We start from the raw sequence: 112,523 nt of genomic DNA, 5'->3' as shown, positions 1-112,523 counted from the left end.
CAAGGGCAGTCCGGCCCAGGGCAAGCTGCACGCCGGAGACGTGATCAAGCAGGTCGACGGTACGGCGGTCAAGCAGCCCGAGGACGTCGCGAAGCTCGTCACCCGCCACAAGCCCGGCGAGGACGTCACGTTCACGATCATCCCGGCGAGGACGGCGCAGGCGGCGGAGAAGGCCGGCAAGGAGCCGGAGGGCACCCGGAAGATCACCATCACCACCGCGAAGGCGCCCAAGGAGAACCGGGCGATCGTCGGCATCCAGGCCGGGACGGACCACACGTTCCCGTTCCGGATCGACATCAAGCTCGCCGACGTCGGCGGCCCGAGCGCCGGTCTGATGTTCTCCCTGGGCATCATCGACAAGCTGACGCCCACCGACCTCACGGGCGGCAAGTTCATCGCGGGCACCGGCACGATCGACGACAAGGGCAAGGTCGGCCCGATCGGTGGCATCAACATGAAGCTGGTCGGCGCGCGCGACGCGGGCGCCCGCTACTTCCTGACGCCGGACGAGAACTGCAAGGCCGCCGCCTCCGACACCCCGAGTGGACTGAAGCTGGTGAAGGTCGAGACGATCGACGACGCGAAGAAGTCGCTGGAGAAGATCCGGGCGGGGGACACGGCCGGCCTGCCGAGCTGCTCGGCAGGCTGACCACGTCTCTCAGCAGGGGCGTGGTGGGAATCAGGCCTCGAACGTCGCGGCCAGCGCGTCGGCCAGGCCGGGTACCAGACCGGCGCCCGTGCGCACCTCGCTCGGGGAGTCCTTCTCGCGGAGCCGGACGGCCGCCTCGCGCGTACCGTCCCGGAGGACGGCCACGGTCATCCGCACCTCCTGGCGCTCCGGGTGCTTGGCGACCCACTTCGTCAGCTGGGCGTCGCTGAGTCCCTCCGGCACGGAGGCCTCGGCGGACGGCGGCAGCATCAGCCGCTCCACCGTCATGGCACACCCGATCACCGCGTCGGGCCAGGCGATCGTGGCGAGGAACTCGTCCAGGGCGGTGCCCGGCGGCAGTTCCTCCTGCTCGATGGGGGTGAGTGAGGCGGTCGGGGAGTCGGCGCCGTCGAGACCGAGCTGGGCGGCGAGGCCGGGCTCCTGGGCGCGCAGTCTGGCGGTGTCGACGAGAGCGAAGAGCCGGGCCGGCTGGTCCCAGCCGAGGCCGGAGATGTACTCGTCGATTTCGAGGACGGCGACGGTGAGAGGGCTCGAGGCCATCGGAGGGCCTGAGGGGGAAACGTTGGGCATGGCCAATATCCTGCCTCCTTCCGCCCCGGGAACGGGAACTAGGTAAAGCCTCAGTAAGTTGCATAGGTGGGCTCTACGATCGCTGGGCCCGCTCCACACGACCCGCGAACTTCGAGGTGCGCACGTTGGCTTTCCAGATGCCGGACCGCGGCGGAGGCCCGACCGGGCCACGGATCAGAGTCGGCCGCCCGTCCCGGCGCGCCCGTACCCTGCTCATGACACTGGGCGTCCTGGCGGTCCTCGCCATGGCGTTCGTCATGTTCGCCGGGTTCTGGACGGACTGGCTCTGGTACCGGTCGGTCGCGTATTCGTCCGTCTTCACCACCACTCTGTGGACCAAGATCGGGCTGTTTCTCGTATTCGGACTGCTGATGGCGATCGCCGTCGGTCTGAACATCTGGCTCGCGTACCGGCTCCGGCCGCCGCTGAGCGCGATGTCGCTGGAACAGCAGAGCCTGGACCGCTACCGGATGAGTCTCGCCCCGTACAAGAAGTGGGTGTTGCTCGCGATCACCGCGCTCGTCGGACTGATCGCCGGAGCATCCGCCTCCGGCCAGTGGCGTACCTGGCTGATGTATGTGAACGGCGTGGCGTTCCACCAGAAGGACCCCCAGTTCCACCTGGACGTCTCCTTCTACGCGTTCGACCTGCCCTGGTACCGCTTCCTGCTGGGCTTCGGCTTCGCGGCCACGGTGCTCTCGCTGATCGCCGCCGCGCTGACCCACTATCTGTACGGCGGACTCCGCATCACCAGCCCCGGCGCGCGGGCGACCGGCGCGGCCACCGGCCATCTGTCGGTGCTGCTCGGTGTCTTCGTCTCGCTGAAGGCCGTGGCGTACTGGCTGGACCGTTACGGCCTGGCCGTGAAGTCCAGCGACTTCAAGGCCACGGACAACTGGACGGGCCTGCGGTACGTCGACGCCAACGCCTATCTTCCGGCGAAGACCATCCTGTTCTGCATCGCCGCGATCTGCGCCGTGCTCTTCTTCGCGACGCTCTGGCGCCGCACCTGGCAGCTCCCGATGATCGGCTTCGGTCTGATGGTGCTCTCGGCGATCCTGATCGGCGGGCTGTACCCGGCGATCGTGCAGAAGTTCCAGGTCCAGCCGAACGAGCAGGCCAAGGAAGCCCCGTTCATCCGGAAGAACATCGAAGCGACGCGTGACGCGTACGACATCGACAGGGCGCAGGTCCACGACTACGCGGGCAAGAGCACGACGAACGACGACGCCAAGCTGCGCGCGAGCGCGGACGACGCCGCCAGTTACCGGGTGATGGACCCCAACGTCGTCTCCCCGGCCTTCCAGCAGCTCCAGCAGAAGAGGAACTACTACCAGTTCCCCAAGACGCTGGACGTGGACCGCTACAAGGACGCCGCCGGCAAGGACCAGGACACGGTCATCGGCCTGCGTGAGCTCAACCTCGACGGCATCCCCAAGCGCAACTGGATCAACGACCACTTCACCTACACCCACGGCTACGGGGCCATCGCGGCCCGGGGCACGACGACCGGCAAGAACCCGAAGGGTTCCCCGGACTTCACCGAGGCCGGTCTGCCCACCACGGGTGATCTGGGCAAGTACGAGCAGCAGATCTACTACGGCGAGAAGACCGAGCAGTACTCCATCGTCGGCGGGCCCCAGAAGGAGCTCGACTACGAGGAGGACGGCGAGAAGACCACCAGCTATCAGGGCAACAGCGGGGTCAGTCTCTCCAACGCCTTCAACCGCGCCGCCTACGCGGTGGCGTTCAGCGAGCCGCAGATCCTCTACTCGGGGGCCATCGGCGACGGCTCGCGGATTCTCTACAACCGCACGCCCAAGGAGCGCGTCGAGGCGGTCGCCCCGTGGCTGACCATCGACGGCGACGCCTACCCGGCCGTGGTGAACCACCGCATCCAGTGGGTCGTCGACGCGTACACCACCACCAACGGCTATCCGTACGCCTCCCGTACGACGCTCGGCGACACCACCGCCGACTCGCTGACCACCAACCAGCGTGCGGTCGTCGCCCAGCAGAACCAGGTCAACTACATCCGCAACTCGGTGAAGGCCACCGTCGACGCGTACGACGGCACGGTCAAGCTCTACGAGTGGGACACCGAGGACCCGGTCCTCAAGACCTGGCGCAAGGCGTTCCCGGGGACCGTGCAGCCCAGGGCGGACATTCCGCAGCAGCTCATGGACCACCTGCGGTACCCGCAGGACCTGTTCAAGGTGCAGCGTGAGCTGCTCACCCGCTACCACGTCACGAACCCCGCGCAGTTCTACAGCGGCAGTGACGCGTGGCAGGTCCCGGACGACCCGACCAACAAGGAGTCCGGCGCGGTCCCGCCGTACTACCTGAGCATAAAGATGCCGGACCAGCCGGCCCAGAAGTTCTCGCTGACGACGACGTTCACCCCGAAGGGGCGGCCCGACCTCGGAGCGTTCATGGCGGTTGACGCGGACGCGGCGAGCAAGGACTACGGCACGATAAGGCTGTTGAGAGTCACCACCACGGTGAAGGGCCCCGGCCAGGTACAGAGTGAGCTCAACGGCAACGACGACGTCGCCGAGTTCGTGAGGAACCTCAAGGGGACCGACTCCGACATCGAGTACGGCAACCTGCTGACCGTGCCGCTCGAAGGGGGCTTCCTCTACATCGAGCCGGTGTACACGCGCGGTGGCACGCAGAACTATCCGCTGCTGCGCAAGGTCGCCGCCTCGTACGGGTCGAAGACCGTCTTCGAGAACAGTCTCGGGGAGGCGCTCAACTCGGTCTTCGGGGTGACGGGCTCCGGCACCACCCAGCCACCCGCGGAGACCACCAGGCCACCGGGCACCACGCAGCCACCGGCCACCGGTGACGCGGCGCTGAAGAAGGCGATCGCGGACGCGCAGAAGGCCTACGCGGAAGGTGAGGCGGCCCTGAAGAAGCAGGACTGGACCGCCTACGGCAAGGCCCAGGCGGATCTGCAGGACGCGCTGCAGCGTGCGGCGGCCGCCGAGCCCAAGCCGGGCTCCGCGAACGACGCAGGTAATTCCGGCAAAACGGACAAAGTGTCCAGTGCTGGGAGCGGCTGAGTGACTCGGTAAAGGCTCACCCTCGCGTCGTGGTACGGTTTCACCACAACGACGCGGGGTGGAGCAGCTCGGTAGCTCGCTGGGCTCATAACCCAGAGGTCGCAGGTTCAAATCCTGTCCCCGCTACTGAAAGACGAAGGCCCGGATCCTTTCGAGGATCCGGGCCTTCGTCGTGTTCTGACGACTTTCTTGTGCGGAGTGCGTGAAGGGCGGTTCGCGGGGCACGAGTTGGGTTCGGACGTGTTTGACTTATCTCTCTGTGGGCATGTCGACAAAACGCTGAAGTGACCTCACTGGCCGCGGTATACCAGGTGTACGCGGGTTGCGGGTGGTGCGACGATGGTATTTATGGGGGACAGGGCAACTCTGTTGGAGACAGGGCGGTTTGTGCAGCGTCGCGTTCATCGGTCGGATAGCGTGATGAATGAGGCTTTTGGTGTTGCCGCCGGGGAGAACAGCGAGACCACCGAGAACACTGGGATCATCGGGACGACCGAGACCGCCGAGACTGCGGGGTGTGCCGCGACCGTCGAGAACGCAGAAAGCACGGAGCGCGCGGAGGGCGTGGGGAACGCCGTGACCACCGGGAGCGCCGGGTCCATCGGGGCCGGGGAGAGCCCAGGGGTCCAGGAGACTTCCGAGAGCCCGGAGAGCGCCGAGAGCGAGGAGCGCCACCGTCGCGCCGCCGACGCGGGGGACACCACGTCGATGAGCGTCCTCGGTGCCCTGCTGCTGCGCCGCGGCGATCTGGACGGTGCCGAGCCGTATCTGCGCGGGGCCACCGCCGACGGCGACCGGGCCGCGGCCAACAATCTGGGCGTCCTTCTCCACCAGCGCGGATACACCGACGACGCGGCCGGCTGGTGGCGTATCGCGGCCGTCGCCGGTTCCGCCGCCGCCGCGCACGCCCTCGGCCGCCACTACCGGGAGCGCGGTGACGAGCCGGGTGCCGAGTACTGGCTGCGGCAGTCCGCCGAACAGGGCCACGCGCTGGGCGCCTACGCCCTTGCCGATCTGCTGGAACACCGCAGCGACGTCGGCGCCGAGCGCTGGCTGCGCGCCGCCGCCGAGCAGGGTCACCGCGAGGCCGCCTACCGCCTCGCGCGCATGCTGGACCGCAACGCCGCTGACGACCCGCACGACGCCTTCGGTCGCCCGGGGCTGGGCCCCGGCGCGGGCGCCGAGCGCCCGGGTGCCGTCGGCCGGTCCGGGGTGCGCGAGGACGACGGCCCGGTGGCGGGTCCGGCGACCGGGCGCGTGGGCGAGGCCGAGCAGTGGTACCGGCAGGCCGCCGCGCGCGGCCACCGGCGGGCCGCACTGCACCTCGGCGCCATCCTCGAACAGCGCGGCGAGCTCAAGGAGGCAGGCCGCTGGTACCTGATCTCCGCGAAGGCCGGGGAGGCGCGGGCCGCCTGCGCGCTCGGATTCCTGCTGCGAGACGCCGGCGACGAGGAGAGCGCCGCCGTGTGGTGGCTGCGCGCCGCCCAGGACGGCGACGGGAACGCGGCCAACGCTCTGGGCGCCCTGCACGCCGCCCGCGGTGAGCAGCAGACCGCCGAGCGCTGGTACCGCGCCGCCATGGACGCGGGCGACGTCAACGGCGCCTACAACCTGGGGCTGCTCTGCGCGGCGCAGGACCGCACGCCGCAGGCCGAGCAGTGGTACCGCCGTGCCGCATACGCGGGCCACCGCGAGGCCGCCAACGCGCTCGCCGTACTCCTGCTCCAGGCGGGCGACGCGACCGGCGCCGAGCCCTGGTTCTCCAAGGCCGCCGAGGCGGGCAGCGTCGACGCGGCCTTCAACCTCGGCATCCTGTACGCCGGGCGGGACGAGGACCGTACGGCACTGGTCTGGTACGAGCGCGCCGCGGCTGCGGGTCACACCGAAGCCGCGCTCCAGGTCGGCATGGCCCTGCTGCACCACGGCGAGGAGCAGGAGGCCGAGCGCCATCTGCGCTGCGCGGCGGGCGGCGGCAGCGCCGAGGCCGCCTTCCGGCTGGCCGGAGTGCTGGACTCGCGGCAGCCGCCGCCCGGCCCTCCCGCGCTCGGTGAGCCGATGCCGGAGAAGACCGAGTGCGAGGAGTGGTACGAGCGGGCCGCCGAGCAGGGGCACCGCCGTGCCCAGGTGCGCGTCGGGATGCTCGCGGCGGCCCGCGGAGACGTCGACAGCGCGGCCCGCTGGTACCGCGAGGCCGCTGAGTCGGGCAGCCGCAACGGTGCCTTCAACCTCGGGCTGCTGCTCGCCCGCGAGGGCAGCGAGCGGGAGGCCGCGCTGTGGTGGAGCCGCGCCGCGAACGACGGGCACGGGCGGGCCGCCCTGCGCCTCGCCCTGCTGGCCGCCCGCCGCGGCGAGCTCACCGAGGGGCAGCGCTGGTGCGCGCGGGCGGTCGAGCTGGGACCGGCGGAGGTCGCCGAGCGGGCCGCCCGGCTGCAGGAAGCGCTGCATCAGGAACTCACCGCGTAGGCGCGGCGTCGTGGCAGCGGCGCCCGGCGCCCGCGCGTGGGGTGCCGGAACCGATTTGCGCTGGTCCGGAGCGGTGACGTACGGTGGGGAACACAACGACGCGGGGTGGAGCAGCTCGGTAGCTCGCTGGGCTCATAACCCAGAGGTCGCAGGTTCAAATCCTGTCCCCGCTACTGAAGACGGAAGGCCGGATCCTTTGAAGGATCCGGCCTTCCGTGCATCATCCGCCCCGGCCCGCGCTCAGAGCCTGTGACCCACCGCCTCCGAGTACATCGCCCGGTCGACGGCCTTCGCCTCCGACACCGAGGCACCCTTCGAGACCCCCGCGTCCGCGTACGCCTTCTGCAACCGGTCCGTCGTTCCCCCGCGTATCTCCCAGTCCATCCGCATCGACGGCGTCGCCCGCAGTGTGGCCTCGTCGGTCTTCATCAGCTTCGCCAGTTCGGCGACGAACGCGGGGTCCGCCTTGTAGTCGCCGGCGAAGTAGGTGTTCACCGTCCGGATGTAGGCCCGGAGAAAGGCGACGCCCGCGTCCGGGTCCTTGTTCAGCAGCGTCGGGCCGAAGAGCAGGCCGCCGAGCGGTTCACCGAGCGGCTGGCCACCGAGGAACGCGTACTTCCGGTCGCCGTCCACCTTGCGCCAGACCGGGTCGAGCAGCCAGGCCGAGTCCACGCCTCCGTTCCGCAGCGCGGTCAGCACGTCCGCGGAACCGAGCTGCTGGAAGCCGATCCTGTCGAGGCCGCCGCCGTGCTTCTTCAGGGAGGTGTCCATCGGGTACGCGATGACCGAGCCCTTGCCGATCATCGTGCCCATCTTCCGGCCCGCCATAGTGACGTGATCGGCGCTCTCGCCGTCCTTGAGGCGCACCCACAGGCCGCTCTTGGAGGTGGGGTCGGGGGAGAAGTTCCCCGCCACCCACTTGATGTCGAAGCCGCCGTTGATGCCGTGCATCACGGCTGCCTCGGGTGCCGCCCACTGGGCGTCCACGTCGCCCCTGGCGAGCAGCGGCAGGGCGTCCGGGGTGGGCAGTACTTTCAGCTCGACGTCCAGCCCCTCCTTCGCGAACTCGCCCTTCGCCACCGCGACCTGGAGCGGAGCGACGTACTCCGCGCTCAGGGTGCCGGTGGCGACGGTGAGCTTGCGTTTCTTCGCCAGGGGGCGGGGGCCCGGTGCGCCCTTGTCGCAGCGGGCCGGTTTCCGGTCGGGGGCCAGGTCGGCCGGCTCGGTCCAGCTTGCGGAGCCGCAGCCCGCGACGGGCTTGACGGCCCGTGGCGCGGCAGGGGCGCCGCTGTCGCCGGCGGAGTCCTTGCCGGCACAGCCGGCCGTGCCGAGCAGGGATGCGGTGATGAGTACGACGATGCAGGTGAAAGGGGTACGTGTACGCACAGTGCCTCCGTACGAAGAACGAGGGGAGCCGTTCAGGACCGGCCGCGGCCGCGGTCGCGGGGGGCCCATGGTGTGAGCAGCCGCCCGGCGACCCGCACCACTTCGGAGAAGACGACGCCCAGGACCGCGACACACACGATGCCGACGAACATCACGTCGTTCTGGAACAGCGCCCGGGAGTCGAAGATCAGATGCCCCAGCCCGTCGGCCGCCGCGATCTGCTCGGAGGCGACGATGACGAGTACGGCCACTCCTGCCGCGATCCGCGCCCCGACCAGGACGGCGGGCAGCGACGCGGGCAGCAGCACATGGCGGAACATCTGCCAGGGAGAGGCGCCGAAGACCTGACCGGCGTCCCGGTGGCCGGCCGGGACGGCGAGCACGGCAGCCATGGTGGAGATCCAGACGAAGAAGAAGACGGTCGCCGCGACCAGGGCGATCTGCGGCCCCTCACCGAGGCCGAACATATTGAGGAAGACCGGCAGGAGGGCCAGCTTCGGTACGACGTACAGGGCGTCGAGCAACGGCTCAAGCGCGGCCCGTACGAGGGAGAGCGAGCCCATCAGCAGCCCGAGCGCGTATCCCGCGACGGTGCCGATCGCGTAGCCGCCGAGGACCCGCTTGAGCGTGGCCCACACATCCGGCCACAGCTCACCGGCGCCCGCCCGGTCCCAGCCGTCCGCGAGGATGGTGGAGGGGGCGGGGTAGACCCGGTCGTCGATCCAGGACCGCTCGGCGGCCAGTTGCCAGAGCAGCACGAGCACCAGTGGTACGGCGACGGCGAGCGAGAGTTCCAGGGCGCGCCGCCTGCGGTGGGTGCGCACCGGACGCAGTTCCTGCGGACCGGGCCTGCGGACCAGTACCCCCTCGTCGGGTTCCGTGGCGTTCACGGTGGCGCTCATGCCGGGGCCACCTCCCTTCGCACCTCGCCGCGCAGCAGCTCCCACAACTCGCTCTTCAGCGCGGTGAACTCGGGCGTCGACCGGACCTCGCCGCTGCGTGGCCGGGCGAACGGCGGACGGCGCTCGGCGATGATCCGCCCCGGTCTGGCGGACATCACCAGCACCCTGTCCCCGAGCACGATCGCCTCTTCGAGGCTGTGGGTGATGAAGAGGGTGGTGGTACGGGTGGTCTGGGTGAGGTCGAGCAGCTCGTCCTGGAGGATCGTGCGCAGCTGGGCGTCCAGTGCCGCGAACGGTTCGTCCATCAGCAGCATCTCGGGCTCGACGGCGAGGGCGCGGGCGATGGCGACCCGTTGCCGCATCCCGCCGGAGAGAGCGGCCGGATACGCCCCCGCGAAGTCCGAGAGTCCCATCCTGGCCAGCCAGTCGTGAGCCCTGGCGTCGGCCTCCTTGCGCGGTACGCGCTGGATGTCGAGGCCGAACCGGACATTGGCGAGTACGGTCTTCCAGTCGTAGATCCCGTAGTCCTGGAAGATCATCGCCGCCGGGCGGGACGAGGCCGTACGGATGGAGAGCTCGCCCGAGCTGGGGCGGAGCAGTCCGGCGGCGATCCGGAGCAGCGTGGACTTGCCGCAGCCGGACGGGCCGACGATGCAGGTGAACTCGCCCGGTGCGACGGAGAGATCGACCGGCCCGAGGGCGGGAAGCGCCTTGGCGCCGCGTCCGAACGAACGGGTGAGCGCTTCGGCACGGAGTTTGGGACTGGTGGCTGGGGCAGTGGGTGTGGGTGTGGTCGGGTGCGGAACTCCCACGGGTCTCTCCTCGCGCGTATCGAGGTGCGGATCCGCCGCGGGGCGGACGTGATCGCCGCCGACGATATGACGACCCATCAGATTCGGGAAGGGGGTGCGCGCGTGGCGAGGTCGAGGGTGCGGGGGTGTGCCGGGGCTGCCCGGTATCCGTTCCGTCCCCGGTCCGTGGCCGGGGTGGTCCGAAGTGCTCGGCGCACCCGCGGCGACCGGTCCGAGCTTTACACCGGTCGGCTCGCGGGCGTGCGGTCCGCGCGTCCGGCGAGCATGCGGAGGGCCCCGGTGAGCAGGATGCTCGCACCGGGGCCCTTTGCGGTGGAACTCAGCTCGTCGCAGCGCAGTTCGGGCAGATGCCGCGGTAGGTCACCTCGACGCCGGAGACCGTGAATCCGAACCGCTCGTTGCTCGGCAGATCCGCCAGCGGGTCGCCGGCCGGGTGCACGTCGCGGATGGTGCCGCAGTTCGCGCAGACGAGGTGGTGGTGGGGGCGGTGTGCGTTCGGGTCGTAGCGCTTGGCCCGGCGGTCCGTGGAGACCTCGATGACCTCGCCGAGTGTCACCATCTCACCCAAGGTGTTGTAGACGGTGGCTCGGGAGATCTCGGGCAGCTTGGCAACGGCCCGGGCGTGGACCTCGTCGGCCGTCAGGTGCACATGGTCCCCGTCGAGGACCTCGGCCACGACGCGCCGCTGCGCAGTCATGCGCCAGCCGCGTCCGCGAAGTCGTTCCAACAGGTCACTCATAAGAACAAGCCTAACAGTGAGGGGACCAGGTCCCGAACAGGTGTGACTTTGGATGTTCACTTGACTTGGACAGTGTCCATTGTAGGATCGAGACCGGCATAAGCCAAGGGACAGGCTGTGCAGGACATGACGAATGTGCAGGAACGACGCAGGAGGCGCACGTGACGCAGGGACCGCTCACCACGGAGGCCGGCGCGCCGGTCGCCGACAACCAGAACAGCCAGACCGCGGGCGTCGGTGGGCCGGTGCTGGTGCAGGACCAGTCGCTGCTGGAGAAGCTCGCGCACTTCAACCGTGAGCGCATCCCGGAGCGCATCGTGCACGCCCGCGGTGCCGGCGCGTACGGCACGTTCACGCTCACCCGTGACGTCTCCCAGTGGACCCGGGCGAAGTTCCTCTCCGAGGTCGGCAAGCAGACCGAGACGTTCCTCCGCTTCTCGACCGTCGCGGGCAACCTCGGTTCGGCCGATGCGGTGCGCGACCCCCGCGGCTTCGCGCTGAAGTTCTACACCGAAGAGGGCAACTACGACCTCGTCGGCAACAACACCCCGGTGTTCTTCATCAAGGACGCCATCAAGTTCCCGGACTTCATCCACACCCAGAAGCGCGACCCGTACACCGGCTCGCAGGAGGCGGACAACGTCTGGGACTTCTGGGGTCTGTCGCCCGAGTCCACCCACCAGGTGACCTGGCTCTTCGGTGACCGCGGCATCCCGGCCACGCTGCGTCACATGAACGGGTACGGCTCGCACACGTACCAGTGGAGCAACGAGGCCGGCGAGGTCTTCTGGGTCAAGTACCACTTCAAGACCGACCAGGGCATCAAGAACCTCACCCAGGACGAGGCCAACAAGCTCGCCGGTGAGGACCCGGACAGCCATCAGCGTGATCTGCGCGAGGCGATCGAGCGCGGTGACTTCCCGTCCTGGACGGTGCAGGTCCAGATCATGCCGGCGGCCGAGGCGGCCACGTACCGCTTCAACCCGTTCGACCTCACCAAGGTGTGGCCGCACGAGGACTACCCGCCGATCGAGATCGGGAAGCTGGAGCTCAACCGCAACCCGGAGAACATCTTCGCCGAGGTCGAGCAGTCCATCTTCAGCCCCGCGCACTTCGTGCCGGGCATCGGCCCGTCCCCCGACAAGATGCTCCAGGGCCGTCTCTTCGCGTACGGCGACGCCCACCGCTACCGCGTCGGCATCAACGCCGACCACCTGCCGGTCAACCGCCCGCACGCCACCGAGGCGCGCACCAACAGCCGTGACGGCTACCTGTACGACGGCCGCCACAAGGGTGCGAAGAACTACGAGCCGAACAGCTTCGGCGGCCCGGCCCAGACGGACCGGCCGCTGTGGGAGGCCACCCCGGTCGCGGGCGAGATCGGTACGCACGAGGCCCCGAGCCACGCCGAGGACAACGACTTCGTGCAGGCCGGAAACCTCTACCGGCTCTACTCCGAGGACGAGAAGGCCCGGCTGATCGACAACCTCGCCGGATTCATCGCCAAGGTGTCGCGCGATGACATCGCCGAGCGCGCGATCAACAACTTCCGCCAGGCGGACGGCGACTTCGGCAAGCGTCTGGAGGCTGCGGTCCAGGCCCTGCGCGGCTGAACCGACGCCTGTCGTCGACGGTGGGCCGGTTCCTTCTTCGGAGGGGACCGGCCCACCGGTCGTTCCAAGGGCTGTCCCGTAATCCCTGGCGGGCGCGCGGCGCCACGGATTACGGGACAGCCCTTGGGCTCAGCCGACGAGTTCCGCGTGATGGCGGCGCCTGATGGGCGCCCAGCAGCGCAGGATGTCGCGGACCGAGACGATGCCGACGGGTCCGTGGTCGTCCAGCACGATCAGATGACGGAAACCGCCGTGTGTCATGGCCTCTGCGGCCTCTTCCAGGGTCCAGGTGGGCGCGGCGTAGACCACATCGGTGGTGGTGTGGGTGGAGGCGGTCTCGACATCGGGGTTCTTGCCGGAGCCGACCGCGTCGAGGATGTCGCGCTCGGTGAGAATGCCGAGCCCGCTGGTGTCCCGGTCGAGGACGACCGCGGCTCCGACGCGGCGGACCGACATCAGCCGGGCGGCCTCGCGGAGCGTGTGGGCCGGTCCGATGGTGAGGACCAGCGTGCTCATGGCGTCACGGACGAGCATGAAGGGAGCCACCTCCTTCGTGAAGCGACCATGTGAGTCGATTCACAAGTTCACAAGCGGGGGGACTCTCAGAGTTGCACCGATGCGGAACCGGAACAAGGGGAGGGTGGGAGCGTGCGAGGGGCGTGCGGTGGTGCGCGACGCCCCTCGGGGGCGCGATCCCGGTCAGTAGCGCTGGTTCAGATAGCCCAGCAGTTCGTGGTGGAGCTGTCCGTTCGAGGCCGCCGCATTGCCGCCGCCGGGGCCGGAGACCCCGTCCAGGCTGGTGAACTTCCCGCCGGCCTCCTGGACGATGATCGCGTTCGCGGCCATGTCCCAGAGCGAGAGCTCGGGCTCCGCGCAGATGTCGACCGATCCCTCGGCGACCATCATGTACGGCCAGAAGTCCCCGTACCCACGAGTGCGCCAGCAGGCCCTGGTCAGATCCAGGAACCCGTCGAGCCGGCCCTGCTCCTCCCAGCCGCTCAGCGACGCGTACGCAAACGAGGCGTCCGCGATCCGCTCCACCTTCGACACCTGCAGCCGGGTCGCCGAGGTCAGACTGCGGCCGGAGAACGCGCCCGCGCCCTTCGCCGCCCACCAGCGCCGGTTCAGGGCGGGGGCGGACACCACGCCGACCACCGGCTGGAAGCCGTCCTCACCCGCTTCCATCAGGGAGATCAGCGTCGCCCAGACCGGCACGCCCCGGACGTAGTTCTTGGTGCCGTCGATCGGGTCGACAACCCAGCGCCGCGGGCCGGTGCCCTCGATCCCGAACTCCTCGCCCAGAATCGCGTCGCGCGGGCGGGCCCGATGGAGGTGGCCGCGGATCAGCTCCTCGGCGGCCTTGTCGGCCTCACTCACCGGCGTCATGTCCGGCTTGGTCTCGACCTTGAGGTCCAGAGCCTTGAACCGGTCCATCGTCGCCGCGTCGGCGGCATCCGCCAGCACATGGGCAAGGCACAGATCATCGAGGTAGTCGGGCATGCCGTCACAGTATCGACCGCAGGTGAACGGAGCCACAGCGGTGCGCGGCGGCCAGGGCCATTGACAGCCCCCGGCGGCGCGTCAACTCTGGAACGCAGGCCCCATGGCGCGGGAGGCGACGATGCCCACGGCGCGAGACGCATTGCTGGACGCCGCACTCTCGGCGCTGGCCACGCTGCCCTGGTCGGCGGTGCGCATGGTCGATGTCGCGTCCGCCGCCGGGGTCTCCCGGCAGACCCTCTACAACGAGTTCGGCGGCAAGGACGGCCTGGCCCGTGCCCTGCTCCGGGGTGCCGCGGACGGCTACCTGGCAGGCGTCGACCGGGCGCTGCGGTCGGCCGGGGACCCGGGGGACGGGCTGGCCGCCACCGCCGCCTGGACCGTCCGTGCCGTACGGACGAACGCCCTGGTCCGAGGGCTGCTCACGGGCTGCTGGGGTGAGCGATTACCCCGTCCCGTACGCCCGGCGGCGCCGACCTCGTCGCCGGTTCCCGCCCAGCGGTGGGCCGATGCCGGAACGCCGGCGCCCGCCGAACTGCTCGGCCAGGTCAGGGAACGCATGGTGGCCGCCCTCGACGGGGGCCGGTCGTCGCACGCCCCGGAGCCACTGGCCGCGACCTGCGAGATCGTGCTGCGGCTCGCACTGAGCTACGCGCTGGTACCGGCCACCCGGGGCGAGACGGCACCGCTGGTGCGCACGGTGGTGGAGGGGCGGCCGGCCGGATGAAGACCGGGGGCCGCCGCCGCCCCGAGCCGGCCGGGCCGGAGGCGCCGTAGCCGGCCATGCCGGCGGTGCGGGCGCCGGGCACAGCGCCGCGAGTCGCTTCCCGCGGACGCCCGTCACGGCGTGAGCCCGCCGGGCGGTCAGTGCGACGAGCCCGAGAGCTGCAGACCGATCACGCCGAGGATCACCAGGGAGATCGAGATCAGCTTGAGGGTGGAGACCAGGTCGTCGAGGAAGACCATGCCGTAGATCGCGGTGCCCGCCGCGCCGATGCCGGTCCACACGGCGTAGGCGGGCCCGACGTCGAGCTTCTTCAGCGACAGCGTCAGCAGGCCGAAGCTGCCGAGGGCGAAGACGCAGAACGCGACGGTCGGCCAGAGCCGGGTGAATCCGTGCGAGAGCTTCAGACAGACGGCGAAGCCGGTCTCCAGCAGCCCCGCGACCACGACCAGCAGCCACGCCATCGTCACTGCCCTCCCACTTCGGTGACTGCCTTGCCTCGCTGGGTGTGATTATGCACTTACCGGCGACGGCGGATCGCAAACGCGCGCGGGTCAGTCGCCTTCGCGCCGCTCCCGGGTGGACAGCAGCCGCCGCAGCGAGTCCAGCCGCGCCGGATCGGCGTGGCCGTCCGCCACCCAGGCGTCCAGGGCGCACTCCGGCTGATTGCCGTCGTGGGTGCAGCCGCGCGGGCAGTCCTCGGTGCCGGGCTCCAGGTCCGGGAACGCGTGGATCACCCGGGACGGATCGATGTGGTTGAGCCCGAAGGAGCGCACACCGGGGGTGTCGATCACCCAGCCGCGATAGTCGGGCAGGGGGAGCGCCAGCGCCGATGTGGTGGTGTGCCTGCCTCGGCCGGTGACCGCGTTGACGACCCCGGTGGTACGCCGCCGATCCTTCGGCACGAGCGCGTTGACCAGCGTCGTCTTCCCCACCCCGGAGTGGCCGACGAAGGCGGTGACCCGGTCGTGCAACTGCTCGCGGACCCGCTCGGCCGCGTCGCCGTTCTCCAGTTCCTCGCGACTGGTGACGATGAAGGGGACGCCCAGCGGGGTGTACGCCTCCAGCAGTTTGTCCGGGGAGGCGAGGTCCGACTTGGTGAGCACGAGGAGCGGGGAGAGCCCGCCGTCGTACGCGGCGACCAGACAGCGGTCGATCATCCGCGGCCGGGGTTCCGGATCGGCCAGCGCGGTGACGATCGCCAGCTGGTCGGCGTTGGCGACGACGACCCGCTCGTACGGATCGTCGTCGTCCGCGGTGCGGCGGAGCACCGAGCGGCGCTCACCGATGCGGACGATGCGGGCGAGGGTGTCCTTGTCGCCGGACAGATCGCCGACGATGGAGACCGTGTCCCCCACCACGGCGGCCTTCCGGCCCAGCTCACGGGCCTTCATCGCCATGACCGTACGGCCGTCGACGAGGCAGGTGAGGCGGCCCCGGTCGACGGTGAGGACCATGCCGTCCTCGGCGTCCTCATGCTTCGGGCGGGTATGGGTACGGGGCCGGTTGCCCTTCGGGTTGGGGCGGAACCGGATGTCGTCCTCGTCGGGGTTCTTGCCGTAGCGGCGCATGTCTCAGGCCCCGAGCATTCCGGTCCACATCTGCGGGAAGTCCGGCAGGGTCTTGGCGGTGGTCGCCACGTTCTCGATCTCCACTCCGGGGACGGCGAGGCCGATGACCGACCCCGCGGTGGCCATCCGGTGGTCGTCATATGTATGGAAGGTACCGCCGTGCAGCGGCCTGGGCCGGATGTGCAGCCCGTCGGCGGTCTCGATGACGTCACCGCCGAGCTCGTTGATCTCCTTGGTGAGCGCGGCGAGCCGGTCCGTCTCGTGCAGCCGCAGATGGGCGACGCCGCTCAGGGTGGACGGGCCGTCGGCGAGGGCCGCGACGGCCGCGATGCCCGGGGTGAGCTCGCCGACCTCGCCGAGGTCGACGTCGATGCCGTGGATACGGCCCGAACCGGTGAAGGTGAGCCCGTGCTCGGTCAGCTCGCAGCTGCCGCCCATCGCGGTGAAGATCTCCCGCAGCGCGTCGCCCGGCTGGGTGGTGTGCTCGGGCCAGTCGGGGATGGTGACCCGGCCGCCGGTGACCAGCGCGGCGGCGAGGAACGGCTGGGCGTTCGAGAGATCGGGCTCGATGGTGAGATCACGGCCGAGCAGGGCGGAGGGCGAGACCCGCCAGACGTTCGGCTCGCCGCCCGTCTCCGGCTCGTCGACCTGGGCGCCGACGGCCCGGAGCATGTCGACGGTCATCCGGATGTGTGGCATGGAGGGGAGCCGGGCGCCGGTGTGACGCACCTCCACCCCCTGGTTGTATCGCGGCGCCGACAACAGCAGCGCCGAGACGAACTGCGAGGACGAGGAGGCGTCGATCTCCACCGCGCCGCCGTCCAGGGCGCCGCTGCCGTGCACCGTCATGGGCAGCGAGCCGCGCCCGTCGTCGTCGATCCGCGCGCCCAGCACCCGCAGCGCGTCGATCACACCGTTCAGCGGGCGTTCGTACGAACGGGGGTCGCCGTCGAAGTGGATCGGGCCGTCGGCCAGCGCCGCGACCGGCGGCAGGAAGCGCATGACCGTACCGGCGTTGCCGACGTCGATCGTGGTGGGGCCGTGCAGCCCGGCCGGGATGATCCGCCAGGCCTCACCGGCGCCGTCCGGGCCGTCCGCGACGGAGGAGCTCGACGACACCGTCTCCTCGATGCCGACACCCATCGCGCGCAGTGCCTCGGCCATCAGCAGGGTGTCGCGGGAGCGCAACGGGCGACGCAGCCAGCCGGGCTCGGCGGCGAGAGAGGCGAGGACGAGCGCGCGATTGGTGACCGATTTCGATCCGGGCACGGTGACGGTCGCATCGACGGCTCCGGTCGCATGCGGGGCGGGCCAGAGGGCGGGGTGCACGGAACGTTCGGTCATGGACCTCACTTTAGTGGCTCACCGCAAACCCGAATCTCGATCAAATGAGCCGAAACGGGGGCGTAACGCATGTGTGGTACACGGCGCCGTGCGGACCGGCCCGCGTCGCCCTGCCCTCAGAGCCTGTCGGGCGGCCTCTGATCGGGCGGCCGACAGGCTCTCAGACGCCGAGCAGCCAGCGCCCGCCGCCGATCAGCGAGCAGAGCGACACCGCATGGAAGAGGAACAGCCACAGCGCGGCCGGCACATCGGTCAGCCGCGACAACTGGTCGGCGTCCGAGTCCGGCGCGCCGCCGTGCCGCCGCTTCGACTGGAGTTCGAAGGCCGGGCGTACGCCGCCGAGCAGCAGGAACCAGACCACGGTGTACGCGAACAGCGACTGCACGGCGGGCGAGGCCAGCCAGGACACCAGCAGGAAGGCCGACCCCGTGAAGATCACCGCCAGCGCCCCGTACACATTGCGGATCATCACCAGCATCACCGCGAGCAGCGCGGTGGCCAGCCACAGCAGCAGCGTGATCCTGCCGCTGACCAGCAGCCACGCCCCGCCCAGGCCCAGCAGCGGCGGGGCGGTGTAGCCGGCCGCCGCCGTCAGGATCATTCCGATGCCGGTCGGCTTGCCACGGCTGACGGTCAGCCCGCTGGTGTCCGAGTGCAGCCGGATGCCGGACAGCTGCCGCCCGGTGCACAGCGCGATCAGTCCGTGCCCGCCCTCGTGCGCAATGGTGATCGTGTTGCGGGTCAGCCGCCATATCAGGTTCGGCACGACGGCGATCAGCGCGAGCGTGCCGGTCACCACCACCAGCCACTGCTCGGGCGCGGGCTGGGTACCGAAGACGCGGTCCCACAGATTGCCCAGATCGGTGCTGTCCATGGTGCGGGCGGCTCCTTGCGGTATCGGCGTCCTGTCGGCGCGGCGGTCGTGGCAGTCTGGCACTTATGTGCGGACGGTATGCAGCGAGCCGGCGGCCCGAGGACCTGACCGGACTCTTCCGGGTCGAGAAGTGGGAACCGGCAAAGACCCTGGCGCCCGATTGGAACGTGGCGCCGACCAAGGAGGTCTACGCCGTACTGGAACGTCCATTGAAAGACGCAGACGATCAGCGTCCGGTTCGCCAGCTGCGTGCTCTGAAATGGGGACTCGTGCCGTCCTGGGCGAAGTCCCCCGAGGGGGCGGCACGCATGATCAACGCGCGCGCGGAGACCGTCCACGAGAAGCCGTCCTTCCGCCGACCCTTCGTCTCCCGGCGCTGCATCCTGCCCGCCGACGGCTACTACGAGTGGGTCACCGGCGCCGATGAGCGGCAGCTGGAGGAGAAGGGGAAGAAGAAGCGGCCGCGCAAGCAGCCCTACTTCGTGACACCCGCCGACGGATCGGTCTTCGCGATGGCCGGACTGTACGAGTTCTGGCGCGACCGGACCCTGCCGGACGACCATCCGATGGCCTGGTGGGTGACCTGCACGGTGATCACGACCGAGGCGGAGACCACCCCGCTCGCCGTCGCCCCCGCCGAGGGCCCGGCCACGCTCGCCGACATCCACCCCAGGATGCCGCTCATGCTGACCCCGGACCGGTGGGACGCCTGGCTCGATCCGTCACGCACCGACACCGAGGAACTGCGGGGGCTGCTCGCGCCGCCGCCGGGCGGGCTGATGCGGGCCTACCCGGTGGCCACGGCCGTCAGCAATGTCCGCAACAACGGTCCCGAGCTGCTTCAGGAGCTGGCCGCGCCGGAGGTGAGCACGCTGTTCTGACCCCGTTCCGGGCGGGCAGGATGGGGCGCGTGAGTACCGCAGAGACAGGCCGCAGGACCGAGACGGTCGACACGGACGCCGGGCCGGCCAGGATCACCTGGCTGCCCGCGGAGAACCCTCAGGAGCCGAGGGGCCCGAAGCTCCCGCAATGCCTGAAGGATCCTGCGGGCCCGGGGAACGCCCGCCTGGTGCTCGCTGTCAGCCATGGCGCGGGCGGCGGCATCGAGACCCGTGACCTGCGGGCCCTGGCCGCCGCCCTGCCCGCCCACGGGGTCGCCGTCGCCCTGGTGGAGCAGCCGTGGCGGGTCGCCGGGAAGAAGATCGCGCCCGCCCCGAAGACCCTGGACACCGGATGGCGGGGCCTGTGGCCCGCGCTCACCGCCCCCGGGCTGCCCGTCGTCGCCGGCGGGCGCAGCGCCGGGGCCCGGGTGGCGTGCCGGACGGCGACGGAGCTCGGCGCCCACGCCGTCCTCGCGCTCAGCTTCCCGCTGCACCCTTCCCCAAGCTCTCAACTCCGTTCGAGCAGGGGAGACCCCATCGGAAAGCCGGAGAAGTCCCGCAAGGACGAGCTCCTCGGGTCCGGCGTGCCCACGCTCGTCGTGCAGGGCGGGAATGACCCGTTCGGGCGGCCCGCCGAATTCCCGCCGGGGGAGTACGAACTCGCCGAGGTGCCGTACGGGGACCACGGGTTCGCCGTACCGAAGAAGTCCGGCCTCTCCGAGGAACAGGCGATGGAGATCCTGACCACCGCCGTGACCGTGTGGCTGTCGGCCCTCGTGTGAGGTACGTCGCCCCGGGGAGGGAGCCGGTCGCACCCCGCGGGCGGCCGGGCGCACCCCGGGAATGTTGAGCCGGGGGCCACTGTTGTCGGTGTCATCGGTACATCAACGTCGTACGTGGAGAGGGAGTCCGTCGCATGGGTTCGACCATCTGCCCGCGCCGCTCGAACGCCGCCGACCTGGAGTGGACGGTCCTGCACTCGGCCAGGACCACTCCCGAGCGGGCGCTGAGCGGATCGGATCGACAGCCCGTCTCGAAGCAAGGTCGACTATTCTCCGATTCGAGCGGGTCCGGTTTCGGCTCCGCCACAGCGTTGGAGGAGGTGGGTCCGGTCACTGGGACCGACACAGGGACCGACGACGGCCGCGCGCAGGAGACGACCGCCGAGCGCAACGCGCGCTTCGAGCGGGACGCGCTCGGTTTCCTCGACCAGATGTACTCGGCCGCGCTGCGCATGACGCGCAACCCCGCCGACGCCGAGGACCTGGTCCAGGAGACGTACGCCAAGGCCTACGGCTCCTTCCACCAGTTCCGTGAGGGCACCAACCTCAAGGCGTGGATGTATCGCATCCTCACCAACACGTTCATCAACTCGTACCGCAAGAAGCAGCGTGAACCCCAGCGCAGCGCCGCCGAGGAGATCGAGGACTGGCAGCTGGCGCGCGCCGAGTCGCACATGTCGACGGGGCTGCGTTCCGCCGAGTCGCAGGCGCTCGACCACCTGCCCGACTCGGACGTGAAGTCCGCCCTGCAGGCGATCCCCGAAGAGTTCCGCATCGCCGTGTATCTCGCCGATGTAGAGGGCTTTGCCTACAAGGAGATCGCGGACATCATGGGGACTCCCATCGGTACGGTGATGTCCCGACTGCACCGGGGCCGCCGCCAGCTGCGCGGCATGCTGGAGGACTACGCCCGTGAGCGCGGGCTCGTCCCGGCCGGTGCCGGAGAGTCGGACGATCGGAAAGGCTCGGGCTCATGAGCTGCGGAGAGCCGCACGAGACGGACTGCTCAGAGGTCCTCGACCATCTCTATGAGTTCCTCGACCACGAGATGCCCGACAGCGACTGCACCAAGTTCGAGGTCCACTTCGAGGAGTGCTCCCCGTGCCTGGAGAAGTACGGCCTGGAACAGGCCGTGAAGAAGCTGGTGAAACGCTGCTGCGGCCAGGACGACGTGCCGACCGATCTGCGCTCCAAGGTGATGGGGCGGATCGATCTGATCCGCTCGGGACAGGCCGTGCCGGAGCAGGACGTGACGGCGTCGGAGACCGGACAGCCGACCGCCGCCACGGAGTGACGCCGCAGCCCGGCGGCGGTCCCGCCCGAAGTCCGGCCGCTCGGCTCGCGCCCTCGCATCACCCGCGCCCGCGTCGCATCACCCGAATGTGCTAATCGGGCCCATCGCAGCTCGGCGGGACACACAACTCGCTAGCGTGGCGCCTCCATTGACCATGTTGGGGGGCGGGCCGGGCGGGTGGGAGCGACACGCGGGGCGGCGCGCGCGTACGTCCTGGTGGCCGCGGCCGGTGCCCTGCTCTGTGTGCTGCCCGCGCTGCGCACGGGCGCCGGGACCCCCTGGGCCACCGTCGGACTGCTGACCGCGCTCTACCTGGCCTGTGAACTCCCCGGGCGCGGCCCCTTCTTCGGCGGCTCCGTGCCGATCAGAGCCGGATCGTTCTTCCCGCTGCTGCTCGCCGCCGCCTTCCTGCTGCCGCCCGCCGCGGCCGGCCTGGTCGCGATCCCCGGATCGCTCGTCGGCCGGGTGGACGATCCGCCCGTCGCCGCACGGCGGGTCTGGCGGGCCGCGCAGCTCGCCGTCACCGTCGGGGCCGCCTCGTCCGTCCACGGGCTGCTGGGCGGCGCTGCCACGCTCGGCGGGTCCGGCACCGACCGGCTCCCCGACCTCCCGTACGCCCTGCTGCCCGCCTGCGCGGCCGCCCTGGCCTTCAGCCTCGTCCTGGCCGCGCTGGACGGCTCCATCCTGGTCGCGGCCGAACGGCTGCCCGTACGGCGCGCCTGGGACGGGCTGCTGTCCCGCTCGCTGGGACCGCACCTGGTGCACGGACTCGCCGGACTGATGATGGCCGTGCTGTGGCGCGGTCCGTACGGCCCGCTGTCCGCGCTCATCGTCCTGCTGCCGATGTACATCTCCTGCTGGGTCTTCGCCCAGTACCACCGCGAGCATGCCGCCCACCGCGCCACGATCAGGGCACTGGTGCAGGCCGTCGACATCAAGGACGCGTACACCCGAGGTCACAGCGAACGGGTCGGACAGGCCTCCGTCCTCATCGCCCGCGAACTGGGCATGGAACAGGGCCGCCTGGAGGTCCTCCGGTTCGCCGGCATCCTGCACGACGTCGGCAAGCTCGGCGTCCCGACCCGGGTGCTCCGCAAGGACGGACCGCTCACCCCGGAGGAACGGCGGGTGATCGAACTGCATCCGGAGTACGGGCACGAGATCGTCCGCGGCATCGGCTTCCTCGGCGAGGCCCGGGACGCGATCCTGCACCACCACGAACGGCTCGACGGCAGCGGCTACCCGTACGGGCTCAGCGGCCGGGCGATCCCCGAGTTCGCCCGGGTCGTCGCGGTGGCGGACGCCTTCGACGCGATGACGTCGACCCGGTCGTACCGCAGGGGGCGGCCGGTGCCCGCGGCGCTGGCGGAGCTGAAGCGGTGCTCGGGCACGCAGTTCGATCCGCAGATGGTGCGGGCACTGGTGCGCGGGGTGGAACGAGACGGTTGGTCGCCGTCGACCGCGGTGACGGCGGACGAGGTGATGCCGCGGCCACGGAGCGGTCAGGCACCGATGTCCCCGGCACCGGCCCGTCCGCCGCGGCCGGACACGTTGGACGCGACGCCCGGTCCTGAGGCGTCCGCCGACGGCCTCGGGGCGGCCCCCGGTCCGCAGCCGTCCGCGGACCGGCCCGGATGAGCCCGGCCCGCACCCGGCGAAAGGCGCTGCCCCCAGCCGTTCTCGCCGTGCGCGGCGCCGCAGCCGCGCTCGCCGTCGCCGGGCTCGGCCACACCCTCTGGGCCGGTGTCCACGAGCCCGGCCACGCCCTCGCCTTCGGGGTCCTCATCACCGTCGGCGAACTGGCCCGCTGGGGCGCGCTGCCCGGCGAGCGCGAGCCCGCGCCGCTCGGGGCCGCGGGGGCGCTCGCGTACGCCCTGCTCGGCCGCAGCGGCGGCGCGCCCACCGGTCACGGCGCGCTCCAGGTGGTCGCCGTACTCGTCGCGGCACAGCTCGTCGCCTGTGTGCCGCACGTGGCCCGGGGCAGCGGACCCTCGCTCGACCGGGTGGCCCGCCGCATCCTGACCGTCGCGTTCGCCGCCGTGTGCTTCCAGCCGCTGTACAACTCCGGCCGCGTCGCGAGCCGGCTCGGCGAAGGCCCGTACTACGTGCTCTTCCCGCTCCTGCTCCTCGTCCTGACCGCGCTGTGCGACGCCGTGCTCGCCTCGCTGCTGCTGCGCTCGCGCACCCGCCACCCGTACGGGCCGCTGCTCCACGACGAGCTGCGCGCCCTCATCGGCATCGGGTCGGCGGTCTGCGCGACCGGGGTCGTGATGGCGCTCGGGGTCGCCGTCGCCGGGCTGTGGGCGCTGCCCGTCCTGTGCGTCCCGCTGCTGCTGACCCAGGTCTCGTTCCGCCGGTTCGTCGCCGTGCGCACCACCTACCGGCAGACGATCACCTCGCTCGCCCGGTCCACCGAGATCGCCGGGTACACCCCGCACGGCCATGCCCGCAGGGTCGCGACGCTCTGCACCGCCGTCGGCCGTGAGCTGGGGCTCTCCGGACATGAGCTGACCGTGCTGGAGTACGCGGCCCTGATGCACGACATCGGCCAGCTCTCCCTGGTCGATCCGGTCCCGGACGGCGCGACGGCCACCTTGCCCCCCGCCGAGCAGCGCCGCATCGCGCTGCTCGGCGGGGCCGTGGTCCGGCAGACCGGGGTGGACACCGGGGTCGCGGTCGTGGTGGAACGGCAGGCAGACCCCTTCCGCGAGCAGCCGCTGTCCGCCAGGATCGTCAGGGCCGTCAACGCATACGACGACCTCTCCGGGGAAAGTCTCATCGGGCCGCTGGGCGCGATGGAACAACTCAGGCTCGGGACCGGTCGCGACTATCAGCCCGAGGTCGTGGAATCACTGGCGCGGGTCCTGGCGCGGGACGGTCCGGCCCCCGTCCCGCCCGGGTAACCCATGGGTAATGAGCGGGCGTCCGGCCGGGCATGGTTGGATGCGAAGAGGAGCGGAAGACGAGGGTGTCCAGTCGGGACGGGCGGGAATCGTGAGGATCTTCGGGAAGGTACGGCATCGGCCCTCCGCCTCTTGGCGGCAGGCCACGGACCGCGCGTTCACGCTGATCGGCGACGGCCGGTACGAGGACGCGGGCGCACTGCTGACACGTGCGGCGGACCTGGAACCCTGGCTCTCGGAGTCGTGGTTCAACCTGGCGCTGCTGCACAAATTCCGGCATGACTGGGAACAGGCGAGAGCCGCCGGTCTCAGGGCCGTCGCGCTGCTCGACAAGGAGTCCGGGGCTCCCGACTGGTGGAACGTCGGGATCGCCGCCACCGCGTTGCAGGACTGGCCGCTGGCGCGCCGCGCCTGGCAGGCGTACGGCCTGAAGGTGCCGGGCGCGGGCCAGCACACCTCGGCGGCCAACAGCGAGCCCGTCGGCATGGAGCTCGGCAGCGCGGCGGTACGGCTGTCGCCGGAGGGCGAGGCCGAGGTCGTCTGGGGCCGCAGGCTCGATCCGGCCCGGATGGAGGTGCTCTCCATCCCGCTGCCGTCGTCCGGCCGACGCTGGGGAGAGGTCGTCCTGCACGACGGGGTGCCGCACGGCGAGCGGGTCACCGCGGCCGGCCCCGCGTACCCCGTCTTCGACGAGATCGAGCTGTGGGCGCCGTCGCCGGTTCCGACCTGGGTGGTGCTGCTGGAAGCGGCCACCGAGGCGGACCGGGACGCGCTGGAGCAGCTGGCGTCCGACGCCGGCTTCGCCGCCGAGGACTGGTCGTCCTCCGTGCGGCTGCTCTGCCGGGCCTGTTCGGAGAGCCGGATGGAGAGCGACGAGGGCGACGGCGAGCACCTGGACCCGCACGACCACAGCGAGCCGGGGCATCCGGGCCCGCTGGGGCACCGCACCGCCGGTGAGCTGTGGGTGCCCGAGCGCGAGTGCGGGATAGCGGCACCGGTCGGGCTGGTGCGTGGACTGCTGGACGGCTGGGTGGCGGACAGCCCGGACAGCCGTGAGTGGCGGGATCTCGAAGAAGTCTGCTGACCGGTGCCCGTAGGCTGTACGGGCACCGATGGCGGTGCTCGGGTGTCCGGCCCCGGATCTGTCGGATGCCCCGGTTTCAGGTTTTGAGGAAGGCGTACGGCGGACATGGCGCAGCAGGAGACGGACGAGCAGATCAGCCTCGACGACGAAGGATTCGTCGTGGACACGGAGGACTGCGAGGCGCGTGAGGCGGCACATCGCGAGCGCGGCACCTCCCGTCCGATCACGGTCGTGGGCAACCCGGTGCTGCACAAGGAGTGCCGGGACGTCACCGAGTTCGACGACGAGCTGGCCCGGTTGATCGACGACATGTTCGCCAGCCAGCGGACGGCGGAGGGCGTGGGCCTGGCCGCCAACCAGATCGGCGTCGACCTGAAGGTCTTCGTCTACGACTGCCCGGACGACGACGGCGTGCGGCACGTGGGAGCCGTCTGCAACCCGGTGCTCGAAGAGCTGGCGCCCGAGGACCGGATCCTGGACGACTCCAACGAGGGCTGCCTCTCCGTCCCGACGGCGTACGCCTCGCTGGCCCGCCCGGACTACGCGGTGGTCCGCGGACAGGACGCCAAGGGCAACCCGGTCAAGATCCGCGGCAACGGCTACTTCGCCCGCTGCCTCCAGCACGAGACGGACCACCTGTACGGATACCTGTACATCGACCGGCTCTCGAAGCGGGACCGCAAGGACGCCCTGCGGCAGATGGCGGAGAACACGCCGCGCTACGAGATCGTGCCGAACGACTGACGTCCGGCTGTCGCCGAGCGGGCCCGGCATCCCCTTTGCGGGAGGCCGGGCCCGTCGGCCTTCACCCCTCGATCGGCCGTCAACCACCGTTTGTCCATGGGCGGTTGACGCGCGTCGACTCGTCCGACAAGCTCTCTCACCACATCTCCGTCGCGGTAGGGAGCCCTCTCATGCTGAGACGTGCCGCACGACTCCTGCTCGACCTTGTCATGACCATGGCTTTCGCTGGGGGCGGGGCCGTGGTCACCGCCGGCACCGCACAGGCCGACGGCTGCTACACCTGCGCGCGTACGCCGAGTTCATGACCTGCCGGCCCTCGGCGAGCAGCGCGGACGGCTTCTGGATGGCGCCGCCGCCCAGCCAGTGCTCCACGGTGATGTCACGGTTCAGCGGGACGACGCCGTTGCGGCCCGCCAGGCCGTCGTTCCAGATCCGCAGCGAACGGCCCTTGGTCTTCACGTGCTCGTCGACCTGGTTGATGAAGTCGACGAAGAGGTCGTCGGGGGTCGCGCTCGCGCCGAACTTCGCGGTCGCCGCGGTCTGCAGCTGCGGGTAGTCCGGGTAGGAGGAGCCGATCATGTACTCGTCGGCGCCCATGTGCCAGGTGCGGGTGTCCCACACCTTCAGGGCCTCGTCGACCATGGAGGTGTAGTAGGTCAGCGCCTCGGGCCGGGAGATGTCGAGCCGGGGCGGGGAGGCGATACCGTTCCTGTCCTTGAGCTGGAGCTCCGGATGGTTCTCCAGGTAGGTGTCCATGTGGCCGGGGGAGTTGATCTCCGGCACCAGCTCGATGTGGTACTTCTTCGCCAGCGCGACCAGGGTACGGACCTGCGGCTTCGGGTAGTAGCGCCAGAACGCCGACGCCGGGTCGGTGTCGCTCCTGACCTTGGCCTCGATCCACAGCTGGTTGAGCTTCTGGGACGCCATGTCCTTCATCAGCCGCTCGAACCACGGGCTCGAGACGTTGATGTAGCAGGCGCACACTCCGACCCCGCGCTCACAGTACGCGGGCACGTCGGTCGCCGAACCGCGCGCGGCGCGGCCGTCGTCGTTCAGCAGCTGGAGGACGGTCCGCGAACCGTAGGAGACGCCGGTGGAGGTTGCGGCCGTGACCGTGACCCGGTCGCCGACGTCGAGCCGATAGCCCTCCGCGCCCAGCGAACCCCTCAGGGACGGGTCCTGGCGCAGCACGATGTCACCGGTGCGGGCCGCCGCAAGGATCGGACGTCAGATCTGTCAGGGATCACGCCACTTCGGTCATGGCTCCGGGGCCACGGAAGGTGCGGCGATACGCGTTCGGCGTGGTACCCAACGATCGTACGAACTGATGGCGCAGCGCGGCAGCCGTTCCGAAGCCGGTGCGCCCGGCGATCGTGTCCATCGTTTCGTCGGATGTCTCCAGGAGGTGCTGTGCCAGCAGCACCCGCTGACGGAGCAGCCAGCGGTAAGGAGTGGTGCCGGTCTCCTGCTGGAAGCGGCGGGCGAAGGTGCGCGGGGACATGTGCGCCTGGGTGGCGAGCTGTTCCACGGTCATCTCCTGGTCGAGGTGGCGCTCCATCCAGGCCAGGGTTCCGCCGACCGTGTCGCACCGGGTACGGGGCAGCGGCCGCTTGATGTACTGCGCCTGCCCGCCGTCGCGGTGCGGCGGCACCACCATGCGGCGGGCGATGGCGTTGGCGGCATCGGGGCCGTACGCCTGCCGGACCAGATGCAGACAGGCGTCGATCCCGGCCGCCGTGCCCGCCGAGGTGATGACCGGGCCCTCGTCCACGTACAGCACATCGGGTTCGACGACCGCCCGTGGGAAGCGACGAGCCAGTTCGTCGGCATGACGCCAGTGGGTGGTGCAGCGGCGGCCGTCCAGCAGCCCGGCCGCTCCGAGCACATAGGCCCCGGAGCAGACGCTCATCACCCGGGCGCCCCGGTCCACGGCCCTGCGCAGGGCGTCGAGGAGCTCCTCGGGGTAGTCCCGTGCGATGTAGTGGCTGCCGGCCGGCACGGCGATGAGGTCGGCCTCCTCCAGACGGTCGAGGCCGTGCGGCGTACTGATGGTGAATCCGGCGTGGGTCCGCAGCACCGGGCCCTCGGCGGAGACCACGGCGAAATCGTGGACCGGCAGGCCCTCGTCACTGCGGTCGAGCCCGAAGACCTCGCACAGCACGCCCAGCTCGAAGGGATGGACCTCGTCGAGCAACAGGGCGGCAACATTCTTCAGCATGATGCCAGTGTGGCAGTAATTCGATGGTCCATGACAGTCCTGCCACTGCCGGAATCCGCTCGCGCGGACGAGAGTAGAGCCATGAACACATTCCTGAACGTCCTGGGCATAGCGGTACTTTTCGTCCTCGTCCTGCTGCCCACCCTGGCCGGACTCGCCAGGGAGCGCCGCATCGACCGCGCACTGCGGGAGGCGGAACGGGCGCGGGGGGACGCGCCCCCGGAAACGACGGGCGCCGCGCAACCGGTCACGGTCGCGCGGCGCCCCTACCTCAGAAGCTGGGCCAGGATCTAGGGGTATTTCATCTGGATCACGCCGGGCTTGCCGATCCGGCCCGATCCAACCGAAAGACCTAGAAGTCGTCGTCGAACGCGACCGAGCCCTCCACCGCCACCTGATAGGCCGACGGCCGGCGCTCGAAGAAGTTCGTCAGCTCCTGCACGCCCTGCAACTCCATGAACGAGAACGGGTTCTCGGAGCCGTAGACCGCCGGGAAGCCCAGCCGCGTGAGCCGCTGGTCGGCCACGCACTCCAGGTACTGCCGCATCGACTCCGTGTTCATGCCCGGCAGACCGTCACCGCACAGATCACGGCCGAACTGCAGCTCGGCCGCCACGGCCTCCTTCAGCATGTCGGTGACCTGCTGCTGGAGCTCGTCGTCGAAGAGGTCGGGCTCCTCCTTGCGGACGGTGTCCACGACCTCGAACGCGAAGTTCATGTGCATCGTCTCGTCACGGAAGACCCAGTTGGTGCCCGTGGCGAGACCGTGCAGCAGACCCCGCGAGCGGAACCAGTAGACGTACGCGAACGCGCCGTAGAAGAACAGCCCCTCGATGCACGCCGCGAAGCAGATCAGGTTCAGCAGGAAGCGACGGCGGTCGGCCTTCGTCTCCAGCCGCTCGATCTTCTCGACCGAATCCATCCACTTGAAGCAGAACTGCGCCTTCTCGCGGATGGACGGGATCTCCTCGACCGCGTCGAACGCGGCGGCACGGTCGTCCGGATCGGGCAGATAGGTGTCCAGCAGCGTCAGATAGAACTGGACGTGCACAGCCTCCTCGAAGAGCTGCCGCGAGAGATACAGCCGCGCCTCGGGGGAGTTGATGTGCTTGTACAGCGTCAGTACGAGGTTGTTGGAGACGATCGAGTCACCCGTCGCGAAGAACGCGACGAGCCGGCCGATCATGTGCTGCTCGCCGGGGGAGAGCTTCGCGAGGTCGGCGACGTCGGAGTGGAGATCGACCTCCTCCACCGTCCAGGTGTTCTTGATCGCGTCGCGGTAGCGCTCGTAGAAGTCCGGGTAGCGCATGGGCCGCAGGGTCAGTTCGAAACCCGGGTCGAGCAGGTTCTTGACGAGCGCGGACTTCTCGGAGTTGGTGGAGCTCATTACTGACAGGCCTCGCAGGACTCGGGGTTCTCCAGGGAGCAGGCGATCGCGTCGGCGTCGGGCGTCGAAGCCTGCTGTACGGGGATGGGGGCGCTGGCCGCGGTCCGGCCGGAGGCCGCACGGGCGATCCGGGTCGCCGGGCGCGAGCGCAGGTAGTACGTCGTCTTCAGCCCCTGCTTCCAGGCGTACGCGTACATCGAGGAGAGCTTGCCGATCGTCGGCGTCTCCATGAAGAGGTTCAGCGACTGGCTCTGGTCGAGGAACGGCGTACGGGCCGCCGCCATGTCGATCAGTCCGCGCTGCGGGATCTCCCACGCCGTGCGGTACAGCGCCCGCACGTCCTCAGGGATCCAGGCGAAGCCCTGCACGGAGCCGCTCGCGTCGCGCAGTGCCTCGCGGGTCCGCGCGTCCCAGACGCCGAGCTGCTTCAGCTCCTCCACCAGATACGCGTTGACCTGGAGGAACTCACCGCTGAGCGTCTCGCGCTTGAAGAGGTTGGAGACCTGCGGCTCGATGCACTCGTACACACCCGCGATCGAGGCGATCGTCGCCGTGGGCGCGATGGCGAGCAGCAGCGAATTGCGCATGCCGCTCTTCGCGACGCGGGCGCGCAGCGCGTCCCAGCGCTCCGGCCAGTTCAGCTCCGTGTCGTAGTGGTCGGGGTGCAGCACCCCGCGCGCGGCACGCGTCTCGGCCCAGGCCGGCAGCGGGCCCGACCGCTCGGCGAGCTCGCAGGACGCCTCGTACGCCGCGAGCATGATCCGCTCGGAGATCTTCGTGGAGAGAGCGCGCGCCTCGGGGGAGTCGAACGGCAGCCGCAGCTGGAAGAAGACGTCCTGCAGACCCATCGCGCCCAGGCCGACCGGGCGCCACTTCGCGTTGGAGCGGCCGGCCTGCTCGGTCGGGTAGAAGTTGATGTCGACGACCCGGTCGAGGAAGGTCACGGCGGTCCGGACGGTGGCGTCCAGCCGCTCCCAGTCGATGGTGCCCTCGGCGACGAACGCGCCGAGGTTGACCGAACCCAGGTTGCAGACGGCCGTCTCGCCGTCATCGGTGACTTCGAGGATCTCGGTGCACAGATTCGAGGAGTGGACGACGCGGCCCGGCTCGGCGGTCTGGTTCGCGGTCCGGTTGGAAGCGTCCTTGAACGTCATCCAGCCCTGGCCGGTCTGCGCGAGGGTACGCATCATCCGGCCGTACAGCTCGCGGGCCGGCATCGACTTGCGGGCCAGCCCCTTGGCCTCGGCGGCCCGGTACGCGGCGTCGAAGTCGTCGCCCCACAGGTCGACCAGCTCGGGCACGTCCGCGGGCGAGAACAGCGACCACTCGCCGTCCGCGTCGACCCGGCGCATGAACTCGTCCGGGATCCAGTGCGCCAGGTTGAGGTTGTGCGTACGCCGCTGGTCCTCGCCCGTGTTGTCGCGCAGCTCCAGGAACTCCTCGATGTCCGCGTGCCAGGTCTCCAGGTAGACGGCGGCGGCGCCCTTGCGGCGGCCCCCCTGGTTGACCGCGGCGACGGAGGCGTCGAGCGTCTTCAGGAACGGCACGATGCCGTTGGAGTGCCCGTTGGTACCGCGGATCAGCGAACCGCGGGCGCGGACGCGGGAGTACGAGAGCCCGATGCCGCCCGCGTGCTTCGAGAGCCGCGCCACCTGGTGGTAGCGGTCGTAGATCGAGTCGAGCTCGTCGAGCGGGGAGTCCAGCAGGTAGCAGGAGGACATCTGCGGGTGCCGGGTACCGGAGTTGAACAGGGTCGGCGAGGAGGGCAGATAGTCGAGCCGGCTCATCAGCCCGTACAGCGCGGCCACTTCGTCCAGAGCGCGCCGCGAACCGTTCTCGGCGAGCCCGGCCGCGACCCGCAGCATGAAGTGCTGGGGCGTCTCGATGACCTGGCGGGTGTGCGGGTGGCGCAGCAGATAGCGGCTGTGCAGGGTCCGCAGCCCGAAGTAGCCGAACCGGTCGTCGGCGCCGGCGGCGAGCGAGCGTTCCACCAGCGCGTCGAGGGCGTCCGCGTGCAGCGCGACGAACTCGGCGGTACGGTCCGCGATCAGGCCCTCGTGGTGTCCGACGGCGACGGACGCGGAGAAGGAGACCGCGCCCTGGCCGGCCGCCTCGTCCGCGATGGCGTGGGTCAGGAGCCTGGCGGCGAGCCGGGAGTAGGCGGGGTCCTCGGAGATCAGCCCCGCGGCGGCCTCGGTGGCCAGCGAGCGCAGCTCGGCCTCGTCCGACCGGGCGCTGCGTCCGCGCAGCGCGGCGGCGGCGACACGACCGGGGTCGGTGTCGGGCAGATCGACGGTGAGGTCGGTCAGGGTCCGCAGCAGTGCGGTCCCCGGTCCGTCGTGTGCGGTCCCCTCGGACTCGGCCGCTTCGGACACGGCGACTGAAGCCGGATCGGCTGGCGCGATGGTCACGTGATGCTCTCCCTCGCTCGGCTCGGGGCCGGCGGGGAACGGGGGGCAGCCGGGCAGAGGCGGGCCCGAGCGGGGCAGCACTCCGTACGGCGTCCACCGGCCCATCCGCGAGGCCCGGACGTCTGGCATCCGGTTCGGTCGAGCCGGATGCGCTGTCGGCAGGTCCTCGGACTTACTCGGGGGTGCGCAAAAGCGCACCGAACACACCGTTGCGGGACAGTTCCGGATTCGCACCGGATTCCCCTGCGGCGACAGCGAGCATGAGCATACATGTGGGGGCCGCCCGATGAGGCAGCCCCCACATGTTGTGTCGGCCGACTCGGGTCAAGCCCACAGAACGAGCTGTGCGGCCCTCTCCGGGGCCGTCCGGCCCCATCCGCAGGGACGGCCCGCCGCGCCCCGCAGAAGGGGGCTCGACGGGCCGTCGGCCGGTGTCGGAGCGGTCGTCAGTGGCCGCCGCCCGGCGCTCCGGCCGTGGCCGGCGGGAGCTCCACCTGGACGTCCGGGTCGCCCGCGTCGGCCGTGTAGTCGCCCGGGGCGGTCTCGTCGATTCCGGCGGGTGCCTTCACGGCGTTCAGGACGAAGGTGAGCACCACCGTCACGATCACGTTCAGCACGAACGCCGTCAGACCGATGTAGCCGATCTCGCCGATGCCGGGAATCTCCTTGGACGAACCGCCGAAGTGCGCTTGGGTCGGGCTGGCGACCCCGTACGCGGCCACCGTGCCATACACCATGCCGACCGCCCAGCCCGCGAGCAGCGCCCAGCGGTGGAACCACCGGGTGAACAGGCCGCCGACCAGGGCCGGCATCGTCTGGAGGATCCAGATCCCGCCGAGCAGCTGGAAGTTGATCGCGACCGTCTTGTCCATGGTCAGGACGAAGGCGAGCGCGCCGACCTTCACCAGCAGGGACACCAGCTTGGAGACCTTGGTCTCCTGCTCCGGGGTGGCGTCCGGCTTCAGGAAGTCCTTGTAGATGTTGCGGGTGAAGAGATTCGCGGCGGCGATCGACATGATCGCGGCGGGCACCAGGGCGCCGATGCCGATGGCGGCGAACGCGACGCCCGCGAACCAGTCGGGGAACATGTTCTCGAACAGCTGGGGGATGGCCAACTGCCCGTTGTCCACCTTGATCCCGGCGGCGATGGCCATGAAGCCGAGCAGCGCGAGCAGGCCCAGCATCAGCGAGTACAGCGGCAGGATCGTGGTGTTGCGCCGGATCACATTGCGGCTGCGGCTGGAGAGCGTCGCCGTGATCGAGTGCGGATACATGAAGAGCGCGAGCGCCGAGCCCAACGCCAGGGTGGCGTAACCCCAGTGGCCCGCCTCGCCCGGCGCGAGCGCGCCGTGCGGTTTGCCGGTCTTCGGGTTGGTCTGCGAGAGCGCCTCGCCCGCCTTGGCGAAGATGTCGTGGAAGCCGCCGAGCTTGATCGGGATGTAGATGATCGCCACCGCGATGACGAGGTAGATCAGCCCGTCCTTGACGAACGCGATCAGCGCGGGCGCCCGCAGACCGGACGAGTAGGTGTACGCGGCGAGCACCGCGAACGCGATCAGCAGCGGCAGGTCCTTGATGAACCAGTGGGTGTTCTCGCCGCCGCCGACGCCCATCACGTCCAGCACCGCCTGGATGCCGACGAGTTGGAGGGCGATGTACGGCATCGTGGCGAGGATGCCCGTGACGGCGACCGCCAGCGACAGCCCCTTCGAGCCGAAGCGTCCGCGGACGAAGTCCGAGGTGGTGACGTACCCGTGCTTGTGCGAGACCGACCACAGCCGCGGCAGGAAGGTGAAGATCAGCGGGTACACGAGGATCGTGTACGGCACGGCGAAGAAGCCTGCCGCGCCCGCCGTGTAGATCAGCGCGGGCACGGCGACGAAGGTGTACGCGGTGTACAGGTCGCCGCCGAGCAGGAACCAGGTGACCCAGGTGCCGAACGACCGTCCGCCCAGGCCCCATTCGTCGAGGCTGGCCTCGTTCTCGGCCTTGCGCCAGCGCGCCGCCAGGAAGCCCATGACCGTGACGGCCAGGAAGAAGAAGATGAAGACGCCGAGCGCGACGCCGTTCACGCCGTCCTTCATGCCGACGCACCCCCCTTGCGGGCGCGCTGGTCACGCTGCCACAGCTTGTACGCGATCATCGTGAGCGCGGTGGAGATCAGCACCCAGAGCATCTGGTACCAGTAGAAGAACGGGATGCCGATGAAGGTGGGGTCCACCTTCGCGTACGAACTCACCCAGAGCATCGCCACGAACGGCGCGACGAGACAGAGGGCGATGACCACCCGCACCGGCGTGATGGTGGGCGGTTTTCCTTCAGGGTCTGCTGGCATGCGGCGACTCCGTCCCCTCGCTGAGCACCTGGTGTAATGCGCAGGAAATCTAGGGGAGGCTTCCGGTCACCGTCACCCCCTGTCCGCATTGCGGTCCGGCAACGGTCCCGCGAACGGGATCGAATGTTCGGAATGTTGCCAAACATGCGAGAGTCGGCCCCTGCGGAGGCAGGCGAACGGCCCCCGTGGAGTGATGCGGTCCACGGGGGCCGTTGACGGCCGGGTGTGCGAGTGCGCGGGCCGGGATCAGCCGGCCGCCGCGTCCGGGGTCAGTCCGTCGGCCGCTTCAGACGTGCCACGAACTTGTACCGGTCGCCGCGGTAGACCGAGCGCACCCACTCCACCGGCTCGCCCTGCCCGTCCAGCGAGTGCCGGGACAGCATCAGCATCGGCAGGCCCACGTCCGTACCGAGCAGACCGGCCTCGCGCGGGGTGGCGAGCGAGGTCTCGATGGTCTCCTCGGCCTCGGCCAGCCGGACGTCGTACACCTCGGCCAGTGCGGTGTAGAGCGAGGTGTACTTCACCAGCGAACGGCGCAGCGCGGGAAAGCGTTTGGCCGAAAGATGCGTGGTCTCGATCGCCATCGGCTCCCCGCTGGCGAGCCGCAGCCGCTCGATCCGCAGCACGCGGCCACCGGCCGTGATGTCGAGCAGTCCGGCGAGCGTGTCGTCGGCCGTGACATAGCCGATGTCCAGCAGCTGGGACGTTGGTTCCAGCCCCTGGGCGCGCATGTCCTCGGTGTACGAGGTGAGTTGCAGGGCCTGCGAGACCTTCGGCTTGGCGACGAAGGTGCCCTTGCCCTGGATGCGCTCCAGCCGGCCCTCGACGACCAGTTCCTGGAGCGCCTGGCGCACGGTGGTGCGCGAGGTGTCGAACTCGGCGGCCAGGGTTCGTTCCGGTGGCACAGGGGTGCCCGGCGGCATGGTGTCCGTCATGTCGAGGAGATGTCGCTTCAGCCGGTAGTACTTCGGGACGCGTGCCGTCCGCGTGGCCGCGCCCGTCTCGTTCTCCGTACTGCCCCCGTCGGCACCCATGGCCCGCCTTCCCGACTGCTGCGTTGCTGCCGTCACCGGCTCCTCCGTCTGTCGCGGCTCACATGGTGGCACGGTCCGGTCACGGCTCGTCGCCCTCCCTTAGGTGTCGGTCCTATAACGGACGCGAGTGCACTTCTTATACACCCTTGACACCCCTAAAGGTCTAGGCCAAGCTCCCGGTGCTGGTCTAAACCATTAAAGACCAGGTCCAGCCCCAGCAGTACTCGTCGAATGTCTTCGCGGTGGGCGGGGTTGCAGTTTCCCTGAGGAGGGTTTGGCGTGAAGCGCAAGCTCATCGCGGCGATCGGCGTCGCGGGCATGATGATCGGCCTTGCGGCGTGTGGGTCCGACGACGGCGGCGACAGCGGCAAGAAGGCCGGTCCGGACGCGTACAAGGGCCAGACCCTGACCGTGTGGACGATGTCCGGCTCGAACCCGGACGGGTGGACCAAGACGGTCACCGAGGAGTTCGAGAAGAAGACCAAGGCCAAGCTGAAGATCGAAGTCCAGGACTGGAACGGCATTCAGCAGAAGGTCACCACGGCCCTCTCCGAGTCCAACCCGCCGGACGTCCTGGAGATCGGCAACACCCAGACCCCGGCGTATGCCAAGACCGGCGGCCTCGCCGACCTCGGTGACCTCAAGAAGGAGATCGGCTCCGCCTGGGCCGACGGCGTCAACCAGCCCTCCGTCTACGACGGCAAGCAGTACGCCCTGCCGTGGTACGTGGGCAACCGCGTCGTCATGTACAACAAGAAGGTCTTCAAGGACGCCGGTATCACCGAGACTCCGAAGACCCGTGCCGACCTCTTCAAGGCGTTCGACGCCATCAAGGAGAAGGGCAAGGCCGAGCCGATCTACCTGCCCGGCCAGAACTGGTACTTCTTCGACGGTCTGCTCGTCGGCAAGGACGTCTCGCCGGTCAAGAAGGAAGGCGACAAGTACGTCTCCAACCTGGCCGACCCGAAGGTCGCCGAGGCCATGGACGTCTACAAGCAGTACCAGGCCTACTCCAAGGCGCCCAAGGACAAGGACGAGGCCACCCCGCAGCAGGCCGAGGTCTTCGCCAAGGGCAAGACCGGCGCCATCATCGCCATGGGCTACGAGGCCGGCACCGCCATCAAGGCCAACCCGAAGCTCAAGGACGACATCGGCTTCTTCACCATCCCCGGTGAGACGGCGGACAAGCCCGAGGGCGTCTTCCTCGGTGGCTCCAACCTCGCCGTGGCCGCGGGCAGCAAGAAGCAGGACCTGGCCAAGGAATTCCTGAAGATCGCGCTCTCCGAGCAGAACGACGGCGCGCTCATCAAGGAGGCCGGCTGGTCCCCGAAGAACGACGCGATGCAGAAGTACACCGTGGGCCAGCCCGCAGCCGAGGCCGCCGGTCCGGCCGCCGCCAAGTCCGGTGGCACCACGCCGCTGATCCCGGAGTGGGCGCCGGTCGAGAATCCGCCGAACCCGATCAAGACCTACATGACGCTGGTCCTGCAGGGCAAGTCGCCCGCCGACGCCGCCAAGCAGGTCGAGGGCGAGCTCAACAAGCGCCTCAGCCAGCAGCAGTAGCCGCAGTAGCGCGTCCCGCGCCGGGGCGGCGGGTCCCGACCCGCCGCCCCGGTCGTACGCACCGTTCCGTGTAGGGCTTTGTTGGAAGAGATGGCGAGCATGGCAGTGCAAACCGATCCCACGGAGGTGGCCCGGACGGCCGCGGTCCGCGGGCAGGACGGGAAGACACCCGTCGGGCGGCCCGGGGGAAGCAAGCGGAGGGTGGGTATCGGCGCAGCGCCGTACCTGTTGATGGTTCCCGCGCTCGCGGTGACGGCGATCTTCCTCGGGTATCCCCTGGTGAAGAACGTCATGCTGTCGTTCCAGAACCTCAATATGGGACAGCTGATCCAGCATGTCACCGAGTGGAACGGCTTCAAGAACTACCAGGAGATCCTCACCGGTGAGGACTTCTGGAAGGTCACGCTCCGCACGATTGTGTTCACCGGCGTCAACGTCGTCCTGATCATGATCGTCGGCACCCTGGTCGGACTGCTGCTCGCCCGTCTCGGCAAGAAGATGCGGCTCACCCTGATGGTCGGCCTGGTGCTCGCCTGGGCGATGCCGGTCGTGGCCGCGTCCACCGTGTTCCAGTGGCTGTTCGCCTCGCGCTTCGGCATCGTCAACTACGTGCTGGACAAGCTCGGCTGGCACTCGATGGCCGACTTCAACTGGACCGGATCGCAGTTCTCCACCTTCTTCGTGGTGACCCTGCTGATCGTCTGGCAGTCCATCCCGTTCGTGGCGATCAACCTGTACGCGGCGACCACCACCATCGCCAAGGAGCTGTACGAGGCCGCCGCGCTCGACGGCGCCGGCGTGTGGAAGAGCTTCACCTCGGTGACGTTCCCGTTCCTGCGGCCCTTCCTCTACGCCACGACCTTCCTTGAGGTCATCTGGGTCTTCAAGGCCTTCCCGCAGATCTTCACCATCAGTGAGGGCGGCCCCAACCGCCTCACCGAGACGCTGCCGATCTACGCCTTCGTCGAGGGTGTCGGCAACCAGCACTACGGCATGGGCGCGGCCATCTCGCTGCTGACCATCCTGATCATGCTGGGGCTGACCTCGTACTACCTCCGCATCGTTCTCAAGCAAGAGGAGGACGAGCTGTGAAGCGCTCACTGCTCGGCCGCATCTGGCCCAATGCAACGGCGATCGTCCTCTTCGCCGCCCTGGTCTTCCCCGTCTACTGGATGTTCAGCACGGCGTTCAAGCCGACCGGCGACATCATCACCGAGGCCCCGGTCTGGTTCCCGACCGACATCACGTTCGAGCACTTCCAGACGGCGTACCACGCACCGAACTTCCTGACCCTGGTCAGGAACTCGCTCACCGTCACGCTGCTCGCCGTGACCTTCTCGCTGATCATCGCGCTCTTCGCGTCGTTCGCACTGGCCCGGATGCGGTTCAAGGGTCGCAAGAGCATGATCCTGGTCTTCATGATCGCGCAGATGGCCCCGTGGGAAGTCATGGTCATCGCGATCTACATGCTGGTCCGCGACGCGGACCTGCTCAACAGCCTGGTCCCGCTGACCCTCTTCTACATGGTGATGGTGCTCCCCTTCACGATCCTGACGCTGCGCGGTTATGTTGCCGCGGTGCCCAAGGAGCTGGAGGAATCGGCCATGGTCGACGGCTGCACCCGGCCGCAGGCGTTCGTCAAGGTGATCCTGCCGCTGCTCGCCCCCGGCCTGATGGCCACTTCGCTCTTCGGCTTCATCACGGCGTGGAACGAATTCCCGCTGGTCCTGATCCTCAACAAGGACCCGGAGGCCAAGACGCTCCCGCTGTGGCTCTCCCAGTTCCAGAGCCAGTTCGGCGATGACTGGGGCGCCACCATGGCGGCGGCCTCGATCTTCGCCATCCCGATCCTCATCCTCTTCGTCTTCCTGCAACGCAAGGCCGTCAGCGGCCTCACCGACGGCGCCGTGAAGGGATAACGCTGCCTCATGACCACCCTGATATCCACCACGGACACCGTCACCCGCGACGCCCTCGCCGTACTGCAGCCAGGATTCACCGGCACCACCGCCCCGGACTGGGTGCTGCGCAGGGTCGACGAAGGACTCGCCTCCGTCGCCCTCTTCGGCCGCAACATCCGCACGGCCGAGCAGGTCTCCGCGCTCACCGCCCGGCTCCGGGCCGAGCGTGACGACCTCCTCGTGGCCATCGACGAGGAGGGCGGCGACGTCACCCGCCTCGAAGTGCGCACCGGCTCCTCCTTCCCCGGCAACCTCGCGCTCGGCCATGTCGACGACGTGGAGCTGACCCGCGCGGTCGCCCGGGAGCTGGGCCGCCGGCTCGCCGAGTGCGGCGTCAACCTCAACTGGGCGCCGTCCGCGGACGTCAACTCCAACCCGGGCAACCCGATCATCGGCGTGCGGTCGTTCGGTGCCGACACCCAGCTCGTGGCCCGGCACACCGCCGCGTACATCGAAGGCCTCCAGGCCGCCGGAGTCGCCGCCTGCACCAAGCACTTCCCCGGTCACGGCGACACCGCGATCGACTCGCACCACGCGATGCCGCGCATCGACGTGGACCTGGAGACCCTGCACGCCCGTGAACTGGTGCCCTTCAGGGCGGCCATCGCTGCGGGCTCCAAGTGCGTGATGAGCGCGCACATCCTGCTGCCCGCGCTCGACCCGGACCACCCCGGAACGGTGAGCCCGCGGATCCTCACCGGTCTGCTGCGCGAGGAGATGGGCTACGACGGCCTGATCGTCACCGATGCCGTGGAGATGCAGGCCATCGCCGGGACGTACGGCATCGAGCGCGGCTCCGTCCTCGCGATCGCCGCCGGAGCCGACGCCCTGTGCGTCGGTGGCGGTCTTGAGGACGACGGCACGGTGCAACGGCTGCGCGACGCGCTGGTCGCCGCGGTACGCAGCGGTGAACTCGCCGAGGACCGGCTCGCGGACGCGGCCGCACGGGTCCGTGCCCTCGCGTCGTGGACGCGGGGGGCCCGGGACGGGGCCGGTTCGGAGCCGGGTGCGGCAGCGCACGAGGGGACCGCGCCCAGCACCGGAATCGCTTCCGACATCGGCCTGGTCGCCGCCCGCCGTGCGGTGCGGGTGACCGGCTGCGCCGAGCCGCTGACCGAGGCCGCGTACGTCGCCGCGTTCACCTCCGCGTCGAACATCGCGGTCGGCGACGAGACCCCGTGGGGCGTCGCGGCGGAGCTGGGCCGGCTGCTGCCGGGCACGGAGACCGACACGTACAGCAGCGAGACCGAGGAGCCCGTGGCCGCTGTGCTGCGGGCCGCGGCGGAGCGGCGCGTCGTCGTGGTCGTCCGCGACGCCCACCGCCACGCGTGGATGACGCAGGCCCTCGACGCTCTGGTGGCGGAGCGCCCCAACACGGTGGTGGTCGAGATGGGCGTCCCGCAGGCGGCCCCCAGGGGCGCCCTGCACATCGCCACGCACGGCGCCGCCCGCGTCTGCGGACTGGCGGCCGCGGAGATCATCACCGCCGGTACGGGCCACCCCCGGGCCTGAGTGCGGGGCGCCGCGCAGGACACGCGCCGGCATACGAGAGGGCCGGGGCGCACCCACCACGGGTGCGCGCCGGCCCTCCATTTGCCGGCCGGTCTAAATGCCCTGCCACAGCGGCTTCGACGCGTACGTGGCGCGGAAGTAGTCCGCCAGCTTCAGCTTCGACGCTGCGGCCTCGTCCACCACCACCGTCGCGTGCGGGTGCAACTGCAGTGCGGACGCGGGCACGATCGAGGCGACCGGCCCCTCGACCGTCTGCGCCACGGCCTCCGCCTTGCCCTCGCCGGTGGCGAGCAGGATCGGGTGCCGGGACTCTAGGATGGTGCCTATTCCCTGGGTGATCACGTGGTGCGGCACCTGCGTGATGTCGTCGTCGAAGAAGCGCGCGTTGTCGATCCGGGTCTGCTCGGTGAGCGTCTTGATCCGGGTACGGGAGGCGAGCGAGGAGCACGGCTCGTTGAAGCCGATGTGCCCGTCCGTGCCGATGCCGAGGAGCTGCAGGTCCACCCCGCCGGCCTCGGCGAGCGCGCGGTCGTACGCCTGGCAGGCGGCCGGGATGTCCTCGGCGGAGCCGTCGGGGCCCATGAAGGACGCTTCGGACAGACCGAGCGGTTCGACGACCTCGCGCAGCACCACGGAGCGGTAGGACTCGGGGTGGCCCGCCGGCAGCCCGACGTACTCGTCCAGCTGGCAGATGCGGGCGCGCGAGGCGTCCACGGCGCCGGAACGGACCTTGGCCGCCAGCGCCTGGTAGATGGGCAGCGGGGTGGAGCCGGTGGCAACGCCGAGAAGGGCATCGGGCTTGCGGCTCAGCAGCGCGCCGATGGCTTCTGCGATGAGTTCGCCGCCTGCCTTGGCGTCCGGGACGATGACAACTTCCACGCGGGGCCTGCCGATCTGAAGAATTGAATCATGTGGTATAGACCAATCAGGGTTCAATCTAGCAGACCCGGTGGCGGGGACACGATGGCCGTACCCGTCCCGGCCGCACCCCGCTGGCGGGTGCCCTGTTCCCCGTGGTCGACTGGGGCGAACGGCGTTCCTGACGCACCGGAACACTCCTGGGAGGCCCGACATGCCCGCCACGTCATCGTCCGAGGAGCGCGAGAAGCCGGGCCGGATCATGTCCGGCGAGATGGCCGAACAGCCCGGAGTGCTGCGCCGGATCCTCGATGAGGGTGTCCCCGCGATCCGCGAGGTGGCCGCCGGGATCGCGGCGCGGAAGCCGCGCTTCGTCCTCCTCACCGCCCGCGGCACGTCGGACAACGCCGCGCTCTACGCCAAGTACCTGCTGGAGATCCGGCTCGGCCTGCCCTGCGGACTCACTTCCATGTCCACCACGACCGCGTACGGCGCGAAGCCGGACCTCAGGGACGTGCTGGTCGTCACCGTCAGCCAGTCCGGTGGCTCGCCCGACCTGGTGGCCTCCACCCGGGCCGCCCGCGAGGCCGGCGCGATCACCCTGGCCGTCACCAACAACCCGGATTCGCCGCTGGCCGCCGTCTCCGAGTACCACATCGACATCCTCGCGGGCCCGGAGAAGGCCCTCCCGGCCACCAAGACCTACACGGCGTCACTGCTGTCCCTCTACCTCTTCGTGGAGGGCCTGAGCGGCGGCGACGGTGCTGCCGCCGCGATCCTGCCGGAGCGGGCCGAGTCGATCCTGGCCCGCGGGGACGAGGTCAAGGCGCTGGCCGCACGGTACCGCTTCGCCGAGCGCATGGTCATCACCTCGCGCGGCTACGGCTACCCCACGGCCAAGGAAGCCGCGCTGAAGCTGATGGAGACCAGTTACATCCCCGCCCTCTCCTACTCCGGCGCCGATCTGCTGCACGGTCCGCTCGCCATGGTCGACAACATCTCCCCGGTGATCGCGGTCGTCACCGACGGCCGCGGCGGCGAGGCGTTGCAGCCGGTCCTGGACCGGCTGCGCGGCCGTGGCGCGGATCTGTTCGTGGTCGGCCCCGAGGCCCAGGTGGCGGCGGCGTCCGCGGGCTTCGCGCTGCCGACGGCCGGGGTCGCCGAAGAGGTCCAGCCGATCCTGGAGATCCTGCCGCTGCAGCTGCTGGCGTACGAGGTGACGATCGCCCGCGGCCAGGACCCGGACGCGCCCCGCGCGCTGGCCAAGGTCACCGAGACCCACTGATCGGAGAACGGGCCCGTGGAACACCCGCGGGCCACGGTGTCGGAGCGGGACCCTCGGCCCGTCCGGCACCGCAGCCCGGAGTAAGACCGACCATCGGACGGTCTGTTCGGCCGGCGGTGTGCGGTGCCCCCGGCCGGGGAGAGGCGCCTGCGCAGTCAGGGCAGAGAGCGCGGGTACCTCGATCCACTCTCCTGTGCGGGGAGAGCGGAAGCTCTGTCTTGAGCATTGTGGACTAGACCATTCGCCTGTGTCCATCCGTCGGAGCGCCGCAATTTTCCAGGCCTCTTCCCCTGACACGTACGCCCGGGGCGTTCGGTTCGGAGCCATTGCCCATCCGCGGGTACGCTCGCACACGTGCCCTCCATGAACGACCTCGTCCGCCAGCACACAGCCCTCAGCGACACCGACCTGGAGTGGCTGCATCTGCTGGTCTCGGAGTGGCAGCTGCTCTCCGACCTGTCCTTCGCCGACCTCGTGCTGTGGGTCCCCACCCGGGACGGCACCCGCTATGTGTCCGTGGCCCAGATGCGGCCCAACACCGGTCCCACCTCCTACCAGGACGACATGGTCGGCCACTTGGTGCCACGCGGCCGCCGTCCCCTGCTCGACGCGGCGCTGGACGAGGGCCGGATCGTGCGCGAGGGCGACCCGGAGTGGCGCGAGGAGGTGCCGGTACGGGTCGAGTCGATCCCGGTGCGGCGCGAGGGCCGGGTCCTCGGCGTCATCGCCCGCAATACCAACCTCCTGACCGTCCGGACGCCGTCCCGGCTGGAGCTCACCTACCTCCAGTCGGCCTCCGACCTGGCCCAGATGATCGCCGCCGGGTCCTTCCCGTTCCCCGGCCAGCAGGTCGACATGGACGCGTCGCCGCGCGTCGGCGACGGGCTGATCAGGCTCGACGCCGACGGGGTCGTCCAGTACGCCAGCCCCAACGGCCTTTCCGCCTACCACCGCCTCGGCCTCGCCTCCGACCTGGTCGGCCAGCACCTGGGCGGGATCACCGCCGAACTCGCCCCCTCCCGCGGCCCGGTGGACGAGGCCCTGGTCAAACTCGCCAGCGGCTACGCGCCCCGGGAGTTCGAGGTCGAGTGCGCGGGCGGGGTGATCCAGCTCCGGGCGATTCCGCTCAAGCCGAAGGGTGTCCGGATCGGCTCCCTGGTGCTGCTCCGGGACGTCACCGAACTGCGCCGCCGGGAGCGAGAGTTGATCACCAAGGACGCCACCATTCGGGAGATCCACCACCGGGTGAAGAACAACCTCCAGACCGTTGCCGCCCTGTTGCGGCTCCAGGCCCGCCGGATGGACTCGGTGCGGGGGCGTGAGGCGCTCAACGAGGCGGTACGGCGCGTCGGGTCGATCGCCATCGTGCATGAGACGCTGTCCCAGAATCTGGACGAGCGGGTGGAGTTCGACGAGATCGCCGACCGGGTCATCGCGATGGTCGCCGAGATCTCACCGGGCAAGGTCACCTGCCGCCGGACGGGACGCTTCGGCGTACTCGACGCCGAAGTGGCCACCCCGCTGGCGATGGTGCTCACCGAGATCCTGCAGAACGCGCTGGAACATGCCTTCACCCTTGCCGAGTCCGGCACGGTCGAGGTGTCGGCGGTACGCGGCGGTTCCTCCGCCGAGACGCGGCTGCTGATCACGATCCAGGACGACGGCTGCGGTCTGCCCGAGGGCTTCGACCCGCAGCGTGCCGGCAATCTGGGACTGCAGATCGTGAGGACGCTGGTGGAGGGCGAGTTGAGCGGGACCTTCGGTATGATCCCGGCCCCCGAGCGCGGCACCAGGGTCGTCCTCGACATCCCGGTCCGGGCGGAGAAGTAGCCCCGGCCGCGATCGGCGCGAACACAGCAGTGAGCCCGGACCGTTGTTCACGGTCCGGGCTCACTGTTCATGCATGCGCTTCGGGGGTACTGCGCGCTGCGACTCGGGGGGCGGGGTTGTGCGTACGCTCTGTACGCGCCGCCTGGCTGAGGCTCGTAGCGGTGGCGTCGGATCAGGCGCTGGCGTTACGCGCCCGGTTGCGAGCGGCGCGGCGCTTCATGGCGCGGCGCTCGTCCTCGCTGAGGCCACCCCAGACGCCGGAGTCCTGGCCGGACTCGAGCGCCCACTGCAGGCACTGCTCCATGACGGGGCAGCGACGGCAGACGGCCTTGGCTTCCTCGATCTGCAGCAGCGCAGGACCGGTGTTGCCGATGGGGAAGAACAGCTCGGGGTCTTCCTCACGACAAACGGCGTTGTGACGCCAGTCCATGGCTGCTACCTCTCCTTGGTATTGCATACTGTTGCTTGTGAATGTGAACGCTTTCACGAATCCCCCCGCAGGCAACGAGCCGACGCCCAGTTGAACTGGTTGTGGTCCTGTGGATTGAGGAGGGGTTCTGGCTCTCAGTGGAGGCCGTTGTTGCGGGCCGTCCCGATCGCCATGTAGAGATTCGCAAACCTCGGCGGCGGATACAACCCCTTCCAGAAACTTTTTTTTGATTCCTCGGTGTCGACTAGGTCACAGCCGTACTTCTATGGGGTGGAGTCCAGCCCAAACGTTCGAGTTAAAGGACTTTGGTCTCTTCCACTCACACAATCACACGCAGTGCACGGCGTACGCCTGTGAACGTCACACTGGTTCGCACTCCCAGATGGTCGCCATCCATCTGAAAGGGCAGTGGTGCCTTTGAATGCAAGGTGAAGTCCGTGAGGTCGTGAAGTGAAACGGCGTGCTTCCCGGACGGTCCCTTCTCGGGGCTCGACGTGAGCAGCTGGGTGCCGTATCGGGCCACTGCCGAGGCGGAGAGCCGCTTCAGCCCGAGTACGTCCAGGCCGGTGTCGAACGTGGCCTTCGGGGACGCGTACATGGGGCGATTCCCCAGGTAGGTCCAGGGGGCCGTGTTGGAGATTATCGACAGTGCGAGATCGGTCACAGGCGGTTGCCCGGGTGTCTCCAGTGTGATTGCCCCGTGTCTGCGGTGCGGTTCCTCCAGGAATTGCCGGACGACCTGGCGGACATACAGCGCGTGGGTGGAGCGCTTACCCGATTCGCGTTTCTGTTCGACCCGACCGACCACGCCTGCGTCGAATCCGAGTCCGGCGCAGAAAGTGAACCAGCGTTCCGGAACCGACTCGTCGGCGGTGCCGGGGGTGCCGGCCGCCAGCCCCAGGCCGACCGTGCGTTCGGTCCGGTTGGCGAGTGCGTCCAGGATCGCACCGGTCGCCTCCACCGCGTCGTTGGGCAGGCCGAGGGCGCGCGCGAAGACATTGGTGGAGCCGCCGGGAACCACCGCGAGGCTCGGCAGGCTGTCCAGGTCGGGGCCGTTGTGGAGCAGACCGTTGACGACCTCGTTGACCGTGCCGTCGCCGCCCAGGGCGACCACCAGGTCGATCTCCCCGGAGTCCGCGGCCCGCCGGCCCAGGTCCCGGGCGTGCCCCCGGTACTCCGTGGTCACGGCCTCCAGCTTCATCTCGCTGGCCAGTGCGTGGATGAGCACGTCACGCGTCCGCGCACTGGTGGTGGTAGCAGCTGGATTGACCACAAGGAGTGCGCGCATGACAGCCAGACTACCTACCGCGGGGTATCGCTCTGAAGTCCTGCCCCATGACCTTCACACTCGGTGACGGACCGGGCGCGGCGGGGCGAGGGGCGGCCGTCCGTTCGCGTACATTCCCGACCCCGGCTTCGCTTTCGCGGTGCCGGGATGCCAACCTGCAAGGGTGAGTACTCAGCAGAACACGCCCTCCGAGTCGCCCTCGCCCTCGGTCGGACCGGCGAAGCCGAGCAGGATCACGCTCGTGGCCGGACTCAACGCCCTGGAAGGGGCGGCGCTCGTCATCGGCGGGATCTACATGCTGGTGAGGGGGCTGCTCGGGCACCCCGAGAGCCCGCAGCAGGCGGAGATGGGCGGCCTCACGCTGATCGCGCTCGGCCTGATCCCGCTGATCGCCGCGCGTGGCCTGTTGCTGCGGCGCAGCTGGAGCCGCGGCCCCGCGCTCATCACACAGATCATCGGGCTCCCGGTGGCCTGGACACTGCTGAGGTCCCACGGCGTGCTGATCCCGGCCGGGATCGTCCTCGCGGCGGTGGTCCTGACGGCGCTCTATCAGTTGGTCAGGCCGACGACGATCGACGAACTGGGCATCCGCCGGCCGGGCACCACACCGGACGCCTGAGGGCTGTCCCGTAATCCCAGGCGGGCGCGCGACGACAGCTGCGGCACCTCGCCGCGTTGTCGGAACATCCGCGTACATCCCGTGTGCGGACCCCGCGAGTCCGGCATGATCCGTACGAGAGGCCTGAGCCGCAGGTGCCGTCGGCCGCCCCCCGCCGCTGGACGCATGAGGACCGCCCGGCCGCCAGGGGGACGTGCGAGCCGATGATCCGGCCGCCGCTCGCCGGGACGCACGAGCGGGCCGCCCCGCCGCGACTGTCACGTACGCGACCTGATCGCCGCACCCGATCGACCCGCCACCGCCCGCCGGACGGGCGCGAGCCGCTGCCCGTGCCCAGTCGCTCCGTGCCCGAGCGGGCTGTCCCGCATTGGCTGCCCGGCGCACGGAGTCGGCGTTCGCCTCGGCTCCGCGCGCAGGCGTCGGGCACTCGCCCCGTCCCTCTCGCCCTACTCCTCGACGAGCAGCCGCTCACGCAGCTGCGCCAGGGTGCGGGCCAGCAGCCGCGAGACGTGCATCTGCGAGATGCCGACCTCCTGGGCGATCTGCGACTGGGTCATGTTGCCGAAGAACCGCAGCAGCAGAATCCGCTTCTCGCGCGGCGGCAGGTCCTCCAGCAGCGGCTTGAGCGACTCCCGGTACTCGACGCCCTCCAGCGCCTCGTCCTCGGAGCCCAGCGTGTCCGCCACCGCGGGGGACTCGTCGTCCGTGTCCGGCACGTCCAGCGAGAGCGTGCTGTACGCATTGGCCGACTCCAGGCCCTCCAGGACCTCTTCCTCGGAGATGCCCAGTCGCTCCGCCAGCTCGTGCACCGTCGGCGAGCGGCCGTGCTGCTGGGAGAGTTCGGCGGTGGCCGTGGTGAGCGAGAGCCGCAGCTCCTGCAGCCGGCGCGGCACCCGGACCGCCCAGCCCTTGTCACGGAAGTGGCGCTTGATCTCGCCGACGACCGTGGGTGTCGCGTACGTCGAGAACTCGACGCCTCGGTCCGGGTCGAACCGGTCGACCGACTTGATCAGCCCGATCGTGGCGACCTGGGTCAGGTCGTCCAGCGGCTCGCCGCGATTGCGGAACCGGCGGGCCAGATGCTCCACGAGCGGCAGATGCATCCGCACCAGCCGGTTGCGCAGCTCCGCCTTCTCGGGCGATCCGTCGGGCAGCGCGCGCAGTTCGACGAAGAGCGCCCGCGCCCCGCTGCGGTCGTGTGGATCGTGGTGCCCGTGCTCGCTCATCTGGCCTGCCCGCTCCGCCTGCGACTGCTCCAACGCGACCGTACGGCCCGCAGGCCCGTCCGCCCCGTCCTCCGGATGGGGCAGGGCCTGCTGCTCGGGGATGCCCGCTGCGCGCACCACCTCTGGTCGGATCGTCTCGTCCCGCACAGGACCGTCCCCGTTCCCGCTGCTCACGCCGACCCGGGTCCCGCGCCGCGCTGTTTGTACAGGCTGATGCTGACCGTGCGGTCGTCGGCGACCGAGGAGTCGACCTTGCCGGCCAGTGCGGAGAGCACTGTCCAGGCGAAGGTGTCGCGCTCCGGCGCCCGGCCGTCCGTCGTCGGCGCCGACACCGTCACCTCAAGGGAATCCTCGATGAGCCGGAAGACGCAGCTGAGGACGGAGCCCGGCACGGCCTGCTGGAGCAGGATCGCGCAGGCCTCGTCGACGGCGATGCGGAGATCCTCGATCTCGTCCAGTGTGAAGTCCAAGCGCGCTGCGAGACCGGCCGTGGCCGTACGCAGCACTGACAGGTAGGCACCCGCAGCGGGCAGCCGGACCTCTACGAAGTCCTGATTCCCGGGCTCGCCTGCGATCTGGGACACCCTCACCTCCAAGGTGGCACAAACTCTTTCGAGGGTCCGGGAAGAATGCCCCGGAGCCATGCGGTACGTCTTCGGTTCTGGTCCGGCGACGCTATCGCGATCCATGATGCCGTGTCGCCGGGCCCTGGGGCCTGCCCGCGGATCACGGACGGACGGCCCCGGCCCATGAGTGTCACTCATGGTAAGCCCATGAGTACAGACGGTGGGTAGGGGTCTGCGGCGGTCAATTACGAACAACCGGCGCCGGATTGACGTACCCAGACGTCAGACGATCGAACCGTCCTCGAAGCACCAGCGCCAGCTTTCGCCCGGCTCGAAGCTCCGCATCACCGCGTGACCGGTCTCCTTGAAGTGGCCGGTGGCGTGCTGCAGCGGTGACGAATCGCAGCAGCCGACATGGCCGCAGACCAGGCAGAGTCGCAGCTGCACCGGGTGGGTGCCCGCCGCGAGACAGCCGGTACAGGTCCCGCTGAGCGGGGTCGGCTCGGGGCGCGGCAGTTCGGACAGGTGCGGGCAGTCACTCATGATTGTCAGGTTACGACGGATGCGAGGACCGTGAGATGGACGCATTGCAGCTGGTGGCACTGGTCGCGGCCAGTGCGGCTGTCGCGGGGGCCGCACGCCGCACCCCCGTGCCGGCCCCCCTCCTGCTGGTCGCTGCGGGGCTGATCGCCTCGTATCTGCCCGGGGTGCCGATGTACACCCTGGACGCGCACGTCGTGCTGCCGCTGCTGCTGCCACCGCTGCTCTACACGGCGGCGGTCGACAGCTCGTACCTCGATCTGCGGGCCAATATCCGGCCGGTCGCGTTGCTCTCGGTCGGTTATGTGCTGTTCGCGACCGCGGCGGTCGGCTGGCTCGCGTACCGCCTCGTGCCCGATCTGCCGCCCACCGCCGCGCTGGTGCTCGGCGCGGTGGTCGCCCCGCCAGACGCCGTCACGGCCGCCGCGATCGCCCGCCGGGTCGGGCTGCCCGCCCGGGTCACGACGATCCTGCAGGGCGAGTCCCTGGTGAACGACGCCACCGCGATCACCGCCTACAAGGTGGCGCTCGCCGCCGCCGTCGGCGAGGGCATGAGCTGGGGCGCCGGGATCGGCGAATTCCTCCTCGCGGCCGTCGGCGGCGTGGTGGTCGGTCTGGCGCTGATGGTGCCGCTGCACTGGCTCCGTACGCACCTCAAGGAAGCGCTGCTGCAGAACACGCTGTCCCTGCTGATCCCGTTCGTGGCGTACGCGGCGGCGGAACGCGTGCACGCCTCCGGGGTGCTTGCCGTGGTCGTCGTCGCGCTCTATCTGGGTCACCGGGCCTGGCAGGTCGACTTCGCGACCCGGCTCCAGGAGGCGGCCGTCTGGAAGATGGTCGCGTTCATCCTGGAGTCCGCGGTCTTCGCGCTGATCGGGCTCCAGCTGCCCTTCGTACTGAAGGGGCTCGGTACGTACGCGGTGGCGGAGGCACTCTGGTACGCGCTCGCCGTGTTCCTCGCCGTCGTCGTGGTCCGCTTCGTCTGGGTCTACCCGGCGACGTACCTGCCCAGATGGCTGTCGAAACGGATCAGGGAGCGCGAGCCCGACACGGACTGGACGGCGCCGCTGATCGTCGGCTGGGCCGGGATGCGCGGGGTCGTCTCGCTCGCCATCGCCTTCTCCATCCCGGTGGTCATGACCGACGGAAAGGCCTTCCCCGCCCGTGACCTGGTGCTGTTCCTGACCTTCACCACCGTCATCGGCACCCTCGTCATCCAGGGGCTCAGCCTGCCGCTGCTGGTGCGTGTCCTCAGGCTTCCGGGGCGCGACGCGACGGCACAGACGCTGGCGGAGGCGCAGGCGCAGAGCCAGGCGTCCACAGCCGCCGAAGCACGCCTGGAGGAGCTCCTCACCGACCGGCGCAACGCCCTGCCGGGACCGCTCACCGACCGGCTGCGCGCCGTCCTGGAGCGCCGCCGCAACGCCGTGTGGGAGCGCCTCGGCGCCGCCAACCCGGTGACCGGGGAGTCGGCGGACGACACGTACCGGCGGCTGGCCGGGGAGATGATCGACGCCGAGCGCGCGGTCTTCGTACGGCTGCGGGACGAGCGGCGGATCGACGACGAGATGCTCCGCACGCTGCTCAGACGGCTCGACCTGGAGGAGGCGGCGGCCTACCGGGAGGAATCGGGCGCGCCTTGACGGGGGCGGCCTACGGCAGGCCCGTGACCACGGCCGCGACCGTGGTTCCCGCGGGGAACGCGCCCTCCTCGGTGAGCGCGGTGAGCGCGTACAGCAGCTTGGCGACATAGAGCCGCTCGACGGGCAGCCCGTGCCGCTGTTCGAAGTCGTCCGCGAAGGCGTGCAGCGGCGGGGGCGTACGGGCGTATCCGCCGAAGTGGAAGCGTTCGTCCAGGGACCACGTCCCGGCCGCCCCGCCGAACGCCTCCTGCTGCAGTTCGCGTACCGCCTCGCCGAGGAATCCGCCGCGCAGCACCGGGACGCCGAGGGCGCGCTGCCCCGGTCCGAGACCGGCGGCGAGACCGGCGAGGGTGCCGCCGGTACCGCAGGCCACCGCGACCGCATCGGCCCTGCCGCGCAGCTCACGACCCAGCTCCGTACAGCCCTGTACGGCTGCGGCGTTGCTGCCGCCCTCCGGGATGACGCAGCACTCCCCGTAGGTGCTCAGCAGCCCCGCCAGGACCTCCGGATCGTTCTTCGCGCGGTACGTCCTGCGGTCCACGAAATGCAGGGTCATCCCGTCGGCGGCGCATCGGGCCAGCGAGGGGTTGAGGGGGCGGCCGGCGAGTTCGTCGCCGCGTACGACCCCGACGGTGGGGAAGCCGAGCAGCCGCCCGGCGGCGGCGGTGGCCCGCAGATGGTTGGAGTACGCGCCCCCGAAGGTCAGCACGGTACGCCCGGCGGCGGCCCGCAGATTGGGGGAGAGTTTGCGCCATTTGTTGCCCGGGAGATCGGGGTGGATCAGATCGTCCCGCTTGAGCAGCAGCCGCACGCCGTGGCGCGCGAAGCGCTCGTCCTCGACCGGTTGCAGAGGTGACGGGAGCACCGGCCGCAGGCGGGACAGGTCGAGCGCTTCGGAAGGCATGACGTCATTGTCGTCGTGCGGTACCGAGCCGGGCCGGGGAGGGGCGGTCACGGGTCATTTCAGGCGGTCCTGGATCCGGTCCCGCATGGAGTCCATCGTGAAGCCGCGGGGATCGATCTTGCCGGGCTGCCACTCCTTTTGGCCGATCACCGAGCGCGAGGTCCAGCCGTGGTGGCGGCAGATCGCGGCGGCGGCCTTCTCGATGGCTTCGAGCTGGGCGTCGGGCCAGGGGTCCTTGCCGTCGCCGAGGTTCTCGCACTCGAAGCCGTAGAAGTGCCGGTTCCCGTCCGTGTCGGCCTCGTTGTCGGTGGGCAGGCGCTTCTCGGCGACGACGGCGCGCAGTACGCCGGCGTCGCCGAGTCCGGCGTGGTTGGCCCTGCCGTAGCCGACCAGGTGGACCCGGCCGTCCTTGGCGATCACGCCGTGGCAGAGCGGGCCGGGGAGTTCCGGACAGCCGTCACGGCAGATACGGACGGTGCCCTCGGTGACCGTGTGGTGGATCATCACTCCGTTGACCGGGCCCCAGGGGCCCTTGTGGTTGCGGTGGCGAGTACGCCAGTCACCGACCTGGACGACGGTGAGCCCCTCGTTCATTAGGGCTTCCAGGAACGTGCTCGCGGGCATGGGTGCGGACATGGCCGACTCCTTTTGCGCGTGGCGGACCGGGTCCTTGTTGCGCTTTTACCGGAATGTCGCTCTCCAGGCCATCTCCGGACCGGTTGTTCGGATCGTGAGCGAGTCGATCCGGTCACCCCCGCGAGGACGGGCCGCTCTCAGTCCTGCGCGAGCCACAGGTCGGGGCCGAAGACCTCGTAGTGGATATCGGCCGCCGGGACCCCCTTGGCCAGCAACTGGGCGCGCACGGTCCGCATGAAGGGCAGCGGGCCGCAGAGGTAGGCGTGGGTGCCCGGGGCGATCGCGAGGCCGCTCACGTCGACCAGCCCGGTGCGGTCGGCGCGGTGGCCGGGCTCCGGGTTCTCGTACCAGAAGTGGGCCGCGGCATCGGCGAGTTTGCCGGTGAGCAGGGCGTGATCGGTGCGCAGCGCGTGGTCGGCGGGGGAGCGGTCGCCGTGCACGACGGTGACCGGGGCGCGGTGGCCGGTCGCCGCGAGGTGTTCCAGCATCGAGAGCATCGGGGTGCAGCCGATGCCCGCGGAGGCGAGCAGCAACGGGGCGTCCGCGGAGTCGAGTACGAGGTCGCCGTACGGGGCGGAGACCCGCAGCCGGTCACCGGCTCCGACCTCGGCGTGGAGTCGGCGGGAGACCTCGCCGTCGGGCGATCCGCCGCCGTGCACCCGCTTGACGGTGATCGAGCGCAGCAGCGAGTCCGGGGCGCTGGAAAGGCTGTACTGGCGGATCTGGCGGGCGCCGTCGGGGAGTTCCACCTGTACGGAGACGTACTGACCGGGGCGGAAGGCGGGGGCGGGGGAGTCGTCGGCCGGTCGGAGCTGGAAGGTGGCGACGTCCGCGGTCTCCTCGATCCGGGCGACCACCTCCCACTCGCGCCACACGTCCCCGGCGACGACACCGCGCTGCGCGTACAGCCGCTCCTCGATCGAGATCAGGGCGCCCGCCATCAGCCAGTAGACCTCGTCCCAGGCGGCGGCGACCTCCGGGGTGACCGCGTCGCCGAGGACCTCGGCGATGGCGGCGAACAGATGCGTGTGCACGATGTCGTACTGCGCGGCGGTGATGCCGAGCGAGGCGTGCTTGTGGGCGATCCGGCCGAGCATCACGTCGGGGCGGGTGTCCGGCTGCTCGACCAGCTGGGTCGCGAAGGCGGCGATGGAGCCCGCGAGAGCCTGGCGCTGGGCGCCGGACGCCTGGTTGCCGCGGTTGAAGAGGTCGCGCAGCAGCTCGGGGTGGGCGTCGAAGAGCTTGCGGTAGAAGAGATCGGCGATGTCCCCGATGGCCGCCCCCACGGCGGGGAGGGTGGCGCGGACAGTGACGGTCGACGTCTCGGAGAGCATCGGTGGACTCCTGAATCTGTAATTGGTATTTGAGATTCTTATTTTTGGGCGGCGCGGAACCAGGTGGTGGCGCCTGGGGCGTGGTGTGTGGCGGTCCGGCCCGGGATCAGCCGGGGGCCGGGCGGCGGCTGCTGATGCCGATCAGCAGCGGCCCGGTGGGGGACGCGACGAGTTCGGAGACGGTGATCGGGTCGAGCGAGGCGTAGAATGCCTCCTCCGCCAGGCGCAGTGCGCCACGCAGCCGACAGGCCGCGCGCAGGGGGCACGGGGTGGAGCCCTCGCAGTCGACCACGTCGCCGGGTCCTTCGAGCTCCCGGACGAGCGCGCCGATGGAGGCGGACCGGCCCGCTCCGGTGAGGCTGAGCCCGCCGCCGCGACCCCGGCGTGCCTCGATGAGGCCGAGATGCTGGAGCTTGGCGACGACCTTCGCGGTGTGGGTGTACGGCACCTCCATGGTGGCCGCCACCTCTCGCGTGGTCGGCGGATCCTCGTTCTCCACGACGGCGAGGCGCATCAGTACGCGCAGCGCCACGTCGGTGAATCTCGTCAGCCGCATGACGGCCACGGTAAATAACTTGCATCGGAGATGCAAATTACCGTCGCCCGCGGGTTTCGCTGAGCGTCGTGCCCAGCCCAAAGCCCGGTTAGTCGCACTCATTTGTGTAATGGCGCGCCGACTCTCCGTGCTGAAAGGCTTCTTCGCGCAGGTCGACCAATGATCGAGAGGGCGTCACATGTCCGTTGGTGAAGAGGTTCAGAACACGCCGGTGCCGCCGCAGCAGAGTCTGGGCACGGCGGCGGCGCGGAACCTCGCGACGACCACCAAGTCCGCTCCGCAGATGCAGGAGATCAGCTCGCGGTGGCTGCTGAAGATGCTGCCGTGGGTGCAGGTGCAGGGCGGTACGTACCGGGTGAACCGCAGGCTGAGCCACTTGGTGGGGGACGGCCGGGTGACCTTCGTGCAGACGGGTGACCGGGTCGCGGTCATCCCGGCCGAGCTCGGAGAGCTCCCGGCTCTGCGGGACTTCGGTGACGAAGAGGTGCTCGGCGAGCTGGCCCGGCGGTGCGAGCAGCGCGACATCGCCGCCGGCCGGGTGCTGGCCACCACCGGGGACGCGGCGGACCGCGTCTTCCTGCTGGCGCACGGCAAGGTCGAGAAGGTCGGCACCGGCCCGTACGGGGACGAGACGGTGCTCGGGGTCCACGCAGACGGCGCCTACTTCGGCGACCACGCCCTGATCGACGGCGACGCCGTGTGGGAGTACACCGCCCGCGCCGTCACCGACTGCAAGGTGCTCACGCTCCGGCGGGCCGATGTGCTCAACCTCGCCGAGCGCGCCGGCTCGCTCCGTGCCCATCTCGCCGGACTGCTCAGCGTCCCGAAGCAGCGCACCAACAAGTACGGCGAGGCGGCGATCGACCTCTCCGCCGGCCATGTCGGAGAGGCCGTCGTCCCGCACACGTATGTCGACTACGAGGCGGCGCCGCGCGAGTACGAACTGAGCGTCGCCCAGACCGTGCTGAAGGTCCACAGCCGGGTCGCCGACCTCTACAACCAGCCGATGAACCAGACCGAGCAGCAGTTGCGGCTCACGGTCGAGGCGCTGCGCGAGCGCCAGGAGCACGAGCTGATCAACAACCGCGAGTTCGGTCTGCTCAACAACTGCGACTACGGGCAGCGCCTCCAGCCGCACGACGGCGTGCCGGGCCCCGACGACATGGACGAGCTGCTCTCGCGCCGCCGCGGATCGAAGCTCTTCCTCGCCCACCCCAAGGCCATCGCCGCATTCGGCCGCGAGTGCAACAAGCGCGGTCTGGTGCCGGAGACCGCGGACGTCGGCGGACAGCGTGTGCCGGCCTGGCGGGGCGTACCGATCTTCCCGTCCAACAAGATCCCGGTCAGCGACGCCAGGACCACGTCGATCATCTGCATGAGGACGGGTGAGGACGAGCAGGGCGTCATCGGACTCCACCAGACCGGCATCCCGGACGAGATCGAGCCCAGTCTGTCCGTCCGCTTCATGGGCATCGACGAGCAGGCGATCATCTCCTACCTGGTGACGGCCTACTACTCCGCGGCCATCCTCGTGCCGGACGCTCTCGGCGTGCTGGAAAACGTCGAGGTCGGCCGCCGGCGGTAGCCCCTCGGGGCCCGGACCGCCGTGTTCGGGCCCCGTCAACCTCCGCCACCGGGCAGCCGTGCCCGGGGCGGCCTCGGGAGGAGGCCCCAGTGAAGATCCATCACGCACCCCCATCACCCACCCCCCGGGCCCCGGGGGACGACGATCCGGCCGTCCGGGCCATTCAGGCGTCGGAGGTCACGGCCCCCCTCCCGATCGCGCAGGGGCAGGAGGCCGCGGTCCTTCTCGAACAGACCCGGGTCCTCGTCGATCCCCAACTGCACGCCGCCGTCGAATCCTTGCCCGGATCGCTCCGCCGGGTGGCGATGTACCACTTCGGCTGGCAGGAGGCCGACGGCACCCCGTCCGCGGCGCGAGCGGGCAAGGCGATCAGACCCGCGCTCGTCCTGGCCGCCGCCCGCGCGCTGGGCGGCGATCCGCGGCGGGCGGTACGGGCGGCCGTCGCCGTGGAGCTGGCCCACAACTTCACCCTGCTGCACGACGACATCATCGACGAGGACCGGACCCGCCGGCACCGGCCCACTGCCTGGGCGGTCTTCGGCATCCCGGACGCCGTCATCACCGGCGATGCCATGCTCGCCCTTGCCCAGCGGCTGCTGGCCGAGGACACCGACCCGGCCTCGGCCCGCGCCTCGGCAAGGCTCTCGGCCTGCATCATCGAGCTGTGCGCGGGCCAGCAGGCCGACTGCGCCTTCGAGGACCGGGGGCCGGACGAGGTCTCGCTCGACGAGTGCCTGACCATGGCCCTCGCCAAGACGGGCGCGCTGCTCGGCTGTGCCTGTGCGCTGGGAGCCCTGTACGCCGGTGCGGGGGAGCGGGCGGTCGGCGCGATGGACGGATTCGGCCGGGAGGCCGGTCTCGCCTTCCAGCTCATCGACGATCTGATCGGTATCTGGGGGGATCCGGTACGGACCGGGAAACCGGTCGGGGCGGATCTCGTCGCCCACAAGAAATCCCTGCCCGTGGTCGCCGCACTGACCTCCGCCACCCCCGCGGCGGCCGAACTCGCCGAGCTCTACAGGGGATCCATGAACACACCCGGCGAGATCGGCCGCGCCGCCGACGCCGTCGACCGGGCCGGCGGCCGGGACTGGGCACAGGTCTGCGCGGCGGACCGGATGGCACGCGCGGTCCACCACCTGTCCCGCGCGGTCCCCGACCTGGCCCCGGCGGGCGACCTGCTGACCCTGGCGGAGTTCGTCACCCGCCGGACGCACTGAGCCGGGGGGAAAGCAGGAAGCGGAAGGCAGGAAGCGGAAAGGAGGAAGCGGTACGCGCGGCGGCAGCGGAGGCGGTGCTCCGAAGGGAGCGGTGGGCGCGGAGTGGTGAAGGGGACGGAGGAAGGAGAACGGAGCAAGGAGCCGAGGTCACAAGGCCCGTGAGGTGAAGAGGAGGGCGATCGGGCGACTGTCGTGGGCACGGGCTACAGTCCGTGCCCATGACAGATGAGTCATGGGCAGGGTGGTACCGGGACCGGCAGGGTTCCGACGCGGTCATCCTCACCACAGACGGACAGCAACTCCGCCTCCGGATCAGGGGCATCGACTTCGAGGGCGAAAGCTTCGACGGCCTCGCCCCGGTGGCCGGCACTCCACCCGCCGACGGCCTGTTCGCCCTGGTGGACGGCGCGTTGGGTGATTGTGTCCTGGAATGGGACCTGCCGCTCCCGGTCCTCTGGGACGAAGCCGTCCACCAGGCCACGCTCAGCTGTCTGTTGTCGCTGCGCCGCCCCGATCCGTACCTCCACCTGGAGCTGCAGTTCGGCGGGGCCGCCTACGGATCCCACCGCGCGGAGAGTGACTTCGCGTCCGCCCTCGCCACGATCCAGCGCGCCCTGCCGCCCGGGGTGCGTCTCCAGACCTGCATCGCCTGCGCCTTCTCCGACTACTTCCCGGCCCCCGGCCGGGGCCTTTCCGGCGGTCTCGCATGTTTCCGGGGCGCCAAGGACGCCTACCGCGGGGCGGCCGGTGAGGGCGATGTCATGGACCTCTGGGACCGGCGCACCGGGTTCGTCCAGGAGGTCTGGAGCTGCCGCGAGTACGAGCCCCGCCCGGATCGGGGTGCCGGCACCGGCCATCGGGGCGCGTTCCCGCTGGAGCTGGCCTGATCCCTTTTGCCCCGCCGTTGAAACCGTCCCGCACCGGAACCGCTCCGGTGCGGGACGGTTTCGTTCTTCCATGCCCCAGGAGCCCCCGGCCACCGTCGGGTCGAACGTGGTGCGCGGACCTCTCCGCGGCGGACACCGATCCCCCGTCGTCGCTTCGGACGTTGCTGCCCGGGGGGGCGTCCGATGCAGTGGAACGGGGGCTTGCCCGGCGCTTGCCCACATCTTGCTGGGTCTCTGTTGTTCTACTAACATGCGAACAATGGAGGTTTTCATGATGCGTAAGAACCTGGGCCGAGCGACGCTCGTCGCCCTGCCGTTCCTGCTCGCGCTCGTCGCCGACCTGGTCCTGTTCGCCGCCTTCCGCGACCGGTTGCCCGAGCAGCTGGCCAGTCACTTCCAGGCCGACGGCCGGGGGGACGGGCACATGGGGCAGGCGGGGTACGTCGTGCTCGACGTCCTGTTGTTCGTCGTGATCGGGGGGCTGTGGACTCTCATGGTGGCGCGGGGGAAGTTCTACGGGCGCGCCCATCGTCGGCTGACCGCCGGTGGTTATGCCTTCGCCGGGTTCCTCGGCTGGGTAATGGCCGCCGTGCTGATCGCCAATGTGGATGCCGCCGAGAACGCGCGGGGTGACGCCCAAGGGGTGTCGCTCCCGATGTGGCAGCTCGCCGTCGCTCTGGGGGTCGCCGCGCTCGCCGGGGGGCTGGGGCTGTTGACGGCCGCGCTCGCCCCCGTGCCGGAGCCGTCGGCCGCGACCGTGCCGGCCGGGGACGAAGCGCGGATCGCGCTCGCCGAAGGGGAGGTCGCCGGATGGGCGCGCGGCGCCGGGAGCTGGTGGTTGCCGCTGATCGCGCTCGCGCTCGTGGTCGGCGGAGAGGTGCTGCTGTTCGTCTCGGGCTGGGCGGCCGCGACCCCGCTGCTGCTTTTCGGGGTGCTGCTGGCCGGCTTCGCCCGCCCGTACGTGGTGGTGGACCGGCGCGGCATCACCATCTCGGGCATGCTCCCCTGGCCGCGCGTGAGAGTGCCGCTCGACCGGATCGAGACGGTCACCAGCCGGCACATCAACCCCCTCACGGAGTACGGCGGCTGGGGCTACCGCATCCGCCCGGGGCGGACCGGTGTCATGATCCGCTCCGGTGAGGGCATCGTGGCGACACTGGCCGGCGGCCGGGACTTCGCGGTGACCGTCGACGACTCGGCAACCGCGGCCGCACTCCTCAACACCCTGATCGACCAGCGACGGGCAGGGCGCTGACCATGCTGTTCCGGGTCGATCCCACCTCCACCGTGCCGCTCGGCGATCAGATCGCGGCATCCGTGCGCCGCGCCGTCGCCGACGGGATGGTGGAGTCGGGCGAGCGGCTGCCCGCCGCGCGGGTGCTCGCCGAGTCCCTCGGGGTCAATGTCCATACGGTGCTGCGGGGTTATCAGCAGCTCCGCGAGGAGGGGCTGATCGAACTGCGCCGTGGGCGCGGCGCGGTCGTCACGGGAGGCGCGTCCCCGCACCGGGCCCGGCTGCTGGGGCGCGTACGCGAAGTGGTCGCGGACGCACGTGAGTTGGGGATGACGGAGGACGAGCTGCTGGCCCTGGTCCGTACCGCACTCAACAGCCCGTAGGCCGGGGCGGGCCGTGACGACGGCTCCGACGTGGCACGGCAGGTCGCCGGGGTGCTCCTTCCCTCCTCCGTACGCGGGCCCAGGGGGCCACCCCGTCCTACGAGGTGGCCGCCTGGGCCGTTCAGCTGCCGGGCGGTGTCAGGAGGAGCTGCGCGCGAGCGCGGCCGCGAAGCCGTTCTGCCACAGGTAGTTCACCTGGCTGCGCTCGTTCGCGTCGGGGTAGGGATTCGTACAGGACGGGCCGGGGCCGCCGCCCGACATCAGCTCGCTGCACGGACCGGAGTAGTGATCCGGCAGGCCGAGCACATGGCCGGTCTCGTGGGCGGTGACGCGGGTCGAGTTGTACTGCTGGTTCTGCGCGTAGTCGAGGAAGATGTAGCCGTTGCCGTGCCCGTCGGTGCTGGCGTACGAACCGCTCGGGTCGTTGCCCTCGTAGTAGGCGAAGTCGGCGTTCGAGCCTTCCTGCAGCCGGACGTTGGACACCGAGCTGTTCCAGATCTGCGCGCTGTTGGCTATCTGGGTGCGGAAGCTCGGCGCGTTGGCGGTGCTGTAGACGATGGTGACCGACTGGGCGCCGGGGTTGGCCGCCCGCTTCTCGGCGACGGACTTGGCGACCGCCTCGAAGAACGCCTTGTTGGCGGCGGCGCTCTCGTGCGACCCGGAGTGGGCGGTGTAGCCCGCGTGTTCGGCCGAGGCGGCGGCGGGCGGTGCGGCGGGTGCGGGAGAGGCGGCGATGGCGGGTGCGGTGCCCAGCGCGGCCGCGAGTCCGAAGCCGAGGCCGACCACGGCCGACAGGACGGTCCTGGGGTGTCTCATGGGGGGTCTCCTACCGATTACCGATCCGATGGACCCGTCCGGTGATCGGACTCGGACGGGAGGCGGTACGGGGAGAGTGTCGGGGAGCGGAAGCCGTGGCGGATGATGTCAACCGGCGATAGCACCGGCCTATCGCCACCTCCGGTACCGTCGACGAAACATCTGACAACTCCCGGTGAATTAACGGGTTTTGATGGGATTGCGGCGTCTGGTGCGTCAGCCGTCCGCCGCCCTACGCTCGACGGCATGGAGCTTGAGGTGAGACACCTCAGGGCGCTGTGCGCCATCGCCGACACGGGCAGCCTGCACCGAGCGGCCCGCACGCTGGGCGTGAGTCAGCCCTCCCTGACCACCCAGCTGCGCCGGATCGAGAACGCTCTGGGCGCCGAGCTGTTTTGCCGGGAACGGACCGGCTGCCGACCGACGTTGCTCGGCCGTGCCGTCCTCAGCCGGGCCCGCCCGCTGGTCGACGGGATGGCCGCCCTGGTCAGCGACGCGAAGGCGGAGGCCGACGCGGTGCGCGCCTCCGGCCCGCGGCTGCGCATCGGCTGCACCGCCAGCCGGGTCATCGGTGGCTGGCTGCGCAGGCTGCGGCTCCGGCTGCCCGACATGGACATCTCGCTGCGGGTCGACGTATCGGCCGGCGCGCTGCTGCGCACGGTCGAGGCGGGCGGGCTCGACGTCGCCTTCGTGCATGAGGTCGAGGGCTGCCCGCTGACCGTCCCGGAGGGCCTGGTGCAGCGCGTACTCCTGGACCGCGAACCGCAGTTCATCTCCATGGCCCGGGACCATCCGGCCGCCGCCCGGCCCGTGGTCGACCTCGGGGACCTGGCCGCGGACCGGTGGATGGTCGACCCCACCGTCGACGGCGAATGGGACGGGCTGCGCCGGGTGTTCGGAGAGGCCGGCCTCGCGCCCACCGTCCTGCACGGCGACTACCTCACCGCCGCGTCCCTGGTCGTGCTCGGCGAAGCGGTCGCCCCCTGCCAGCCCACCTCCGGGCCGCGCGACGACATGGCGATCCGGCCGCTGCGCGACGACCCCCTCGCGGTGCGGCTGCTGTTGGTGTCCCGGCCGGGCGCCGACATGGCGACGGTGTACGCGGAGTTGGAGGCGGCCTACCGGGAGGCGGCCCAGCGCGCGGCCGGGTACCACCAGTGGCTGCTGCGCAACCGCAGTCCGCTCGCCCGCACTTCGTGACGGACCGCTGTCCGATTCCGCCGAGAGCGAGGAACGGTTCCGGTCCGGGCGTCCGGCGGGCAGAGTCGGGTCGCATGAGACTTCTGATGCTGGGCGGAACGGAATTCGTCGGCCGCGCCGTCACCGAGGCGGCGCTCGCGCGTGGCTGGGAGGTGACGGTGTTCCACCGAGGCCGTCACGCGCCCCCGCCGGGCGTGACGGAACTCCTCGGCGACCGCACCGCGGACGGCGGCCTCGCCGCGCTGGCCGGGGCCGCCGGTCGCGGCGGGGGCGCGGATGTCTGGGACCTGGTCGTCGACACCTGGAGCGGTGCCCCCTCGGTCGTACGGGACGCGGCCCGGCTGCTGGCCGGCCGGGCCGCCCGGTACGCGTACGTCTCCAGCCGCTCCGTGTACGACTACCCGGCCCCGGCCGGTCTGCCCGAGGACGGCCCGCTGGTGGCCGGTGCCTCGCCCGACGCCGGTGGGGACGTCCCGTACGCGCTCGCCAAGCGTGGCGGCGAACTGGCCGCGCTCGACGCCTTCGGGGACCGCGCCCTGCTGGCCCGCGCGGGGCTGATCCTGGGACCGGGGGAGAACATCGGCAGACTGCCCTGGTGGCTGCTGCGAATCGCCCGCGGCGGACCCGTACTGGCCCCCGGGACACCCGACCTGATGCTTCAGTACATCGATGCCCGCGACCTCGCCGACTGGCTCCTGGACGCCGGCCGCGCCGGTCTGCACGGGCCGTACAACCTGGTCAGCCGGCCGGGCCACGCGACGATGGGCCAGCTGCTGGAAGCCTGTGTACGCGCCACCGGCTCCGCTGCGGAACTCCGCTGGACCCCCACGGAAGCCATCCTGGCGGCAGGGGTGGAGCCCTGGAGCGATCTGCCGGTCTGGCTGCCGCCGGGCGAGTTGTACGACACCATGCACCGGGGCGATGTCAGCAAGGCGCACGCGGCCGGCCTGCGCTGCCGGCCGGTCGAGGAGACGGTCGCCGACACCTGGAAGTGGCTGGGGGAGCTGGGCGGCGTGGCCCCGCGACGGCCGGACCGGGCCCCGGTCGGCCTGGACCCGCGGGTGGAGGCCGAACTGCTGTCGCACACGGCCTGACGGGCGTACGCACACGTGGCTTGTGCCGATGCGCCCCGGGCGTGCGGCCTGCTCCGGCGCCGCCTCGGGTATCGGGATATCCGGGTGGATCGGACACCGAACGGCGCGCCATGACAATCATTTGTTCAAAAAAGCCGCATATCGCCCTGCATGCCCTCGCATGAGCGTAGACGCGGCACAAGTATTCGGGCGGCGGTGGTCGTGTCGGCGGCCACGCCGATGGCCCGCAGGGCGCGTCGACGCGGCTAGCTTTGGCCCATGGCCGAACTGCTGCTGCACCTCACCGAACGCCCCTTGTGGGAGGCGGCCCGCGGGATCGGGACGTACGAGATGTCCACCCGCGGCCGCACCCTGCACGAAGAGGGCTTCATCCACTGCTCGTTGCCGCACCAGCTCGACGGCGTGGCCGACATGTTGTACGGCGCCGGGAGCCGGGCCGGGGCCGGCGACCAGGATCTGGTGGTCCTCGTCATCGACCCCGCCCGGCTCCCGGCACCCGTACGGTACGAGTCCGTCGCGCCCGGCGGCGAGGAGTTCCCGCACATCTACGGCCCCGTCCCGGTGGACGCGGTCGTGGAGGTGCGCCCCTGGCTCCGCAAGGAAGGCGACCCCGTATGACCCCCGCACCCCCCACCGGCCCGGAGCGCATCGGTGCTCCCATCGTCGCCGTCACCGGCGCGAGCGGTGCGCTCGGCGGCCGTGTCGCACGGCGCCTCGCACGGGCCGGAGTGCCTGTGCGACTCCTCGGCCGCGACCCGTCCCGGCTGCCGGAGCTGCCCGGCGCCGTCGCCGCGCCGCCCGCCCCCTACGGCGACGGGGAGGCCATGCGCCGCGCCCTCGCCGGGGCGCACACCCTGTTCCTCGTATCGGCGCACGAGAGCCCCGACCGAGTGCGCCGGCACACGACGGCCGTGGACGCGGCGGTCGCCACGGGCGTCGAACGCATCGTGTACGTCTCCTTCGTCGGCGCCGCGCCGGAAGCGACGTTCACCTTCGCCCGGGACCACTGGCACACCGAGGCGCACATCCGGGTCGCCGAGGTCCGTTACACCTTCCTGCGCGACAACCTGTACCTCGCGGGGCTCCCGGCGATGACCGGCGCCGACGGAGTGTTGCGCGGTCCGGGCGGCGACGGCCGGGTGGCGGCGGTGGGACACGGGGACATCGCGGACGCCGCGACCGCCGTGCTGCTGGCCGACACCGAGACCGACGGCACCCGCCACGACGGGGTCACGTACGACCTCACGGGCCCCGAGGCCCTCACCCTCGCCGAAGCGGCGGAGGAGATCGGCCGGGCGGCCGGACGGGCCGTCACCTACGTACCGGAGACTCGCGATCAGGCCTATGCCTCACGCGCCGAGTACGGTGCCGAGGACTGGGAGGTGGCCGGCTGGGTGACGTCGTACGAGGCCATCGCCGCCGGCGAGATGTCCACGGTCTCGGACGCCGTACCGTACCTCACCGGGCACCCGGCGACGAGCCTGGCCACGTATCTCAGGGAGAACCCGGAAAGCTACCGGCATCTGCTGAAGACGGACTGAGCTCCGGCGGACCGGGCACACGGCGGGCGCCACAGCGGGAGGGGGAACGGACGGGCATGCGTACGGACACGTCGGACGACCATCGTCACGGGTGGCGTCGTCCAGGCCGTCGCCACTCTTTCCCTGGTGGCGCTCGGGACATCGGGGGCCTGGATCTGGCTCCTGCTGGTGGCCACGTTCATCGGTGGCATCGGCAACATGCTGATGATCGTCGGCTTCATGGTCACCGCGACCTCCGGACTCCCCGACGAGGAGCAGGGTCTGGCCACGGGTCTCGCCACCATGACCCAGCAGGTCGGCATCACGACGGGCATCCCGGTGATGAGCGCCGTCGCCACCGCCCGGATGTCCGCCCTCGGCGACACCGGTCCCGAGGGCGTCCTGTCGGGCGTCTCGGTCGCGATCCTGGTCGACTCGGCCCTGGTTCTGGCCGGCGCGCTGCTGGCGGGCGCCTTCCTCGGCCCCCGTCGGGCGAGGGCCGGCTCGCGGCGGTGACACGGGGCGCCTCCGCGGTGACACGGCCTGCTTCGTGGGCCCCCGCGGTGGCGCGAGGATGCCGGACGGATCGGTCTCCGTCCGGCTTCTCCGCCCTGTCAGCCCTGGTCGTGCGCATTCCGCAGCGCGGCGATGTCCAGCTTCTTCATGGCCATCATCGCCGCGGTGGTCCGGGCGGCCTTCGTCGCGTCCCGGTCGCTGATCAGATCGATCAGCGCGTCGGGGACGACCTGCCAGGAGACGCCGTACCTGTCCTTCAGCCAGCCGCAGGGCCCCTCTTCGCCCCCGTCGGTAAGACTGCTCCAGTAGTAGTCCACCTCGTCCTGGTCCGCGCAGTGGATCTGGAACGAGATGGACTCGTTGAACGTGAACTGCGGTCCGCCGTTCAGCCCAACGAACTTCTGGCCGTTGATCTCGAACTCGACCGCCATCGCCGACCCGGCGGGCCCGGGACCCGCTTCGGTGTAGCGGCCGATCCTGCCGAGGCGGGAGTGTTTGAAGACCGAGAGGTAGTACTCCGCCGCCTCCTCGGCCTGCCCGTCGAACCACAGACATGTGGTGAAGCCCTCGGTGGTCATCGCTGTCTCCTGTCGTGAGCACATGCCTGTCCGTCCTGCGCGCATGTCCACCCATACCGACTGATCCCGTCCCGGAAACTCATCGGTCACATGTGCGGTATCGGCGACACCCCGGCCGGCGGCCGACAGTCGCGGATCGGCGCGCGTCCGGTCCGGGCCGGGACCGATCCCGTCCTTCGCGTACGAAGAGGGGAATCAGTACCGTCCGGCTCCATGTGGTCCCGGTGGGTGCGGCGAGAGCGACCGTCGGCGCACACGACGACGGTGGCTGCATGGACGGTGACCGACAGCATCGCAGCAGGCAAACGTACCGGCACGAGCGCCCCCCGGATCGGACGAGGGCCGGCAGGCTCCTGGTGACGGTGAGGGCCGTGGCGACCGCCCCGGCCCTCACCCCGGACAAACGGCTCGCTCCCGAAGGGAGTTGACCCTACGCTCCTGGGAACGGGAGCGCGCAGTCCCGCAGGTTGCGGGAGCCGTGGCAGAGCGGCCCATTGCAATCGGCGTGCGGGAGGTCCTCCGCATGCCGACTGAGGGGGTTCGGGCGGACCTGCCCTCCCCGTCCGCGGGCTCGAATCCCGCCGGTCCCGCAGCCGCCCGGCCGATCCCACGCGATCGGCTCGGACGGTCCGCCCCGCCGGGCCGTTCCCGGAGTCGTCCTCTGTGGGCCCCTCGCGCAGTGAGCGCCCGGCACCAGCCGCGTCCGGCGCTTCATCAACGCCGCTTCCCCGCAACCGACTTCGGACACGGCCGAACGATTCCCGATGCCCAGAGGCGCCTTCGGAGAGTCCCGGGGAGACGCCTACCGTGTGGCCATGGACGTTTCCCCATTCGGCCGACGGGTCGGCAAGGCCTTGATCGTGACAGTGATCGCTACGGCCATATCCCATCTGCTTCTGTCCGATGGGCCGTCCCTGTCCCTGTGGAGCCAGGCGTCGGAGAACATGGGGGAGGCCGTGGCCTTCTCGGATGACCAGGCGTTCACGATGGCGGTCCTCAACACCATGATCGCCATGCCGGTCGTCCTCTGGGCCGGCATGCGACTGCTGCAGGAACGACGTGTCTACCCGATGGTGCTCGTGGGCACCCTCGGCTGGTTCGCCACCGTCGGCAACGGCATCGACAGTATCGACGACCACCCCGGCGCACTGCTCTCTCTTGGCGCTCTCGCCGCGTTCGCTGCTGTCACCGCGCTGTCCTCTCTCCCCCACGAGCCCCGTCGCACCTGAGGGGCGCTCGGCGCACCTGCGGCCGTACGAAGAAGTCCGCCCCCCCGGGGCGTCATGGACGCCGTGCCCGCCGGCCCGCGGACCGGCGGGCACGCCGCCGGAGCCGGGGAAGGGGGCTCCCGGACGTTTCGAACCGGACGGTCAGGCCCTTGGACGCTTCCGCGGCGGTCTGAGCACGAAAGTCCACCTGGCCGGCGACAGCCGGGCACGCCTCACACCTGTCCGCATGCCCAACGGCCCCACGGCGTCAGCTGATGTGGTCGGTGAGCACGCAGCCGTCCACGAGGGCCGGCTCCTTCTCGAAGCGGCCGGGGATTCCAGTCGCGTCGTCACAGAACAGGTGCAGGAGAGCCGCCCTCGTCCTCCACAGGCATGGAAAACGATCCTCGCTGCGAGGGACTCACTGCCCCACCCTTCCGTCGATGCGCTCGCGCAACAGGTCGGCGTGCCCGCAGTGACGGGCGTACTCGTCGATCCTGTGCACCATCAGCTCCCGCACCGCAATTCCGTCCTTCCCCAGACGCTCGCCCAGATCCGGGTGCTCGGCCAGCGCGGCGTCGGTCGCGGCCTGCTCGCGCTCCAGGTCCAAGTACGCGGTGTCGACCTCGGCCTGCTCGGCGACAGCGCCGTCGAAGTCCGCGTCACGCTCGCCGTACAGCTTCGGCAGCGGATCACCGTCGCTGATCCAGTTGCGCCAGTCCCGTTCCACCTCGGCGAGGTGCCGAACCAGGCCGAGCAGCGACATCGTCGACGGCGGGACCGACCGACGGGCCAGTTGCTCCGCGTCCAGGCCCTGGCACTTCATCCGCAGGGTCATGCGGTAGTTCGTCAGGAATTCCTGCAGCGTCGCCAACTCACCGTCCGGACTGGCTCCTTCGTTGTCGCGGGGATCGTCGTCCGGGTCGGCCCACATGTCGGGGTAGATGGTTGCCCGGCTCCAGCGTGCGGGTGTGTCACTCATGTGTGTCATGTTGGTCCGTGAGGGCCCGAGCCGGCCAGCGCATTTCTCAACGGTGACCACTTCCAGGCTCCGTTGAGGGCGAGGGCGAGGGCGGTGCGGGCGATGTCGCCGCTCCGGTCGGGGCCGAGCACGACGGGTTCGAGGGTTCGCCGGCATTCCTTCGCGCCGTCATCACGCTGCGGATCCACGCCCACCCGCGCCCGCAGCCCTGGTCTGCCCCCCGGCCGGCCGACGACCATAATGGTCACCGGCCGTCATCACACGCCCGAAAACATCACCCCGTGCACACGGGCTGATTGTTTGCGTTCGAAAGGCTCGTACGAAAGCCCTCAAGGCAAGAAGGCCCAGACGAAAGCCGCCAGCATCGGGACGATGAGTATGTCGAACCATCCGTAGCGAGGTCTCCTCGTTGCCCGGATTCCAACGTCCGCTTCGAGCGTCAAGCATGTCCAGCCTGTCTCCGGCCACGCGTCCGCCACCGTCACGCCACAGATCCACGCGCACCCGTGCCCGTACAAAGAAGACCGCACCCGGACCGTCATGGACGCCGTGCTCGGCGGCCTGCGGACCGGGTGCGGACAGGTAGCGATGTGACCCGCGAAACCGCAGGTCAGATGGCCTAACCTAAGATCAAGCCTTCTTGGTCTCCCAGAAGATCTTGTCGATCTCGGCGATGTAGTCCAGCGCCTTCTGGCCCGTCGCCGGGTCCGTGGAGGCCTTCGCAGCCGACAGCGCCTTCAGGGCGTCGTTGACCAGCTGGTGCAGCTCCGGGTACTTCTCGAAGTGCGGGGGCTTGAAGTAGTCGCTCCACAGCACCGAGACGTGGTGCTTGGCGAGCTCGGCGCGCTGCTCCTTGATGACCACCGCGCGGGCCCGGAAGTGCGGGTCCTCGTTGGCCTGGTACTTCTCCTGGACGGCCTTGACCGACTCCGCCTCGATGCGGGCCTGGGCCGGGTCGTACACGCCGCAGGGCAGGTCGCAGTGGGCGCTGACCTTCACCTTGGGGGCAAACAGGCGGGAAAGCATTGAGCTGTCCTTCCTCGTGATCGTCTTCTCAGGTGGGACATTACTCCGTGAGAGACGGGTTTTCGTGGGTGCCCCCATGGGCTTAGGCCAAAAGTCCAGGGTCGCAATGGGCCCAGTGGCCGAATGTACGGAACGCTGTACGGGACGGTGTACTGGATGGACCGGGGAGGTGCCGGAGAGATGCGGGAGGTGCCGGAGGTGTCGGAGCTGACGCGGGAGCAGCCCGCACGAGGGCTGGCCGGGCGTGTGCCGTTCCAGGTGGTGGAGGTGACCGGGCCGTCGATGGTGCCCACGCTGCATCACGGGGACTGGCTGCTCGTGCAGTACGGGGCGCCGGTGCGCCCCGGGGACGTGGTGATTCTGCGCCATCCGTTCCAGCAGGACCTGCTGGTCGTCAAACGGGCCGCCGAGCGCCGACGGGGCGGCTGGTGGGTGCTGGCCGACAACACCTTCGCGGGTGGCGACAGCACGGATTACGGGACGGTGCCCGACGAGTTCGTGCTGGCCAGGGTCCGGGCGCGCTACCGGCCGTTGAAGAAGGATCAGCGGTCGCTGTGGTCTGTGGTGACCTGGGCGGTCTCCGCGCTGCGGCCGGTGTCGGCGGCACGTTCCGTCTCCAGGCGTTTGCGGGCCCGGTAGGCGGCCACGTTGGCGCGGGTCGCGCAGCGGTCCGAGCAGTAGCGGCGGGAGCGGTTGGTCGAGGTGTCGAGGTAGGCGTTGCGGCAGGGCGCCGCCTCGCACAGGCCGAGCCGGTCCACACCGTAGGAGGTGAGATGGAAGGCGAGGCCCATCGCCGCGATGGCGGCGTATCCGGCCGTCGCGTTCGACGGATGGTCGGCCAGGTGCATGTGCCAGTCCGGCTTGCCGTCCTCGTCGCGCAGGTCGTGCCCGGAGATCTGCGGGCTGACGGGGAACTCCAGCAGTAGCGAGTTGAGCAGGTCGACGGCGAGCGTCTCGTCACCGCCGTCGGCCGCTTCGAAGACGGCGCGCAGCCGTGCCCGTACGGACCGGAAGCGGGTCACATCGGCGTCGGTCGCCCGTCGGGCCGCCTGCCGGTTGACGCCGAACAGCTCGCGGACCGCCTCGACGGAGGTGAGGGAGTCCTTGTTGCGGGCGGGCTCCTCGGTGTTGACCAGACGCACGGCATAGTCCGAGTAATAGGCCAGTTCCACTTGCAGTCCTTACGACGTCGGTCTAAAGTCTATGCAGCGAGTGATGTAATGGGCGTTTTCGGTTCCAGGGTATTACATGGAGGTTCCTCGTGACGGAGACGACGACAGGTACTGACTGGGCGGCCTGGCAGGAGAGCTGGGACCGTCAGCAGGAGTGGTACATGCCCGACCGCGAGGAACGGTTCCGGGTGATGCTGGACATGGTCGAGGCCGTGGTGGGGCCCCGGCCGAGAGTGCTCGATCTCGCATGCGGTACGGGAAGTATTACGGACCGGCTCCTCAAGCGGTTCCCGGAGGCCACCAGCACGGGCGTCGACCTCGACCCGGCCCTGCTCGCCATCGCCCGTGGGTACTTCGACGGCGACAAGCGCGTCACCTTCGTCACCGCCGACCTCAAGGACCCCGACTGGGCGGGGAAGTTGCCGTACGACTCGTACGACGCCGTCCTCACCGCCACGGCCCTGCACTGGCTGCACACCGACCCCCTCACCGCGCTCTACCGGCGGATCGGCGGGCTCGTCAGGGACGGCGGGGTGTTCATGAACGCCGACCACATGATCGACACGGAGACGCCCAGGATCAACGCGGCCGAACGGGCCCACCGGCACGCGGCCATGGACCGGGCGAAGGCCGAAGGCGCCCTCGACTGGGCGGACTGGTGGGCTCTCGCGGCCAAGGACCCGGTCCTCGCCGGGCCGACCGCCGAGCGGTACAGGATCTACGGCGAGCACGCGGACGGCGACATGCCGTCCGTGCGCTGGCACGCCGACACCCTGCGCGAGGCGGGGTTCGGCGAGGCGCGGACCGTCTGGGCCTCCCCGTCGGACTCTCTGGTGCTCGCCGTGAAGTAGCGGCAGCACGTGCGGGAAGGGGCGGTACGGGCCGGGACCCGTACCGCCCCTTCTTTTTCTCCTCCCTGCTGCAACCCGCCGTGTGTCCCGCCGCACTGGAAGGGTGAGACGGTCCGCGCCCGCGGACCCGGAGAGGGGCGCCGACGATGCGGATCGACGACGATGCCGCGCTGCACGCCTTCGTCGAGGGCAGGCGTACCGCACTGTTCCGCAGCGCGTACCTGCTGTGCGGAGACCGGCACGAGGCCGAGGACCTGGTCCAGGCCACGCTGGTCAAAGTGGTGCTGGGCGGGCGGCGGCACGGGCGGCTCGACAACATCGAGGCGTACGCGCGCAAGACCCTGGTCAACACCTTCATCGCGACCCGCCGCCGGTTCTGGCGACGCGAACACGCGTACGGCGAACTGCCCGACCGCGCGGGCCACGCGCCCGACACGGACACCGGCCTCGCGGTGCGGGCGGCCCTCGCCCGGCTCACGGACAAGCAGCGGGCCGTACTGGTGCTGCGCTACTGGGAAGACCTGAGCGTCGAGGCCACGGCCGGACTGCTCGGTATGCGGGAGAGCACGGTCAAGAGCCATGCGGCTCGGGGGTTGGCGGCGCTGCGCGCCGAGATGGCGGAGGAATTCGTATGAACGACGTGCGTGAGCTGCTGGGGCGGGTCGCCGAGGACGCGGGGCGGCCGGTCATCTCCACCCAGGCGGTGTACGCCGGGGCCGCCCGGGTACGTCTGCGGCGCCGGCTCACCGTCTCGGCCGCGGCACTCGCCGTGGTCGCGGCGGGAGCGGCGGTCGTACCGGGACTGGCCTCGGGCGAGAACAGGCAGAACGCCCCGGTGGCGGCCCCGGCCGAGCTCACGGGCAGCGACGGCCGGGCGCAGCGGCTGGTCGAGCTGCTCCCCGAGGGAGTGGGGAAGGTCGAACAGGTCTCGCTGGCCGTCATCATCAAGGGCGCCACCCCCGAGCAGGCCAGGGAACACCTGGACGGACCGCTGGACGGGCAGTACTCCGTACGCCGGGACGGCGGCGTCGGCTACCTCGTCATCGGCTTCCTGGACGGCCGGCAGACACGCAAGAAGTTCGGCGGGCAGGACCCGGCCGCCGATCTGTGCCGGCCGGGCAACGGGGAGCCGCGTCCGGACGACTGTGTACGCGAGGAACTCCCGGGCGGACGCGTGCTGACGACCTGGAAAGACGCCATGAACTACTCGGGCACGCCCAAGTGGGGTCCTGAATTCGTGGGGCGGCTCACCCTGAAGGACGGCGGGGTGCTGGCCGTACGGGACAGCACCGGGTTCACGAGCGACCGGGCGCAGGGGCCGCTGCTCAAGAACCCGCCACTGACCCGTGCCCAGCTGCGGAGCCTGCTGCTCAGCCAGGAGCTGCTGCCGAAGAAGGGGTGAAGCACGGGAGAAGGGTGGTACGGACCGGGTCCGTACCACCCTCCTCCCGCGTTCCGGTCGCGGCGCTAGAGGACCTTCGACAGGAAGGACTTCGTGCGGTCGTGCTGGGGATTGGTCAGTACGTCGCGCGGGTGGCCCGACTCGACCACCACACCGTCGTCCATGAAGACCAGCGCGTCGCCGACCTCGCGGGCGAAGCCCATCTCATGGGTCACGACGATCATCGTCATGCCGTCCTCCGCGAGCCCGCGCATGACGTCCAGCACGTCGCCCACCAGCTCCGGGTCGAGCGCCGACGTCGGCTCGTCGAAGAGCATCAGCTTCGGCTCCATGGCCAGGGCGCGGGCGATGGCCACCCGCTGCTGCTGACCGCCGGAGAGCTGGGAGGGGTAGTTCTTCGCCTTGTCGGCCAGGCCCACCCGGTCCAGCAGCCGCTCGGCCCGTGCCCGCGCGACGGCCTTGGACTCGCCCTTGACCTGGACCGGGGCCTCCATGACGTTCTCGATCGCCGTCATGTGCGGGAAGAGGTTGAAGCGCTGGAAGACCATGCCGATGTCCCGGCGCTTCAGGGCGACCTCGCTGTCCTTGAGCTCGTAGAGCTTGGTGCCCTTCTGGCGGTAGCCCACCAGATCGCCGTCGACGTAGAGCCGGCCGGCGTTGATCTGCTCCAGGTGGTTGATGCACCGCAGGAAGGTCGACTTGCCGGAACCGGACGGGCCGATCAGACAGAAGACCTCGCGCGGGGCGACCTCCAGGTCGATGCCCTTGAGGATGTGCGCGGCGCCGAAGGACTTGTGGACGCCCTCGGCCTTCACCATGGCGGCGGTCATGCCATGCCTCCCTTCGGGCGGCCCAGGGACGTCAGCTGCGCCCGGACCTTCTGCATCGGGGTCGGCGGCAGGCTTCGGCTCGAACCGCGTGCGTAGTACCGCTCCAGGTAGTACTGGCCGATGCTCAGCACCGAGGTCAGGATGATGTACCAGGCCGCTGCCAGGAACAGCATCTCCACCGTGGCGCCCGAGGTCTGCGAGACGTTCTGGGTGGCCCTCAGCAGCTCGGTGTACTGGGCGGCCACCGCCAGGGACGAGGTCTTGAGCATGTTGATGACCTCGTTGCCCGTGGGCGGCACGATCACGCGCATCGCCTGTGGGACGACGATCCGGCGCAGCGTCTTGGCGTGGCTCATGCCCAGCGCGTGTGCCGCCTCGGTCTGCCCCTCGTCGACCGACTGGAGGCCGGCCCGGCAGATCTCCGCCATGTACGCGGCCTCGTTGAGGCCGAGGCCGAGCAGCGCGCAGAGGAAGGGCGTCATGAAGGACGACCACTCGTCCTTGTAGATCGGCCCGAGGTTGATGTACTCGAAGACGATGCCGAGGTTGAACCAGACCAGGAGCTGTACGTAGACGGGGGTGCCGCGGAAGAACCAGATGTAGAACCACGCGATGGCGGAGGTCACCGGGTTCTTGGAGAGCCGCATCACCGCGAGGACGATGCCCAGGACCACGCCGAGGACCATCGCCAGCACGGTGATGACCACGGTGTTCTTGACGCCCGTGAGGATCTGGTCGTCGAAGAAGTAGTCCGGGATGGCGCCCCAGTTGACCCTGCCGCGGGCGAACGCGGAGACGAGCAGGGCGAGCAGACCCACGGCCACGACCGCGGTGACGTACCGGCCGTAGTGCCGGACGGGTATGGCCTTGATCGTCTGCGGTCCTGCGGCAGGTACGGGGGGAGCGGGCGGGGTGGCCGCCGGGTCCGCCTTCTCGATTTCAGTCACAGCCGATGCCTTTCAGCCCTGGACGTCGGTCAGGATCCGCCGTTGAGCTTGGCGTCGGTGACCGCGCCCGCCTCCACACCCCACTTGGCGACGATCTTTCCGTACTCGCCGTTCTTGATGATCGCGTTCAGGGCCGCCTGGATGGCCTTGGTCAGCTGGTCGTTGCCCTTGGCCACGGCGATGCCGTACGGGGCGGCCTGGACCTGCTCGCCGACGATCTGGAAGTCGTTGCCGCCGCCCGAGGTCTTCACCGCGTACGCGGCCACCGGGAAGTCGGAGGAGCCGGCGTCGGCGCCGCCGCCGCGCAGCCGGGTCTGGGCCTCCAGGTCGTTGTCGAACGCCTCCATGGCGATCGTCTTGCCGCCCGTGCACTTCTTCGACTCGGACTTGGCGAGGTCGTGCGAGACCGTGCCGCGCTGGACCACGATCTTCTTGCCGCAGAGGTCCGCCCAGGTCTTGATGCCCTGGTCGTCGCCCTTCTTGGTGTAGATCGAGACGCCGGCGGTGAAGTAGTCGACGAAGTCGACACCCTCGCCGACCTTCTTCTTGGTGGCCGAGTCGACACCGTTCTGGCGGTCCTTGGTGTCCGTCATGGACGACATGGCGAGGTCGTAGCGCTTGGAACGCAGACCGGTGAGCAGCGTGTCGAAAGTGCCGTTCTCGAATTCGAAGGTCACTCCGAGCTGCTTGCCGAGCGCCTCCCCCAGGTCGGGGTCGATGCCGACCGTCTTGCCGGACTTGTCCTTGAACTCGACCGGCGGATAGGCGATGTCCGATCCGACCTTGATGGTGCCCTTGTCCTGGATCGCCTTCGGCAGGAGGTCGGCGAGCGGGGCCTTTGCCGCGTCGGGGCTCTTGGAGCCCTTGTCGGTCTGGTCGCCGCAGGCGGTCAGCAGCAAGGTGCCGGCGACCGCGATGGCGCAGACCGCTGCAATCCGGGACTTCGCGGTCGTACGACGGGTGGTGCTTGCGGTCATGATCAGGTTCCTCCGGCAGGTGAGGGCTGTGTTGCCAGGCGGTGAATGACACGCGTCATCGGGTGTCGCCGCCCTGTGCGATTACGGCATCTTGCCATTCGGATTTGCCCAAACAGTGGGCCAGTCATGTCAAAATCGGGTAACGGGCGATTCCGAACCTCAAGCGGCCGGTACACCAAGGCCGGACCATCTGTGGGGATTTCATCTTCACGCCGCAGGATCTGCGGCGCGTCTCGACTGGTGGACGCCATTTCGCCGGTAGGCCGACTTGTCCAGATATTCGACTATGAGTCACATCACCGCGTCGAGATGGACTCGTCGGTCACGCGGTCCGTCGGGTAAAAAAGACCTTTACACCCCTCATCCGGGGCTCAGGACGCGTGTGCGGCGCGTCCGCGCGTATGTATCTCTCCCTGCCGGGGCGGGCCAACCGCCGACGCGGGGAACGTACGCGGTGCCCGCCCACCCCTCCTCAACCAGGAGTGGCCACCCTCAAACGATGAAGACTTAAGGGGTCAACACCATGGCAGCGGAGATCGTCAATCCTCGCAGCGACAGCACCACCGACAGCGCCACCGACGAGCCGTTCGATCCGGCCTTCGCGCTGCACCGCGGCGGCAAGATGGCCGTGCAGGCCACTGTTCCCGTCCGCGACAAGGACGACCTGTCCCTCGCGTACACACCCGGCGTCGCCAAGGTGTGCAGCGCCATCGCCGAGAATCCCGAGCTGGTCCACGACTACACCTGGAAGTCGCAGGTCGTCGCCGTCGTGACGGACGGCACCGCGGTGCTCGGTCTCGGAGACATCGGCCCCGAGGCATCCCTCCCGGTGATGGAGGGCAAGGCGATTCTCTTCAAGCAGTTCGGCGGTGTCGACGCGGTGCCGATCGCGCTCGCGACCACCGACGCGGACGAGATCGTCGAGACGGTCGTCCGCCTCGCCCCCTCCTTCGGCGGGGTGAACCTGGAGGACATCTCGGCGCCGCGCTGCTTCGAGATCGAGCGCAAGCTGCAGGAGCGGCTCGACATCCCGGTCTTCCACGACGACCAGCACGGCACCGCGGTCGTGACGCTCGCGGCCCTGCGCAACGCCGCGAAGCTGTCCGGCCGGAATCTCGGCGAACTGCGCGCCGTCATCTCCGGCGCCGGTGCGGCCGGAGTGGCCATCGCCAAGTTCCTGCTGGAGGCGGGGCTCGGCGATGTCGCCGTGGCCGACCGCAAGGGCGTCGTCAGCCGGGACCGCGAGGACCTGACCGACGTCAAGCGCGAGCTGGCCGAACTCACCAACCGGGCCGGGATCTCCGGGACGCTGGAGAGCGCGCTGGCCGGTGCGGACGTCTTCATCGGTGTCTCCGGCGGCACGGTGCCCGAGGCGGCCGTGGCGTCGATGGCGCCCGGCGCGTTCGTCTTCGCGATGGCCAACCCGAACCCCGAGGTCCACCCCGACATCGCGCACAAGTACGCGGCCGTCGTGGCGACCGGGCGTTCGGACTTCCCGAACCAGATCAACAACGTGCTCGCCTTCCCCGGCATCTTCGCCGGTGCCCTCCAGGTCCGGGCCTCCCGGATCACCGAGGGCATGAAGATCGCCGCGGCGAACGCGCTGGCGGACGTCGTGGGCGACGAGCTCGCGGCGGACTACGTGATTCCGTCGCCGTTCGACGAGCGGGTGGCACCGGCCGTGACGGCCGCCGTGGCCGCGGCGGCCCGCGCGGAGGGTGTGGCCCGGCGCTGAGGTCGGGGGCGGGGGTGCGGGGCCGGGCGCGGGTACACCCGCGGCGGGCCTGGTCCCGCCCCGCCCTTCCTGTGACTGGAGGGGTGCAACCGCCCCCTTTCCACAACCAGGGGGCGCACCCCGCCTCCTGCTCCCCGTCGCCGCGGCGGCCCGTTGCTGCCGGTACGGAGGAACACCCCGGCGGCTCCCGCACGCGGTGTGTGTCACACCCGTGGCCGGTTACGCCGGCTCGTGCCCCGGCCTATCGTCGAGGCCATGTTCGCCGCCTACGCATCCCGCATCGACCGCGACCAGCCCCTCAACGGCCTTGAGCTGGGCGAACGCCCCGCCCCCGAGGTACGACCGGGCTGGACCACCGTCAACGTCCGGGCAGCCTCCCTCAACCATCACGACCTCTGGTCCCTGCGCGGCGTCGGTCTCGCCGAGGACAAGCTGCCGATGATCCTCGGCTGTGACGCCGCCGGGATCGACGAGGACGGCAACGAGGTCGTCCTGCACTCCGTCATCGGGCAGACGGGGCACGGAGTCGGCCCCAAGGAACCCCGGTCGATCCTCACCGAGCGCTATCAGGGCACCTTCGCCGAGCAGGTCACCGTCCCCAGCTGGAACGTGCTGCCCAAGCCGAAGGAGCTCACCTTCGAGCAGGCCGCCTGTCTGCCGACCGCCTGGCTCACCGCGTACCGGATGCTCTTCACCAACGCCGGGGTGCGTCCCGGCGATTCCGTTCTCGTCCAGGGTGCGGGCGGCGGCGTCGCCACCGCCGCGATCGTGCTCGGCCGGGCGGCCGGGCTGCGGGTCCACGCCACCAGCCGCGACGAGGCCAAGCGCAAGCGCGCCGTCGAACTCGGCGCGATCGATGCGTACGAGCCCGGCGCACGGCTGCCGGAGCGCGTCGACGCGGTCATCGAGACGGTCGGTGCCGCCACCTGGTCCCACTCGGTGAAGTCGCTGCGGCCCGGAGGCACGCTCGTCATCTCGGGTGCGACCAGCGGCGACCGGCCCTCGCACGCCGAGCTGACCCGGATCTTCTTCCTGGAGCTGAAGGTCGTCGGCTCGACCATGGGGTCCAGGGACGAGCTGGAGGATCTGCTGGCGTTCTGCGCGACCACCGGCGTGCGGCCCGTCATCGACGAGGTGCTGCCCCTGGACCGGGCCCGCGAGGGCTTCGAACGGCTGGAAGCGGGCGGCCAGTTCGGAAAGATTGTGCTCACCTGCTCTTGAGGTGTGCGGGGTGAGCTGTTCTCATCTGCGCCATGCGAAAGCGGACGCGGATGGGCAGCGTACTCACCTCGGTCGTCACCACGCTCGTACTCGCGGCGGGGGCGCTCGCCCCCGCCGCCGACGCGCGTCCCGTACCACCCGACCCACCCGACCGGAGCAGCATCCCCCGCCTCACCGACGACGAGGGCCGCACCCTCACGCTGCGCGGCTGGAACGTCGAGGACAAGGCGAACCGCGGTGACCAGGCGCTGACCGCCATCACCGAGAAGCACTTCCGCGATCTGCGCGCCAAGGGCTTCGGCTTCGCCCGGCTGCTCATCTTCTGGGACGACCTGGAGCCGCGCCGGGGCCAGTACAGCGCCGCGTATCTGCGCCGGATCGACCGGGTGCTGGGCTGGGCGCGGAAGTACCGCGTCCAGGTGGTGCTCGACGCCCACCAGGACGTTTTCGGCCCGGCGTTCGGCCACCGCGGCATCCCTGCCTGGGCGACCCGTACCGATGGTCTGCCCTTCACCCCGCACCCCGACGACTGGTTCGCCGAGTACTTCGAGCCCGCCGTGCAGCGGGCCTTCACCCATCTCTACGAGGACTCCGATCTCCAGCGCGCCCAGGCGCGGATGTGGAAGGTCGTCGCCGACCGTTACGCGCACCACCCGGCCGTCCTCGGCTACGACCTGATCAACGAGCCGATGGGGGAGATCGAGGAGGGGGAGGACCTGGCGACGGCCGCCCGTCGCATCGAGTCCCGGCAGCTCACCCCGATGTACAACCGGCTCGCCCGTGCGGTCCGCTCGGTGGACCGGGCCAACTGGCTGTTCGTCGAACCCACTCCCGTCGTCGGCGAGGGCGTCCCCACCGGACTGGGGGCGGTCAGGGACCACCGGACGGTCTACGCACCGCACTTCTACAACACCGCGATGGAGGGGGGCGCCGACTACGACCCGTCGGCGGGCTGGATCGAGTCGTACGAGGCGGCCGTCACCGCGTACCCGGAGCGGCGGCACATCCCGGTCGTCGTCGGCGAATGGGGCCCGCTGAACAACACGCTTCCGCGGATGGGCCGCTTCTACCGGGACGCGATGGCCTCCCTGGGCCGCTACACCTCGGGCTGGGCCGGCTATGTGTGGTGCTACGGCGGCGGGTACTGCGCACTCGACAAGGACGGGGCCTTCGCGGCGAACAAGGAGCTGACCGCCACGCCGTACGCACCCGCCGTCGCCGGAACGGTCCACTCCGACACGTACGACGACACCACCGGCGTCTACCGGCTCTCCTACACGGCGGGCCGCCGCGGCACCACGGAGCTCTCCCTGCCGCCGACCGCCGGGAACTGGCGGGTCGACGCGGGCGGCCGGCCCCAGGTCCGCAGACACGGGGGAGAGGTACGTGTCCGGGCCCGTGAGGGGGCTCGCGTCACGGTCACGGTCACCCGGACGCCGCCTGACCGAACCGGTTTCGGCGGCACGCTTGTCAATGAGGGTTGACGCGAGGAGTCTTGTCAACGAAAGTTGACATCATGACCGAAGCAACGGATCTCGCCGCGCGTGCCGGTGACCACGACCCCCGGGTGGGCCTGCGGGCGGTCGCCGCACTGCGGCGGCTGCTGGAACAACTCGAAGCCGTCCAAGTCAGAAGCGCCCGCGCGAAGGGCTGGTCGTGGCAGGAGATCGCGGCCGAGCTGGGGGTCAGTCGGCAGGCCGTGCACAAGAAGTACGGGAGGCATTGATGTTCGAACGATTCACCGAGAGCGCCCGAGCGACCGTGACCGGCGCGGTGACCCATGCGGAACGCGCCGACGCCGGATCGATCACCGAGGAGCATCTGCTGCTCGCCCTGCTGGACCAGGAAGGCGGCCGGGCGTCGTTCGCCGCCACGGCGCTGGGGCTCACGGACCGCAGGGCGTCGGTGGAGGCGGCACTGGCCGATGCGCGCAGACGCGGCGGTATGACCAGGGCCGACGCCGACGCGCTCGCCGGTATCGGCATCGACCTCACCGCGATCGTCGCCCGGGTCGAGGAGGCGCACGGCGAGGGAGCCCTGCGGGGCGACGGCGAGGGCCGGCGCCGGTGGGCGGGCAGGCGCCCGTTCACCAGGGAGGCCAAGGGGGTCCTGGCGAAGTCGCTGCGGATCGCCCTGGGCCGCGGCGACCGGTTCATCGGCGAGGAGCACCTTCTGCTGGCCATGACCCTCGGTCCCGGCGTGGCCGCCGATGTCCTCGCCGAGCACGGCGCGACCTACGAGACGGTCGACCGCGCGCTGTACGGGGACGGCGGCGCGGGGCGCGAGCGGAAGGCGGGCTGAGGGGCTTCTGGGGGAGCCGGGGGCGGGAGGGGCCGGAGGGGCCGGAGCGGTGGGCGGTACGGCGAAGCCCGGGGAGTGCCCCGGGCTCCGTCCGGTCCTTGTTCCGTGCCGGTCGCGACTCCGGTCCGGTCCGTGGTTTGCGCCGGTGTCTGTTCCGCGCCGGCCTTTGCTCCGCGCGGTCCTCGTTCCGCGTCGCTTCCTACCCCGCGCCGTCGGTCTCCTTCCGCAGCAGCGCTCCGATGTGGGCCGCCGCCGTCGACAGATGACGGCGGGCTTCCGTCAACTGCTCCTCGGTGACGCCCCGGTCGCGGGCCGCGTCGCGAATGTCGTCGCGGAAGCGGTCGAGCAGGCGGTCCAGGTCACGGGCCGGGTCGCCGGTGGTGGCGGTGTCCTTGCCCCACTCCGGGTCGGCACCGGCGGGTTCCGGCTTGATGTACGGGGGCCGGCTGCCCGTCCTGGCGAAGCTGCCCAGCTGGCCGGTGATCTCGGCCAGCCCCTCGCGTACGCCGGCGGGCCAGTCGCCCCGCGCGAAGTGCTCCTGGACCTGGCGGGCGGCGTTCTGCATCTGTTCGCGCGCCCTGTCCTGGGCCTCCTTGGCCTGACGGCGGGCCTGCTGGGCGTCCTCGCGGGCGCGACGGGATTCGTCCTTCGCCCGGCGGGCCTGCTCCTTCCATTCCTGCTTGGCCTTGCGCAGCTCCTCCTTCGCGGCGCGCCACGCCTCCTTGTCGCCGAGGTCCCCGAGGTCGCCGAAGACGGACTCCCGGTCGCCGGTGCGGCCGGTACCGGCGCCGGTGGAGCTGGAGGTGTGCCGGGTCTCGTGCGCCGCGGCCCGCATCTCGCTGCGCAGCTTGCCCGCGGCGCCGCGTACGGCGTCCCGTATCTCGGCGGCCAGTTCGGAGACGGAGTCCCGGATCTCCATTTCCAGATCGGCCAGTTCGCCTGTGCGGCCGGCCAGCTCGGCGCGGCCCGCGTCGGTGATCGAGTAGACCTTGCGGCCGCCCTCGGTGGCGTGCGTGACGAGGCCCTCGGCCTCCAGTTTGGCGAGGCGCGGATAGACCGTGCCCGCTGAGGGCGCGTACAGGCCCTGGAAGCGTTCCTCCAGGAGTCGGATCACCTCGTAGCCGTGGCGCGGGGCCTCGTCGAGCAGCTTCAGCAGATAGAGGCGGAGACGCCCGTGGGCGAATACGGGAGGCATGTCAGAGCACCTTTCCGGTCGGCGCGGCATCGTACGGATCGTCCTCGGCCGGCGGGCGGCGCAGCAGGGCGATCGATCCCGAGACGGTCGTCGCCCGCAACGTGCCGGTCCCGGCGCCGAGCGTGCCGGTGATCTTCTTCGCCCCCCACTGTCCGCTGACCCGCAGATCCTCGAAGCCGTTGGAGACGGCGCCGCTCGCGGTGTTCGCCTCGACCGTCGCGTCCGCCGGGTGCGGCAGTCGGATGGCGACCTCGCCGGACACCGTGGTCAGCCGGACGTCCGTGGGCCTTCCGGTCGGGTCCAGGTCCAGCACCATGTTGCCGCTGACGGATTCCGCCCGTACCGAGGTGCCCGCGCCCTCGACGACCGTCAGGTCGCCCGAGACCGTCTGGAAGCGCAGCTCACCGGTGACCGACTGGGCCTCCATGCTGCCGGAGACCGTCTCGGCCCGGACCGGGCCGGCGAGCCCGACGAGCGTGGTGTCGCCGGTGACGCCCCGGATGTCCGTACGTCCACGGATTCCGGAGACCACGGCCCCGGCACCGACCACACCGACCTCCACCGTCGCCCCGGCCGGCACGGCGAGCGAGACGACCGCGCTGCGGTGCCAGCCCTTGCGGTCGAACCAATCGAGGAAGCCGTTCCACGGCAGACCCTCGTAGACGACCGTGAGGGTGCCGCCCTCCTGGGTCACGATCAGTGGCGGGCCCTCGATCGAGGAGATCTCCAGTCGGGCGGTCCGCTCCTCGGTGCCGACGACGTTGACGGCGCCCCCGACGATGCGGACATTGAGCGAGGTCACGGGGGCGTCGAAAGTCAGCTTCTGGGGCTCGTCGATGGCCCATGTCGACACAGGCATGGATCTGACCTCCTGGGACGCCGCATGACGCAACATATCGCGTCTCTTGCGGAACACGATATATCGCGGATCGGGGAAGTCAAGGGGAGGCGTGATGGCGCCGGTCGTCCCCTGCGCGCCAAATGGCGCCAAACAGGGGCGAATTACCCTAGCGTGTGAGGCATGAACGCGACATCCCCCGTGGGGGCGCTGCTGCTGTGCCGTACCGAACCCGAGAACGTACGGACGGTGGCCCATCTGCTGCGCGAGCGGATGCTGCTCGCGCCCGCCGGTGACGGGTGGTCCGTCCTCGTCCCCGAGGGAAGGCCCTGGCGGGACGGTGGCGAGGGGGGTGCGGACGCGGAGCCGGTCGACCGGGTCGTGGCGGGCTGGGCCGCCGCGCTCGCCGTCGGCTCCACCTGGCCCGTCCTCGCGCTGTGGTGGGACGGTGACCGGGCCGGTCACACACTGGCGTACGGATTCCGCCGCCCGGTCGGTTACGTCTGGCTCGCGGACGGCACTCCGGTCGGGGAGGACGAGGCGATGCGTACGTTCGCCGAGCGATTGGGCCTCGACCCCGTGCTGGATGTCCAGGCGCTCGAAGAGCTGATCCGCCCGGACCCGGACGCCGATGCCCGCATCCGGCTGCGCGGGCTGCTCGCCGTCCTCACCCGGATCGGGCTGAACCTCCCGCCCGGCCTGGACCCGGACACGCCCGGCGACCGGCTGTACACGGCGGCCGACGGCCGGCCGGAGACCGAAGCGATCAGCTGGACCGGTCGGCGTGAGGCCGTGCGGGCCCCACTCGACGCGGTCGAGAACAGCCGCCTCGGACCCTGGATGCGCGGCCCCGGGGCCCGGCTACTGGGCGGCGCCCAGGTGGCGGCCGGACTCCCGCTCGCCCTCTGGGGGATCGGGCGCCGCAGCGGCGGCTGGACCTTCGCCGGGGTGCTGCTGACGGCGCACGGGGCGCTCGGCCTCGCGTACGACCGCTTCAGGGCCGAGAGGACCGGGATCGTCGCAACGGACTGATCAGAGAGGAAGCAGATCGATCAGGGGACGGAGCAGATCGATCAGCGATCGAAACGGGCCGATCAGGGATCGGAGCGAGCCGATCAAGAGTTGGAACGGGTCGACTACTCGCCCTCGTCCTCGTCCTCGTCGTCGAGGCGGGCCAGCCAGGTGGCGAGGCGCTCGACCGGCACCTCGAAGTCGGGATTGAGATCGACGAACGTACGAAGCTGCTCGGCGAGCCACTCGAAAGTGACCTCTTCCTCGCCTCGCCGCTTCTCCAGCTCCTCGATACCGCGGTCGGTGAAGTACATGCGGCAAGCCTAATGCCTGGTGACAGCCCCACGACGGCCGGGAGCGCACCCCTCGGCGCGGTCCGCGACGGCCGCGCGGAGCCACGGCGAACCCGCCGAGAACCGGTCGGCGGCGTTCCGGCGTCCTGGTCAATGAGCCTCGCATCGGCCGCGTACTGCCGTTAGCCTGCGGGTAGTTGGGGGAACGGGGGGTTTCATGGGTGACAGCGAGGCCCGTATCACGCGCATCGAGATGCCGGACGGCACACCGGTCTGGGCGCGGATCTCCGGGGCGGAGGAGCTGGCCGAGCCCGCCCGGGGTCCGGCGTTCACGGACATCGGGTACGGGGACTTCGCCGAGCGCGTACAGGCCCGGGTCGAGAGCCTGCAGGGGGTCGTGACCAGCGTCGCGCGTTCGCTCGCCGAGCCACTGCGAGCGGTGCGGCCCGACGAGGTCAGCGTCGAATTCGGCATCGAGCTCACCGCGAAGGCGGGCAAGGTCGTCGGCCTCCTCGCGGACGGCGAGGCCAAGGGTGGCATCAAGGTCACGCTGACGTGGAACGGTGGAGGCCCGCCCGTCGATCCGCCGATCCCGGCGCAGAGCGGGGCGCGGGCGGTGGGGCAGGCCACGGCACCCCAGCCCCAGCACAACGCGCCGCCCCCCGATCCTGGTGCGCGCACTGCGCCGCCCCCCACTCCCGGCGCGCACCCCGTGCCGCCCCCCGAGCCCGGTGCGCAGGCCGCATCGCATGGCCAGCCGCAGCCGCAACCCGCCCCGCCCATGCCGCCTCCGCCCTCCTCGCCGCCCGGACATCCGCCTGTGCCCGCGGTGCCCCCGGCGGTGCCCCCGGACCCAGGCGTATCCCCGGGCACCCCGAGCGCAGGCGTGCCCGCGGCGCCCCCGGAAGATGGCGTATCCCCGGGGACCCCGGATGCGGGGGCCCGGTGCGCCGGTGCATCCACCGGCGCACCGGCGCATCCCGACGGGGCCGGGCCGGGCGCCGGAAGCCACTCATGACGCAGCCGCCGGGCAGGGGCGCAGGGGGCGGCTCGGAGAGCACGTACCGTGCGCTGGCGGGCCTCGTGATGGCCGCGACCGTACGCATCCATCGCCCGGCGCCCGGGTATGCCCCTGACGGATCCGACCGCGGCTTCCTGGGGAGCGGCTTCTTCATCGCCCCGAGCTGGGTCCTCACGTGCGCGCACGTGGCGATGGAGGGGGAGGGGCGTCAGGTGAGCGTGGTGTTCAAGCCGGACCCGGGCAGCGCCGAGACCGCGGTCGAGGGAATCGTGGTCGCCGCCCTGCCCGAGGGCCGTCACGGCGCGGCCGGGCCGGGCGAGGTGCGGGTTCCGACGCCCTCGGGCGGCTGGCCGGCCCCCGACCTCGCGCTCATCCGGCTGCTGAGGCCCGTCGAGCACCCCTGTGTGTACGTCACCGAACGCCCGGCGGGCATGTTCGGCGGCGGCTCGGTCCTCTACACCGGCTGGACCGGCGGCGGCTCGGGGCAGCTGACCCGGTTCAGCGGGCGCTGCCAGGTGATGGGCACCTTCGGCGACTGGGCCGAGGACGACGAACAGATGCGGCTCGACGGCGACCGGATGTACCCGGGCCTGTCCGGCGGACCCGTGGTGGACCTGGCCCGCGGCGAGGTCGTCGGCGTACTCAAGTCGCGGTCCGACGGCACGACCGGCGGGACCTCGATCGGCGTCGAGCGACTGCGCACGCTGCCCGTGCCGCCCGGGGCCGTCGCCACCGAGTCCGACGACCCCTACCAGGCGGTGTTCCACGCCCACGACCGCTACCACGCCGACCGGCACGGCAGCCCGGTCGGCACCGAGCGGACCTGGGCCGATCTCCAGCGCGAACTGGGCGCCGGAGCCGGGCTCGCACTCAGCCCCCAGCAACGCGTCGACCTGCTCGGCCGGCTCGCCGAACTCCCGCCGCCGCTCAGCACCCGCAGCCTCCTCGACCTCCTGGACCGGCTGCCCGACACCCACCCGACCGAGCACCACGCGGCGCCGCGCGGCTGGCGCGACGGACTGGGGACGCTTTACGACGCCCCCGGCGGCGACAGCGCGCTGGAACTGATCCTGCGCTACTGCATGAGCGCCCTCTCCGCCGAACGCCCCTACGTGCTGCCGTCCACCCAGCTCGCCGAGGCCTCCCTGTGGGACTGGGTGAAGCGGATGGCCGAGGACCGGCTCTCCCGCAAGTTCCGCCATGAGCTCGCCGGGCTCCGGCACAACGGCCGACTCACCTCTGACCGCGAGCATCCGCGTATCCCGGCGCCGGTGCTCGAACCCGCCAGGGCCCGCGGCGCACCGTGCGTCCTGCTGCAGTTGGAGCCGCGCGGCTGGGAACGGGACCGCTACGACTGGCGGATCGGCGTCGTCCAGCACGCCGGGGACGTCCTGCCCGTCGCCGAGGACAGCCGGGGCACCGCGCTGGAGGCACTCCCCGCCCGGCTCGCCGGGCCGCTGGCGGAGGCGTTCCGGCGGTGCGACGCACCCGACGACCCCGCGGTGCTCCAGGTCGCCGTACCGCAGTCCCTCATGGACCTGGAGGTCGACGGATGGCACGTGCCGCCCGACGGGCGGCCGCTCGGAGTGCTGCGCCCCGTGGTCATCCGCCGCCTGGACCACCGACCGCGGGCGGCCGACGACGGGCCCGACGAGCGCGAGGCGCGCTGGAACCGGACCATGACGGCCCCGATGCGGGCCGCGGTCGTCGACTGCGAGGACGGAATGCGGGTACCCGTAGCCGTGGTGGCGGAGCTGCGCGGACTGGCGTACGAGACCGTCCCGGTGCTCTGCAGGTACGGGGACCGGCCCGACCCGGAGACCGCGGCCGGTCTCGGACGGGTGCTCGACGGGGGGTTCGGGGTGGCCCTGTGGCGGCGCCGGGCGGCCGAGCCCGCCGCCGTCTGTACGGATTTCCACCGGCGCGCCGCCGGGTCGGTCTCCGGGGCCGGCACGGCCGATCAACTGCCGAAGAAGGTCCATGAATTGAGGCAGGGGGTACGCGCGGGCCGTACGGAGACGTACTGGTCGGACGGCGTCGCCCTCTACTGGGACGATCCGCACCACCCACTGCCCGGCTCCGACCAGTTCCTGGAGGCGCCATGAGGGACGACCGCGCCGACCGGGCCCTTACGGGGCGTACATCGGATCGCTACCGTGATGCACGTTCGACTGCTTCCCCTGGCGGACGAGTGACGACGAGGAACACGCTATGAGTGAACCAGGCGAGTGGCTCATCTACCGAGGGGCCGGCGAACCGCACGAAGGCATCGAGCAGTTGCCGCCCCCGCCGCCGTGGCGGGACTTCGCGGGCCGTGGTGCGTCGGAGCCCGACGAGCACGGCGGGGACGGATCGGCCGATCGTCGCCTCGGGGGCCACCGGCACCTCGCCGAACTCCATCGGCCGGGCGCCGAAGAGCTCGAAATGATCAATGCCGCGCTCTATCTGCGCCGTCCGCTGCTGGTCACCGGCAGCCCGGGTGCCGGAAAGAGCACGCTGGCCCACTCCGTCGCCCATGAGCTGGGGCTCGGCCGGGTCCTGCGCTGGCCCATCGTCAGCCGCTCGACGCTCCAGGACGGGCTCTACCACTATGACGCGATCGCCCGGCTCCAGGACGTGCAGATCGCCGCTCACAGCGCGGCGGCCGGGGTGACCGGCGTCGAATCGGCGGAGAGCGTCGGCAGCTATATCCGGCTCGGGCCGCTGGGCACCGCGCTGCTGCCCTCGGACCGACCGCGCGTACTGCTCATCGACGAGCTCGACAAGAGCGACATCGATCTGCCCAACGACCTGCTCAACGTGCTGGAGGAAGGCGAGTTCGCCATCCCCGAACTGGAACGGATCACCGACCGGCTGCCCGGCGGCGAGGCGGAGGTGCTCGACGACGACGGGAACAAGGTGAAGGTGAGGGGAGGCCGGGTGCAGTGCCGGTCCTTCCCGTTCGTGGTGCTCACCAGCAACGGCGAGCGGGACTTCCCGGCACCCCTGATGCGCCGCTGCATCCACCTGGAGCTCGGCCGCCCCGACCACCAGCGGCTCGCGACCTTCGTCCGCGCGCACCTCGGCGACGAGGCGGCGCGCTCCGGGGACGATCTCATCGCCCACTTCCTGGAACGCTCCCGCAGCGAACTCCTCGCCACCGACCAGCTGTTGAACGCGATCTACCTCACCGACGCCGCCGCGCCGGCCGGCCGCGACCGCCTCGCCGACCTGCTCATCCAGCGACTCGACCGGCCGAGGTGATGAGCTGATGGCCGGTGGCGCGGCACGGCGCGGTCCGGATGGCGGGCCCGGTCCCGACGACGGTCCGGGCGCAGGCGTGGGCCCTCACGGTGGCGAGGCGCCGGGTGAGGCCGCGGAGGATCAGGAGGCCCAGGTTTCGGGACCGGCCTCGGGACCGGCCTCGGCCCCGGGGTCGGCCTCGGCCCCGGGGTCGGCCCCGGCCTCGGGACCGGAAACGGCGTCGGAACCGGCCTCGGGACCGGAACCGGCCTCGGGACCGGAACCGGCCTCGGGACCGGCGCGGCACCCGGGTTCCCTGCCGTCCGGCGGCGGCCTGCTGCCCGCGTTCGTGGCCCGGCTGCGCGAGGCCGGGCTCGACCCCGATGCCGAACAGCTCAGCGACGCTCTCTGGCTGGCCCGCTGGACCCGTCACCCCGACGCGCCGGACGACGAGGGTGACGAGGCCGGGCCGCCGCCCCACTCCGCGCGGGCGCGGGAGAACCGGGAGGCCGAGCGCCCCACCTCGTCGGTGACCGGCCGCGACGAAGCCCCGTCCCTCGTGGCGGACGACGACGAGCCGGTGGAGGAGGAGGGTCTCGGCGGCGACGACCGGCGGATCCATCTCTACCCCGTACCCCGCACGCGGCCGCCCGCCGGTCCCCGTCCGGACGGCTCGGGCGGGCGCGGGCGTGGCACCACCGGGGGAGGGCGGGCGAGGGCGCTCGCCCTCGGAGTGCCCGCCGCCGCTGCCCTGCCCGCGCCGCTCGAACTCCAGCGGGCCCTACGCCCGTTGCAGCGCTACCGCCCGGCGGCTCCCCCGCTGCGCCGCACCCTCGACGAGACGGCGACCGCGGAGCTCAGCGCCCGGTCCGGCGGGATGATCATGCCGGTCTTCCGCGGCGCGTCCCGAGGGGAGGCGCTCGTGCAGTGCGTCATGGACGCCTCGTCCTCGATGCTGGTGTGGGACCGGATGTTCGGAGAAATCCAGCAGATATTCGGCCAGTTGGGCGCCTTCCGGGATGTGCAGGTGCGCTATCTGCACCAAGGGCCCGACGGCGCGGCCGCAGTGAGCCGCAGCCCCGATCCGGCCGCCGCGCCGCTGAACTCCGCGGACCGGCTGAGCGATCCGACCGGCCGCCGTGTGACCGTACTGGTCAGCGACTGCGCAGGTCCGCTCTGGCACAGCGGCCGGGCCCACCGTCTGCTGCACCAGCTGGCCCGACAGGCGCCGACGGCCGTGCTCCAGCCCCTGCCGCAGCGGATGTGGAATCGGACCAGGCTGCCGGTCACCTACGGTTCGCTGTCCCGCGGCGAGGGCCCGGGCGGAGCCGCCGTCCTGAAGGTCACGGAGCATGCCGGTACGGGGCCCGCCGTGCATCCGGGAGCCCTGGCGATTCCCGTACTCCCGCCGGTGGAGGGCGCGTTGGCGGCCTGGGCGAGGCTGCTGTCCGGTACCGGCGCGGGGCAGATCTCCGGAGCCGTCGGCTGGGTGCGGGCCGATCAGCCCGCGGCGGCCGCTCAGCGTCCCGGCGACGGGCTGTCCTCGCTCCAGTTGGTCAGCCGCTTCCGCTCGGCGGCCTCCCCGGTCGCCGGACAGCTGGCCGTCTATCTCGCGGCGGCCCCCTTGTACCTGCCGGTGATGCAGTTGGTGCAGCGCACGATGCTGCCCCATTCGGGGCCGTCCGAACTCGCCGAGGTGCTGCTGAGCGGGCTGCTTTCACGGAGCAAGGCCGAGGACGGAGCCGAGGACGGCGGCCAGTGGTACGAGTTCGCGCCCGGAGTCCGGGAGGCGCTGCTCGGCCCGCTGGGCCGGGACGAGGCGCTGCTCGTGCTCAAGCACTGCTCGCAGTACGTCGAGCAGCGCTTCGGAAAGGGCGGGCCGAACTTCCCCGCCCTGGCCTTCGCCCAGCTCGGCGAGGGCCGGTACGGCTCGTCGCGGGCCACCCACACCACGGACACGATGGGGAACGGCGCGCCCGACGGGGAGTTCGAAGAGGGTGACGAGAACGGGGAGGGCGGCACAAGCGGCGGGTCGCACGTCCCCCACCCCTTCGCCGAGGTCGCGGTCCGCGTACTGGAGCGATTCATGCCCCTGCCCGAGCAGTTCGTGAGGGAGAGCGGCCGGGACGCCCACCGAGGCTCCGTCCAGACACCGAACGCGGCGGTGGAGAGCGCCCGTGTCCTGGTACGGCACTTCGAATCGGACAGCATGGTGCAGTACCTGATCGACGCCGTGCAGCTGCTGCGGGGAGCCACGGAGCGTGAGGAAGCGCCGGGCACCGACCCCGAGCTGTGGGCGGAGTACTCGCGTTGCGTCCTGCGGCTGTGGGAGGTGCAGGGGGACGCCGAGCTGCTCCGCGAGGCGGAGTACGCCGCCGAACGGGCCGTCGCGCACCCCGGAGCGGTGCGCGAACGCGCCGTGCTGGCCAAGGTGCTGCACGCCGCGGCGGACGACCGGCGGCGGCGCGGCGACCGGCGCGGCGCGCTGGAACTGCTGCGCCGCGCCGACCGCGAGTACACGGCAGCCTGCTCTGACCCCGGTCTGGAACCGGCCGAGGCACTCCGGCTCACCCTGGAGCGGGTCCGGGCCCTGGAGGCGCAGTGGCGGCTCGACGGCGACACCGCTCTGCTGCAGGCCGCGTACGGCATGCTGGAGGCGTTCGCCGACGTCTGGCCCGACCAGGAGAACCGGCCCACCGCCCTGCCGCTGGCCCACGGCCGCACCCTGCTGAAACTGGCCGGGGCCACCGTCGACACCGAACAGTCCCGGGTGTACGCCGGTCAGGCGGCACGCTCCTTGCGGACGGCGTTCGAACAGAGCGGCGGCCGGCACACCATGGGAACCGAGATACGCATCCTGCTGGACTTGGTGGACGCCCTGCTCGGCTCGGGCGAGGAACCGGACGAGGCCGCGACGCTGATCGAGCAGGCCCTGGAGACGGTGCGGGAGCAGCGGCAGCGCGCCCTGCTGCAGACCCGCGCGGGCCGAGTCCGCGTCGCGCGCTACGAGCACACCGGCAACCCGGAGGCTCTCGTCGAGGCGGCCGACTGGTTCGCCCGCGCCGCGCGCGGCGTCCCGCGCGACTCGCAGGCCCACGCCGATCTGCTCGCCGAGTGGGGTGGCACGCTGCTGCGCCGCGCCCGACTGCCCGACGGCCGCGCGTACATCGGTGCCGCGGTACGGGTGTTGCGGGACTGCCGTACGGAGACCGCGACGGGGGGTACCCGCCAGGCCGAGCGGCTGCTGATGCTGGGGCGGGCGCTGATGCTGCGGCACCGCGCCACCGAGGACCGGGTCGACCTGCGGGAGGCCGAGCATCTCTTCGGGCTCGCCGCCCAGGAGGCCACCGACCCGCTGACCTCGGCGCGCTGCTGGCTGGAACTGGGCCTGTCCCACCTGGACGCCTCCCGGGTGCTGCGCCGCCCCGCCCGGCTCGACGAGGCGGCCGAGGCGTTCCGGTTCGCCGCCGAGGCGGCCCGCACGGCAGAAGCGGAGTTGGACGGTCCGCAACAGCGCCAAGAAGCAGTCGAGTTGGGTGCTACAGCCAACCATTGGCGGGGTATGACCTACGAAAGGGCGGGACGCCCTCGGGCCGCACGCGAGGCGTACCGGGCGGCCCGTCAGGAATGGCGCAAACTGCCGGACGGCGGCGGCGCGGCGGGCGAGTCGACCGCCGAGCGGCTGGCGGAGCTGGAGCGCTGACTGTTCGACGGAGAGCATTCGGCGATCTGACGTCGGGGTGATGCGCGCCGTGTGCGACCGGCGTACGGCCGACGCCGGTCGGCGGCGCCCCCAGTCAGGCGTATGCCTGGCTGAGCGGGGCATCGGTACAGGAGCGACGGGTGTCCACGGCCCGCATCGACGCCATGGGCGGGCGTGCGGGCACCTTTCGTGGAGCGGCAGGGGCGAACGCGGCGCGGGCGCCGGTGCCGTGCGAGCAGGGACACGCGTGTCAGGGACGCGGGCTCGACGGGATGCGCTCAAGGGCGAGCACATCACGGGCGGCTCGATGCGGCGGTTACGGGGAGACATGATGAGCGAGTCGATACGCGACGGCGGGCCGGACGAGGGACCGCCCAACGGGCCGGATGCACTGCCGGATCTGCTGGAGCTCGATCTGGAGGCCCTGCGGACACTGAACCACCCGGTGCTCTGCGAAGTGGTCGCGGACCTGCGCGGCCGGGCCGAACAGCCGCGGGAGATGTTGTGGGGATTCACCAACGCCTTCTGAGCCGGGTCGCCGGGCCGCCTCGCCGGAAGAGGCCGCACGATTTCGGTCCGGGGCCCGGTTGAACAGGACATCGTGGTCCGGGACCGGTTTGCCCGCACGGCAGACCAGGGATACTCGCCACGGGCCGACAACGGGGGCCGACCCCGGAGACGTGCAGCACGGGGGTGCCGGAGTGTCTCGACAGGCGACGCCGCGCACGCCCCGGCGCCCGGGGCCCCACGCCGACGGCCGGACCCCGCTGCCCTTCGGCCAGTTCATCGTCAAGGTACACGGCCGCTGCAATCTCGCCTGCCGCTACTGCTACCTCTACGAGGGCCCGGACCGGACCTGGCGTGATCGCCCGGCCGCCGCCGCACCCGCCGTTCTGGACCGCGCGGCGGAGCGGATCGCCGAACACGCGGCGGCCCACGGACTGAGCGGCGCGGCCCTCGTCCTGCACGGCGGCGAACCCCTCCTGGCGGGCGTCGACCGGCTGACCGCCCTCTCCGACCGGGTCCGCGACCTGGTGCCCGCGGGCTGCACCGTCCACGCCACCGTGCAGACCAACGGCACCCTGCTCAACGATGCGCGCGTCGCCGCTCTCGCCCGGCACGGCATACGCGTCGGCATCAGCCTCGACGGCGGCCTGGCCGCCCACAACACCCGGCGCACCGACCGCGCCGGACGCCCCTCCTGGCCCGCCGCCTCGCGCGGCGCCCGGCTCCTGGCCGACCGGTACCCCGGCGTGTACGGCGGCGTCCTCACCGTCGTCGACCCCCGGACCGACCCGATCGAGACGTACGAGTCGTTGCTCGCCCTGCGTCCGCCGGCCCTGGACCTGCTGCTGCCGCACGGCAACTGGACGAACCCCCCGCCGGGACTGCCCGTCGCGGGGGCGACCCCCGCAGGGCCGGGATCGGGCCGCCCGACCCCGTACGGCGACTGGCTCACCACCGTCTTCGACCGCTGGTGGCGGGCCGGACGCCGGGAGACCCGGGTGCGGCTCTTCGAGGAGTGCCTCGCCCTGCTGCTGGGTCTGCCCGCCGCCACCGAATCGCTCGGCCTCGACCCCGTCAACGCCATCGTCGTCGAGACCGACGGGACGATCGAACAGGTGGACTCCCTCAAGTCCGCCTATGACACGGCCGCCGCCACCGGGCTCGACATCTTCCGCCACACCTTCGACGACGCCCTGCGCCACCCCGGCGTCGCCGCCCGTCAGGCAGGCGCCGACGCGCTCGCCGGCGCCTGCCGCGCCTGTCCGCTGCTGACCGTCTGCGGTGGCGGCCACTACGCACACCGCTACCACGCGGCCCACGGCTTCACCAACCCGTCGGTCTACTGCGCCGATCTCGAACGGCTGGTACGCCACATCGCGGGCCGGTTGTCCGACGCGACCGCAGGAGAACACCGATGATCCCCCCACTCCCGGACCACGCGCTCCACGAACTCGGCCGCACCGAGGGCGGGGCCGACACCCTCCACCTGCTCGTACGCGACCAGGACACCCGACGGCTCCTCCTCCTGCGTGCCGTGCTCGACGCGGCCGAGGCGGCCCCCACGACCGTCCGCCCGCCCCGGCTGCTCGACCGGATCCGTCAGGACTGGGCTCTGCTGGAGACGGCGGAACGCGCCGACCGGGCCGCCGTGCGCACCGTCCTGCTCCACCCCCTCGTCGGCCCCTGGGCGCAGCGCTGCCTGCGCGGCCTCGCCGGTGCCGGTTCCCGAGCCGAACTCCGCGCGGACCTGCACCACTTGAGCGCTCTTGCGGCCGCGGCAGCGATCCGTGCCGGAACCGAGTTCACGGCCCGCCTCGCCGCTCACGGCGGACTGCTGTCCCTGCCCACTCTGGGCGCCCTGCGCACGGCGTCCGGCCCGGTCGACATCGCCTTCCGCGGCGGAGACCTGACGATGCGTGCGGTCGCGGGCGGGCCGCCCCTGACCGCACACGCGCAACCGGACGGAACGACTTCCTCGGCCGACCCGCGCTGGCTGCCCGTGTTCGCCCTGCCCGCCGTGCCCGGCGGCGTCGGAACCGTACCCCTGGACGACGTCGATCCGTACCGCACCGACGGGGCCGGGCTCCGGCGCCACGGACTGAGCGCCGCCACCCACATCGACGACCACGAGCGCAAGGCCTGGGCCGAGTCCTGGTCCGGGGTGGGGCCCCTGCTCCGTATCGGCGGCGCACACCGTCTCACCGAAGCGGTCGTCCTGCTGCGCTGCCTGGTGCCGCTCGGCCCGCCCCCCGGCTCCGGGCCCGTCGGAGAGGGCGCGGCGCACTGCAGCGGCACCAGGCGCGAGGCGTTCGGCGCCGTCCTCAGCAGCAGACCGGCCACCCCCGCCTACTTCGTCTCGACCCTCGTCCATGAACTCCAGCACACCAAACTGGCCGCCCTCGGCTCCCTCGCACCGCTGCACCACGAGGACGCCGCACCGCGTCACTTCGCTCCCTGGCGCTCCGACCCGCGCCCCTTCGACGGCCTTCTCCAGGGCGCCTACTCGCACCTCGCGCTCGCCGACTACTGGCAGCGGTTCGCGCTCGCCGCGCAGCGTGTCACCCACCGCGACCTGGCGTGGGCCGAGCATGCCCGCTGCCGCGAACAGGTCGGTGCCGTGCTGCCCGTGCTGGCGGGATCGGCGGCACTGACCCATGAAGGCCGGGTACTGGTCAACGAGATGATCACGCTCTACCACCGTCTGGACGATTGTCCGCCCCCGACGGGTCATCTCGCGCGGGCGCAGGCGTACGTGGCCACCACCAAGGTGATATGGCAGCAGAGGAACGGCTCGCGAACACAGTGAACAGCCCCCGCGACACCGGCTGGAGCGACCATGCTCCGGTGTATGTTGAAAGAGCTCGCATCGAGGCAGGGAGACGGTTGAATGCCCGGAACGCGTAAGCAAGTTGGAGCAACCGGGACGCAGACCGTCACCATCAGTTCCGCCGGTTTCAACCGCGCCTGGGCGGCGTGGATCGCGGACCGTCTGGAGCGGCGTGGAGTGACGGTGGTCCAGCAGCGCTGGGACCCCCCGGTGGAGATCCCGCTGGAGGAGTCCCTGCGGGACCTGACCCTGTCCCGAGGCCAGGTTCTGGTGATCCTCAGCGACTGGTACTTCCAGCTCGGACCCCGTAGCCACGACGAGTGGAACAGGGCTCTGCGCGAGGTCGTCGCCCCTGATCCCGACCGCTTCGCCGCCGTCTCCGTCACCACCTCCGCGCTGCCCGGGGCCACCTCCGTCCTCGGCGCGGCCGACTTGACCAACGTCGGTGCCGACGAGGCCGAGCGGCGGCTACTGACCCGCCTGGGCCTGCCCACGGACCCGCTGCCCGCCTCCGCCGAGACCCGGCCGGGCCCCCGCTACCCGGCCGACACCCCCGAGGTGTGGGGCGGGGTACCGCGCCGCAACACCCGGTTCACCGGGCGTGAGGAACTGCTCAACAAGGCGTACCGGGCCGTCCAGGACGCCGGCCCCGGCGCCGGGGTCGTGACCCTGTACGGCATGTCCGGCGTCGGCAAGACCCAGTTGGCCGCGGAGTACGTCTACCGCTTCGGTTCCGAGTACGACGTGGTCTGGTGGGTGCCCGCCGACCGGCGCGCGCTCTACCGCCAGAGGCTCGCCGAACTCGCCCCCGAACTGGGCCTGTCCACCGGCGTCGAGTACGGCGAGCGGCTGCGCGCGGTACGGGACGCGCTGCGCCGCGGCGAACCGCACTCCCACTGGCTCCTCGTCCTCGACGGTGCCGACGAGCCCGAACACATCTGGGACCTCGTGCCGACCGGTCCCGGGCACGTCCTCATCACCTCGCGCAACCCGGAGTGGGGCGAGCACAACAGCAACCTCGTCGAGGTACCCGTCTACAGCCGGGACGAGTCGGTCGCCTTCATCCGGCGCCGCGCCCCGCGCCTGACCCCCGCCGAGGCGGACCGGCTCGCCGACACGCTCGAAGACCTCCCGCTGCTCCTCGACCAGACCGCGGGCTGGCTGAACGACTCCGACCTGTCGGTCGAGGAGTACATCGAACTCCTCGAAGGCGGCATCGACCAGGACGTCGTCAAGGTCTCCGCGGACTTTCCGCTCGCCTTCCAGACCGCCTGGTCGATACTGCTGAACAAGCTCAAGGACACCGTCCCCGAGTCCGTCGACCTGCTCCGACTGTGCAGTTTCTTCGCACCCGGCTCCATCCCCGTGCGGCTGCTGAAGGAAATGCCCGCCGGTGAGCTGCCGGAACAGGTCTCCGGCCTGATGAACGACCCGCTGCTGTGGAACAAGGCGATCGGCCAGCTCCGTCAGTACTCCGTGGTCCGGCTGGAGTCCCACGAATCGGCCGTCGACGAGGCGTCGTCCGGCGAATCGCTCTACATGCACCGCATGGTCCACCAGATCGTCGGCCACGACATGACGGAACGGGACCGCCAGGAGTTCATCGACGTGGTCCGCCGGGCTCTCGCGGCCGCGGACCCCGGCAGGCCCACCGACACCCGGCTGTGGCCCGCCTACGCCGAGATCACCCCGCACCTGAAATGGGCCGACGTGCTCAAGAGCACCGACCCGGCGGTGCAGACCCTGGTGCTCAACTGCCTGCGCTACATGTACCTCTCCGGGGAGTACCGGGCCGGCATCAAGCTGGGTGAACGCGCCATGAAGGCCTGGCGGGAGCTGCTGGGCGAGGATCACGCCAGGATCTGGGACCTCAGCTACCACTACGCCAACCTGCTGCGGGCCGTCGGTGACTACGCCGGCACGGAAGCGATCGAACGCGCCGCCGTGGACCATCTGCGTACCGAGCGCGGCGTACAGGACCTGGAGCACCTGCGCGCCGCCGGAGGCCTCGCCGCCGACCTGCGGGGCCTCGGCCGGTACGACGAGGCACTGGAGATGTCCGGCTGGGTCCTCGCCGCCTACCGTGAACTGCTGGGCGACCAGGACTCACGCACGCTCAACGCCCAGAACAACCTGGCCGTTTCGCTGCGGCTGCTCGGCCGGTACGAGGAGTCGCTGGAGCTCAACCAGCGAACCCTGGAAGCCCGTCGGCAGTTCTTGGGCCAGCGTCACAACTGGACCCTGTCCTCCCAGACCAGCTACGCCATCGACCTGCGCCTGCTCGGCCGCTACGGCGACGCGCTGTCGCTCCAGAACCAGAGCGTCCGGGTGCACCGGCTGGTCATGGGCCACGACAATCCGCAGACCCTGGGAGCCGAATACAACCTCGCACTGTGCCACTACCGCTCGGGAGAGCGCGCCACGGCCTCGGCCCTGTTCACCCGGGTGCTGGAGCGATGCGAACGGGTGCTGGGCGAGGACGATCCGCTGACCATGATGTTCGCGGCCGGCCAGAGCTGCTTCGCCCGCGAGCACGCGGACATCGACCAGGCCAGGGGCATAAGCGAGAAGGTCGTCGACGGCTATGTGCACATGCTCGGCGAGGACCACCCCTTCGTGGCGGGAACCCGGGCCAACCACGCCCTGATCCTGCGCAACGTGGGCGAGCGGGACCACGCCCACGCACTGCTGGAAGGGGCCCTCGCCGCGTTGACACAGGCGGTTGGCGAGTACCACCCCTGGACCCTGGGGTGTGCCATCAACGCCTCGGCGCTGCGCAACCTGGTGGGAGACCCGGAATCCGCGGCCACGCTGACGGACTCGGTCATCGCCAGAGCCACCGAGACCCTCGGCCGGACCCACCCGTTGACCCTCTCCGCCCGGGTCGCGCACGCCGCGGACCTGCGCGGCGTCCGGGAGCGGCAGCGGGCCGAGAAGGTCGAGAACGAGGCGCTGGGCGACCTGGCGACCACCCTCGGCGCCCAGCACGTCCATACGGTCTCGGCCCGTTCGCGCAACCGCCCGTACTGGGACTTCGAGCCACCGATCGTCTGAGAAGAGGCGCTGCCCGCGCACCGGCAGCACCCCGCACGGCGTCGGCCAAGACCGAAGGGCCCGGCCCCGCGAACAACTCGCGGGACCGGGCCCTGGTGCGTACAGCAGCGGGTCAGGCGTCGAAGACCTCGGCGACCAGCTGGGCCTGCTCGGCCTGGTGGCGCTTGGCGGAGCCCACCGCCGGGGACGAGCTGTGCGGCCGCGAGATGCGGCGCAGACGCTCACCGTGCGGGACGTCGGCGCCGACGGCCAGGTCCAGGTGGTCGATCAGGTTCAGGGCGATGAACGGCCAGGCGCCCTGGTTGGCCGGCTCCTCCTGGGTCCAGAGGTACTTCTCGGCGTTCGGGTACTTGGCGATCTCGGCCTGCAGCTCGGCACCCGGCAGCGGGTACAGCCGCTCCAGACGGATGATCGCGGTGTCCGTGACGCCACGCTTCGTGCGCTCGGCCTCCAGGTCGTAGTAGACCTTGCCGGAGCAGAAGACGACCTTGCGGACGTCGTCCGCGTTCACCGAGTCGTCGCCGATCACCGGACGGAAGCCGCCGGTGGTGAACTCCTCCACCTTCGACGCGGCCGCCTTGAGGCGGAGCATCGACTTCGGGGTGAAGACGATCAGCGGCTTGTGGTGCGGGTTGTGCACCTGCCACCGCAGGAGGTGGAAGTAGTTCGACGGCAGGGTCGGCATGGCGACCGTCATGTTGTTCTGCGCGCAGAGCGTGAGGAAGCGCTCCGGGCGGGCGGACGAGTGGTCCGGGCCCTGGCCCTCGTAGCCGTGCGGCAGCAGCAGCGTGACGCCGGAGGTCTGACCCCACTTCTGCTCGGCCGAGGAGATGAACTCGTCGACGACGGTCTGCGCGCCGTTGACGAAGTCACCGAACTGGGCCTCCCAGATGACCAGCGACTCCGGACGGGCCAGCGAGTAGCCGTACTCGAAGCCCATCGCCGCGTACTCGCTGAGCAGCGAGTCGTAGACGTTGTAACGGGCCTGCTCGTCGGAGAGGTAGAGCAGCGGGGTGTAGTCCTCGCCGGTCACCTGATCGACGAGGACCGCGTGGCGCTGGCCGAAGGTGCCGCGGCGGGTGTCCTGACCGGCGAGCCGGACCGGGGTGCCCTCCATCAGCAGCGAACCGATGGCCAGGGTCTCGCCCATGCCCCAGTCGATCGTGCCGTTCTCCACCGAGGCCGCGCGACGCTGCATCTGCGGCATCAGACGGGGGTGGACGGTGATCCGGTCGGGGATGTTGACCTGGGACTCCGCGATGACCTTCACGACCTCCTGGGAGACCGCGGTGGTCACGGCGACCGGGAACTCGGGCTGGACCTCGGGGGTCTGCGTCGGAGCCGGCAGCGAGGTGGCCTCGCGGACCTCCGCGAAGACCTTCTCCAGCTGGCCCTGGAAGTCCTGGAGCGCCTGCTCGGCCTCTTCCAGCGTGATGTCGCCGCGACCGATGAGGGACTCGGTGTAGAGCTTACGCACCGAGCGCTTCTTGTCGATCAGGGTGTACATCTGCGGGTTGGTGAACTCCGGATTGTCGCCCTCGTTGTGACCGCGGCGGCGGTAGCAGATGAGGTCGATCACGACGTCCTTGTTGAACGCCTGCCGGAACTCGAAGGCCAGCCGGGCGACCCGGACGACGGCCTCGGGGTCGTCACCGTTGACGTGGATGATCGGCGCCTCGATCATGCGCGCCACGTCGGTGGCGTACATCGAGGAGCGCGAGGACTCCGGGGCGGCGGTGAAGCCGACCTGGTTGTTGATCACCACGTGCACGGTGCCGCCGGTGCGGTAGCCGCGCAGCTGCGACATGTTGAGCGTCTCGGCGACGACGCCCTGGCCCGCGAAGGCCGCGTCGCCGTGGAGCGCGACCGGCAGGACCGTGAAGTCCGTGCCGCCCTTGTTGATGATGTCCTGCTTGGCGCGGGCGATGCCCTCCAGGACCGGGTCGACCGCCTCCAGGTGCGAGGGGTTGGCGGCCAGCGAGACCTTGATCTGCTCGCCGTCCAGGCCGGTGAAGGTGCCCTCGGCGCCCAGGTGGTACTTCACGTCGCCGGAGCCGTGCATCGACCGGGGGTCGAGGTTGCCCTCGAACTCGCGGAAGATCTGCGCGTACGACTTGCCGACGATGTTCGCCAGCACATTCAGGCGGCCGCGGTGGGCCATGCCGATGACGACCTCGTCGAGGCGGGCCTCCGCCGCGGAGTCGATGACCGCGTCGAGCAGCGGGATGACGGACTCGCCGCCCTCCAGCGAGAACCGCTTCTGACCGACGTACTTGGTCTGCAGGAACGTCTCGAATGCCTCGGCGGCGTTGAGGCGGCGCAGGATGCGCAGCTGCTCCTCGCGCTCGGGCTGCTGGGCGCGCGGGCGCTCCACCCGGTCCTGGAGCCACTTGCGCTGTTTCGGGTCCTGGATGTGCATGAACTCGATGCCGGTGGTGCGGCAGTACGACTCACGCAGCACACCGAGGATGTCGCGGAGCTTCATCATCGACTTGCCGGCGAAACCGCCGACCGCGAAGTCCCGCTCCAGGTCCCACAGTGTGAGGCCGTGCTCGGTGATGTCGAGGTCGGGGTGCTTGCGCTGGCGGTACTCCAGCGGGTCGGTGTCGGCCATGACATGGCCGCGGACCCGGTAGGAGTGGATCAGCTCGAAGACCCGCGCGGCCTTGGTCACGTCGTTGTCGTGCGAGGCGTCGATGTCCGTGAGCCAGCGGACCGGCTCGTACGGGATGCGCAGCGACTTGAAGATCTCGTCGTAGAACTCGTTCTCGCCGAGCAGGAGCTGGGCGACGATCCGCAGGAACTCGCCGGAGGCGGCGCCCTGGATCACCCGGTGGTCGTACGTCGAGGTCAGCGTCATGACCTTGGAGATGCCCAGCTTGTTCAGGGTGTCCTGGGAGGTGCCCTGGAACTCGGCCGGGTAGTCCATCGCGCCGACGCCCATGATGAGGCCCTGTCCGGGCATCAGGCGGGGCACCGAGTGCACGGTGCCGATGCCGCCGGGGTTGGTCAGCGAGGCGGTGACTCCGGTGAAGTCGTCCATGCCGAGCTTGCCGTTGCGGGCGCGGCGGACGATGTCCTCGTACGCCTGCCAGAACTCGAAGAAGTTGAGCGTCTCGGCCTTCTTGATGGCCGCGACGACCAGCTGGCGGTCGCCGTTCGGCTTGACCAGGTCGATGGCCAGACCGAGGTTGACGTGGTCCGGCTTGACCAGGGTCGGCTTGCCGTCCTTCAGCGCGAAGGAGTGGTTCATCGCAGGCATGGCCTTGAGGGCCTGCACCATCGCGTACCCGATGAGGTGCGTGAAGGAGATCTTCCCGCCCCGGGCGCGCTTGAGGTGATTGTTGATGACGATGCGGTTGTCGAAGAGCAGCTTCACCGGAACGGCGCGGACGGACGTGGCCGTCGGCAGCTCCAGCGAGGCGTTCATGTTCTTCGCGACGGCGGCCGACGGGCCGCGCAGCGTCACGTACTCGGGGCCGGCCGGGGCCTCGGTGGCCGGCGCCGCCGCGGGCTTGGCCGGGGTTTCGGCGGCCTTCGCGGCCGGGGCCGGCGCGGCCTTCGCCGGGGCTGCGGGAGCAGCGGCGGCGGGAGCGGCCTGTGCGGGCGCCGGGGCCGCGGGCGCGGGGGTCTTCGCGGCCGGAGCCGGGACCTGCGCCGGGGCGGCCTGGGGCGCGGCTGCCGGTGCTGCGGCGGCCGGGGTCACCGCAGCCCCTGCGGCTGCGGCGCCGGGAACGGGCTTGTCCGCCGTGCCGGACGTACCCGGCTTGTAGTCGGCGAAGAAGTCCCACCAGGCGCGATCGACCGAATTGGGATCCTGGAGGTACTGCTGGTAGATCTCGTCGACGAGCCACTCATTGGGGCCGAACGCCGCGGCCGGGTCGGAACCCGGGCCGGCTTGGTCGGTCGAGATGCTCGAGTTACTGGGGGACTGAGACGACACGGCGGCAACCGCCCTCTTCCGCTTCACAAGGTGATGGACAGCGGAAATCAAGGCTACGCCTCCCCAGCCGTTCCACGCAGGCCGGGCCGCTCTTCGTCGCGCAAGTCACATCGGAAGGCGGGTTTCGGCGCAGGAAATGGCGGGAAACAAGCATTGTTCCGCCTCACTTCGGGTACGCGGCACCGCGGCTACGACCCCGTGGACCGTACCCGTTGAAGAGAACGCGTAGAACGTGCCCTTCCGGTTCGAACCCTATGTCAACCTCGCTGTTGCGGGATCCCCGGAAGAGTGACCTGAATGCGGCAGCCGCGAGCGGATTCGGCCACACCGATCCGTCCGCCGTGCAGATCCACCGCCCAGCGGGCGATCGCCAGGCCCAGCCCCGTACCGCCGTCGCTGCCGGGACCGTGCGGGGACGGCACCTCACCGCGGTTGAAACGCTCGAAGACCCGGTGCCGTTCGGACTCCGGGATGCCCGGACCCTCGTCCAGGACCTCCAGTGCCAGCGACTCCGGCCCGGCGCCCCGCCGGGCCAGCACCGTGACCCGGCCGTGCGGCGGGCTGTGCTTGACAGCGTTGTCGACCAGATTGGCCACCACCTGGTGCAGCCGTTCCGCGTCCGCGTGCGCGGTCAGCTCGGGCGGCGACACGTCCAGATGCAGATGTACGTCCTTGCGGGTGTGGTTCCCGGAGCCGGAGGGCAGCCGACGGTGCGAGGCGGCGAGATTCGCCTCCTTCAGCACACCCGACAGATACGGCCACACCTCGAAACGGCGGGCCTTCAGCGTGACCACCCCGCTGTCCAGACGGGACAGGTCCAGCAGCGTCTCCACCAGCCTGCCGAGCCGCTCGGTCTGCTTCAGCGCCGTGCGCATCGTCTCGGGATCGGCCGAGGACACCCCGTCCACGACGTTCTCCAGCACGGCTCTCAGCGCCGCGATGGGCGTCCGCAGCTCGTGCGACACATTGGCCACCAGCTCCTTGCGATGCCGGTCCACGGCCTCCAGGTCGTCCGCCATGCGGTTGATCGTCTGGGCCAGATCGCCGAGCTCGTCCCGCCGGTCGGCGCCGCTCACCCGTCTGGTGTAGTCGCCGTGGGAGATGGACCGGGCCACGGTCGTCATCTCGTCCAGCGGTGCCGTCAGACCGTGCGCCACGAACTGGGTGATCAGCAGGGTCGCGATCACCGAGAACACCGTGATGAAGCGCAGCTCGGTCCTGGTGCGCAGGGCCACCATCAGCAGCCCGGTGGTGATGAACACCGACACCACCACGAGCGTGCCCAGCTTGGCCTTGACCGAGAAGGGACGCAGTCCGGAACCGGGCCGGGTCATGGCGCAGGGGTCTCCAGGGCGTAGCCGACACCGTGCACGGTACGGATCCGTTCCGCGCCGATCTTCCGGCGCAGGGCCTTGATGTGGCTGTCGACCGTGCGGGTGCCGGAGGCGTCCGCCCAGTCCCAGACCTCGGCCAGCAGCTGCTCCCGGGAGAGCACCGCGCGCGGCGTGTTGGCCAGGCAGACCAGCAGGTCGAACTCGGTCGGCGTGAGGTGGACGTCGTCGGTGCGCACCCGGACCCGGCGCTGTGCGTGATCGATCTCCAGCTCGCCGAGGCGCAGTATGCCGCTGCGCGGTGTGACCGCGGCCAGCGCCGCGCGCTCGACCCGGCGCAGCAGGACGTGCACCCGGGCCGCCAGCTCGCGCATCGAGAACGGCTTGGTCATGTAGTCGTCGGCGCCGACCCCGAGGCCGACCAGCATGTCGGTCTCGTCGTCCCTGGCGGTCAGCATCAGCACCGGCACCGGCCGCTGGGCCTGGACGCGGCGGCAGACCTCCAGGCCGTCGAAGCCGGGGAGCATGATGTCGAGCACCATCAGATCGGGCTGCCACGCCTCGGCCGCGTCCACGGCCGCGGGTCCGTCGAGTGCGGTCTGCACCAGAAAGCCCTCGGCCCGCAGCCGGGCGGAAATGGCATCGACGATCGTGGCGTCGTCCTCGACCACCAGCACCCGGCGCTGCGCGCCCGGGGTGGCCGCGACACCGTTGTGGGTGGTGTGTGTCTGTTCCATCGCCCCGCCCCTGCCCGCTCTCGCGGGGGCCATTCCCCCCGGACGCGCGGTCTTCGCTTGTGGATGTCATGGGTGATCCCGTCACCGGTCAGCAGCGTAAAGGCAGCGGACTGCTCTCGGCTACGCAGGGTGTAACGGCTTCGGCGCAATGGAAGTGGCGGAGTGTCGGCCTTGTGGCGCTTGGCCCCGGGCGTTCGGGGGTCATGGCTGCCCGGTGGGGGGCTGCCGGTCTGTCCGAAGTGCGAGATGAACCACGTCGGGAACACCTCGGGCAACACTGACCTCTTCGGTTCTTACCCCACTGAATCCGGCATTCCGCAAGGCTTGTTCGAACTCGGCGGACGGTTGTGCGGACCACACTGCGAGAACACCGCCGGGCGTCAGTCGCTCCCGGCAGTCCGTCAGGCCGGCGGGGGAGTACAGGCCGATGTTGTCCTCGGTGACGGTCCAGTCCGGTCCGTTGTCGATGTCCAGGCACAGGGCGTCGTAACGGTCCGTAGTCGTGTGCAGGTACGAGACGAGATCCGTCGTCAGGACCGTGGTCCGCGGATCGGCGAGCGCCGCCTTGGAGATCGCGGCCAGCGGCCCCTCCCGGTGCCAGTCCACGATCGCCTGCTCCCGTTCGACGACGGCGATCCGCCCCCACCGCGGTTCGTCGGCGGCCCGAACCAGAGAGAAGCCGACCCCGAGCCCCCCGATGAGCACCGCCGGGGCCGGCCGCTCGGCGGGCAGCGCGGCCAGCGCCGCGTCGATCAGCAGCCGCTCGGAACGCCCGTCCGAGGTGTCCATCAGGAAGCACCCGTTGGCGATGATCTCGAAGTCGTCCCCCCGCTCCCGCAGCACGACCTCGCCGTACGGGCCTTCACGGCGGTCGAGTGTGACAGGGGCGAGGGTGTCGGGGCCGTGGATGTCGGGCATGCGCGGATCTCCGGTGCTGGCGGACACGGTCCCCGCCATCCTGTCCGGTCGACGCGGTCGGCGGCCAGCGGATTGCCCGGTCGGTGCCGGAGGCGTGCGCCGGTGGCACCGTCCCGGGCCGCGGGGCGTGCGCCGGCGAGGAACCACGTCCGCCCGGGGAACGTAAGCGCATATAGAGGAACCACGTCCGCCCGGGGAGCGTAAGCGCATATAAGAGGACGGGAGAATGGCGTGGTCGATGCTCCGGCGCGAAGCGATCACCCGTTTTCGGTCACCTCATGTGGCTCAGGCCATGGACGACGTAGGGGAGGATCGCGGAGGGTAGGACGTTGTCGTGGGGGGCTTGTACGGAAAGGGGCCTCGCGCGGTGCATCAGAGTACGGATGAAGCGGCTGGCGAGGAACGACGCGAGGCGCCGCCGCTCGACGCCATACCGCGTCAGCGCCGCAAGGCAGAGGGCGCCGCTCCTTTGGCCCGGAAGTCCCCGAAGGCCGGCGAGGCGCGCAAGGCCCGCCGTCGGCTGCGGCTGCTGCCGACGCCCACCGGTACCCCGTTCACCTTCGGTTATCTGCTGGTGCTCGTCGGCACGTCGCTCTTCATGGAGTTCGCCGACCAGGACACCGTGTCCGCGGTCCTGCGCGCGTCGAGCACGGATGTCGCGCACCTCGGCGAGACCCCGCTGCTCGTCCTGGCCGCCAGCGCCCTCTGGGTCGTCGGCGGGCTCACCTCGCCGTACGTCGTCGGCTTCGCCCTCGTGCTGACCGCCCTGGAGCGCCGCATCGGGGGGTGGCGCACCGCCGGGGTGTTCCTGCTCGGCCATGTCGTGGCGACGCTCGCCACGGAAATCCCGGTCGGGCTCTCCGTGGTGGCCGGTCAGCTGCCGGAGTCCTCGCTGCACCGGCTCGACTACGGCATCAGCTTCGGGCTGATGGCGAGCGTGGGCGCCCTCGCCGGGCTGCTCGTGCCGTGGCTGCGGGTGCTGGTGCTCGGCGGCGTCGGTGCGATGCTGCTGCACGATCTGTTCGAGCTGAGCAGCCCCCTCACCAACTGGGGGCATCCGCTGGCGCTGCTGCTGGGCGTGGGCTGCTGGCCGCTGTTGCGCCGGGTCGTCGCGGCCCGGGGCATGGTGATCAGGGGCGCGGGGCCTTCTCGCCGTGCATCGCGAGGTATTCGGCTGCCGGCCAGGGCGCCAGATCGTCGATGAGCATGGCCACGACGGCCGGGTCGGCGGAGGGTGCGCGGCCCGTGCGGGCGGCCACCACGCATCTGCTCGATCCGCTCCGGGTGGTCCGGAAAGAAGCGGGCGAACACCTCGGCGGACTCCACCAGGTCGCTGGTCCAGCCGCCCCACCGAGGCATGAACCAGGGTGTACCCCGACCGGACGATACGACGGGCGACGCCGGAGGATGGCGCGCCCGGTGATCGCTCACAGCGAACGCACCCCGGGGAACAATGGGCGGCTCAGGAGCATTGAGTCTGCATAGCTCAACTTGACTGCCGAAGGGGAGATAATGGCTACCGATTCCAATGCGGTCACTCCGCTCGCCCTGCCCGTGCTGCCGCTCGACGACGAGGTCGTGCTGCCCGGGATGGTGGTGCCTCTGGACCTGTCCGACACCGATGTGCGCGCCGCCGTGGAGGCCGCGCAGGCCGTGGCCCGCGAGGGCGGCGGCAAGCCCGAGGTGCTCCTGGTGCCGCGGATCGACGGGACGTACACCGGTACCGGTGTCATCGGCACCGTCGAGCAGGTCGGACGGCTTTCGGACGGGGATCCGGGCGCGCTCATCCGCGGCCGTGGCCGGGTGCGGATCGGGGCCGGGACCAGCGGACCGGGGGCCGCGCTCTGGGTGGAGGGGACCCGGGTCGACGCGGTCGTCCCCGACCCGCTCCCCGGAGCCGCCGCCGAGCTGGTCAAGGAGTACAAGGCACTCGCCACCAGCTGGCTGAAGAAGCGCGGTGCCTGGCAGGTCGTGGACCGGGTCCAGCAGATCGAGGACATCTCCGCGCTCGCCGACAATTCCGGATACTCACCCTTCCTCACCACCGCCCAGAAGGTGCAGCTCCTGGAGACCGTGGACGCGGTCGCCCGGCTGAAGCTCGCCATCCAGTGGCTCGGTGAACACCTCGCCGAGCAGGACGTCGCCGAGTCCATCGCCAAGGACGTCCAGGAGGGCGTCGACAAGCAGCAGCGCGAATTCCTGCTGCGGCGCCAGCTCGAAGCCGTGCGCAAGGAGCTCTCCGATCTCAACGGCGGGTCCGGTTCCGCCGCGGACGAGTCCGACGACTACCGGGCGCGCGTCGAGGCCGCCGACCTTCCCGAGCACGTCCGCGAGGCGGCGCTCAAGGAGGTCGACAAGCTGGAGCGCTCCTCCGACCAGAGCCCCGAGGGCTCCTGGATCAGGACCTGGCTCGACACCGTCCTCGAACTGCCTTGGACGGAACGGACCGAGGACGCGTACGACATCCGGGGCGCCCAGGAGATCCTCGACGCCGAGCACTCCGGCTTGCAGGACGTGAAGGAGCGGATCACCGAGTACCTGGCGGTCCGCAAGCGGCGTTCCGACCGCGGCCTCGGCGTCGTCGGCGGGCGGCGCGGCGGTGCCGTGCTGGCGCTGGTGGGTCCTCCGGGCGTGGGCAAGACCTCGCTCGGCGAGTCCGTCGCACACGCCATGGGGCGCAAGTTCGTCCGCGTCGCCCTCGGCGGTGTGCGGGACGAGGCGGAGATCCGCGGCCACCGGCGTACCTACGTCGGCGCCCTGCCGGGGCGTATCGTGCGGGCCGTCAAGGAGGCCGGTTCGATGAACCCGGTCGTCCTGCTCGACGAGATCGACAAGGTCGGCTCGGACTTCCGGGGCGACCCGGCCGCCGCCCTTCTCGAAGTCCTCGACCCGGCGCAGAACCACACCTTCCGCGACCACTACCTGGAGGTCGAACTCGACCTCAGCGACGTCGTCTTCCTGGCCACGGCCAATGTGCTCGAAGCCATCCCGGAGGCCCTGCTGGACCGGATGGAATTGGTCCGGCTCGACGGCTACACCGAGGACGAGAAGGTCGTCATCGCCCGCGACCACCTGCTCCCGCGCCAGCTGGAACGGGCCGGTCTGGAGAAGGACGAGGTGACGCTCGACGAGTCCGCGCTGCGCAAGCTGGCCGGCGAGTACACCCGTGAAGCGGGCGTACGGAACCTGGAGCGGGCCGTCGCCCGGCTGCTCCGCAAGGTCGCGGCCCAGCACGAACTGGGCGACCGGGAGCTGCCGTTCACGGTCACCGAGACGGATCTGCGCGGTCTGATCGGACGGCCGCACCACGTCCCCGAGTCTGCCCAGGACCCGGCCGAGCGCCGGACCTCGGTGCCGGGCGTGGCCACCGGGCTCGCGGTGACCGGGGCGGGCGGCGACGTGCTGTTCGTGGAGGCGTCGTTGGCCGACCCGGAGACCGGGGCGTCCGGGCTGACCCTCACCGGTCAGCTCGGCGACGTGATGAAGGAGTCCGCGCAGATCGCGCTGAGCTTCCTGCGGTCGCACGGCGCGGAGCTGGAGCTGCCGGTCGCCGACCTGAAGGACCGCGGCGTGCACATCCACTTCCCGGCGGGAGCGGTCCCCAAGGACGGCCCGAGTGCCGGTATCACGATGACGACGGCGCTGGCCTCGCTGCTCTCCGGACGGCTGGTCCGTACGGATGTGGCGATGACCGGTGAGGTCTCGCTGACCGGGCGGGTGCTGCCGATCGGCGGCCTGAAGCAGAAGCTGCTGGCCGCGCACCGGGCCGGGATCACCACCGTGGTGATCCCGAAGCGGAACGAGGCCGACCTGGACGACGTTCCGGCCGAGGTCCTGGACACCCTGGAGGTCCATCCGGTGACGGACGTCCGCCAGGTGCTGGAGATCGCCCTCGCGCCGGCCGTCGCGGCCAGGCCCGAGGAGAGGATCCCGGCCGCGGCGTAGCCGCCACGGAGTGACGGACGTGGCACCGCGTGCGCGACCGGTACGGACGGCCCGCCTCCCCGGCAACGGGTGGGCGGGCTGTTCCGCGTGTGCCGGCGGGCGGGCCCGCGAAGGCCGGCCCGCAGCCTCCGCGAGCAGCGCACCGGAGGCCGCGGCGGCCGACGGTTCGACTCCGACAGGCTCTTCGGCAAGCTCAGCACCCGCCGGTACGGGCATCGGCGTCGGCCGGCCGGTGGGCTCCGTCGCCGTCGGCCGCGGAGTCGCGATCAGGGGCGGTAGATCGTCCCCGGGACGGGCTCGGCGGGCGCCATCAGCTGCGGGACGGTGACAAAGGTGTAGCCCTGCTTCTTCAGCGCGTCGATGATGCCGGGCACCGCGGGCACCGTGCCCTTGTAGATGTCGTGCAGCAGGATGATGCCGTCCTTGCTCGCCTGGTCCAGGATGCGCTTCTTGATCAGCGCCGAGTCGGTGGTGGAGTAGTCCTTGGCGGTGGCGCTCCACAGGATCTGGGAGAGGCCCAGGTCCTTGCTGATTCCGGAGACGGTGTCGTCGGTACGGCCCTGCGGCGGGCGCATCAGCCGCGGCTTCTTACCGGTGATCTCCGCTATCGCGTCCTGCGTCTTCTCCAGCTCGGCGCGTATCTCGGCGGGCTTCTTGTCCGTCAGGATCTCGTGGGACCAGGTGTGGTTGGCCACCTCGTGTCCCTCGGCCGCGAGCCTGCGCACGGTGTCGGGGTGCTTCTTGACGTGGTTCTTGCCCAGCAGGAAGAAGGTCGCGTGCACCTTCTTCTCCTTGAGGATGTCCAGCAGATGCGGGGTGTCCTCGCCCGGTCCCGCGTCGAAGGTCAGCGCTATGCACTTGGCCTTGCGGCAGTCCACCGGGCCGAAGGAGCCCTTGGCGTCGGAGCCCGCGTCGCCGCGCGCCGAGCCCGGTGCGGTGGTCTGCATGGAGCAGCCGCTGAGCGTCAGAGTGAGTGCTGTCACAAGGACAGCGGCCAACCCCGCACCGATCGACTTCGTCTTCATGGGCAAGGCGGGTCACTCCTCCGTGGCTGAACAGGGCACGCGATGTGCGGCGGAGAAGGACTATACACACAGCGTATACACGGGATGTGTATGGGTGTCAGGTGCCCGCTCGGAGGCTGAATGGCCTGGTCAGAGGGGCGAGCAGGGCAGAGCCCCCGGTGATTGGGTGGGTCACCGGGGGCTCTGTCGTGCGAAGCGGTGTGCCGCGCGGCAGCGGCGGGCCGGCTCAGCCGTTGGCGAGGGCCTGTACGCGGTCGAGCGCGCCGTTGAAGTGGCTGTGGTCGCCGACGTACGGGCCGGACGAGGTGTACTGCCACATCGTGTAGTAGCCCCAGCCGGCCGGGAGCTCGCCGACCGTGCTGTTGTAGCGGGCCACCCACAGCGGGTTGGTGGTACCGAAGCTCGCGTTGTTCCCGGTGCAGGCCTGCCACCAGCTGGTCGCGGTGTAGATGACCGCGTCGCGTCCGGTGCGCGCCTTGTAGGTGTTCACGAAGTCGCGGATCCAGGAGACCATGGAGGCCTGGCTCAGGCCGTAGCACTGGTCGCCGTACGGGTTCCACTCGATGTCGAGCGCGCCCGGCAGGGTCTTGCCGTCCTTGGGCCAGCCGCCCCCGTGGTCCACGAAGTAGTTGGCCTGGACGGCGCCGCTCGTGGTGTTCGGGGTGGCGAAGTGGTACGAGCCCCGGATCATGCCGACGTTGTACGAGCCGTTGTACTGCTGGGCGAAGTACGGGTTCGTGTAGTAAGTGCCCTCCGTGGCCTTGGTGTAGGCCCACTTCACACCGCTGTTCCAGAGGGTCGGCCAGTCGACGTTGCCCTGGTAGCTGGCGACGTCCACGCCTTCGGTCTGGGCGGCGCGGGTGTCGCGCGGCAGTCCGCCCTGGCCGTCGTGGGCGACGACGCCCATGCCCATCGTGGCCGTGCCCCGTGCGGGCTTCTTGGCCGCGGCGGCGGAGTCGTGGGTGTCCGCGGCGCTTGCAGCGCCGGGCAGGGTGAGGAGGAGGGAAAGGGCTGCGAGCAGGGTTCCGGCCGCGGCGAAGCGCGAGCGGCGGGACGTTTCGGATCCGGATCTGAGCACCGGCATGTGAGTGCCTCCGAGGCCTTGGTGGGGGGACGCGCTGATCCCAGGGGGACGCCGGGCGCACCCCTGCCGGCATGTCATGGTGTGAACATGCCATGCATGACGCTACGCACGTAGACCTGTACCGCGGAAGGGGGCCTGGGCGCCGCCGTTGGTCTATGCCTGCGAAATACTGGCCAAGCTGCGGCGATGACCAGCGGCGAAAGAAACTTTCAGCGGCAGGGAAGCTTATGAGGGGTGTTGACGTGCACGGGAGCGAAAGCGGTAGTGAACCCGGCGCGACCGGAGAAAGTGGCGTGGACCACGCATTCCTGGCCCTGGAGCGGGAGTTGGCCGTCTTTCTGCGGCGGGCGCGGGCCAACTCGGGGGAAATGGCGCGCGAGGTCCACCCCGAACTGGAGGCCGCCGCGTACGGACTTCTCGTCCGGCTGGAGTCGGCCGGACGGCAACGGGCCACCGATCTCGCCGCCTACTTCGGCGTCGGCAAGGCGACCATGAGCCGTCAACTCCGCGCCCTGGAAGACCTCGGACTGGTGGCGCGCGAGCCCGACCCGGCCGACGGCCGCGCCTTTCTCGTCCACCTCACCGCCGAGGGGCTGGCCCGCTATCGAAGCGTCCGCGACGCCCGCCGCGAGCGCTATGTGCGCAAGCTCGCCGGCTGGGACCGGGCCGAGGTGGCCGAACTGGCCCGGCTGTTGCATCACCTCAACGCCCGCGCCGAGGGCTGACGCCCGCGTCCGTACGCTCTCGGCGGCGCCTCTCGTCCCGGCGCGGTGTCACAGCACCGCGTAGACCGCTGTCGCGTCGTCATGGGTCTTGCTGCGGCGCAGACACGTGCGCTCGGTGTCCGCGTCCTCCAGGGCCCGGACGCGGTCGATCAGCCCCTGCGTCCCTTCCTTGTGGAGCACCCCGAGGCAGTCCGCCCAGTCGCCTTCGTGGAACATCCCGGTCCAGCGGGCCGCCCCGTCGGTCAGCGCGGCGAGCGCACGCACCCGGCCGACCGGGGTGCGCCCGGTGACCGCACGGGCCGCCACGGACGGGTCCGCGGCGGCGGTGAAGAAGCCGCCCTCCTTGTTCCGCGCCTGTGCGTCGGCGATCGCCTCGCCGGCCAGCGTGCCCGGTGGCAGGTGGTCCAGCCGGTCGTCGAGCAGGGGGCGCACGCTTTCGTCGGGGGCCTCGAACAACAGTACAGAATCGGAGAGTACGAGGTGCTCGATCTCGCGTTCGTCCCAGCGCGCCATGACGACCGTCGCCTGCGGCGTCCGCACGTGAGAAAGGTCACACAGGGAGCGGTGCGCGTCGGCGGTGCGCCGAATGGACTCGGCCAAGATCTCCTGGAGGGTCAGATCCCGCCGCGAACCAGACAGTTCGACCAGGGCGCCGCCCAGCCGTGCGGTGAACCAGGGCACCGAGTGCACGCAACCGTCGTCACCCCGTGGCGGGGTCACCCCGTCGAGCAGGACCAGCGCCCCACCCTGGCCCGAAGCGGGCACGGTCGTGGCCGCCCAGTCCTCGTTCGGGCGGTCGGGACTGCCTTGGACGGTGGCGAGTTCGATGCGCATACAGCCAGTCTGCACGATGTCTTCACGAGCCCTGCATCGGCCAGAATTGGCCTGTACCAGCAGGTCAGGCGGGTGTCCCGAGCGGGAGGAATGGCTCCGGGCGGCGTGCGGGTGGGCATCCTGCCAAAGCCGGGGCGGAAGTTCCAGCCGAAGCACCAGGTGTGCCGGACATGCCCCGGGGGGAGACTTGTTCGTCAACTCCGGAGTGATGTTCACTCGTTCAGGTGGCGGAGTGGTTGATGCGCGCCCCCCTCTCAAAAGCGCTGGAATGGTCAGAAGCCGTACAGGGGTCGGGGTGCTCGTTCACATGTGATCGTGCGTCACCCCTGCTTCAAGGGCGGACGAGTCAAGAATGCGAGCACCGGTGCAGAAGAAGCGGCCTCGGAGCAAGGGCAGCAAGCACAGCGGTTCCGGGGTGACGCCTCCGGCACCCACCGAGAGCGAGGGCACCCGGCGCACCGTGCGCGTACGCAGCCGGCTGGTCGCCGGCGTCGCGGTGGTCGGTATCACCGTCATCGCCGCGGGTGCGCCCGCGGCCCTGAGCGCTTCCTCGGACCTGAACGAGTCG

The 112,523-nt window shown here is 70.6% G+C and carries 100 protein-coding genes, 2 tRNA genes, 3 pseudogenes and 1 riboswitch (2 of these 106 running past the window's edge); of the genes and pseudogenes, 58 read left to right on the top strand and 47 right to left on the bottom strand.

The genetic code is table 11. From position 1 onward, the window contains the following. Positions 1 to 649, top strand: partial view of a PDZ domain-containing protein gene (locus ABZ826_RS02705; protein WP_361441063.1) — the 3' portion only. Its footprint begins 440 nt before the window's first position; only the last 649 of its 1,089 coding nucleotides appear in the window; its start codon lies beyond the left edge, outside the window; its stop codon occupies positions 647 to 649. Positions 650 to 679: 30 nt separating this feature from the next. On the opposite strand, the gene ABZ826_RS02700 is transcribed toward ABZ826_RS02705, so the two are convergent. Continuing rightward, entirely contained in the window at positions 680 to 1,240 is a 561-nt protein-coding gene (locus ABZ826_RS02700; protein WP_361441060.1) for a PPA1309 family protein, read from the bottom strand. 137 nt (positions 1,241 to 1,377) lie between these two features. Between ABZ826_RS02700 and ABZ826_RS02695 the strand changes: the two genes are divergently transcribed. The 4 genes from ABZ826_RS02695 to ABZ826_RS02680 all read left to right on the top strand — a co-directional run bounded on the left by ABZ826_RS02695 (position 1,378) and on the right by ABZ826_RS02680 (position 6,941). Continuing rightward, entirely contained in the window at positions 1,378 to 4,305 is a 2,928-nt protein-coding gene (locus ABZ826_RS02695; protein WP_361441169.1) for a UPF0182 family protein, read from the top strand. A 52-nt stretch (positions 4,306 to 4,357) separates the two neighbouring features. Then, positions 4,358 to 4,431: transfer RNA gene (locus tag ABZ826_RS02690), tRNA-Met, on the top strand. Between the two features lie 213 nt (positions 4,432 to 4,644). Further along, positions 4,645 to 6,768: a tetratricopeptide repeat protein gene (locus ABZ826_RS02685; RefSeq protein ID WP_361441057.1), complete on the top strand. Its 2,124-nt coding sequence runs from the start codon at positions 4,645 to 4,647 to the stop codon at positions 6,766 to 6,768. Positions 6,769 to 6,867: 99 nt separating this feature from the next. Continuing rightward, a tRNA-Met gene (locus ABZ826_RS02680) sits at positions 6,868 to 6,941 on the top strand. A 67-nt stretch (positions 6,942 to 7,008) separates the two neighbouring features. On the opposite strand, the gene ABZ826_RS02675 is transcribed toward ABZ826_RS02680, so the two are convergent. The 4 genes from ABZ826_RS02675 to ABZ826_RS02660 form a co-directional block, all read right to left on the bottom strand. Continuing rightward, entirely contained in the window at positions 7,009 to 8,154 is a 1,146-nt protein-coding gene (locus ABZ826_RS02675; protein WP_361441054.1) for an ABC transporter substrate-binding protein, read from the bottom strand. Between the two features lie 32 nt (positions 8,155 to 8,186). Then, positions 8,187 to 9,056 carry an ABC transporter permease gene (locus ABZ826_RS02670; RefSeq protein ID WP_361441051.1) on the bottom strand — a complete coding sequence of 290 codons (870 nt, stop codon included), beginning with the start codon at positions 9,054 to 9,056 and terminating at the stop codon, positions 8,187 to 8,189. Continuing rightward, positions 9,053 to 9,868, bottom strand: coding sequence for an ABC transporter ATP-binding protein (locus ABZ826_RS02665; RefSeq protein ID WP_361441048.1), 816 nt, complete (start codon positions 9,866 to 9,868; stop codon positions 9,053 to 9,055). Before ABZ826_RS02665 ends, ABZ826_RS02670 begins: the two co-directional genes overlap by 4 nt. A 319-nt stretch (positions 9,869 to 10,187) precedes the next feature. After that, positions 10,188 to 10,607, bottom strand: a complete 420-nt coding sequence (locus tag ABZ826_RS02660; protein WP_361441045.1) for a Fur family transcriptional regulator — start codon at positions 10,605 to 10,607, stop codon at positions 10,188 to 10,190. A 161-nt stretch (positions 10,608 to 10,768) separates the two neighbouring features. Between ABZ826_RS02660 and ABZ826_RS02655 the strand changes: the two genes are divergently transcribed. Beyond that, the gene (locus tag ABZ826_RS02655) at positions 10,769 to 12,220 is read left to right on the top strand and encodes a catalase (RefSeq protein WP_361441042.1); all 1,452 of its coding nucleotides are present in this window, start codon (positions 10,769 to 10,771) and stop codon (positions 12,218 to 12,220) included. A gap of 129 nt (positions 12,221 to 12,349) precedes the next feature. Here ABZ826_RS02655 and ABZ826_RS02650 read toward each other — a convergent pair whose 3' ends face one another. Continuing rightward, positions 12,350 to 12,754: a CBS domain-containing protein gene (locus ABZ826_RS02650; protein WP_361441039.1), complete on the bottom strand. Its 405-nt coding sequence runs from the start codon at positions 12,752 to 12,754 to the stop codon at positions 12,350 to 12,352. A gap of 165 nt (positions 12,755 to 12,919) precedes the next feature. Then, positions 12,920 to 13,720: a histidinol-phosphatase gene (hisN, locus tag ABZ826_RS02645; protein WP_361441036.1), complete on the bottom strand. Its 801-nt coding sequence runs from the start codon at positions 13,718 to 13,720 to the stop codon at positions 12,920 to 12,922. Positions 13,721 to 13,841: 121 nt separating this feature from the next. Here hisN and ABZ826_RS02640 point away from each other — a divergent pair, with 121 nt between their 5' ends. Next, positions 13,842 to 14,447 carry a TetR/AcrR family transcriptional regulator gene (locus ABZ826_RS02640; RefSeq protein WP_361441033.1) on the top strand — a complete coding sequence of 202 codons (606 nt, stop codon included), beginning with the start codon at positions 13,842 to 13,844 and terminating at the stop codon, positions 14,445 to 14,447. 137 nt (positions 14,448 to 14,584) lie between these two features. On the opposite strand, the gene ABZ826_RS02635 is transcribed toward ABZ826_RS02640, so the two are convergent. The 4 genes from ABZ826_RS02635 to ABZ826_RS02620 form a co-directional block, all read right to left on the bottom strand. Then, on the bottom strand, positions 14,585 to 14,908 hold the full coding sequence (locus ABZ826_RS02635) for a multidrug efflux SMR transporter (RefSeq protein ID WP_361441030.1): 324 nt from the start codon (positions 14,906 to 14,908) through the stop codon (positions 14,585 to 14,587). Between the two features lie 90 nt (positions 14,909 to 14,998). After that, positions 14,999 to 16,015 carry a ribosome small subunit-dependent GTPase A gene (rsgA, locus tag ABZ826_RS02630; RefSeq protein WP_361441027.1) on the bottom strand — a complete coding sequence of 339 codons (1,017 nt, stop codon included), beginning with the start codon at positions 16,013 to 16,015 and terminating at the stop codon, positions 14,999 to 15,001. A 3-nt stretch (positions 16,016 to 16,018) separates the two neighbouring features. Beyond that, positions 16,019 to 17,359 (bottom strand): 3-phosphoshikimate 1-carboxyvinyltransferase, encoded by a 1,341-nt coding sequence (gene aroA, locus ABZ826_RS02625; RefSeq protein ID WP_361441024.1) that lies wholly within the window; start codon positions 17,357 to 17,359, stop codon positions 16,019 to 16,021. A gap of 160 nt (positions 17,360 to 17,519) precedes the next feature. Then, positions 17,520 to 18,233: a M50 family metallopeptidase gene (locus ABZ826_RS02620; RefSeq protein WP_361441021.1), complete on the bottom strand. Its 714-nt coding sequence runs from the start codon at positions 18,231 to 18,233 to the stop codon at positions 17,520 to 17,522. A 65-nt stretch (positions 18,234 to 18,298) separates the two neighbouring features. On the opposite strand from ABZ826_RS02620, the gene ABZ826_RS02615 reads away from it, so the two are divergent. The 9 genes and pseudogenes from ABZ826_RS02615 to ABZ826_RS02575 form a co-directional block, all read left to right on the top strand. Then, on the top strand, positions 18,299 to 19,114 hold the full coding sequence (locus tag ABZ826_RS02615) for an SOS response-associated peptidase (RefSeq protein ID WP_361441018.1): 816 nt from the start codon (positions 18,299 to 18,301) through the stop codon (positions 19,112 to 19,114). Positions 19,115 to 19,143: 29 nt separating this feature from the next. After that, positions 19,144 to 19,896 carry an alpha/beta family hydrolase gene (locus ABZ826_RS02610; RefSeq protein WP_361441015.1) on the top strand — a complete coding sequence of 251 codons (753 nt, stop codon included), beginning with the start codon at positions 19,144 to 19,146 and terminating at the stop codon, positions 19,894 to 19,896. 320 nt (positions 19,897 to 20,216) lie between these two features. Then, on the top strand, positions 20,217 to 20,873 hold the full coding sequence (locus ABZ826_RS02605) for a sigma-70 family RNA polymerase sigma factor (protein WP_189273941.1): 657 nt from the start codon (positions 20,217 to 20,219) through the stop codon (positions 20,871 to 20,873). Continuing rightward, positions 20,870 to 21,190: a mycothiol system anti-sigma-R factor gene (rsrA, locus tag ABZ826_RS02600; protein ID WP_351075405.1), complete on the top strand. Its 321-nt coding sequence runs from the start codon at positions 20,870 to 20,872 to the stop codon at positions 21,188 to 21,190. Before ABZ826_RS02605 ends, rsrA begins: the two co-directional genes overlap by 4 nt. A gap of 177 nt (positions 21,191 to 21,367) precedes the next feature. Continuing rightward, entirely contained in the window at positions 21,368 to 22,828 is a 1,461-nt protein-coding gene (locus ABZ826_RS02595) for an HD-GYP domain-containing protein (RefSeq protein WP_361441011.1), read from the top strand. Beyond that, the gene (locus ABZ826_RS02590; protein WP_361441008.1) at positions 22,825 to 24,093 is read left to right on the top strand and encodes a metal-dependent phosphohydrolase; all 1,269 of its coding nucleotides are present in this window, start codon (positions 22,825 to 22,827) and stop codon (positions 24,091 to 24,093) included. Before ABZ826_RS02595 ends, ABZ826_RS02590 begins: the two co-directional genes overlap by 4 nt. Positions 24,094 to 24,184: 91 nt before the next feature. After that, positions 24,185 to 25,177: a hypothetical protein gene (locus tag ABZ826_RS02585; RefSeq protein ID WP_361441005.1), complete on the top strand. Its 993-nt coding sequence runs from the start codon at positions 24,185 to 24,187 to the stop codon at positions 25,175 to 25,177. 105 nt (positions 25,178 to 25,282) lie between these two features. Beyond that, a complete protein-coding gene (gene def, locus ABZ826_RS02580) occupies positions 25,283 to 25,921 on the top strand; it encodes a peptide deformylase (protein ID WP_361441003.1) in 639 nt (212 codons plus the stop codon). Between the two features lie 170 nt (positions 25,922 to 26,091). Next, positions 26,092 to 26,214 (top strand): annotated as a pseudogene (locus tag ABZ826_RS02575) (peptidase M15); the annotation flags it as partial. Here ABZ826_RS02575 and ABZ826_RS02570 read toward each other — a convergent pair. Together ABZ826_RS02570 and ABZ826_RS02565 are read right to left on the bottom strand one after the other, a co-directional pair. Then, positions 26,165 to 27,142, bottom strand: a complete 978-nt coding sequence (locus tag ABZ826_RS02570; protein WP_361441166.1) for a family 20 glycosylhydrolase — start codon at positions 27,140 to 27,142, stop codon at positions 26,165 to 26,167. The pseudogene ABZ826_RS02575 and the gene ABZ826_RS02570 sit on opposite strands and share 50 nt — an antisense overlap. Positions 27,143 to 27,164: 22 nt before the next feature. Further along, positions 27,165 to 28,139, bottom strand: a complete 975-nt coding sequence (locus ABZ826_RS02565) for a helix-turn-helix domain-containing protein (RefSeq protein ID WP_361441000.1) — start codon at positions 28,137 to 28,139, stop codon at positions 27,165 to 27,167. 81 nt (positions 28,140 to 28,220) lie between these two features. On the opposite strand from ABZ826_RS02565, the gene ABZ826_RS02560 reads away from it, so the two are divergent. Further along, a complete protein-coding gene (locus ABZ826_RS02560; protein WP_361440997.1) occupies positions 28,221 to 28,433 on the top strand; it encodes a hypothetical protein in 213 nt (70 codons plus the stop codon). 58 nt (positions 28,434 to 28,491) lie between these two features. Here ABZ826_RS02560 and ABZ826_RS02555 read toward each other — a convergent pair whose 3' ends face one another. From ABZ826_RS02555 to ABZ826_RS02535, 5 genes are all read right to left on the bottom strand, one after another. Further along, positions 28,492 to 29,526 (bottom strand): ribonucleotide-diphosphate reductase subunit beta, encoded by a 1,035-nt coding sequence (locus tag ABZ826_RS02555; RefSeq protein ID WP_361440994.1) that lies wholly within the window; start codon positions 29,524 to 29,526, stop codon positions 28,492 to 28,494. After that, positions 29,526 to 31,937: a ribonucleoside-diphosphate reductase subunit alpha gene (locus ABZ826_RS02550; RefSeq protein ID WP_361440991.1), complete on the bottom strand. Its 2,412-nt coding sequence runs from the start codon at positions 31,935 to 31,937 to the stop codon at positions 29,526 to 29,528. The genes ABZ826_RS02555 and ABZ826_RS02550 overlap by 1 nt, the downstream gene beginning before the upstream one ends. A 139-nt stretch (positions 31,938 to 32,076) precedes the next feature. Further along, positions 32,077 to 32,212: riboswitch (cobalamin riboswitch) on the bottom strand. Positions 32,213 to 32,383: 171 nt separating this feature from the next. After that, a complete protein-coding gene (gene mctP, locus ABZ826_RS02545; protein ID WP_361440988.1) occupies positions 32,384 to 34,021 on the bottom strand; it encodes a monocarboxylate uptake permease MctP in 1,638 nt (545 codons plus the stop codon). Then, the gene (locus tag ABZ826_RS02540) at positions 34,018 to 34,272 is read right to left on the bottom strand and encodes a DUF3311 domain-containing protein (protein ID WP_361440985.1); all 255 of its coding nucleotides are present in this window, start codon (positions 34,270 to 34,272) and stop codon (positions 34,018 to 34,020) included. Before ABZ826_RS02540 ends, mctP begins: the two co-directional genes overlap by 4 nt. Before the next feature lie 269 nt (positions 34,273 to 34,541). Further along, positions 34,542 to 35,306: a GntR family transcriptional regulator gene (locus ABZ826_RS02535; RefSeq protein WP_351078635.1), complete on the bottom strand. Its 765-nt coding sequence runs from the start codon at positions 35,304 to 35,306 to the stop codon at positions 34,542 to 34,544. Between the two features lie 279 nt (positions 35,307 to 35,585). Between ABZ826_RS02535 and ABZ826_RS02530 the strand changes: the two genes are divergently transcribed. The 4 genes from ABZ826_RS02530 to ABZ826_RS02515 all read left to right on the top strand — a co-directional run bounded on the left by ABZ826_RS02530 (position 35,586) and on the right by ABZ826_RS02515 (position 40,342). Further along, positions 35,586 to 36,869, top strand: a complete 1,284-nt coding sequence (locus ABZ826_RS02530) for an extracellular solute-binding protein (protein WP_361440982.1) — start codon at positions 35,586 to 35,588, stop codon at positions 36,867 to 36,869. 231 nt (positions 36,870 to 37,100) lie between these two features. After that, positions 37,101 to 37,961: a sugar ABC transporter permease gene (locus ABZ826_RS02525; protein ID WP_361441162.1), complete on the top strand. Its 861-nt coding sequence runs from the start codon at positions 37,101 to 37,103 to the stop codon at positions 37,959 to 37,961. Next, positions 37,958 to 38,788, top strand: coding sequence for a carbohydrate ABC transporter permease (locus ABZ826_RS02520; RefSeq protein WP_361440979.1), 831 nt, complete (start codon positions 37,958 to 37,960; stop codon positions 38,786 to 38,788). Before ABZ826_RS02525 ends, ABZ826_RS02520 begins: the two co-directional genes overlap by 4 nt. A gap of 9 nt (positions 38,789 to 38,797) precedes the next feature. Continuing rightward, positions 38,798 to 40,342: a glycoside hydrolase family 3 protein gene (locus ABZ826_RS02515; RefSeq protein ID WP_361440976.1), complete on the top strand. Its 1,545-nt coding sequence runs from the start codon at positions 38,798 to 38,800 to the stop codon at positions 40,340 to 40,342. A 93-nt stretch (positions 40,343 to 40,435) separates the two neighbouring features. Here ABZ826_RS02515 and nagB read toward each other — a convergent pair whose 3' ends face one another. Continuing rightward, entirely contained in the window at positions 40,436 to 41,221 is a 786-nt protein-coding gene (gene nagB / locus ABZ826_RS02510) for a glucosamine-6-phosphate deaminase (protein ID WP_361440973.1), read from the bottom strand. A gap of 193 nt (positions 41,222 to 41,414) precedes the next feature. On the opposite strand from nagB, the gene ABZ826_RS02505 reads away from it, so the two are divergent. Together ABZ826_RS02505 and ABZ826_RS02500 are read left to right on the top strand one after the other, a co-directional pair. Further along, positions 41,415 to 42,485 (top strand): SIS domain-containing protein, encoded by a 1,071-nt coding sequence (locus ABZ826_RS02505; protein ID WP_361440970.1) that lies wholly within the window; start codon positions 41,415 to 41,417, stop codon positions 42,483 to 42,485. A gap of 363 nt (positions 42,486 to 42,848) precedes the next feature. Next, positions 42,849 to 44,315, top strand: a complete 1,467-nt coding sequence (locus ABZ826_RS02500) for a histidine kinase N-terminal domain-containing protein (protein ID WP_361441159.1) — start codon at positions 42,849 to 42,851, stop codon at positions 44,313 to 44,315. A gap of 172 nt (positions 44,316 to 44,487) precedes the next feature. Here ABZ826_RS02500 and ABZ826_RS02495 read toward each other — a convergent pair whose 3' ends face one another. Both ABZ826_RS02495 and ABZ826_RS02490 read right to left on the bottom strand, forming a co-directional pair. Next, positions 44,488 to 44,745, bottom strand: a complete 258-nt coding sequence (locus tag ABZ826_RS02495) for a WhiB family transcriptional regulator (protein WP_003953983.1) — start codon at positions 44,743 to 44,745, stop codon at positions 44,488 to 44,490. Positions 44,746 to 45,064: 319 nt separating this feature from the next. Then, positions 45,065 to 46,033, bottom strand: a complete 969-nt coding sequence (locus ABZ826_RS02490; protein ID WP_361440967.1) for a diacylglycerol kinase family protein — start codon at positions 46,031 to 46,033, stop codon at positions 45,065 to 45,067. A gap of 241 nt (positions 46,034 to 46,274) precedes the next feature. On the opposite strand from ABZ826_RS02490, the gene ABZ826_RS02485 reads away from it, so the two are divergent. Continuing rightward, on the top strand, positions 46,275 to 46,652 hold the full coding sequence (locus ABZ826_RS02485) for a hypothetical protein (protein WP_361441156.1): 378 nt from the start codon (positions 46,275 to 46,277) through the stop codon (positions 46,650 to 46,652). 446 nt (positions 46,653 to 47,098) lie between these two features. Here the strand turns inward: ABZ826_RS02485 and ABZ826_RS02480 are convergent, their stop codons facing one another. From ABZ826_RS02480 to ABZ826_RS02470, 3 genes are all read right to left on the bottom strand, one after another. After that, positions 47,099 to 48,025: an RNA polymerase sigma factor SigF gene (locus ABZ826_RS02480; protein WP_361441153.1), complete on the bottom strand. Its 927-nt coding sequence runs from the start codon at positions 48,023 to 48,025 to the stop codon at positions 47,099 to 47,101. 23 nt (positions 48,026 to 48,048) lie between these two features. Then, positions 48,049 to 48,462: an anti-sigma regulatory factor gene (locus ABZ826_RS02475; RefSeq protein WP_361440964.1), complete on the bottom strand. Its 414-nt coding sequence runs from the start codon at positions 48,460 to 48,462 to the stop codon at positions 48,049 to 48,051. 264 nt (positions 48,463 to 48,726) lie between these two features. Next, positions 48,727 to 48,987, bottom strand: a complete 261-nt coding sequence (locus ABZ826_RS02470; RefSeq protein ID WP_361440961.1) for a UBP-type zinc finger domain-containing protein — start codon at positions 48,985 to 48,987, stop codon at positions 48,727 to 48,729. A 35-nt stretch (positions 48,988 to 49,022) separates the two neighbouring features. On the opposite strand from ABZ826_RS02470, the gene ABZ826_RS02465 reads away from it, so the two are divergent. After that, positions 49,023 to 50,627, top strand: a complete 1,605-nt coding sequence (locus tag ABZ826_RS02465; protein WP_361440958.1) for a Na+/H+ antiporter — start codon at positions 49,023 to 49,025, stop codon at positions 50,625 to 50,627. 10 nt (positions 50,628 to 50,637) lie between these two features. Here the strand turns inward: ABZ826_RS02465 and ABZ826_RS02460 are convergent, their stop codons facing one another. From ABZ826_RS02460 to ABZ826_RS02445, 4 genes are all read right to left on the bottom strand, one after another. After that, entirely contained in the window at positions 50,638 to 51,531 is an 894-nt protein-coding gene (locus tag ABZ826_RS02460; protein WP_361440955.1) for a pyridoxal-phosphate dependent enzyme, read from the bottom strand. 54 nt (positions 51,532 to 51,585) lie between these two features. Beyond that, positions 51,586 to 52,167, bottom strand: a complete 582-nt coding sequence (locus ABZ826_RS02455) for an N-acetylmuramoyl-L-alanine amidase (RefSeq protein ID WP_361440952.1) — start codon at positions 52,165 to 52,167, stop codon at positions 51,586 to 51,588. A gap of 137 nt (positions 52,168 to 52,304) precedes the next feature. Beyond that, positions 52,305 to 53,501, bottom strand: coding sequence for a globin domain-containing protein (locus ABZ826_RS02450; protein ID WP_361440949.1), 1,197 nt, complete (start codon positions 53,499 to 53,501; stop codon positions 52,305 to 52,307). Between the two features lie 106 nt (positions 53,502 to 53,607). After that, a complete protein-coding gene (locus tag ABZ826_RS02445; protein WP_361440946.1) occupies positions 53,608 to 54,057 on the bottom strand; it encodes an Rrf2 family transcriptional regulator in 450 nt (149 codons plus the stop codon). A gap of 178 nt (positions 54,058 to 54,235) precedes the next feature. On the opposite strand from ABZ826_RS02445, the gene ABZ826_RS02440 reads away from it, so the two are divergent. From ABZ826_RS02440 to ABZ826_RS02420, 5 genes are all read left to right on the top strand, one after another. Next, positions 54,236 to 55,642: a family 2B encapsulin nanocompartment shell protein gene (locus ABZ826_RS02440; protein ID WP_361440943.1), complete on the top strand. Its 1,407-nt coding sequence runs from the start codon at positions 54,236 to 54,238 to the stop codon at positions 55,640 to 55,642. Positions 55,643 to 55,803: 161 nt separating this feature from the next. Beyond that, positions 55,804 to 56,862 carry a family 2 encapsulin nanocompartment cargo protein polyprenyl transferase gene (locus ABZ826_RS02435; RefSeq protein ID WP_361441150.1) on the top strand — a complete coding sequence of 353 codons (1,059 nt, stop codon included), beginning with the start codon at positions 55,804 to 55,806 and terminating at the stop codon, positions 56,860 to 56,862. A 218-nt stretch (positions 56,863 to 57,080) separates the two neighbouring features. Then, positions 57,081 to 57,749 (top strand): DUF6304 family protein, encoded by a 669-nt coding sequence (locus tag ABZ826_RS02430; RefSeq protein ID WP_361440940.1) that lies wholly within the window; start codon positions 57,081 to 57,083, stop codon positions 57,747 to 57,749. Between the two features lie 271 nt (positions 57,750 to 58,020). After that, positions 58,021 to 59,004, top strand: a complete 984-nt coding sequence (locus ABZ826_RS02425; RefSeq protein WP_361440937.1) for a DUF1648 domain-containing protein — start codon at positions 58,021 to 58,023, stop codon at positions 59,002 to 59,004. Between the two features lie 2 nt (positions 59,005 to 59,006). Next, complete coding sequence (locus ABZ826_RS02420; protein ID WP_361440934.1) at positions 59,007 to 59,366, top strand: GntR family transcriptional regulator; 360 nt, start codon at positions 59,007 to 59,009, stop codon at positions 59,364 to 59,366. Positions 59,367 to 59,504: 138 nt separating this feature from the next. Here ABZ826_RS02420 and snpA read toward each other — a convergent pair whose 3' ends face one another. After that, positions 59,505 to 60,182, bottom strand: coding sequence for a snapalysin (gene snpA, locus ABZ826_RS02415; protein ID WP_361440931.1), 678 nt, complete (start codon positions 60,180 to 60,182; stop codon positions 59,505 to 59,507). Positions 60,183 to 60,428: 246 nt separating this feature from the next. On the opposite strand from snpA, the gene ABZ826_RS02410 reads away from it, so the two are divergent. The 5 genes and pseudogenes from ABZ826_RS02410 to ABZ826_RS02390 all read left to right on the top strand — a co-directional run. Further along, positions 60,429 to 61,382, top strand: coding sequence for a LysR family transcriptional regulator (locus ABZ826_RS02410; RefSeq protein ID WP_361440928.1), 954 nt, complete (start codon positions 60,429 to 60,431; stop codon positions 61,380 to 61,382). An 86-nt stretch (positions 61,383 to 61,468) separates the two neighbouring features. Further along, positions 61,469 to 62,476 carry an NAD-dependent epimerase/dehydratase family protein gene (locus tag ABZ826_RS02405; RefSeq protein WP_361441147.1) on the top strand — a complete coding sequence of 336 codons (1,008 nt, stop codon included), beginning with the start codon at positions 61,469 to 61,471 and terminating at the stop codon, positions 62,474 to 62,476. Positions 62,477 to 62,734: 258 nt separating this feature from the next. Beyond that, positions 62,735 to 63,094, top strand: coding sequence for a DUF952 domain-containing protein (locus tag ABZ826_RS02400; protein ID WP_361440925.1), 360 nt, complete (start codon positions 62,735 to 62,737; stop codon positions 63,092 to 63,094). Beyond that, entirely contained in the window at positions 63,091 to 64,017 is a 927-nt protein-coding gene (locus ABZ826_RS02395) for an SDR family oxidoreductase (protein ID WP_361440922.1), read from the top strand. Before ABZ826_RS02400 ends, ABZ826_RS02395 begins: the two co-directional genes overlap by 4 nt. 81 nt (positions 64,018 to 64,098) lie before the next feature. Then, positions 64,099 to 64,512, top strand: a pseudogene (locus ABZ826_RS02390) (MFS transporter); the annotation flags it as partial. A gap of 98 nt (positions 64,513 to 64,610) precedes the next feature. On the opposite strand, the gene ABZ826_RS02385 reads toward ABZ826_RS02390, so the two are convergent. Continuing rightward, the gene (locus ABZ826_RS02385; RefSeq protein ID WP_361440919.1) at positions 64,611 to 65,090 is read right to left on the bottom strand and encodes a VOC family protein; all 480 of its coding nucleotides are present in this window, start codon (positions 65,088 to 65,090) and stop codon (positions 64,611 to 64,613) included. Positions 65,091 to 65,905: 815 nt separating this feature from the next. Here ABZ826_RS02385 and ABZ826_RS02380 point away from each other — a divergent pair. Next, positions 65,906 to 66,319 (top strand): hypothetical protein, encoded by a 414-nt coding sequence (locus ABZ826_RS02380; protein ID WP_361440916.1) that lies wholly within the window; start codon positions 65,906 to 65,908, stop codon positions 66,317 to 66,319. Positions 66,320 to 66,719: 400 nt separating this feature from the next. Here the strand turns inward: ABZ826_RS02380 and ABZ826_RS02375 are convergent, their stop codons facing one another. The 3 genes from ABZ826_RS02375 to sodN all read right to left on the bottom strand — a co-directional run bounded on the left by ABZ826_RS02375 (position 66,720) and on the right by sodN (position 68,306). Continuing rightward, positions 66,720 to 67,289, bottom strand: coding sequence for a DinB family protein (locus ABZ826_RS02375; protein ID WP_361440913.1), 570 nt, complete (start codon positions 67,287 to 67,289; stop codon positions 66,720 to 66,722). Next, the gene (locus ABZ826_RS02370) at positions 67,286 to 67,528 is read right to left on the bottom strand and encodes a hypothetical protein (protein ID WP_361440910.1); all 243 of its coding nucleotides are present in this window, start codon (positions 67,526 to 67,528) and stop codon (positions 67,286 to 67,288) included. The genes ABZ826_RS02375 and ABZ826_RS02370 overlap by 4 nt, the downstream gene beginning before the upstream one ends. 382 nt (positions 67,529 to 67,910) lie before the next feature. Further along, a complete protein-coding gene (sodN, locus tag ABZ826_RS02365; RefSeq protein ID WP_327369805.1) occupies positions 67,911 to 68,306 on the bottom strand; it encodes a superoxide dismutase, Ni in 396 nt (131 codons plus the stop codon). A gap of 180 nt (positions 68,307 to 68,486) precedes the next feature. On the opposite strand from sodN, the gene sodX reads away from it, so the two are divergent. Then, a complete protein-coding gene (gene sodX, locus ABZ826_RS02360; RefSeq protein ID WP_361441144.1) occupies positions 68,487 to 68,945 on the top strand; it encodes a nickel-type superoxide dismutase maturation protease in 459 nt (152 codons plus the stop codon). Here the strand turns inward: sodX and ABZ826_RS02355 are convergent. Beyond that, positions 68,849 to 69,478: a CGNR zinc finger domain-containing protein gene (locus tag ABZ826_RS02355; protein WP_361440906.1), complete on the bottom strand. Its 630-nt coding sequence runs from the start codon at positions 69,476 to 69,478 to the stop codon at positions 68,849 to 68,851. The two genes, sodX and ABZ826_RS02355, sit on opposite strands and share 97 nt — an antisense overlap. 89 nt (positions 69,479 to 69,567) lie before the next feature. On the opposite strand from ABZ826_RS02355, the gene ABZ826_RS02350 reads away from it, so the two are divergent. From ABZ826_RS02350 to ABZ826_RS02340, 3 genes are all read left to right on the top strand, one after another. Beyond that, the gene (locus ABZ826_RS02350; RefSeq protein ID WP_361440903.1) at positions 69,568 to 70,329 is read left to right on the top strand and encodes a class I SAM-dependent methyltransferase; all 762 of its coding nucleotides are present in this window, start codon (positions 69,568 to 69,570) and stop codon (positions 70,327 to 70,329) included. A gap of 146 nt (positions 70,330 to 70,475) precedes the next feature. After that, positions 70,476 to 70,964 carry a SigE family RNA polymerase sigma factor gene (locus ABZ826_RS02345; RefSeq protein ID WP_361440900.1) on the top strand — a complete coding sequence of 163 codons (489 nt, stop codon included), beginning with the start codon at positions 70,476 to 70,478 and terminating at the stop codon, positions 70,962 to 70,964. Further along, complete coding sequence (locus ABZ826_RS02340) at positions 70,961 to 71,731, top strand: hypothetical protein (RefSeq protein WP_361440898.1); 771 nt, start codon at positions 70,961 to 70,963, stop codon at positions 71,729 to 71,731. The genes ABZ826_RS02345 and ABZ826_RS02340 overlap by 4 nt, the downstream gene beginning before the upstream one ends. 65 nt (positions 71,732 to 71,796) lie before the next feature. On the opposite strand, the gene ABZ826_RS02335 is transcribed toward ABZ826_RS02340, so the two are convergent. The 3 genes from ABZ826_RS02335 to ABZ826_RS02325 are packed head-to-tail and all read right to left on the bottom strand — an operon-like array spanning position 71,797 to position 74,485. Next, entirely contained in the window at positions 71,797 to 72,561 is a 765-nt protein-coding gene (locus ABZ826_RS02335; RefSeq protein ID WP_361440895.1) for an amino acid ABC transporter ATP-binding protein, read from the bottom strand. Next, positions 72,558 to 73,508, bottom strand: a complete 951-nt coding sequence (locus ABZ826_RS02330) for an amino acid ABC transporter permease (protein ID WP_361440892.1) — start codon at positions 73,506 to 73,508, stop codon at positions 72,558 to 72,560. The genes ABZ826_RS02335 and ABZ826_RS02330 overlap by 4 nt, the downstream gene beginning before the upstream one ends. Positions 73,509 to 73,537: 29 nt before the next feature. After that, positions 73,538 to 74,485, bottom strand: coding sequence for an ABC transporter substrate-binding protein (locus tag ABZ826_RS02325; protein ID WP_361440889.1), 948 nt, complete (start codon positions 74,483 to 74,485; stop codon positions 73,538 to 73,540). A gap of 523 nt (positions 74,486 to 75,008) precedes the next feature. Here ABZ826_RS02325 and ABZ826_RS02320 point away from each other — a divergent pair. From ABZ826_RS02320 to ABZ826_RS02300, 5 genes are all read left to right on the top strand, one after another. Continuing rightward, positions 75,009 to 76,220, top strand: a complete 1,212-nt coding sequence (locus tag ABZ826_RS02320) for an NADP-dependent malic enzyme (protein ID WP_361440886.1) — start codon at positions 75,009 to 75,011, stop codon at positions 76,218 to 76,220. Positions 76,221 to 76,475: 255 nt separating this feature from the next. Beyond that, positions 76,476 to 77,441 (top strand): zinc-binding dehydrogenase, encoded by a 966-nt coding sequence (locus tag ABZ826_RS02315; RefSeq protein WP_361440883.1) that lies wholly within the window; start codon positions 76,476 to 76,478, stop codon positions 77,439 to 77,441. 32 nt (positions 77,442 to 77,473) lie between these two features. Continuing rightward, positions 77,474 to 78,925: a cellulase family glycosylhydrolase gene (locus ABZ826_RS02310; RefSeq protein ID WP_361440880.1), complete on the top strand. Its 1,452-nt coding sequence runs from the start codon at positions 77,474 to 77,476 to the stop codon at positions 78,923 to 78,925. A 32-nt stretch (positions 78,926 to 78,957) separates the two neighbouring features. Next, complete coding sequence (locus tag ABZ826_RS02305) at positions 78,958 to 79,167, top strand: helix-turn-helix domain-containing protein (protein ID WP_073745141.1); 210 nt, start codon at positions 78,958 to 78,960, stop codon at positions 79,165 to 79,167. Then, a complete protein-coding gene (locus ABZ826_RS02300) occupies positions 79,167 to 79,742 on the top strand; it encodes a Clp protease N-terminal domain-containing protein (RefSeq protein ID WP_361440876.1) in 576 nt (191 codons plus the stop codon). The genes ABZ826_RS02305 and ABZ826_RS02300 overlap by 1 nt, the downstream gene beginning before the upstream one ends. Before the next feature lie 199 nt (positions 79,743 to 79,941). Here ABZ826_RS02300 and ABZ826_RS02295 read toward each other — a convergent pair whose 3' ends face one another. Next, a complete protein-coding gene (locus tag ABZ826_RS02295) occupies positions 79,942 to 80,937 on the bottom strand; it encodes a helix-turn-helix transcriptional regulator (protein ID WP_361440873.1) in 996 nt (331 codons plus the stop codon). A gap of 1 nt (position 80,938) precedes the next feature. Continuing rightward, positions 80,939 to 81,796, bottom strand: a complete 858-nt coding sequence (locus ABZ826_RS02290; RefSeq protein ID WP_361440870.1) for a DUF4097 family beta strand repeat-containing protein — start codon at positions 81,794 to 81,796, stop codon at positions 80,939 to 80,941. Positions 81,797 to 81,958: 162 nt separating this feature from the next. Between ABZ826_RS02290 and ABZ826_RS02285 the strand changes: the two genes are divergently transcribed. Next, positions 81,959 to 82,807, top strand: coding sequence for a hypothetical protein (locus ABZ826_RS02285; protein ID WP_361440867.1), 849 nt, complete (start codon positions 81,959 to 81,961; stop codon positions 82,805 to 82,807). Between the two features lie 104 nt (positions 82,808 to 82,911). Here the strand turns inward: ABZ826_RS02285 and ABZ826_RS02280 are convergent, their stop codons facing one another. Beyond that, a complete protein-coding gene (locus ABZ826_RS02280; protein WP_361440864.1) occupies positions 82,912 to 83,100 on the bottom strand; it encodes a DUF6104 family protein in 189 nt (62 codons plus the stop codon). Positions 83,101 to 83,296: 196 nt separating this feature from the next. Here ABZ826_RS02280 and ABZ826_RS02275 point away from each other — a divergent pair. The 8 genes and pseudogenes from ABZ826_RS02275 to fxsT all read left to right on the top strand — a co-directional run. Continuing rightward, positions 83,297 to 83,656: pseudogene (locus ABZ826_RS02275) on the top strand (CU044_2847 family protein); the annotation flags it as partial. A gap of 437 nt (positions 83,657 to 84,093) precedes the next feature. Beyond that, the gene (locus ABZ826_RS02270; RefSeq protein WP_361440861.1) at positions 84,094 to 86,205 is read left to right on the top strand and encodes a trypsin-like peptidase domain-containing protein; all 2,112 of its coding nucleotides are present in this window, start codon (positions 84,094 to 84,096) and stop codon (positions 86,203 to 86,205) included. 106 nt (positions 86,206 to 86,311) lie between these two features. After that, positions 86,312 to 87,343, top strand: a complete 1,032-nt coding sequence (locus tag ABZ826_RS02265; protein ID WP_361440858.1) for a MoxR family ATPase — start codon at positions 86,312 to 86,314, stop codon at positions 87,341 to 87,343. A gap of 328 nt (positions 87,344 to 87,671) precedes the next feature. Next, positions 87,672 to 91,025, top strand: a complete 3,354-nt coding sequence (locus tag ABZ826_RS02260; protein WP_361440855.1) for an SAV_2336 N-terminal domain-related protein — start codon at positions 87,672 to 87,674, stop codon at positions 91,023 to 91,025. Between the two features lie 331 nt (positions 91,026 to 91,356). Next, positions 91,357 to 91,554 (top strand): FxSxx-COOH cyclophane-containing RiPP peptide, encoded by a 198-nt coding sequence (gene fxsA / locus ABZ826_RS02255; protein ID WP_361440852.1) that lies wholly within the window; start codon positions 91,357 to 91,359, stop codon positions 91,552 to 91,554. Positions 91,555 to 91,792: 238 nt separating this feature from the next. Next, entirely contained in the window at positions 91,793 to 92,950 is a 1,158-nt protein-coding gene (locus tag ABZ826_RS02250; protein ID WP_361441141.1) for an FxsB family cyclophane-forming radical SAM/SPASM peptide maturase, read from the top strand. Next, positions 92,947 to 94,338 carry an HEXXH motif-containing putative peptide modification protein gene (locus ABZ826_RS02245; RefSeq protein WP_361440849.1) on the top strand — a complete coding sequence of 464 codons (1,392 nt, stop codon included), beginning with the start codon at positions 92,947 to 92,949 and terminating at the stop codon, positions 94,336 to 94,338. The genes ABZ826_RS02250 and ABZ826_RS02245 overlap by 4 nt, the downstream gene beginning before the upstream one ends. A gap of 81 nt (positions 94,339 to 94,419) precedes the next feature. Next, entirely contained in the window at positions 94,420 to 97,413 is a 2,994-nt protein-coding gene (fxsT, locus tag ABZ826_RS02240; protein ID WP_361440846.1) for an FxSxx-COOH system tetratricopeptide repeat protein, read from the top strand. 112 nt (positions 97,414 to 97,525) lie between these two features. On the opposite strand, the gene ABZ826_RS02235 is transcribed toward fxsT, so the two are convergent. The 4 genes from ABZ826_RS02235 to ABZ826_RS02220 all read right to left on the bottom strand — a co-directional run bounded on the left by ABZ826_RS02235 (position 97,526) and on the right by ABZ826_RS02220 (position 104,342). Beyond that, entirely contained in the window at positions 97,526 to 101,356 is a 3,831-nt protein-coding gene (locus ABZ826_RS02235; RefSeq protein ID WP_361440843.1) for a multifunctional oxoglutarate decarboxylase/oxoglutarate dehydrogenase thiamine pyrophosphate-binding subunit/dihydrolipoyllysine-residue succinyltransferase subunit, read from the bottom strand. 257 nt (positions 101,357 to 101,613) lie between these two features. Beyond that, a complete protein-coding gene (locus tag ABZ826_RS02230; RefSeq protein WP_361440840.1) occupies positions 101,614 to 102,690 on the bottom strand; it encodes an ATP-binding protein in 1,077 nt (358 codons plus the stop codon). Then, entirely contained in the window at positions 102,687 to 103,424 is a 738-nt protein-coding gene (locus ABZ826_RS02225; protein WP_358681359.1) for a response regulator transcription factor, read from the bottom strand. The genes ABZ826_RS02230 and ABZ826_RS02225 overlap by 4 nt, the downstream gene beginning before the upstream one ends. A gap of 201 nt (positions 103,425 to 103,625) precedes the next feature. After that, positions 103,626 to 104,342 (bottom strand): spermidine synthase, encoded by a 717-nt coding sequence (locus tag ABZ826_RS02220; RefSeq protein ID WP_361441138.1) that lies wholly within the window; start codon positions 104,340 to 104,342, stop codon positions 103,626 to 103,628. Between the two features lie 469 nt (positions 104,343 to 104,811). Between ABZ826_RS02220 and ABZ826_RS02215 the strand changes: the two genes are divergently transcribed. Further along, on the top strand, positions 104,812 to 105,546 hold the full coding sequence (locus ABZ826_RS02215; protein ID WP_361441135.1) for a rhomboid-like protein: 735 nt from the start codon (positions 104,812 to 104,814) through the stop codon (positions 105,544 to 105,546). A 308-nt stretch (positions 105,547 to 105,854) separates the two neighbouring features. Next, positions 105,855 to 108,287, top strand: coding sequence for an endopeptidase La (gene lon / locus ABZ826_RS02210; RefSeq protein ID WP_361440835.1), 2,433 nt, complete (start codon positions 105,855 to 105,857; stop codon positions 108,285 to 108,287). Between the two features lie 266 nt (positions 108,288 to 108,553). Here the strand turns inward: lon and ABZ826_RS02205 are convergent, their stop codons facing one another. Together ABZ826_RS02205 and ABZ826_RS02200 are read right to left on the bottom strand one after the other, a co-directional pair. Next, the gene (locus tag ABZ826_RS02205) at positions 108,554 to 109,312 is read right to left on the bottom strand and encodes a polysaccharide deacetylase family protein (RefSeq protein ID WP_361441132.1); all 759 of its coding nucleotides are present in this window, start codon (positions 109,310 to 109,312) and stop codon (positions 108,554 to 108,556) included. A 226-nt stretch (positions 109,313 to 109,538) separates the two neighbouring features. Beyond that, positions 109,539 to 110,396, bottom strand: coding sequence for a lysozyme (locus ABZ826_RS02200; RefSeq protein WP_361440832.1), 858 nt, complete (start codon positions 110,394 to 110,396; stop codon positions 109,539 to 109,541). A gap of 242 nt (positions 110,397 to 110,638) precedes the next feature. On the opposite strand from ABZ826_RS02200, the gene ABZ826_RS02195 reads away from it, so the two are divergent. Next, positions 110,639 to 111,121, top strand: coding sequence for a MarR family transcriptional regulator (locus ABZ826_RS02195; protein WP_361440829.1), 483 nt, complete (start codon positions 110,639 to 110,641; stop codon positions 111,119 to 111,121). 48 nt (positions 111,122 to 111,169) lie between these two features. Here ABZ826_RS02195 and ABZ826_RS02190 read toward each other — a convergent pair whose 3' ends face one another. Then, entirely contained in the window at positions 111,170 to 111,955 is a 786-nt protein-coding gene (locus ABZ826_RS02190; RefSeq protein ID WP_361440826.1) for a hypothetical protein, read from the bottom strand. Positions 111,956 to 112,319: 364 nt separating this feature from the next. Here ABZ826_RS02190 and ABZ826_RS02185 point away from each other — a divergent pair, with 364 nt between their 5' ends. Further along, positions 112,320 to 112,523, top strand: the 5' end (the start) of a protein-coding gene (locus ABZ826_RS02185; protein ID WP_361440823.1) for a nitrate- and nitrite sensing domain-containing protein. It continues 2,841 nt past the right edge of the window; 204 of the gene's 3,045 nt are visible here — the first part of the coding sequence; the start codon lies at positions 112,320 to 112,322; its stop codon lies beyond the right edge, outside the window.

The sequence above is a fragment of the Streptomyces sp. NPDC047515 genome, from assembly GCF_040643055.1.
Classification (GTDB): domain Bacteria; phylum Actinomycetota; class Actinomycetes; order Streptomycetales; family Streptomycetaceae; genus Streptomyces.
Note: the sequence above shows the minus strand (reverse complement) of the source record. Positions and strands in the feature narration are given on the sequence as shown.

What these genes read in the sequence shown, in the direction of transcription:
- ABZ826_RS02700 (WP_361441060.1), bottom strand. Translation starts at nt 1,240, where the DNA reads ATGCCCAACGTTTCCCCCTCAGGCCCTCCGATGGCCTCGAGCCCTCTC.
- ABZ826_RS02695 (WP_361441169.1), top strand. Translation starts at nt 1,378, where the DNA reads ATGCCGGACCGCGGCGGAGGCCCGACCGGGCCACGGATCAGAGTCGGC.
- ABZ826_RS02685 (WP_361441057.1), top strand. Translation starts at nt 4,645, where the DNA reads ATGGTATTTATGGGGGACAGGGCAACTCTGTTGGAGACAGGGCGGTTT.
- ABZ826_RS02670 (WP_361441051.1), bottom strand. Translation starts at nt 9,056, where the DNA reads ATGAGCGCCACCGTGAACGCCACGGAACCCGACGAGGGGGTACTGGTC.
- ABZ826_RS02660 (WP_361441045.1), bottom strand. Translation starts at nt 10,607, where the DNA reads ATGAGTGACCTGTTGGAACGACTTCGCGGACGCGGCTGGCGCATGACT.
- ABZ826_RS02650 (WP_361441039.1), bottom strand. Translation starts at nt 12,754, where the DNA reads ATGCTCGTCCGTGACGCCATGAGCACGCTGGTCCTCACCATCGGACCG.
- hisN (WP_361441036.1), bottom strand. Translation starts at nt 13,720, where the DNA reads ATGCCCGACTACCTCGATGATCTGTGCCTTGCCCATGTGCTGGCGGAT.
- ABZ826_RS02640 (WP_361441033.1), top strand. Translation starts at nt 13,842, where the DNA reads ATGCCCACGGCGCGAGACGCATTGCTGGACGCCGCACTCTCGGCGCTG.
- ABZ826_RS02635 (WP_361441030.1), bottom strand. Translation starts at nt 14,908, where the DNA reads ATGGCGTGGCTGCTGGTCGTGGTCGCGGGGCTGCTGGAGACCGGCTTC.
- rsgA (WP_361441027.1), bottom strand. Translation starts at nt 16,015, where the DNA reads ATGCGCCGCTACGGCAAGAACCCCGACGAGGACGACATCCGGTTCCGC.
- aroA (WP_361441024.1), bottom strand. Translation starts at nt 17,359, where the DNA reads ATGACCGAACGTTCCGTGCACCCCGCCCTCTGGCCCGCCCCGCATGCG.
- ABZ826_RS02620 (WP_361441021.1), bottom strand. Translation starts at nt 18,233, where the DNA reads ATGGACAGCACCGATCTGGGCAATCTGTGGGACCGCGTCTTCGGTACC.
- ABZ826_RS02615 (WP_361441018.1), top strand. Translation starts at nt 18,299, where the DNA reads ATGTGCGGACGGTATGCAGCGAGCCGGCGGCCCGAGGACCTGACCGGA.
- rsrA (WP_351075405.1), top strand. Translation starts at nt 20,870, where the DNA reads ATGAGCTGCGGAGAGCCGCACGAGACGGACTGCTCAGAGGTCCTCGAC.
- ABZ826_RS02590 (WP_361441008.1), top strand. Translation starts at nt 22,825, where the DNA reads ATGAGCCCGGCCCGCACCCGGCGAAAGGCGCTGCCCCCAGCCGTTCTC.
- def (WP_361441003.1), top strand. Translation starts at nt 25,283, where the DNA reads ATGGCGCAGCAGGAGACGGACGAGCAGATCAGCCTCGACGACGAAGGA.
- ABZ826_RS02565 (WP_361441000.1), bottom strand. Translation starts at nt 28,139, where the DNA reads ATGCTGAAGAATGTTGCCGCCCTGTTGCTCGACGAGGTCCATCCCTTC.
- ABZ826_RS02560 (WP_361440997.1), top strand. Translation starts at nt 28,221, where the DNA reads ATGAACACATTCCTGAACGTCCTGGGCATAGCGGTACTTTTCGTCCTC.
- ABZ826_RS02555 (WP_361440994.1), bottom strand. Translation starts at nt 29,526, where the DNA reads ATGAGCTCCACCAACTCCGAGAAGTCCGCGCTCGTCAAGAACCTGCTC.
- mctP (WP_361440988.1), bottom strand. Translation starts at nt 34,021, where the DNA reads ATGAAGGACGGCGTGAACGGCGTCGCGCTCGGCGTCTTCATCTTCTTC.
- ABZ826_RS02540 (WP_361440985.1), bottom strand. Translation starts at nt 34,272, where the DNA reads ATGCCAGCAGACCCTGAAGGAAAACCGCCCACCATCACGCCGGTGCGG.
- ABZ826_RS02535 (WP_351078635.1), bottom strand. Translation starts at nt 35,306, where the DNA reads ATGGGTGCCGACGGGGGCAGTACGGAGAACGAGACGGGCGCGGCCACG.
- ABZ826_RS02525 (WP_361441162.1), top strand. Translation starts at nt 37,101, where the DNA reads ATGGTTCCCGCGCTCGCGGTGACGGCGATCTTCCTCGGGTATCCCCTG.
- ABZ826_RS02515 (WP_361440976.1), top strand. Translation starts at nt 38,798, where the DNA reads ATGACCACCCTGATATCCACCACGGACACCGTCACCCGCGACGCCCTC.
- ABZ826_RS02505 (WP_361440970.1), top strand. Translation starts at nt 41,415, where the DNA reads ATGCCCGCCACGTCATCGTCCGAGGAGCGCGAGAAGCCGGGCCGGATC.
- ABZ826_RS02500 (WP_361441159.1), top strand. Translation starts at nt 42,849, where the DNA reads ATGAACGACCTCGTCCGCCAGCACACAGCCCTCAGCGACACCGACCTG.
- ABZ826_RS02495 (WP_003953983.1), bottom strand. Translation starts at nt 44,745, where the DNA reads ATGGACTGGCGTCACAACGCCGTTTGTCGTGAGGAAGACCCCGAGCTG.
- ABZ826_RS02490 (WP_361440967.1), bottom strand. Translation starts at nt 46,033, where the DNA reads ATGCGCGCACTCCTTGTGGTCAATCCAGCTGCTACCACCACCAGTGCG.
- ABZ826_RS02470 (WP_361440961.1), bottom strand. Translation starts at nt 48,987, where the DNA reads ATGAGTGACTGCCCGCACCTGTCCGAACTGCCGCGCCCCGAGCCGACC.
- ABZ826_RS02465 (WP_361440958.1), top strand. Translation starts at nt 49,023, where the DNA reads ATGGACGCATTGCAGCTGGTGGCACTGGTCGCGGCCAGTGCGGCTGTC.
- ABZ826_RS02460 (WP_361440955.1), bottom strand. Translation starts at nt 51,531, where the DNA reads ATGCCTTCCGAAGCGCTCGACCTGTCCCGCCTGCGGCCGGTGCTCCCG.
- ABZ826_RS02455 (WP_361440952.1), bottom strand. Translation starts at nt 52,167, where the DNA reads ATGTCCGCACCCATGCCCGCGAGCACGTTCCTGGAAGCCCTAATGAAC.
- ABZ826_RS02450 (WP_361440949.1), bottom strand. Translation starts at nt 53,501, where the DNA reads ATGCTCTCCGAGACGTCGACCGTCACTGTCCGCGCCACCCTCCCCGCC.
- ABZ826_RS02445 (WP_361440946.1), bottom strand. Translation starts at nt 54,057, where the DNA reads ATGCGGCTGACGAGATTCACCGACGTGGCGCTGCGCGTACTGATGCGC.
- ABZ826_RS02440 (WP_361440943.1), top strand. Translation starts at nt 54,236, where the DNA reads ATGTCCGTTGGTGAAGAGGTTCAGAACACGCCGGTGCCGCCGCAGCAG.
- ABZ826_RS02430 (WP_361440940.1), top strand. Translation starts at nt 57,081, where the DNA reads ATGACAGATGAGTCATGGGCAGGGTGGTACCGGGACCGGCAGGGTTCC.
- ABZ826_RS02425 (WP_361440937.1), top strand. Translation starts at nt 58,021, where the DNA reads ATGATGCGTAAGAACCTGGGCCGAGCGACGCTCGTCGCCCTGCCGTTC.
- ABZ826_RS02420 (WP_361440934.1), top strand. Translation starts at nt 59,007, where the DNA reads ATGCTGTTCCGGGTCGATCCCACCTCCACCGTGCCGCTCGGCGATCAG.
- snpA (WP_361440931.1), bottom strand. Translation starts at nt 60,182, where the DNA reads ATGAGACACCCCAGGACCGTCCTGTCGGCCGTGGTCGGCCTCGGCTTC.
- ABZ826_RS02410 (WP_361440928.1), top strand. Translation starts at nt 60,429, where the DNA reads ATGGAGCTTGAGGTGAGACACCTCAGGGCGCTGTGCGCCATCGCCGAC.
- ABZ826_RS02405 (WP_361441147.1), top strand. Translation starts at nt 61,469, where the DNA reads ATGCTGGGCGGAACGGAATTCGTCGGCCGCGCCGTCACCGAGGCGGCG.
- ABZ826_RS02400 (WP_361440925.1), top strand. Translation starts at nt 62,735, where the DNA reads ATGGCCGAACTGCTGCTGCACCTCACCGAACGCCCCTTGTGGGAGGCG.
- ABZ826_RS02395 (WP_361440922.1), top strand. Translation starts at nt 63,091, where the DNA reads ATGACCCCCGCACCCCCCACCGGCCCGGAGCGCATCGGTGCTCCCATC.
- ABZ826_RS02385 (WP_361440919.1), bottom strand. Translation starts at nt 65,090, where the DNA reads ATGACCACCGAGGGCTTCACCACATGTCTGTGGTTCGACGGGCAGGCC.
- ABZ826_RS02380 (WP_361440916.1), top strand. Translation starts at nt 65,906, where the DNA reads ATGGACGTTTCCCCATTCGGCCGACGGGTCGGCAAGGCCTTGATCGTG.
- ABZ826_RS02375 (WP_361440913.1), bottom strand. Translation starts at nt 67,289, where the DNA reads ATGACACACATGAGTGACACACCCGCACGCTGGAGCCGGGCAACCATC.
- sodN (WP_327369805.1), bottom strand. Translation starts at nt 68,306, where the DNA reads ATGCTTTCCCGCCTGTTTGCCCCCAAGGTGAAGGTCAGCGCCCACTGC.
- sodX (WP_361441144.1), top strand. Translation starts at nt 68,487, where the DNA reads ATGCGGGAGGTGCCGGAGGTGTCGGAGCTGACGCGGGAGCAGCCCGCA.
- ABZ826_RS02345 (WP_361440900.1), top strand. Translation starts at nt 70,476, where the DNA reads ATGCGGATCGACGACGATGCCGCGCTGCACGCCTTCGTCGAGGGCAGG.
- ABZ826_RS02340 (WP_361440898.1), top strand. Translation starts at nt 70,961, where the DNA reads ATGAACGACGTGCGTGAGCTGCTGGGGCGGGTCGCCGAGGACGCGGGG.
- ABZ826_RS02335 (WP_361440895.1), bottom strand. Translation starts at nt 72,561, where the DNA reads ATGACCGCCGCCATGGTGAAGGCCGAGGGCGTCCACAAGTCCTTCGGC.
- ABZ826_RS02325 (WP_361440889.1), bottom strand. Translation starts at nt 74,485, where the DNA reads ATGACCGCAAGCACCACCCGTCGTACGACCGCGAAGTCCCGGATTGCA.
- ABZ826_RS02320 (WP_361440886.1), top strand. Translation starts at nt 75,009, where the DNA reads ATGGCAGCGGAGATCGTCAATCCTCGCAGCGACAGCACCACCGACAGC.
- ABZ826_RS02315 (WP_361440883.1), top strand. Translation starts at nt 76,476, where the DNA reads ATGTTCGCCGCCTACGCATCCCGCATCGACCGCGACCAGCCCCTCAAC.
- ABZ826_RS02310 (WP_361440880.1), top strand. Translation starts at nt 77,474, where the DNA reads ATGCGAAAGCGGACGCGGATGGGCAGCGTACTCACCTCGGTCGTCACC.
- ABZ826_RS02305 (WP_073745141.1), top strand. Translation starts at nt 78,958, where the DNA reads ATGACCGAAGCAACGGATCTCGCCGCGCGTGCCGGTGACCACGACCCC.
- ABZ826_RS02300 (WP_361440876.1), top strand. Translation starts at nt 79,167, where the DNA reads ATGTTCGAACGATTCACCGAGAGCGCCCGAGCGACCGTGACCGGCGCG.
- ABZ826_RS02295 (WP_361440873.1), bottom strand. Translation starts at nt 80,937, where the DNA reads ATGCCTCCCGTATTCGCCCACGGGCGTCTCCGCCTCTATCTGCTGAAG.
- ABZ826_RS02290 (WP_361440870.1), bottom strand. Translation starts at nt 81,796, where the DNA reads ATGCCTGTGTCGACATGGGCCATCGACGAGCCCCAGAAGCTGACTTTC.
- ABZ826_RS02285 (WP_361440867.1), top strand. Translation starts at nt 81,959, where the DNA reads ATGAACGCGACATCCCCCGTGGGGGCGCTGCTGCTGTGCCGTACCGAA.
- ABZ826_RS02280 (WP_361440864.1), bottom strand. Translation starts at nt 83,100, where the DNA reads ATGTACTTCACCGACCGCGGTATCGAGGAGCTGGAGAAGCGGCGAGGC.
- ABZ826_RS02270 (WP_361440861.1), top strand. Translation starts at nt 84,094, where the DNA reads ATGACGCAGCCGCCGGGCAGGGGCGCAGGGGGCGGCTCGGAGAGCACG.
- ABZ826_RS02265 (WP_361440858.1), top strand. Translation starts at nt 86,312, where the DNA reads ATGAGTGAACCAGGCGAGTGGCTCATCTACCGAGGGGCCGGCGAACCG.
- fxsA (WP_361440852.1), top strand. Translation starts at nt 91,357, where the DNA reads ATGAGCGAGTCGATACGCGACGGCGGGCCGGACGAGGGACCGCCCAAC.
- ABZ826_RS02245 (WP_361440849.1), top strand. Translation starts at nt 92,947, where the DNA reads ATGATCCCCCCACTCCCGGACCACGCGCTCCACGAACTCGGCCGCACC.
- fxsT (WP_361440846.1), top strand. Translation starts at nt 94,420, where the DNA reads ATGCCCGGAACGCGTAAGCAAGTTGGAGCAACCGGGACGCAGACCGTC.
- ABZ826_RS02230 (WP_361440840.1), bottom strand. Translation starts at nt 102,690, where the DNA reads ATGACCCGGCCCGGTTCCGGACTGCGTCCCTTCTCGGTCAAGGCCAAG.
- ABZ826_RS02225 (WP_358681359.1), bottom strand. Translation starts at nt 103,424, where the DNA reads ATGGAACAGACACACACCACCCACAACGGTGTCGCGGCCACCCCGGGC.
- ABZ826_RS02220 (WP_361441138.1), bottom strand. Translation starts at nt 104,342, where the DNA reads ATGCCCGACATCCACGGCCCCGACACCCTCGCCCCTGTCACACTCGAC.
- lon (WP_361440835.1), top strand. Translation starts at nt 105,855, where the DNA reads ATGGCTACCGATTCCAATGCGGTCACTCCGCTCGCCCTGCCCGTGCTG.
- ABZ826_RS02205 (WP_361441132.1), bottom strand. Translation starts at nt 109,312, where the DNA reads ATGAAGACGAAGTCGATCGGTGCGGGGTTGGCCGCTGTCCTTGTGACA.
- ABZ826_RS02200 (WP_361440832.1), bottom strand. Translation starts at nt 110,396, where the DNA reads ATGCCGGTGCTCAGATCCGGATCCGAAACGTCCCGCCGCTCGCGCTTC.
- ABZ826_RS02190 (WP_361440826.1), bottom strand. Translation starts at nt 111,955, where the DNA reads ATGCGCATCGAACTCGCCACCGTCCAAGGCAGTCCCGACCGCCCGAAC.